Source organism: Streptomyces sp. NPDC026515, from assembly GCF_055567595.1.
The window spans coordinates 169,012-279,435 of the sequence record NZ_JBVHQD010000009.1 but is presented as its reverse complement, the minus strand read 5'-3'; the positions used below and the strand labels follow the sequence as shown (position 1 = coordinate 279,435).

The 110,424-nt window shown below is 71.6% G+C and carries 99 protein-coding genes, 1 tRNA gene and 6 pseudogenes (1 of these 106 only partly in view); 46 read left to right on the top strand and 60 right to left on the bottom strand.

The window, feature by feature from the left end; translation table 11 throughout:
• Positions 1-796: the 5' portion of an MAB_1171c family putative transporter gene (locus tag ACZ4O3_RS21150; RefSeq protein WP_362718152.1), read on the bottom strand. Its footprint begins 440 nt before the window's first position; 796 of the gene's 1,236 nt are visible here — the first part of the coding sequence; the start codon lies at positions 794-796; its stop codon lies off the left edge, out of view.
• Positions 793-1,395: a toxin-antitoxin system, toxin component family protein gene (locus ACZ4O3_RS21145; protein WP_362718155.1), complete on the bottom strand. Its 603-nt coding sequence runs from the start codon at positions 1,393-1,395 to the stop codon at positions 793-795. The genes ACZ4O3_RS21150 and ACZ4O3_RS21145 overlap by 4 nt, the downstream gene beginning before the upstream one ends.
• A 157-nt stretch (positions 1,396-1,552) precedes the next feature.
• Between ACZ4O3_RS21145 and ACZ4O3_RS21140 the strand changes: the two are divergent.
• Positions 1,553-1,849 (top strand): annotated as a pseudogene (locus ACZ4O3_RS21140) (alpha-L-arabinofuranosidase C-terminal domain-containing protein); the annotation flags it as partial.
• Between the two features lie 12 nt (positions 1,850-1,861).
• Here ACZ4O3_RS21140 and ACZ4O3_RS21135 read toward each other — a convergent pair.
• Positions 1,862-4,876: a beta-galactosidase gene (locus ACZ4O3_RS21135; protein WP_467723552.1), complete on the bottom strand. Its 3,015-nt coding sequence runs from the start codon at positions 4,874-4,876 to the stop codon at positions 1,862-1,864.
• A gap of 73 nt (positions 4,877-4,949) precedes the next feature.
• Here ACZ4O3_RS21135 and ACZ4O3_RS21130 point away from each other — a divergent pair, with 73 nt between their 5' ends.
• Together ACZ4O3_RS21130 and ACZ4O3_RS21125 are read left to right on the top strand one after the other, a co-directional pair.
• Complete coding sequence (locus tag ACZ4O3_RS21130) at positions 4,950-5,408, top strand: RrF2 family transcriptional regulator (protein ID WP_362729338.1); 459 nt, start codon at positions 4,950-4,952, stop codon at positions 5,406-5,408.
• Between the two features lie 228 nt (positions 5,409-5,636).
• Positions 5,637-6,296 carry a DUF4360 domain-containing protein gene (locus ACZ4O3_RS21125; protein WP_362729340.1) on the top strand — a complete coding sequence of 220 codons (660 nt, stop codon included), beginning with the start codon at positions 5,637-5,639 and terminating at the stop codon, positions 6,294-6,296.
• 114 nt (positions 6,297-6,410) lie between these two features.
• Here the strand turns inward: ACZ4O3_RS21125 and ACZ4O3_RS21120 are convergent, their stop codons facing one another.
• Complete coding sequence (locus ACZ4O3_RS21120; protein ID WP_467723549.1) at positions 6,411-6,680, bottom strand: hypothetical protein; 270 nt, start codon at positions 6,678-6,680, stop codon at positions 6,411-6,413.
• 146 nt (positions 6,681-6,826) lie between these two features.
• On the opposite strand from ACZ4O3_RS21120, the gene ACZ4O3_RS21115 reads away from it, so the two are divergent.
• Positions 6,827-6,970 carry a hypothetical protein gene (locus ACZ4O3_RS21115; RefSeq protein WP_467723547.1) on the top strand — a complete coding sequence of 48 codons (144 nt, stop codon included), beginning with the start codon at positions 6,827-6,829 and terminating at the stop codon, positions 6,968-6,970.
• 30 nt (positions 6,971-7,000) lie between these two features.
• On the opposite strand, the gene ACZ4O3_RS21110 is transcribed toward ACZ4O3_RS21115, so the two are convergent.
• Positions 7,001-7,984, bottom strand: coding sequence for a GlxA family transcriptional regulator (locus tag ACZ4O3_RS21110; protein WP_467723545.1), 984 nt, complete (start codon positions 7,982-7,984; stop codon positions 7,001-7,003).
• A gap of 97 nt (positions 7,985-8,081) precedes the next feature.
• On the opposite strand from ACZ4O3_RS21110, the gene ACZ4O3_RS21105 reads away from it, so the two are divergent.
• Positions 8,082-8,987, top strand: coding sequence for an aminoglycoside phosphotransferase family protein (locus ACZ4O3_RS21105; RefSeq protein ID WP_467723543.1), 906 nt, complete (start codon positions 8,082-8,084; stop codon positions 8,985-8,987).
• Here the strand turns inward: ACZ4O3_RS21105 and ACZ4O3_RS21100 are convergent.
• Together ACZ4O3_RS21100 and ACZ4O3_RS21095 are read right to left on the bottom strand one after the other, a co-directional pair.
• The gene (locus ACZ4O3_RS21100) at positions 8,968-9,120 is read right to left on the bottom strand and encodes a DUF397 domain-containing protein (protein WP_467723663.1); all 153 of its coding nucleotides are present in this window, start codon (positions 9,118-9,120) and stop codon (positions 8,968-8,970) included. The genes ACZ4O3_RS21105 and ACZ4O3_RS21100 overlap by 20 nt on opposite strands.
• Before the next feature lie 23 nt (positions 9,121-9,143).
• A pseudogene (locus ACZ4O3_RS21095) lies at positions 9,144-9,629 on the bottom strand (DUF5753 domain-containing protein); the annotation flags it as partial.
• A 150-nt stretch (positions 9,630-9,779) separates the two neighbouring features.
• Between ACZ4O3_RS21095 and ACZ4O3_RS21090 the strand changes: the two are divergent.
• From ACZ4O3_RS21090 to ACZ4O3_RS21080, 3 genes are all read left to right on the top strand, one after another.
• On the top strand, positions 9,780-11,006 hold the full coding sequence (locus ACZ4O3_RS21090) for an acyl-CoA dehydrogenase family protein (protein ID WP_362727173.1): 1,227 nt from the start codon (positions 9,780-9,782) through the stop codon (positions 11,004-11,006).
• 5 nt (positions 11,007-11,011) lie between these two features.
• Entirely contained in the window at positions 11,012-12,244 is a 1,233-nt protein-coding gene (locus ACZ4O3_RS21085; protein ID WP_362727171.1) for a CaiB/BaiF CoA transferase family protein, read from the top strand.
• Between the two features lie 166 nt (positions 12,245-12,410).
• Positions 12,411-13,331 (top strand): UTP--glucose-1-phosphate uridylyltransferase, encoded by a 921-nt coding sequence (locus ACZ4O3_RS21080; protein WP_362727169.1) that lies wholly within the window; start codon positions 12,411-12,413, stop codon positions 13,329-13,331.
• Between the two features lie 681 nt (positions 13,332-14,012).
• On the opposite strand, the gene ACZ4O3_RS21075 is transcribed toward ACZ4O3_RS21080, so the two are convergent.
• The 8 genes from ACZ4O3_RS21075 to ACZ4O3_RS21040 all read right to left on the bottom strand — a co-directional run bounded on the left by ACZ4O3_RS21075 (position 14,013) and on the right by ACZ4O3_RS21040 (position 24,470).
• On the bottom strand, positions 14,013-15,674 hold the full coding sequence (locus tag ACZ4O3_RS21075) for a pyridoxal phosphate-dependent aminotransferase (RefSeq protein ID WP_467723542.1): 1,662 nt from the start codon (positions 15,672-15,674) through the stop codon (positions 14,013-14,015).
• A 204-nt stretch (positions 15,675-15,878) separates the two neighbouring features.
• A complete protein-coding gene (locus ACZ4O3_RS21070; RefSeq protein ID WP_362722739.1) occupies positions 15,879-17,033 on the bottom strand; it encodes an aldose epimerase family protein in 1,155 nt (384 codons plus the stop codon).
• 134 nt (positions 17,034-17,167) lie between these two features.
• Positions 17,168-18,412: a multiple monosaccharide ABC transporter permease gene (gene mmsB, locus ACZ4O3_RS21065; protein WP_362722736.1), complete on the bottom strand. Its 1,245-nt coding sequence runs from the start codon at positions 18,410-18,412 to the stop codon at positions 17,168-17,170.
• Positions 18,409-19,959: a multiple monosaccharide ABC transporter ATP-binding protein gene (mmsA, locus tag ACZ4O3_RS21060; RefSeq protein WP_467723539.1), complete on the bottom strand. Its 1,551-nt coding sequence runs from the start codon at positions 19,957-19,959 to the stop codon at positions 18,409-18,411. The genes mmsB and mmsA overlap by 4 nt, the downstream gene beginning before the upstream one ends.
• Before the next feature lie 43 nt (positions 19,960-20,002).
• Complete coding sequence (gene chvE, locus ACZ4O3_RS21055; RefSeq protein WP_467723537.1) at positions 20,003-21,112, bottom strand: multiple monosaccharide ABC transporter substrate-binding protein; 1,110 nt, start codon at positions 21,110-21,112, stop codon at positions 20,003-20,005.
• A 105-nt stretch (positions 21,113-21,217) separates the two neighbouring features.
• On the bottom strand, positions 21,218-22,195 hold the full coding sequence (locus ACZ4O3_RS21050) for a hypothetical protein (RefSeq protein ID WP_467723535.1): 978 nt from the start codon (positions 22,193-22,195) through the stop codon (positions 21,218-21,220).
• A gap of 113 nt (positions 22,196-22,308) precedes the next feature.
• Positions 22,309-23,313: a zinc-dependent alcohol dehydrogenase gene (locus tag ACZ4O3_RS21045; protein ID WP_467723533.1), complete on the bottom strand. Its 1,005-nt coding sequence runs from the start codon at positions 23,311-23,313 to the stop codon at positions 22,309-22,311.
• Positions 23,310-24,470 (bottom strand): mandelate racemase/muconate lactonizing enzyme family protein, encoded by a 1,161-nt coding sequence (locus tag ACZ4O3_RS21040; RefSeq protein ID WP_362731356.1) that lies wholly within the window; start codon positions 24,468-24,470, stop codon positions 23,310-23,312. Before ACZ4O3_RS21040 ends, ACZ4O3_RS21045 begins: the two co-directional genes overlap by 4 nt.
• A gap of 201 nt (positions 24,471-24,671) precedes the next feature.
• Here ACZ4O3_RS21040 and ACZ4O3_RS21035 point away from each other — a divergent pair, with 201 nt between their 5' ends.
• Positions 24,672-25,520 carry an SCO2400 family protein gene (locus ACZ4O3_RS21035; protein WP_467723531.1) on the top strand — a complete coding sequence of 283 codons (849 nt, stop codon included), beginning with the start codon at positions 24,672-24,674 and terminating at the stop codon, positions 25,518-25,520.
• 274 nt (positions 25,521-25,794) lie between these two features.
• Positions 25,795-26,268 carry a carboxymuconolactone decarboxylase family protein gene (locus tag ACZ4O3_RS21030; RefSeq protein WP_467723529.1) on the top strand — a complete coding sequence of 158 codons (474 nt, stop codon included), beginning with the start codon at positions 25,795-25,797 and terminating at the stop codon, positions 26,266-26,268.
• 219 nt (positions 26,269-26,487) lie between these two features.
• Here ACZ4O3_RS21030 and ACZ4O3_RS21025 read toward each other — a convergent pair whose 3' ends face one another.
• Positions 26,488-26,934 carry a MarR family winged helix-turn-helix transcriptional regulator gene (locus ACZ4O3_RS21025; RefSeq protein ID WP_362730414.1) on the bottom strand — a complete coding sequence of 149 codons (447 nt, stop codon included), beginning with the start codon at positions 26,932-26,934 and terminating at the stop codon, positions 26,488-26,490.
• A gap of 90 nt (positions 26,935-27,024) precedes the next feature.
• On the opposite strand from ACZ4O3_RS21025, the gene ACZ4O3_RS21020 reads away from it, so the two are divergent.
• Together ACZ4O3_RS21020 and ACZ4O3_RS21015 are read left to right on the top strand one after the other, a co-directional pair.
• Complete coding sequence (locus tag ACZ4O3_RS21020) at positions 27,025-28,023, top strand: NADP-dependent oxidoreductase (protein WP_467723527.1); 999 nt, start codon at positions 27,025-27,027, stop codon at positions 28,021-28,023.
• 43 nt (positions 28,024-28,066) lie between these two features.
• Positions 28,067-28,195 (top strand): annotated as a pseudogene (locus ACZ4O3_RS21015) (organic hydroperoxide resistance protein); the annotation flags it as partial.
• Positions 28,196-28,523: 328 nt separating this feature from the next.
• Here ACZ4O3_RS21015 and ACZ4O3_RS21010 read toward each other — a convergent pair.
• Positions 28,524-29,684 (bottom strand): serine hydrolase domain-containing protein, encoded by a 1,161-nt coding sequence (locus tag ACZ4O3_RS21010; protein ID WP_467723525.1) that lies wholly within the window; start codon positions 29,682-29,684, stop codon positions 28,524-28,526.
• A gap of 193 nt (positions 29,685-29,877) precedes the next feature.
• On the opposite strand from ACZ4O3_RS21010, the gene ACZ4O3_RS21005 reads away from it, so the two are divergent.
• Positions 29,878-30,684: an EI24 domain-containing protein gene (locus ACZ4O3_RS21005; protein WP_467723523.1), complete on the top strand. Its 807-nt coding sequence runs from the start codon at positions 29,878-29,880 to the stop codon at positions 30,682-30,684.
• On the opposite strand, the gene ACZ4O3_RS21000 is transcribed toward ACZ4O3_RS21005, so the two are convergent.
• The 3 genes from ACZ4O3_RS21000 to ACZ4O3_RS20990 form a co-directional block, all read right to left on the bottom strand.
• On the bottom strand, positions 30,674-31,909 hold the full coding sequence (locus ACZ4O3_RS21000) for a pyroglutamyl-peptidase I (protein ID WP_467723521.1): 1,236 nt from the start codon (positions 31,907-31,909) through the stop codon (positions 30,674-30,676). The two genes, ACZ4O3_RS21005 and ACZ4O3_RS21000, sit on opposite strands and share 11 nt — an antisense overlap.
• Before the next feature lie 293 nt (positions 31,910-32,202).
• Positions 32,203-33,177: an aldose epimerase family protein gene (locus tag ACZ4O3_RS20995; protein WP_362726263.1), complete on the bottom strand. Its 975-nt coding sequence runs from the start codon at positions 33,175-33,177 to the stop codon at positions 32,203-32,205.
• Between the two features lie 23 nt (positions 33,178-33,200).
• A complete protein-coding gene (locus ACZ4O3_RS20990) occupies positions 33,201-34,100 on the bottom strand; it encodes an SGNH/GDSL hydrolase family protein (protein WP_467723519.1) in 900 nt (299 codons plus the stop codon).
• 253 nt (positions 34,101-34,353) lie between these two features.
• Here ACZ4O3_RS20990 and ACZ4O3_RS20985 point away from each other — a divergent pair, with 253 nt between their 5' ends.
• Positions 34,354-34,848, top strand: a complete 495-nt coding sequence (locus ACZ4O3_RS20985; RefSeq protein ID WP_123977426.1) for a DUF3145 domain-containing protein — start codon at positions 34,354-34,356, stop codon at positions 34,846-34,848.
• A gap of 81 nt (positions 34,849-34,929) precedes the next feature.
• Here the strand turns inward: ACZ4O3_RS20985 and fabF are convergent, their stop codons facing one another.
• The 5 genes from fabF to fasR all read right to left on the bottom strand — a co-directional run bounded on the left by fabF (position 34,930) and on the right by fasR (position 39,882).
• Positions 34,930-36,192 carry a beta-ketoacyl-ACP synthase II gene (gene fabF, locus ACZ4O3_RS20980; protein ID WP_384987668.1) on the bottom strand — a complete coding sequence of 421 codons (1,263 nt, stop codon included), beginning with the start codon at positions 36,190-36,192 and terminating at the stop codon, positions 34,930-34,932.
• 84 nt (positions 36,193-36,276) lie between these two features.
• On the bottom strand, positions 36,277-36,525 hold the full coding sequence (locus ACZ4O3_RS20975) for an acyl carrier protein (RefSeq protein WP_351325400.1): 249 nt from the start codon (positions 36,523-36,525) through the stop codon (positions 36,277-36,279).
• 91 nt (positions 36,526-36,616) lie between these two features.
• The gene (locus ACZ4O3_RS20970) at positions 36,617-37,648 is read right to left on the bottom strand and encodes a ketoacyl-ACP synthase III (RefSeq protein WP_362725258.1); all 1,032 of its coding nucleotides are present in this window, start codon (positions 37,646-37,648) and stop codon (positions 36,617-36,619) included.
• An 18-nt stretch (positions 37,649-37,666) separates the two neighbouring features.
• Positions 37,667-38,587, bottom strand: a complete 921-nt coding sequence (locus tag ACZ4O3_RS20965; protein ID WP_467723516.1) for an ACP S-malonyltransferase — start codon at positions 38,585-38,587, stop codon at positions 37,667-37,669.
• 89 nt (positions 38,588-38,676) lie between these two features.
• The gene (gene fasR / locus ACZ4O3_RS20960; RefSeq protein WP_362725252.1) at positions 38,677-39,882 is read right to left on the bottom strand and encodes a fatty acid biosynthesis transcriptional regulator FasR; all 1,206 of its coding nucleotides are present in this window, start codon (positions 39,880-39,882) and stop codon (positions 38,677-38,679) included.
• Positions 39,883-39,955: 73 nt separating this feature from the next.
• On the opposite strand from fasR, the gene ACZ4O3_RS20955 reads away from it, so the two are divergent.
• Positions 39,956-40,609, top strand: coding sequence for a pirin family protein (locus ACZ4O3_RS20955; RefSeq protein ID WP_467723514.1), 654 nt, complete (start codon positions 39,956-39,958; stop codon positions 40,607-40,609).
• Between the two features lie 57 nt (positions 40,610-40,666).
• Here ACZ4O3_RS20955 and ACZ4O3_RS20950 read toward each other — a convergent pair whose 3' ends face one another.
• Together ACZ4O3_RS20950 and ACZ4O3_RS20945 are read right to left on the bottom strand one after the other, a co-directional pair.
• Positions 40,667-41,491, bottom strand: coding sequence for a serine hydrolase domain-containing protein (locus ACZ4O3_RS20950; RefSeq protein WP_362713165.1), 825 nt, complete (start codon positions 41,489-41,491; stop codon positions 40,667-40,669).
• A gap of 19 nt (positions 41,492-41,510) precedes the next feature.
• On the bottom strand, positions 41,511-41,981 hold the full coding sequence (locus ACZ4O3_RS20945; RefSeq protein WP_467723512.1) for a GNAT family N-acetyltransferase: 471 nt from the start codon (positions 41,979-41,981) through the stop codon (positions 41,511-41,513).
• Positions 41,982-42,086: 105 nt separating this feature from the next.
• Between ACZ4O3_RS20945 and ACZ4O3_RS20940 the strand changes: the two genes are divergently transcribed.
• Entirely contained in the window at positions 42,087-42,554 is a 468-nt protein-coding gene (locus tag ACZ4O3_RS20940; protein ID WP_362713168.1) for a MerR family transcriptional regulator, read from the top strand.
• Positions 42,555-42,579: 25 nt separating this feature from the next.
• Here the strand turns inward: ACZ4O3_RS20940 and ACZ4O3_RS20935 are convergent, their stop codons facing one another.
• The 3 genes from ACZ4O3_RS20935 to ACZ4O3_RS20925 form a co-directional block, all read right to left on the bottom strand.
• On the bottom strand, positions 42,580-43,449 hold the full coding sequence (locus ACZ4O3_RS20935; RefSeq protein ID WP_384987654.1) for a DUF4429 domain-containing protein: 870 nt from the start codon (positions 43,447-43,449) through the stop codon (positions 42,580-42,582).
• Positions 43,450-43,507: 58 nt separating this feature from the next.
• The gene (locus tag ACZ4O3_RS20930) at positions 43,508-44,725 is read right to left on the bottom strand and encodes an alpha/beta hydrolase (protein WP_467723510.1); all 1,218 of its coding nucleotides are present in this window, start codon (positions 44,723-44,725) and stop codon (positions 43,508-43,510) included.
• 80 nt (positions 44,726-44,805) lie between these two features.
• Positions 44,806-45,462: a TetR family transcriptional regulator gene (locus tag ACZ4O3_RS20925; RefSeq protein ID WP_362713174.1), complete on the bottom strand. Its 657-nt coding sequence runs from the start codon at positions 45,460-45,462 to the stop codon at positions 44,806-44,808.
• A 66-nt stretch (positions 45,463-45,528) separates the two neighbouring features.
• On the opposite strand from ACZ4O3_RS20925, the gene ACZ4O3_RS20920 reads away from it, so the two are divergent.
• Together ACZ4O3_RS20920 and ACZ4O3_RS20915 are read left to right on the top strand one after the other, a co-directional pair.
• Positions 45,529-47,148: an MFS transporter gene (locus ACZ4O3_RS20920; protein ID WP_362713176.1), complete on the top strand. Its 1,620-nt coding sequence runs from the start codon at positions 45,529-45,531 to the stop codon at positions 47,146-47,148.
• Between the two features lie 261 nt (positions 47,149-47,409).
• Entirely contained in the window at positions 47,410-47,697 is a 288-nt protein-coding gene (locus ACZ4O3_RS20915) for a small hydrophobic protein (protein WP_362713210.1), read from the top strand.
• Here the strand turns inward: ACZ4O3_RS20915 and ACZ4O3_RS20910 are convergent.
• The gene (locus ACZ4O3_RS20910; protein WP_362713178.1) at positions 47,694-48,494 is read right to left on the bottom strand and encodes a potassium channel family protein; all 801 of its coding nucleotides are present in this window, start codon (positions 48,492-48,494) and stop codon (positions 47,694-47,696) included. The genes ACZ4O3_RS20915 and ACZ4O3_RS20910 overlap by 4 nt on opposite strands.
• A gap of 121 nt (positions 48,495-48,615) precedes the next feature.
• Positions 48,616-51,363 (bottom strand): pyruvate dehydrogenase (acetyl-transferring), homodimeric type, encoded by a 2,748-nt coding sequence (aceE, locus tag ACZ4O3_RS20905; RefSeq protein ID WP_467723508.1) that lies wholly within the window; start codon positions 51,361-51,363, stop codon positions 48,616-48,618.
• Positions 51,364-51,798: 435 nt separating this feature from the next.
• On the opposite strand from aceE, the gene ACZ4O3_RS20900 reads away from it, so the two are divergent.
• From ACZ4O3_RS20900 to ACZ4O3_RS20875, 6 genes are all read left to right on the top strand, one after another.
• On the top strand, positions 51,799-52,236 hold the full coding sequence (locus ACZ4O3_RS20900; RefSeq protein ID WP_351692127.1) for a DUF3052 domain-containing protein: 438 nt from the start codon (positions 51,799-51,801) through the stop codon (positions 52,234-52,236).
• Positions 52,237-52,354: 118 nt separating this feature from the next.
• Positions 52,355-52,813 (top strand): peroxiredoxin, encoded by a 459-nt coding sequence (locus ACZ4O3_RS20895; RefSeq protein WP_362713182.1) that lies wholly within the window; start codon positions 52,355-52,357, stop codon positions 52,811-52,813.
• A 163-nt stretch (positions 52,814-52,976) separates the two neighbouring features.
• Positions 52,977-53,552: a TerD family protein gene (locus ACZ4O3_RS20890; RefSeq protein WP_362713184.1), complete on the top strand. Its 576-nt coding sequence runs from the start codon at positions 52,977-52,979 to the stop codon at positions 53,550-53,552.
• A gap of 116 nt (positions 53,553-53,668) precedes the next feature.
• Entirely contained in the window at positions 53,669-54,244 is a 576-nt protein-coding gene (locus tag ACZ4O3_RS20885; protein WP_362713186.1) for a TerD family protein, read from the top strand.
• Positions 54,245-54,404: 160 nt separating this feature from the next.
• The gene (locus ACZ4O3_RS20880; RefSeq protein WP_362713187.1) at positions 54,405-55,550 is read left to right on the top strand and encodes a DUF475 domain-containing protein; all 1,146 of its coding nucleotides are present in this window, start codon (positions 54,405-54,407) and stop codon (positions 55,548-55,550) included.
• 120 nt (positions 55,551-55,670) lie between these two features.
• Entirely contained in the window at positions 55,671-56,408 is a 738-nt protein-coding gene (locus tag ACZ4O3_RS20875) for a TerD family protein (protein ID WP_362713189.1), read from the top strand.
• A 19-nt stretch (positions 56,409-56,427) separates the two neighbouring features.
• Here ACZ4O3_RS20875 and ACZ4O3_RS20870 read toward each other — a convergent pair whose 3' ends face one another.
• The gene (locus tag ACZ4O3_RS20870) at positions 56,428-57,216 is read right to left on the bottom strand and encodes a TerD family protein (protein ID WP_362713191.1); all 789 of its coding nucleotides are present in this window, start codon (positions 57,214-57,216) and stop codon (positions 56,428-56,430) included.
• A gap of 175 nt (positions 57,217-57,391) precedes the next feature.
• Between ACZ4O3_RS20870 and ACZ4O3_RS20865 the strand changes: the two genes are divergently transcribed.
• From ACZ4O3_RS20865 to ACZ4O3_RS20855, 3 genes are read left to right on the top strand one after another with little or no spacing between them, the layout of a single operon-like run.
• The gene (locus ACZ4O3_RS20865) at positions 57,392-58,564 is read left to right on the top strand and encodes an HpcH/HpaI aldolase/citrate lyase family protein (protein WP_362713192.1); all 1,173 of its coding nucleotides are present in this window, start codon (positions 57,392-57,394) and stop codon (positions 58,562-58,564) included.
• A 29-nt stretch (positions 58,565-58,593) separates the two neighbouring features.
• A complete protein-coding gene (locus ACZ4O3_RS20860) occupies positions 58,594-61,194 on the top strand; it encodes a phosphoribosyltransferase (RefSeq protein WP_467723505.1) in 2,601 nt (866 codons plus the stop codon).
• Positions 61,194-62,006, top strand: a complete 813-nt coding sequence (locus tag ACZ4O3_RS20855; RefSeq protein WP_467723504.1) for an HAD family hydrolase — start codon at positions 61,194-61,196, stop codon at positions 62,004-62,006. Before ACZ4O3_RS20860 ends, ACZ4O3_RS20855 begins: the two co-directional genes overlap by 1 nt.
• Here the strand turns inward: ACZ4O3_RS20855 and ACZ4O3_RS20850 are convergent.
• The gene (locus ACZ4O3_RS20850) at positions 62,003-62,212 is read right to left on the bottom strand and encodes an FmdB family zinc ribbon protein (RefSeq protein ID WP_467723502.1); all 210 of its coding nucleotides are present in this window, start codon (positions 62,210-62,212) and stop codon (positions 62,003-62,005) included. The genes ACZ4O3_RS20855 and ACZ4O3_RS20850 overlap by 4 nt on opposite strands.
• 593 nt (positions 62,213-62,805) lie before the next feature.
• On the opposite strand from ACZ4O3_RS20850, the gene ACZ4O3_RS20845 reads away from it, so the two are divergent.
• The 3 genes from ACZ4O3_RS20845 to ACZ4O3_RS20835 all read left to right on the top strand — a co-directional run bounded on the left by ACZ4O3_RS20845 (position 62,806) and on the right by ACZ4O3_RS20835 (position 67,533).
• Positions 62,806-64,914: a transglycosylase domain-containing protein gene (locus tag ACZ4O3_RS20845; protein WP_467723661.1), complete on the top strand. Its 2,109-nt coding sequence runs from the start codon at positions 62,806-62,808 to the stop codon at positions 64,912-64,914.
• Positions 64,915-64,961: 47 nt separating this feature from the next.
• Complete coding sequence (locus tag ACZ4O3_RS20840) at positions 64,962-66,257, top strand: polysaccharide deacetylase family protein (protein ID WP_362713199.1); 1,296 nt, start codon at positions 64,962-64,964, stop codon at positions 66,255-66,257.
• A 109-nt stretch (positions 66,258-66,366) separates the two neighbouring features.
• Positions 66,367-67,533 (top strand): amidase domain-containing protein, encoded by a 1,167-nt coding sequence (locus ACZ4O3_RS20835; RefSeq protein WP_467723501.1) that lies wholly within the window; start codon positions 66,367-66,369, stop codon positions 67,531-67,533.
• On the opposite strand, the gene ACZ4O3_RS20830 is transcribed toward ACZ4O3_RS20835, so the two are convergent.
• A complete protein-coding gene (locus ACZ4O3_RS20830; protein WP_467723499.1) occupies positions 67,521-68,063 on the bottom strand; it encodes a DUF4383 domain-containing protein in 543 nt (180 codons plus the stop codon). The genes ACZ4O3_RS20835 and ACZ4O3_RS20830 overlap by 13 nt on opposite strands.
• 69 nt (positions 68,064-68,132) lie before the next feature.
• A complete protein-coding gene (locus tag ACZ4O3_RS20825) occupies positions 68,133-69,428 on the bottom strand; it encodes a hypothetical protein (protein WP_467723498.1) in 1,296 nt (431 codons plus the stop codon).
• 288 nt (positions 69,429-69,716) lie between these two features.
• Between ACZ4O3_RS20825 and ACZ4O3_RS20820 the strand changes: the two genes are divergently transcribed.
• A tRNA-Val gene (locus tag ACZ4O3_RS20820) sits at positions 69,717-69,788 on the top strand.
• Between the two features lie 47 nt (positions 69,789-69,835).
• Here ACZ4O3_RS20820 and ACZ4O3_RS20815 read toward each other — a convergent pair.
• Together ACZ4O3_RS20815 and ACZ4O3_RS20810 are read right to left on the bottom strand one after the other, a co-directional pair.
• Positions 69,836-70,165, bottom strand: a complete 330-nt coding sequence (locus ACZ4O3_RS20815) for a hypothetical protein (RefSeq protein ID WP_362713204.1) — start codon at positions 70,163-70,165, stop codon at positions 69,836-69,838.
• 90 nt (positions 70,166-70,255) lie between these two features.
• Positions 70,256-72,151, bottom strand: coding sequence for an SMI1/KNR4 family protein (locus tag ACZ4O3_RS20810; protein WP_467723497.1), 1,896 nt, complete (start codon positions 72,149-72,151; stop codon positions 70,256-70,258).
• Positions 72,152-72,255: 104 nt separating this feature from the next.
• On the opposite strand from ACZ4O3_RS20810, the gene trpF reads away from it, so the two are divergent.
• Positions 72,256-72,951 carry a phosphoribosylanthranilate isomerase gene (trpF, locus tag ACZ4O3_RS20805; protein WP_467723495.1) on the top strand — a complete coding sequence of 232 codons (696 nt, stop codon included), beginning with the start codon at positions 72,256-72,258 and terminating at the stop codon, positions 72,949-72,951.
• A 50-nt stretch (positions 72,952-73,001) separates the two neighbouring features.
• On the opposite strand, the gene ACZ4O3_RS20800 is transcribed toward trpF, so the two are convergent.
• Positions 73,002-73,943 (bottom strand): ketopantoate reductase family protein, encoded by a 942-nt coding sequence (locus ACZ4O3_RS20800; protein ID WP_467723494.1) that lies wholly within the window; start codon positions 73,941-73,943, stop codon positions 73,002-73,004.
• Between the two features lie 91 nt (positions 73,944-74,034).
• On the opposite strand from ACZ4O3_RS20800, the gene ACZ4O3_RS20795 reads away from it, so the two are divergent.
• Complete coding sequence (locus ACZ4O3_RS20795) at positions 74,035-74,268, top strand: DUF2277 domain-containing protein (RefSeq protein ID WP_360486953.1); 234 nt, start codon at positions 74,035-74,037, stop codon at positions 74,266-74,268.
• Positions 74,269-74,290: 22 nt separating this feature from the next.
• On the opposite strand, the gene ACZ4O3_RS20790 is transcribed toward ACZ4O3_RS20795, so the two are convergent.
• The 4 genes and pseudogenes from ACZ4O3_RS20790 to ACZ4O3_RS20775 form a co-directional block, all read right to left on the bottom strand.
• Positions 74,291-74,902, bottom strand: a complete 612-nt coding sequence (locus ACZ4O3_RS20790; protein WP_467723493.1) for a DedA family protein — start codon at positions 74,900-74,902, stop codon at positions 74,291-74,293.
• Positions 74,903-75,248: 346 nt separating this feature from the next.
• Positions 75,249-77,107, bottom strand: a pseudogene (locus ACZ4O3_RS20785) (FAD/NAD(P)-binding protein); the annotation flags it as partial.
• Between the two features lie 135 nt (positions 77,108-77,242).
• Entirely contained in the window at positions 77,243-78,868 is a 1,626-nt protein-coding gene (locus tag ACZ4O3_RS20780; RefSeq protein ID WP_467723491.1) for an alkaline phosphatase D family protein, read from the bottom strand.
• Positions 78,869-79,040: 172 nt separating this feature from the next.
• Entirely contained in the window at positions 79,041-79,685 is a 645-nt protein-coding gene (locus ACZ4O3_RS20775) for an HNH endonuclease family protein (protein WP_362725750.1), read from the bottom strand.
• Between the two features lie 424 nt (positions 79,686-80,109).
• On the opposite strand from ACZ4O3_RS20775, the gene ACZ4O3_RS20770 reads away from it, so the two are divergent.
• Positions 80,110-80,691 (top strand): TMEM165/GDT1 family protein, encoded by a 582-nt coding sequence (locus tag ACZ4O3_RS20770; RefSeq protein WP_384987606.1) that lies wholly within the window; start codon positions 80,110-80,112, stop codon positions 80,689-80,691.
• A gap of 198 nt (positions 80,692-80,889) precedes the next feature.
• A complete protein-coding gene (locus tag ACZ4O3_RS20765) occupies positions 80,890-81,546 on the top strand; it encodes an HAD family hydrolase (RefSeq protein WP_362725744.1) in 657 nt (218 codons plus the stop codon).
• A gap of 169 nt (positions 81,547-81,715) precedes the next feature.
• On the opposite strand, the gene ACZ4O3_RS20760 is transcribed toward ACZ4O3_RS20765, so the two are convergent.
• On the bottom strand, positions 81,716-82,657 hold the full coding sequence (locus ACZ4O3_RS20760) for a peptidoglycan-binding domain-containing protein (protein WP_467723489.1): 942 nt from the start codon (positions 82,655-82,657) through the stop codon (positions 81,716-81,718).
• Between the two features lie 192 nt (positions 82,658-82,849).
• Between ACZ4O3_RS20760 and ACZ4O3_RS20755 the strand changes: the two genes are divergently transcribed.
• Complete coding sequence (locus ACZ4O3_RS20755) at positions 82,850-84,886, top strand: MDR family MFS transporter (protein ID WP_362730928.1); 2,037 nt, start codon at positions 82,850-82,852, stop codon at positions 84,884-84,886.
• On the opposite strand, the gene ACZ4O3_RS20750 is transcribed toward ACZ4O3_RS20755, so the two are convergent.
• Positions 84,879-85,376, bottom strand: a complete 498-nt coding sequence (locus ACZ4O3_RS20750; RefSeq protein WP_467723487.1) for a GNAT family N-acetyltransferase — start codon at positions 85,374-85,376, stop codon at positions 84,879-84,881. The genes ACZ4O3_RS20755 and ACZ4O3_RS20750 overlap by 8 nt on opposite strands.
• Positions 85,377-85,528: 152 nt before the next feature.
• On the opposite strand from ACZ4O3_RS20750, the gene ACZ4O3_RS20745 reads away from it, so the two are divergent.
• Entirely contained in the window at positions 85,529-86,185 is a 657-nt protein-coding gene (locus ACZ4O3_RS20745) for a hypothetical protein (protein WP_467723485.1), read from the top strand.
• A gap of 5 nt (positions 86,186-86,190) precedes the next feature.
• Positions 86,191-86,799: a hypothetical protein gene (locus tag ACZ4O3_RS20740; protein ID WP_467723483.1), complete on the top strand. Its 609-nt coding sequence runs from the start codon at positions 86,191-86,193 to the stop codon at positions 86,797-86,799.
• On the opposite strand, the gene ACZ4O3_RS20735 is transcribed toward ACZ4O3_RS20740, so the two are convergent.
• Positions 86,788-87,207, bottom strand: a complete 420-nt coding sequence (locus ACZ4O3_RS20735) for a DnaJ family domain-containing protein (protein WP_362729529.1) — start codon at positions 87,205-87,207, stop codon at positions 86,788-86,790. The two genes, ACZ4O3_RS20740 and ACZ4O3_RS20735, sit on opposite strands and share 12 nt — an antisense overlap.
• Before the next feature lie 91 nt (positions 87,208-87,298).
• On the opposite strand from ACZ4O3_RS20735, the gene ACZ4O3_RS20730 reads away from it, so the two are divergent.
• Entirely contained in the window at positions 87,299-87,688 is a 390-nt protein-coding gene (locus tag ACZ4O3_RS20730; RefSeq protein WP_362729531.1) for a hypothetical protein, read from the top strand.
• Positions 87,689-87,878: 190 nt separating this feature from the next.
• Here the strand turns inward: ACZ4O3_RS20730 and ACZ4O3_RS20725 are convergent, their stop codons facing one another.
• The 3 genes and pseudogenes from ACZ4O3_RS20725 to proP all read right to left on the bottom strand — a co-directional run bounded on the left by ACZ4O3_RS20725 (position 87,879) and on the right by proP (position 91,343).
• The gene (locus ACZ4O3_RS20725; RefSeq protein ID WP_362729533.1) at positions 87,879-88,550 is read right to left on the bottom strand and encodes an O-methyltransferase; all 672 of its coding nucleotides are present in this window, start codon (positions 88,548-88,550) and stop codon (positions 87,879-87,881) included.
• Positions 88,551-88,660: 110 nt separating this feature from the next.
• Positions 88,661-89,700 (bottom strand): annotated as a pseudogene (locus tag ACZ4O3_RS20720) (DUF2330 domain-containing protein).
• Between the two features lie 263 nt (positions 89,701-89,963).
• Positions 89,964-91,343, bottom strand: a complete 1,380-nt coding sequence (gene proP / locus ACZ4O3_RS20715; RefSeq protein ID WP_362730950.1) for a glycine betaine/L-proline transporter ProP — start codon at positions 91,341-91,343, stop codon at positions 89,964-89,966.
• A 254-nt stretch (positions 91,344-91,597) separates the two neighbouring features.
• Here proP and ACZ4O3_RS20710 point away from each other — a divergent pair.
• A pseudogene (locus tag ACZ4O3_RS20710) lies at positions 91,598-92,200 on the top strand (hypothetical protein); the annotation flags it as partial.
• Positions 92,201-92,660: 460 nt separating this feature from the next.
• Here ACZ4O3_RS20710 and ACZ4O3_RS20705 read toward each other — a convergent pair.
• On the bottom strand, positions 92,661-93,830 hold the full coding sequence (locus ACZ4O3_RS20705; RefSeq protein WP_362729198.1) for a steroid 3-ketoacyl-CoA thiolase: 1,170 nt from the start codon (positions 93,828-93,830) through the stop codon (positions 92,661-92,663).
• 274 nt (positions 93,831-94,104) lie between these two features.
• On the opposite strand from ACZ4O3_RS20705, the gene ACZ4O3_RS20700 reads away from it, so the two are divergent.
• Complete coding sequence (locus ACZ4O3_RS20700; protein ID WP_467723481.1) at positions 94,105-95,340, top strand: cytochrome P450; 1,236 nt, start codon at positions 94,105-94,107, stop codon at positions 95,338-95,340.
• A gap of 126 nt (positions 95,341-95,466) precedes the next feature.
• Here ACZ4O3_RS20700 and ACZ4O3_RS20695 read toward each other — a convergent pair whose 3' ends face one another.
• From ACZ4O3_RS20695 to ACZ4O3_RS20665, 7 genes are all read right to left on the bottom strand, one after another.
• Positions 95,467-96,153: a YoaK family protein gene (locus ACZ4O3_RS20695; protein ID WP_467723479.1), complete on the bottom strand. Its 687-nt coding sequence runs from the start codon at positions 96,151-96,153 to the stop codon at positions 95,467-95,469.
• Positions 96,154-96,300: 147 nt separating this feature from the next.
• Positions 96,301-96,714: an aggregation-promoting factor C-terminal-like domain-containing protein gene (locus ACZ4O3_RS20690; RefSeq protein WP_362728510.1), complete on the bottom strand. Its 414-nt coding sequence runs from the start codon at positions 96,712-96,714 to the stop codon at positions 96,301-96,303.
• 336 nt (positions 96,715-97,050) lie between these two features.
• Positions 97,051-97,860 (bottom strand): ECF transporter S component, encoded by an 810-nt coding sequence (locus ACZ4O3_RS20685; RefSeq protein WP_467723477.1) that lies wholly within the window; start codon positions 97,858-97,860, stop codon positions 97,051-97,053.
• Positions 97,857-99,635, bottom strand: coding sequence for an ABC transporter ATP-binding protein (locus ACZ4O3_RS20680; protein WP_467723475.1), 1,779 nt, complete (start codon positions 99,633-99,635; stop codon positions 97,857-97,859). Before ACZ4O3_RS20680 ends, ACZ4O3_RS20685 begins: the two co-directional genes overlap by 4 nt.
• The gene (locus ACZ4O3_RS20675) at positions 99,632-100,714 is read right to left on the bottom strand and encodes a CbiQ family ECF transporter T component (protein WP_467723473.1); all 1,083 of its coding nucleotides are present in this window, start codon (positions 100,712-100,714) and stop codon (positions 99,632-99,634) included. Before ACZ4O3_RS20675 ends, ACZ4O3_RS20680 begins: the two co-directional genes overlap by 4 nt.
• Positions 100,707-101,336, bottom strand: coding sequence for an SCO2322 family protein (locus tag ACZ4O3_RS20670; RefSeq protein WP_467723471.1), 630 nt, complete (start codon positions 101,334-101,336; stop codon positions 100,707-100,709). Before ACZ4O3_RS20670 ends, ACZ4O3_RS20675 begins: the two co-directional genes overlap by 8 nt.
• Positions 101,333-102,556, bottom strand: coding sequence for a prenyltransferase/squalene oxidase repeat-containing protein (locus ACZ4O3_RS20665; RefSeq protein WP_467723469.1), 1,224 nt, complete (start codon positions 102,554-102,556; stop codon positions 101,333-101,335). The genes ACZ4O3_RS20670 and ACZ4O3_RS20665 overlap by 4 nt, the downstream gene beginning before the upstream one ends.
• A 333-nt stretch (positions 102,557-102,889) precedes the next feature.
• Here ACZ4O3_RS20665 and ACZ4O3_RS20660 point away from each other — a divergent pair, with 333 nt between their 5' ends.
• Entirely contained in the window at positions 102,890-103,537 is a 648-nt protein-coding gene (locus ACZ4O3_RS20660) for a phosphotransferase family protein (protein WP_362731808.1), read from the top strand.
• Between the two features lie 13 nt (positions 103,538-103,550).
• On the opposite strand, the gene ACZ4O3_RS20655 is transcribed toward ACZ4O3_RS20660, so the two are convergent.
• Positions 103,551-104,582, bottom strand: a complete 1,032-nt coding sequence (locus ACZ4O3_RS20655; RefSeq protein WP_467723467.1) for a hypothetical protein — start codon at positions 104,580-104,582, stop codon at positions 103,551-103,553.
• Positions 104,583-104,866: 284 nt separating this feature from the next.
• On the opposite strand from ACZ4O3_RS20655, the gene ACZ4O3_RS20650 reads away from it, so the two are divergent.
• Positions 104,867-105,448: an XRE family transcriptional regulator gene (locus tag ACZ4O3_RS20650; protein WP_362722451.1), complete on the top strand. Its 582-nt coding sequence runs from the start codon at positions 104,867-104,869 to the stop codon at positions 105,446-105,448.
• Between the two features lie 9 nt (positions 105,449-105,457).
• Here ACZ4O3_RS20650 and ACZ4O3_RS20645 read toward each other — a convergent pair whose 3' ends face one another.
• Positions 105,458-106,537 (bottom strand): MBL fold metallo-hydrolase, encoded by a 1,080-nt coding sequence (locus ACZ4O3_RS20645; protein ID WP_467723465.1) that lies wholly within the window; start codon positions 106,535-106,537, stop codon positions 105,458-105,460.
• Positions 106,538-106,636: 99 nt separating this feature from the next.
• Here ACZ4O3_RS20645 and ACZ4O3_RS20640 point away from each other — a divergent pair, with 99 nt between their 5' ends.
• Positions 106,637-108,094, top strand: a complete 1,458-nt coding sequence (locus tag ACZ4O3_RS20640) for an aldehyde dehydrogenase (protein ID WP_467723463.1) — start codon at positions 106,637-106,639, stop codon at positions 108,092-108,094.
• 6 nt (positions 108,095-108,100) lie between these two features.
• The gene (locus ACZ4O3_RS20635; protein ID WP_362722461.1) at positions 108,101-108,334 is read left to right on the top strand and encodes a ferredoxin; all 234 of its coding nucleotides are present in this window, start codon (positions 108,101-108,103) and stop codon (positions 108,332-108,334) included.
• A gap of 211 nt (positions 108,335-108,545) precedes the next feature.
• Here the strand turns inward: ACZ4O3_RS20635 and ACZ4O3_RS20630 are convergent, their stop codons facing one another.
• Entirely contained in the window at positions 108,546-109,172 is a 627-nt protein-coding gene (locus ACZ4O3_RS20630; protein ID WP_467723461.1) for a maltokinase N-terminal cap-like domain-containing protein, read from the bottom strand.
• Positions 109,173-109,335: 163 nt separating this feature from the next.
• Between ACZ4O3_RS20630 and ACZ4O3_RS20625 the strand changes: the two genes are divergently transcribed.
• Entirely contained in the window at positions 109,336-110,199 is an 864-nt protein-coding gene (locus ACZ4O3_RS20625) for a tetratricopeptide repeat protein (protein ID WP_467723459.1), read from the top strand.
• Positions 110,200-110,424 lie beyond the last annotated feature (225 nt).

The window sequence follows — 110,424 nt, the reverse complement described above, 5'->3', positions numbered from 1 at the left end:
AGCGGTCGTGGAGGTACTGGCCGGCGTGCGGGAGGATGAAGCCGACGGCGATGTTGATCGCGGACAGGGCGGCGACCGGCGGGGCCAGGCTGGTGCTGAGCCAGTCCAGGTCCGAGCCGCACCAGCGGGCGGTGACCGCGACCAGCTTGCAGGCGTCGAAGATCAGGTTCAGGACGTAGCCGACGCCCAGCAGCTTCAGTCCCCAGCGCAGCCAGGCGTCCAGGCCCTCGGTGCGCACCCAGTTCCAGATCAGCCGTGAGGTGATGAGGCAGGCGACGCAGTGGGCGACGAGGTAGAGCAGGATCTCCTCGCGCATGAACGGGGTGGTGGCGTAGTAGGTGTCCAGGTCCCGGAGCCGTTCCACCGGGACGTCGGCGAGCGCGAACAGCAGCCACAGGGCGGTGATCACCGAGGAGTAGCCGGCGATGACCCAGCGCATCGCGCGCCGGGTGGCGGCCGAGCGGTCGGCCAGCCCGTTGCGCCAGGCGATGATCAGCAGCAGACAGGAGCCGCCGAACGCGGTGACGAGCGAGTAGCACCACGGCGCGGAGATGTTGGGGACGCCGGTCCACCGGTTGACGGTCGCGATCGTCGACGGCGTGCAGAACACGAACACCGCGCAGGCGAGCAGCAGCAGTCCGCCGACCGCGCGCAGCAGCGGGTCGCGCCACAGCCGGATGATGGTCGGAAGTTTGATCACCAGGGCGGTGGTCAGCACCGCGGTGGGGATCCAGAAGGAGATGTAGAGCTCGCCGAGGAGCCCGCCGGGGTTCGCCGCCGCCGAGGAGGTGGTCACCGAGCGGCTCCGCCGCGCCCGCGGTAGCCGAGGCTGCGCTGCACGGGGTCGGACGGCGAGCGGAGCGGATGCTCGACACAGGGCCGGAACGCGGTCGCCAGCCGGTGGCCGAAGTCGTCGGCCTCGGCCTCGTCGGCCGCCCGGGAGCCGTTGCGTGCGGCCACCGTCAGCGCCATGTCACGCCAGCCGGGCTGGCCGGCCAGCGCGCGGGCCGCCTCCGGGCCGACCCCGTGATGATGGCGGTGGCCGGTGTGCAGATGCCACAACTCATGTCCGAGGATGACCAGTTGCTGCACGGCCTCGGCCCGTTCCTCGACGATGACCAGGTCGAAGTCCTGGAACTCCATCCACAGGCCGGTGACCTCGATCTCGTCCGGGAACCGCTCGAACCGCAGCTCCACCGGCCGCCCGCCGCGCAGTGCGGTCATCTCCTCGCACAGGGCCCGGCACAGCTCGCCCGCGCCGGTGGGCTGCCGGCGCCGGGCGCGGACGGCGGCGGTGAGGTCGGCGGCGAGGTCGCGCATCCGCGCGCCCGGTCCGGAGCGCCGCAGCCTCGCGGCGATCCGGGTCCACCGGTGGCCCGCGCCGGCCAAGTCCATCGCTCCCCCTTCGCCCCGCCCACGGCGCTCACCGTGCGGCGTCGGCCGGTCCGAGATTACGCGTCCGGACGTGTTCGCGTCATGCGATCCGACGACGGTGGTTCATCCCGGAACGACCGCCGGCGCAGGAAAGTCCCGCCGGACCCATTGACGCGCAGGCGCTTCGAGCCTGTTGCACGCGACGGCGGTCCGGGCGGCGGACGGCACGGTGACCGTCTTCGCCGTCAACCGCGGCCGGACGGACGCCCTGCCCCTGGAAATCGCCCTGAGCGGCCTGGACCTGACGCAGGTCACCGAGCACAGCGTCCTGTCGGACCAGGACCCCGACGCCCGCAACACCCTGGAGGACCCGGACCGGGTAGCTCCTCACCAGGCCGACGGCACAACCCTGAAGGACGGCGTCCTCACCGCCGCTCTGGAACCGCTGTCCTGGAATGTGATCCGGCTGGGGTGAAGCGCCCCGCGGTCAACGGCCGGGGGAGGGAACCGTCTCCACGGGAACGCCTCCGGCCGCGCTCCCCAGCAGCTCCAGCCGCACGACCCCCGGCCCGAACTCACTGGTCCCGTCCGAAAGCACGGCCAGCGCCAGCGTGTTGGAGCCCCGGGTCCGCAGAATCCCGTTCGGCAGCACGAACGTGTGCTGCGGACCCACGTCGTTGATGTACTGCCCGAGGTTCCACCCGTTCAGGAAGATCTGCACCCGGTAGGCCCGCGCCGGATCGTCCTCCAGCACCAGCCCCACCGAGGCGTCGACCCCGTCCGGCACGGCCAGCTTGAAGCCGGTGCGGTACCAGGTGACGCCCATGCCCTTGTCCGCGCGCGGCAGTGCGGCCGGTTCCCAGCCGCCGTCCGCGAACCCGGGCAGATGCCAGCCCTGCCGCTCCCCGTAGAGCCCGCCGTTGTTCAGCGGCCCCCGTACCGGGTCCGGCGCGCTCTCGCCCTGGATCCGCCAGCTCACCTTCGGGGACGCCCCCTTGAAGGTCACGGCACTCAGGCCGCGGGCCGCCTTGTGGGTGTCCAGGGAGCGGCCGTCCATGTCGTGCTGCATCCGCCGCACCAGCACGGACAGCACGTGCTCGCGCTGTTCCTTCTTCTTCTCCCGCTCCTTGTCCTGCTGCTCCTTCTTCGGCCGGGCGACGGCGAACTCGGCCGTGGCCGCCCAACTGCCCTGCCGGACCGTCTTCGCGTCCGGCACCGGCATCCGGTGCGATCCGAGCGGTTTCCCGTCCAGCCAGGCCATCAGCATGCCCTGGGTGCCCGTGCTGTAGGCGAGGGAGACGGACTCCAGGTCCTGGAGGTCGCCGTCCACCCGGCCCCGGTACCAGACATCCCCGTAGTGGAAGCCGTAGTCGTCGGCGAACAGCACCGGCTGACCGGCCGGGACGGGCGTCGTGCTGAACGACGTCCTCTTGTCGGCCGCCGTCCACGACGAGTCGTCGAAGGCCGGCGCCGACTCGGGGTTCTCGGTCCTGCGGCGCCAGCCGGTGAGGACCGGCAGCGCCGGCTTCGGGGCGCCCGCCAGGTCCGACGTGGCGACCAGGCTCTGCGAGAGGCTCACCCGGGTCGGTACCCGCTGCCCGTTCCAGGTGACCGAGGAGATCCCGCGCGGCCCCCACACCTCCAGGCCGCTCGGGGCGACCGTGTCCCCGGTGAGCTGCACGGCCGACCCGTCGAGCCTGGCGTGCCGCAGCAGTGCCGGGCCGTAGACCAGCAGGGTGCCGGACGGGGTGTCGTAGGGGAAGAGCCGCAGTGAGGTCGCGTCGTCGGCGAAGAGCAGGAGCAGCGGCGTGTCGCTCTCGCCGCGCTGGACCAGGACCCGGGTGAGGCCGCCCTGGCCGAGCGGCGCGGTGACGTGCAGGATGTTCCGGTCGTAGACCCAGGCCGCTTCGGCGTCCAGGCGCTGGACGAAGGGTTCGCTCGGGCACTCCAGGACCAGGTGCGCCATCTCGCCGTACCGGCCGGTGAACAGGGCGATGTCCTGGCGGCCGGCGGTGAACACGGCCATCGGCTGGGCGGTGGCGTACCGCAGCCTGCGCTTGCCGAGGGAGAGCCCGGTGGTGATGAGCCGGGCGTCGTGGGCCGGGACGGTGACCTCGATGTCGTCGCCCCCGTCCGGCTCGCGGGTCTTCAGGGTGGACGTCACCTCGCTCGCCCCGTCGTTGCGGAGCACGTACACGTGCGCCTGGGTGTCCGGGTTGGTGAGGTGGTACGTCTTCAGCCCGTCCGCCTGGACGTCCGCCGCCCGCTCCAGCCTGGCGAAGTCCGGGACGCGCTGGAGGAGGTGGCCGAGCTGGTGCATCGGGGCGATCTTCGGCGTGACGTTGCGAGCCTCGTCGATGGCCGCCCCGTAGTCGTACGACGTGTAGACGACCGGCGCCGGCAGCCAGCCCCAGTTCGTGCCGCCGTAGGTCATGTAGACGTTGTGCAGCGTGATGCCGTTGGCGAGGTTGGTGAGGTAGAAGCGGCGTTCGTAGGCCGCGTCCCGGGTGCGCCGGGACTCGGCGTACCCCTTGCCGCCGAACTCGACCCCGCCCCACGGATCGAACCAGCCGCCCCCGTACTCCGGCACGAACCCGGGGGTACGGGGACTCGCGGTCGCGCCGCCCTTGAGGCCGCCGATCCCGAAGTGGCCCCAGTCCGGCGGGGTCTGGGTGGGGGACGGGTAACCGTCGAAGCCGTACAGCCACTTCCCGGTCTCTCCGCCGGTGTCGAAGGAACCGGGGATCCAGTAGCCGTTGCGGCCCTTGTCGTTGTGGAAGAGGGGGACGTCGATGCCGTCCGCCCGCACCTTCTTGTACAGGTGGGACATGTAGGCCGGGCCGGCCGGGTCGGCGACGTGGCCGTCGTACTCGTTCTCGATCTGGTAGAGCAGGACGCTGCCGCCGCCGTCCGTGTGCTGATGGCGGCGCACGATGCGGTTGACGGCCGTCAGCCACGCGTCGACGTGCCCGAGGTAGGTCGGGTCGGTGGTGCGGGCCGAGCCGTGCGTGGCGGTCAGCCAGCCGGGGAAGCCGCCGGCGTCGACCTCGGCGTTGATGTAGGGGCCGGGGCGCAGGATGACGTACAGCCCGGTCTCGGCAGCCGTGCGCAGGAACCGGTCCAGGTCGCGGACGCCGGTGAAGTCGAAGCGGCCGGGCGCGGGGGAGTGGAAGTTCCACGCCACGTAGATGCTGACGGCGTTGTAGCCGTGCGCCCGCATCTTCTCCAGCACGTCCCGCCACAGGGACGGGCTCGGGAGCCGGAAGGGATGCAGTTCACCGGACCACAGGACCAGTCTCCGGCCGTCGACGACGAGGGAGTACTGGTCGTGGCCGATCGCGTGCCGTCTGCCGTCGGCACGCGGCGGGGCCGGGGCCGGGCCGGTCGGCACCGTGCGTGCCGCGTAGGCGGCGGGCGCCCCGGGGCCGCCGCTGCCGCCCAGGGCGAAGCCGAGCGCGGTCGAGCCGGCGAGGGCACTGAAGGTACGTCTGCTGAGCGCCAAGGGATCCTCCCGGGCGATCTTACGGGGCGCGGGTGCGGCCATTCTCCACGGGAGGACGCCCCACAATGGACACATGAGGATCTCGGCACGAGCGGATTACGCGGTACGGGCGGTACTGGAGCTCGCCGTGCGGCAGGACGACGGCCCGGTGAAGGCGGAGGAGCTCGCCGGGGCGCAGGACATCCCGCACAAGTTCCTCGAGGGCATTCTGGGTGATCTCCGGCGTGGCGGGATCGTCGACAGCCGGCGAGGCGGGGGCGGTGGCTACCGGCTGGCCCGGGACGCGTCCGCGATCACCGTGGCGGACCTCATCCGGGCGGTGGACGGTCCGATCGTGTCGGTACGCGGCGAACGGCCCACGGGTCTGGCCTACACCGGCACAGCCCGGCCCCTGCTGCCGCTGTGGATCGCGCTGCGCGCGAACGTCCGCCGGATCCTCGAGGGGGTCACCGTGGCGGACATCGCGGCGGACGCCCTCCCGGAGCCGGTGCGCGCGCTGGCCGCGGAACCGGCGGCCTGGGAGAACCCGTAGGGGTGAGCCGAGCGGGGGCGGGGCTGTGAAATCCGGCGTTGTGAATGGCCGGAGTTCGCCCTGACCGCTCGGTGTGGGGGTTCCTACGATGCGAGCGCCTCGTTCTTCACAGGAAACTCACAGTTTCTTCAAAGGTGAACCATGTCGAACCTTGAGGAGCGTGCGGGTCCTGCGGGCCGAGGGTGCCACCCCCCACTCGATCACCGAACCGGAGAAACCATGAAACCCATGAGGCATGGACTCCTGCTCGGCGGAGCGCTCGCCGCGCTGCTCACCGCCGGGTTGCCTGCCCAGGCCACGGCCTCGTCGTCGCCCGTCTTCGACGACCCGCCGCCGGACAAGATCGTGATCAACGTCGCCACGGTGAACGGCTCCGGCTGTCCGCAGGGCACCACCGCCGTCGCCGTCTCCGAGGACAACGAGGCCTTCACCGTCACCTACAGCGAGTACCTCGCCCAGGCCGGCGGCAACTCCGACCCGACCGCCTTCCGGCGCAACTGCCAGCTCAACCTGGTCGTCCATGTACCGGGCGGCTTCACCTACGCCGTCGCCAGCGCCGACTACCGCGGCTTCGCCTCCCTCCAGCCGGGCGCCACCGGTACCCAGCGCGCCTCGTACTACTTCCAGGGCTCGTCCAGCACGGCCTCCGCGAACCACCCCTTCCGGGGCCCCTACGACGACAACTGGCAGGCCACCGACACCACCGACTGGGCCCAACTGGTCTGGGCGCCCTGCGGGGTCCAGCGCAACTTCAACATCAACACCGAGCTGCGGGTGACCGCCGGCAGCGCGAACCCCGGCAAGGTCAGCTTCATGACCATGGACTCGACCGACGGCGAGATCAGCACCGTCTACCACCTGGCCTGGAAGCAGTGCCCCGCCAAGTAGCCGGCGCCCGGCTCACTGGCTCCCCGGGCGGGCCGGGCCCGGTCCGCCCGACTCCCGTCAGGATGGGTGTGACCTCGGTCGCCGTGACCTGTTCCAGGGCCCGGACGGGCTCGCTCAGGAAGAGGTAGAGGCGAACCGCACCCGTGGATGGCGGCTGAGCCGCCGGCCGGTCTCCTCCAGGCCGCCGGGGGCCACCGCCGTCCACGGCAGCGCCTCGGTTCGGATGCCCGGCCCCAGTCGGCGGGCGCCTGCTCCGCCCAGGCCGGTGACCGCTCCCACGCGATCTACGACGCGTACGCCGCCCGGCTTCCGCACACCCCCCGCGCAGATCTTCACCGCGACCGGCACGGACACGCTCTTCGGCAACGGTTCGCCGGAGATCACCGGCCACCGTGCGGCCGGCGGCGACGCGACCCACGTCCACCGGTTCGGCCACCGCCCGGCCGGGCACCCGCACTCCCTCGGCGCCGCGCACTGCGCCGAACCGTCCTTCCTCTTCGACACGTTCGGCGCCTACCCGGCACGGTCCGATGCTCGGTGCCGTCGGGGACGCCCAGCGTGCCCTGGGACACGAGTCCGCCACCGCGGTCGCCGAGTTCGGTCGTACCGGACCGGTGCACGACTGGCTGCCCTGCGCACCCGGAACCCCGGACCGCATCCGCCACTTCGGCTGAGCGCCGGCCGTGGGACGCCACGCGCGGTGGTCAGCCCCGGGCCGCGGCCGTCTCCCGGAACGTGTTCCGGTACGCCTGCGGGGACACCCCGATCGCCGCGTGCAGGTGCTGCCGCAGGGACGTGCCGGTGGCGAAGCCGACCTCCGCGGCGATGCGGTCGATCGCCAGGTCGCTGGTCTCCAGCAGGTGGCGGGCCCGGTGCACCCGCTGCTGGATCAGCCAGCGGCCGGGGCTGACGCCGGTCTCGTCCTGGAAGCGGCGGGCGAAGGTGCGCCGGCTCATCCGGGCGTGGTCCGCAAGCTCCCGCAGGGCCAGCGGCCGTTCCAGGTTCTCCAGGGCCCAGGCCCGGGTGGCCGCGGTCCCGGTGGCGCTCTCGTCCGGCACCGGCTGCTCGATGTACTGCGCCTGGCCGCCGTCCCGCCACGGCGGTACGACGCACTGCCGGGCCACGCTGTTGGCGACCGCGCTGCCGTGGTCGGAGCGGACGAGGTGCAGGCAGACGTCGACACCGGAGGCGGCGCCCGCGGAGGTCAGTACGTCACCGTCGTCGATGAACAGCACATCGGGGTCGAGGGCGACCTGCGGGAACATCCGGCGGAACCGGGGCGCCAGCGCCCAGTGCGTGGTCGCGGGCCGGCCGTCCAGCAGCCCGGCCGCCGCGAGCGTGAACGCCCCCGTGCAGATGGAGACGATCCGGGCACCGGGCCTGATCCGTGCCAGCGCGGCGGCGACCGGAGCGGGCACCTCGTCCGTGATCCGCGTCATGTCGTACGGCGGTACGACCACGGTGTCCGCGCTCTCCAGGGCTTCCGGCCCGTGCCCGAGGGTGACCGTGAAGTCGGCGCTGGTCGCCACCGTACGGTCGTCGGTCGCCGCGCAGGTCACCACCTCGTAGGCGCCCGGTACGCACGGGAAGACCCGGTTCGGGATGCCCAGCTCGAAGGGGTAGACACCGTCGAGGGCGAGCACGACGACCCGGTGGGGCCGGGTCTTGAGGAAGTCGATCTCGGACATGGCACGATTCTATCGTCCGCCGCCCATGTGGCCACCGCTCGTCCCGCCCCGGAAAGGCGTTTGACGGCCGTCGGCGCCCGGTGATCCGATGCCGCACATGAGCACAGGTCAGCCGCATCCCGGGACGCCCCTCGTCGACGACGGCCTCGTACGGCGGCTGATCGCCGGGCAGTTCCCGCAGTGGGTGGGGCCGGCGGTGCGGCGGTGGCCGTCCGGCGGCACCGTCAACGCCATGTTCCGGCTCGGCGACGCCATGGTCGTGCGGCTGCCGCTGGCCGAGGGCGGGGACGGGGACGTGACGAGGGAGCGGGAGTGGCTGCCCCGTCTCGCACCCCATCTGCCCGTCCGCATCCCCGAGGTGCTCGGCGCCGGGGAGCCGGCCGAGGGGTGTCCGTGGCCGTGGTCGGTCTACCGGTGGCTGCCCGGCCGGCTTCCCGAACCGGACGCCCTGGCCGAGCCCGTACTGCTCGCCGAGGACCTGGCCGCGTTCGTGACCGCGATGCGGAGCATCCCGCTGCCGGACGCCCCGCCGGCCCACCGGGGCGGGCCGCTCTCCTCGCTCGACGCGGACACCCGGGCGGCGATCGCGGAACTGCGCCGCATCCCGCAGGAGGGCGTCGACTGCGACGCGGCGGCCGCCGTGTGGGAGGAGGCGCTGCGGGCCCCGGACGCCGACGGGCCGCCGGTGTGGCTGCACGCCGACCTGATGCCGGGCAACCTGCTGATCGACGACGACGGCAGGCTCGCCTCCGTCATCGACTTCGGGTGCGCGGGGGTGGGCGACCCGGCCTGCGACCTGTTCCCGGCGTGGAACCTGCTGCCGCCCGAGGGCAGGCAGGCGTTCCGCGAGGCACTGGCCGTGGACGACGCGACGTGGCTCCGCGGCCGGGCCCGGACCCTCTCCCAGGCCCTGATCGCGCTGCCGTACTACCGCACGACGAACCCGGCCATGGCCCGCAACGCCCGGCACGTGATCCGGGCGGTCACTTCCCCGCGTACGTGACGAAGCCGGCCCAGGCGGCGGGGGAGTGGGTGAGGTGGGTGCCGGCCGTGTTCTTCGAGTCGCGGATGTGGATGGTGCTGGGGCGGACGGCGACCTCGACGCAGTCGCCACCGCCGCTGTAACTGCTCTTGATCCAGGCCGGCTCGGTGGTCTTCGTAAGTCCCCTCGCATTCGCTGCAACAGGCTCCAGGAGTCTTCCAGCGCAAGAGCCTGTGAGCGCATCCTGGCATAGCGCCGTTGGAGGATGCTGATCTCTTTCGGGTCGGAGACGAGCAGGCCGCCTCGCTGCCCCTCGCGGTAGGCGGACCACTTGTTCTCGATCGTCTCCAGGAGCTGCATAGGGCCCGCGAGTCCGGCGTGTGACTCCTGCACCGTCGGCATGATCTGGATCTCGGCATTGCGCAGCTCCGCGATCTTCAAGACGTGGGCGACGAGTTCGCGTGTGATGTCGGAGCCGCCGGTTCGCCGGCGGAACAGGTGCTCCTCCAGGACGAAGCCGAACGTCGCGTTCGGCATGTTCCTCAGCAACCGCTGCCGTTCGGCCCGAGCCGCCCATCGTGCCTCGACCTGCTCGTCATCCAACGGTGGCAACTGCCCCCCGAACAGGGTCCGCGCGTACGCCTCGGTCTGCAGCGGACCGGGCTCGCCGGGGCGGGTACGGAGAGGGCCATTGGGGTCGTTCGCCGCGACGAGAGTATCCCCCGGACGGCGGGGGCTCGCGGGAATCGCCGCGGGATCCGGGTGTAATCACGCCAGGCCGATTCCCGAATTCCTGCCGGAGGAAGATTTCCCATGGGTGCCAACCCGTCGCTCCCGAAGCCGTCCGGTCCCTACCTGGGGAAAGGGCGGTTGCCCGCGGATTTCTATTCCTACGAGGAACTGCTGGCGGACGGTGACCGGGAGAAGATCGAGCGCGTCCGCGCATTCCTCGACGCACAGGCGGCCCCGATCGTCGACGACTACTGGGCCCGGGCCGAGTTCCCCTTTCAACTGGTCGAGGGATTCGGCGGACTCGGGCTCGCGAACTGGGCGGACCCGGACTCCACGGAAGCCAGGCCGAGCAATCTCCTCTCGGGATTCGTCGCGCTGGAATTCGGGCATGCCGACGCGTCCCTGGCGACCTTCACCGGTGTCCACACGGGGCTGGCCATCGGCTCGATCCTCGGCTGCGGCTCCGAGGAGCAGAAGCGGCGGTGGCTGCCCGCGATGAGCCGCTTCGAGAAGATCGGGGCCTTCGCGCTGACCGAACCGCACGGCGGCTCGGACGTGGCCGGCGGCCTGAGGACGACCGCGCGCCGCGACGGCGACGCATGGGTCCTCGACGGGGCCAAGCGGTGGATCGGCAACGCGACCTTCGCCGACCTGGTCGTCGTCTGGGCACGGGACACCGAGACCAACCATGTGCTGGGATTCGTCGTGGAGAAGGACACCCCCGGGTTCACCGCGACGAAGATCGAGAACAAGATGGCGCTGCGGATCGTGCAGAACGCCGACATCGTGCTGGAGGGCTGCCGCGTCCCGGAGGCCAACCGGCTGCAGAACGCGAACTCGTTCAAGGACACCGCGGGCATCCTGCGCCAGACGCGCAGCGGGGTGGCCTGGCAGGCCGTGGGGGTGATGTTCGGCGCCTACGAGATCGCGCTGCAGTACGCGAAGGAACGCGAGCAGTTCGGACGCCCGATCGGAGGCTTCCAGCTCGTCCAGGACCTGCTGGTGAAGATGCTCGGCAACGCCACGGCCTCGTGCGGGATGGTGGTGCGGCTGGCCCAGTTGCAGGACGCCGGGATCTTCAAGGACGAGCACTCCGCGCTGGCGAAGGCGTACTGCACCGTGCGGATGCGGGAGAGCGTCGGCTGGGCCCGGGAGCTGCTGGCCGGCAACGGCATCGTCCTCGACTACAAGGTCGGCCGCTTCGTCGCCGACGCCGAGGCCCTGTACTCCTACGAGGGCACCCGGGAGATCCAGACCCTGATCGTGGGACGCGCCGTCACCGACGGCCTGAGCGCCTTTGTGAAGTGATGACGATGACCACCGAATCCGTTTTCAGCGGCCTGAAGGTCCTCGACGCGTCCTCGTTCATCGCGGCGCCCGCCGCGGCGACCATGCTCTCCGACTTCGGGGCCGACGTCATCAAGATCGAGCCCCCGGGGACGGGCGATCCGCAGCGGCGGCTGAGTGCCTTGCCGCCCAGCCCGCAGGCGCAGGCGAACTACGGCTGGCACCTGGCCAACCGCAACAAGCGGGGCATGGCGCTGGACCTGAAGTCGCCGGCGGCCGTCGAGGTCCTCAAGCGGCTCGTCGAGTGGGCGGACGTGGTGATCACCAACTTCCCGCACGGTACGCGCGAGAAGCTGCACCTCGGCTACGAGGAGGTCGCGGGCTGGAACCCGGGGGTCGTCTACGCCGACCTCACCGGCTTCGGGGACGCGGGTGCCGACGCCCGGCAGCCGGGGTTCGACCTGACGGCGTTCTGGTCGCGCAGCGGTCTGCTGGCCTCCACCCGGGACGCCGGCGCCCCGCCGACCGTACCGGTCTGGGGCAGCGGCGACTACACGACGGCTATCGCCGTCTACGGGGCGATCACGACCGCCCTCTACCACCGCGAACGGACCGGACAGGGGGCCGACGTCGGGACGTCACTGCTCGCCACCGGCGTCTGGGCCACGGGGACACTGGTGGCCGGCGCCCTCGCCCACGGCACCCCCTTCGAACCGCACGACCGCAAGGCCCCGGCGAACGCCCTGATCAACCCCTACCGGACCGCGGACGGCGAGTGGTTCATGCTGGTCGCCTCGCCCACCCGCTGGCAGGGACTGACCCGGGCCGTCGGACACCCCGAACTCCTGGAGGACCCCCGGTTCGCCGACCTGGAGGGCATGGTCCGGCACGCCGACGCGCTGGCCGAGCTGCTCGACACCGAGTTCCGCTCGCGGCCCTTCGGCCACTGGAAGGAAGCGCTGGGCCGGGAACGCATCACCTACAGCCTCATCCAGACGCCGGAGGAGGCCGCGCGGGACCCGCAGCTGCGCGACAACGACATCGTCGTCCCGCTGGAAGGAGTCAGCGGGCTGCCGGAGACCGTCAGCAGCCCGGTCACCCTGCGAGGGATGCCGAAGGTGCCGGCGAAACGGGCGCCGGAGCTGGGCGAGCACAACGACGAGATCCTCGCCGGACTCGGGTTCGGACCCGACGAGATCGCCGGACTGCGCGCCCGGGGAGCGGTCCCCGGCGGGACGGAAGCGGAGCCGCCGCGATGAGCGCGGCGCCGCGGGAGGCCGGGGGCCGGGACGGCCGGCCCCCTTCACCTCGACTTCGCCTCGAAATCCTCTGGACGAAGGACTCCGTCCGGTCGGAGTTTCCCAGGTGGGACAGGGCCCGTTGGTAGCGTCGGCCTACCCCGTGCCACCGACCGAGAGAGACCTGATGCCCCCGACGATCCGCAGGGCCGTGATCCCCGCCGCCGGACTCGGTTCCCGTCTGCTGCCGCTGACGAAGGCCACGCCGAAGGAGATGCTTCCGGTCGGCGACAAACCGGTGATCGAACACACCGTGCGGGAGCTGGTGGACTCCGGCATCACCGACATCACCATCGTCGTCTCGGGTGGCAAGAGCCTGATCCAGGACCACTTCCGGCCGAACCCCGGGCTCGTGGAGCAGCTGCGCGCCGACGGCAAGACCGCGTACGCGGACGCCGTCGAGGAGGTCGCCGAGCTGGCCCGCCGCGGCCACATCACCTACCTCGACCAGTACGGCCCGTACGGCAACGGCACGCCCGTGCTGAACGCGGCCCGCTCCTTCGGCGACGAGCCCGTCCTGGTGCTCTGGCCGGACGACGTGTTCGTCGCCGACGTCCCCCGCTCCCAGCAGCTGATCCGCGCCTACGAGCAGACCGGCTGTCCGGTGCTGGCCCTGCTGCCGATGGACCCCGCCGACTCCCAGCGCTACGGCGTGCCCATCGTCAAGGAGGACCTCGGCGACGGCCAACTGCGCATCACCGGGCTGGTGGAGAAGCCCGCGCCGGCCGACGCGCCGTCCCCGTACGCGGCCATCGGCGGTTACGTCATCACCCCCGGCATCATCGACGAACTGCGTGAACAGACCCGCCGCTGGTACGAGCACCGCACCGGCGAGGTCTACCTGACCGACGCCATCAACGCCTACGCCGCCAGCCGGGCCGTGTACGGGCAGGTCATCCAGGGCCGCTGGTACGACACCGGCAACCCGGCCGACTACCTCGTCGCCCAGATGGCCTTCGCGCTCGCCCACCCCGAGTACGGTCCCGTCGTGCGCGGCCTGGTCCGCGGGCTCGACGAGGAGTCGGAGGGCAAGCCGGATACGGTATGATCGTCTCACAGCTGGTCGCCACAGAAACCGGTGGCTGGTGCTGCGTTGGTGGTCCAAGGAAAGACGTCCCGCTTCCTGCGGGGAAATGCAGGTGCAAGGCCTGCCCGGCGCTCCATTCGGTGCCCGTCCGCATGATGCGGACGGGCACCGTGCGTTTGCCCCCGTCCACAACTCTGCTGCTCAATTCCTGTTGTTCAGGCGGTCAGCCGGTGGTTGCGCCGTTCGAGGGTGAGGGTGCGGGTGCGGCTGGTGTTCCCGGCGGGGCGGAGATCGCCGACAGAGCCGCGGCCTTGGGCTTGAGCGGGATCACCCCGGACACGAGAACACCGCCGCATCCCGTGAAGCGACGGTCACACTCGCATCGTTCCCGCTCTGGGCGAGATCCGAGGGAAGGCGGATCCTAGTAGCGGAACTGCTGGATCTGGGCGTCGCCCGGTCCGAACGTCCAGCCGGTTCGGGTCGACGGGTCGAGCTGGGTGGCGTTCTCCGGGCGGCCGGGAACGCGAGGAGCCCCACTACCGACGCCTGCTGGAGGAGGCGGGCTTCACGCAGGTGGCCTGCCACGAACTCCCTCTGGACGCCTCGCTGTCGCACGCCGTGCGGGTCAGAGCTGCGCGGTTCGTCCCCCGCAGGCCGGCGCGAACGGCCACGACGGTGCGGCAGTCGGCCACGCACCGGTGCCTACCCGGCCTGTCCCATTCCCGCCGCGTTGGGCCAGCTCTGCGCGTTGGGCCACCCCGTGGCCGGCGCCGGGGCCAGCTCGGGCGCCGGGGGCGCGGGTGCCGTCATCCCCCGTACCTGCGCCGCGGTCAGCCCGCCCCGCGCCGGCACCCCGGTCGGGGTGGGCCCGACCGGAGCGGGCTGCGGCGGGGCCTGCACGGGCATCTGCATCGGAGTCTGCATCGGGGGCTGCACGGGCGGCGCCTGCAGGGGCGCCTGCATCTGGGCCACCATCGGCTGAGGCTGCTGCATGACGGGCGCTGCCGCCGGCATCGGCATCCCGGCCGGCGGACCGGCGACGGGGAGCGGCATGCCGACACCGGCGGCGGGAGCGGCGGCGAGACTCGGCCCCGTGGCCGACGCCGCGGCGAGACCCGGAACGGGCCCCGCACCGACGGCCTGGGCGAGCTGAATGCCCGCCCCGTTGGTCTCGCTCACCAGCCGGTCAACCGCCGCCGTACCCGAGCTGTAGCTGGTCCCATTGCCCAGCTCGGGCACGGCGGCTCCCCTCCTGGACCCGTAGAGCACCTGCTCCATGGCGGACACCAGGCGACGCACGTCCACCTCGGGGCGCACCACGAGCCTCAGGAAGCGACTGGACGAACCGATCTTGTTGCCGCACTCGCGGACCAGGATGCGGTGCTCGGTGAGCATGCGGTCCCGGACCACCGTGCCCTCGGCACCGACGGGCAGCCGTACGAACAGGAAGTTGCCCTGCGAGGGGTAGACGGTCAGACCCGGCAGGACGGAGAGCTGGCTGGCCATCTCCAGCCGGTCCTTGCGGACCTGGAGCAGGCTCTGCGCGTACTCGGCGCCGTGCTCCTTGAGCATGAAGACGACGTACTCGGCGAACGCGTTGAGGTTCCACTTGGGCAGCATCGAGCGGACCTTGCCGGCCAGCGACGGGTTGGCGACCATGTAGCCGAACCGGATGCCGTGCAGACCGAAGTTCTTGCCGAGGCTGCGCAGCACGATGACGTTCGGCCGCAGCATCGCCTCCTGGACGACGCTGGGCTCGGCCTCGGCGTCGGCGAACTCCAGGAAGGACTCGTCGATGACGATCAGGTCCAGGTCGGCCATGGCGTCCATGAACTGCACCAGGGCCTGCTTGTGCAGGAAGCCGCCGTCGGGGTTGTTGGGATTGCAGATGACGGCGACCCGGGTGCCCCGCTTGCGGATGAACTCGGCGTACTGCGCGAGGTCCAGGGCGAAGCCGCCCGACTCCTGGAGCGGGAACATGTCGACGCGCTTGCCGGTCTCCATCGGCTGGTCGGTCCAGCGGCCGAAGGTGGGGACGGGGACGGCGAGGGACTCACGGACCAGCAGGTGGTCGATCCAGGTGATCAGCTCGGTGGAGCCGTTGCCCATGGCCACGGCCTGCGGCGGGAGCTGGAGGAGCTGGCAGAGCTCGGCGGTGATGGTGTCGGCGCTGCTCGGGTAGAACGTGATGATGTCCTTCAGTCTGGACGCCATCGTTTCCATCATCGCCGGGGTGGGGAAGTACGGATTGCAGGGAATGCAGAAATCGACGGGACCAGCCCCCTCGCCTCCCTCGCGGGTCAGCGCCGCCATCGACGGGCTGTGCGCGCCGCTGCGGAACAACGAGGTGACGTTGCCTGCCATTGAACCTCCGTATGAGGCGGGCCCGGTGGGGACGACCGGGCCCGTCGTCTGGGTGGCCCGCGCGGGGGAGCACGGGCCGTCCTTGAGTACGGAGTCACGCGTGGCGTTGTTCAGCGGATGTGAAAGAAATGTGACTTACCGTTTCTGCTCGGGATTCCGCCGCGCGGGCGCGACCAGCCCCTTACCGGCCGCGCCCGCGCCGCCTCAGGCTCCGAACGAATGAACCGTCCGTGACCTGTAGGTCTGCCCCGGCCGCAGCACCGTCGAGGGGAAGCGCGCCTGGTTCGGCGAGTCGGGGAAGTGCTGGGTCTCCAGGCACAGTCCGTCACCCTGCCGGTAGGTGCGGCCGGAGGTGCCGGTGAGGGTGCCGTCGAGGAAGTTGCCCGAGTAGAACTGCAGGCCCGGCTGGTCCGTGGCGATCTTCAGGGTGCGTCCGGAGCGCGGGTCGCGCAGGGTGGCGATGTGCTCCGGCTCGGCGGTGACGCCCTTGTCGAGGACCCAGTTGTGGTCGAAGCCCTTGGCCTGCACCTGCTGGGGGTGACCCGCGCGGATGTCCCGGCCGACCGGCTTGCCCTTGCGGAAGTCGAAGGGAGTGCCGGAGACCCTGGCCAGTTCGCCCGTCGGGATCAGACCCGAGTCGGTGGGGGTGTAGCGGCCGGCGGCGATCGTCAGCTCGTGGTCCTCGACCGTGCCCGTGCCCTCACCGGCGAGGTTCCAGTAGGTGTGGTTGGTGAGGTTGACCACGGTCGGCTTGTCGGTGGTGGCCGTGTAGTCGATGATCCAGTCACCGTGCCGGTCGAGGGTGAAGGTGACCTTCGTCCTGAGGGTGCCCGGGTAGCCCATCTCGCCGTCGACGCTGGTGTAGTGGAGGTGCAGGCCGACGTCGGAGCCCGAGGTGAAGCCCTCGATGTCCCAGACCTTCGTGTTGAAGCCCTTGGCACCGCCGTGCAGGCTGTTGACGCCGTCGTTGACGGAGAGCTGGTAGCTCTTGCCGTCGAGGGTGAACTGCCCCTTGGCGATCCGGTTCCCGTACCGGCCGATGGTCGCGCCGAAGAAGGTGGTTCCGGCGACGTACGCGGCCAGGTCGTCGTAACCGAGCGACACGTTGGCGTACTTGCCGTGCCGGTCCGGGATCTCCAGGGACTGGATGATGCCGCCGTAGGAGAGGACCTTGAGACGGGTGCCGCCGTTCTCCAGGGACCAGCGGTGGACCCTGGTGCCGTCGGCGAGCTTCCCGAAGAGTTCCTTCACCGGCTTCCGGCCTCCCGAGGAGGCCTCGGCGGTGCCCGTGCCGAGGGTGGTGGCGGCGATCCCCGCCGCCGCGGCTCCCGCGATGACCGTGCGTCTGTTCAGTTCCATCTAGCGGCTCCTTGAGAAGAGAGTTGAAAGGCGCCCGCTGGATCCCGCGCCCCGAAGGGGTGCGGGGAACCGCGCGACCGGCCCCCGCCGGCCCGCGCTTTCTGTACGGCCTTCCAGCGGAGCGCCTGCGCTGACTACGAACCGGACTTGCGCTTGTTCCACACGTCGAATCCGACGGCCGCGAGCAGGGCGAGGCCCTTGATGACCTGTTGCCAGTCGGTGCCGACGCTGAGGAGGTTCATGCCGTTGTTCAGCACACCGAGGACGAGACCGCCGATGATGGCACCGAGGATGGTGCCGACACCGCCGCTCATGGAGGCGCCGCCGATGAACGAGGAGGCGATCGCCTCCAGTTCGAAGCCGTCGCCCGCCTTCGGCGAGGCCGCGTTCAGCCGGGCCGCTACCACCAGACCGGCCAGGGCCGCGAGCACGCCCATGTTCAGGAAGACGTAGAAGGTGACCTTCTTGTCCTTGACGCCGGACAGCTTGGCCGCCGGCAGGTTGCCGCCGATCGCGTAGATGTGCCGCCCGAAGACCGCGTTGCGCATGACGTAGCCGTAGCCGACGACCAGCGCGCCCAGGACGATCAGGACGATCGGGGCGCCCTTGTAGCTGGCGAGCAGCATGGTCAGGACGAGGATCGCGGCGATCAGCGCGGTCAGCTTGAGCAGGAACAGCCGGGTGGGCGGCACGTCCAGGGCGAACTCCTGCTGGCGGCGGCGGTCGCGGAACTCCTGCCAGACCACGGCGGCGATCAGCACGATGCCCAGCAGCAGCGTGATGTTGTGGTAGTTGGTGTGCGGGCCCACCTCGGGGAGGAAGCCGTTGCCCAGGTTCTGCAGGCCGTTCGGGAACGGGCCGATGGTCTGGCCCTGGAGCAGGATCTCGGTGAGACCGCGGAAGAGCAGCATCCCGGCGAGGGTGACGATGAACGACGGTATGCCGAAGTAGGCGATCAGCACGCCCTGGGCGGCGCCCGCGAAGGCGCCCATCACCAGGCACAGGACCAGCGCCACCGGCCAGGGCACGCCGTGATCGACCGTCAGCACGGCGGCGAAGGCGCCCACGAACGCAGTCAGCGATCCGACCGACAGGTCGATGTGCCCGGCGATGATCACCATCATCATGCCGATGGCCAGGATCAGGATGTAGCTGTTCTGCAGCACCAGGTTGGAGACGTTGCGCGGCAGCAGCAGGTCCCCGTCGGTCCACACGGCGAACAGGGCGACGATCAGGCCGAGCGCGATCAGCATGCCGTACTGGCGCATGTTGCGGCGCAGCCCGTCCAGGACCATCCGGAGCAGGTTCCCGTCGGCGGCCGATCCGCTCCTGCCCGGCGGCGCGGGCGCCGGGCTCTTGGCGGTGACATCCGTGCTCATCGCGTTACCTCTTTGTCCTTCGTCATATGGCGCATCAGCACTTCCTGCGTGGCCTCGGCCCTGGGCACCTCACCGGTCAGACGGCCCGCGGCCATGGTGTAGATGCGGTCGCACATGCCGAGCAGCTCGGGCAGCTCGGAGGAGATGAAGACGACCGCCTTGCCCTGGGCGGCGAGCTGGTCGATGACCGTGTAGATCTCGTACTTGGCGCCCACGTCGATGCCGCGGGTCGGCTCGTCCAGGATCAGCACGTCAGGACCCGCGAAGATCCACTTGCTGAGGACGACCTTCTGCTGGTTGCCGCCCGACAGCTTGCCCACCGGCTCGAACACCGTGGGCGCCTTGATGTTCATGGAGGTGCGGTAGCCCTCGGAGACCTGCCGCTCCTCGTGCTCGTCCACGATCCCGCGCCGGGCGACCTTGTTCAGCGCGGTCAGCGAGATGTTGCGGTTGATGGTGTCGATGAGGTTGAGGCCGTAGTGCTTGCGGTCCTCGGTGACGTAGGCGATGCCGTGGCCGACCGCCTCGGCGACCGACTTGGTACGGATCTCCGTGCCGTCCTTGAGGACCGTGCCGCCGTCGTAGCGGCCGTAGGTCCGTCCGAAGACGCTCATCGCGAGTTCGGTGCGGCCGGCGCCCATCAGGCCGGCGATACCGACGATCTCGCCGCGCCGGACGTGGACCGACACGTCGTCGACGACCTTGCGATCCTGGTCGATCGGGTGCCGCACGGTCCAGTCGCGGATCTCCAGGGCCGGTGCCGCGTCCTCTTCGCCCTCGTAGGGGGTGCGCTCGGGGAAGCGGTGGTCGAGGTCGCGGCCGACCATGCCGGAGATGATCCGCTCCTCGGTGGTCTCCGCCGACTTCACGTCGAGGGTCTCGACGGAGTGACCGTCACGGATGATCGTCACCGAGTCGGCGACCCGGCGGATCTCGTTGAGCTTGTGCGAGATGATGATCGAGGTGATGCCCTGGTTCTTCAGCTCCAGGATCAGGTCGAGGAGTTTGCCGCTGTCCTCGTCGTTCAGAGCCGCGGTCGGCTCGTCGAGGATGAGCAGCTTCACCTTCTTCGAGAGCGCCTTCGCGATCTCCACCAGCTGCTGCTTGCCCACGCCGATGTCGGTGACGCGGGTCTCCGGGTGGTCGTCCAGACCCACCCGGCGCAGCAGTCGGGTGGCGTGCCGCAGGGTCTCGCGCCAGTCGATGAACCCGCCCTTGGCGTGTTCGTTGCCGAGGAAGATGTTCTCCGCCAGCGAGAGGTACGGCGACAGCGCCAGCTCCTGGTGGATGATCACGATGCCGCGCTGCTCGCTCGCCCGGATGTCACCGAACGCGCAGGGCTCGCCCTCGAAGAGGATCTCGCCCTCGTAACTGCCGTGCGGATGGACGCCGGAGAGGACCTTCATCAGGGTCGACTTGCCGGCGCCGTTCTCCCCGCAGATGGCGTGGACCTCGCCCTGGCGGACGGTCAGAGTGACGTCCGACAGTGCCTTGACGCCGGGAAAGGTCTTGACGATCGAGCGCATTTCCAGGACGGGTCCCGCCATGGTCTGCCTTCCAATCAGTGCTTGACGGTCGGGGGTCGGCGGATTACTTGAGCTGGGCGTCGGTGTAGTAGCCGCCCTTGACCAGGACGTCCTCGTAGTTGGACTTGTCGACGCTCACCGGCTGGAGCAGGAAGGCGGGGACGACCTTGGACCCGTTGTCGTAGGTCTTGGTGTCGTTCGTCTGCGGGGTCTTCTTGTTCAGCGCGTCGTCGACCATCGTTGCCGCGACCTCGGCGAGCTTCCGGAGGTCCTTGTAGACGGTCTGGGTCTGCTGCCCCGCGATGATCGACTTGACGGACGCCAGCTCGGCGTCCTGGCCGGTGATGACAGGAAGCGGCTGGCTGCCCGACCCGTAGCCGTCGGACTTCAGGGCGGCGAGGACGCCGATCGAGATGCCGTCGTAGGGCGAGAGCACCGCGTCGACCTTGGCGGACTTGTAGGAGGAGGTGAGGATGTCCTCCATGCGCGACTGCGCGGTCGCGCCGTCCCAGCGCAGGGTGGTGACCTTGTTCAGCGCGGTCTGGCCGGACTTGACCACCAGCTGCTTCTTGTCGATGTACGGCTGGAGCACGCTCATCGCGCCGTTGAAGAAGTACTTGGTGTTGTTGTCGTCGTTCGAGCCCGCGAACAGCTCGATGTTGAACGGGCCCTTCTTGCCGCTGTCCAGACCCAGCTTGTGCACGATGTACGTGCCCTGCTCGACGCCGACCTTCTCGTTGTCGAAGGACGCGTAGTAGTCGACGTTCTTGGTGCCGAGGATCAGCCGGTCGTAGGCGATGACCGGGATCTTGGCGTCCGCGGCCTCCTGGAGCACGTTGTTCAGGGACTTGTTGTCGATCGCCGCGATGACCAGGCCCTTGACGCCCTGCGTGATCAGGTTCTCGATCTGCGAGACCTGGTTGTCCGGGTTGTCCTCGCCGAAGACCAGCTTGGTCTTGTAGCCCTTGGCCTCGATGTCCTTGACAAGGTTGTTGCCGTCGTTGATCCAGCGCTCGGACGACTTGGTCGGCATCGCGATGCCGATCGTGCCGCCCTTGGCGCTGCCGTTGTCCTCCTTGCTGCCGCCTTCGCTGTTCTGCCCGCAGGCGGACAGGGTCAGGGCGAGGGAGGCGGCCCCGGCTATGAGGGTGAGGGCGCTTCTACGAGTACGCATGGTGATCGGTCCCTGTTCTTCTCGTCGTTGAGAGGTTGAAGCGCCCCGAAGGGGCGCGGGGAACTGCGCGACCAGCCACAACGGACCCGCAGCTCCCGACGTTCATCAGGCAGAACCCTCGGTGGGGAACCGGTGGAGAGCCCCCGGCAGCCGCGACCCCAGCGGCGCCATCTCCCCGTCCGCCCCGTGCCGCGCCAGCAGGTCCAGCGCGAGCCGCCCCCGCCGCACCCGCTCGCGCGCGGTGTCCAGGGTCACGTCCCGCAGGTGGGTGCCCCACGGGTAGATGCCGGGAGCCTTGGACAGACCGAACTTCAGGTAGATCGGCGCGCCGCGCCGGATCAGCTCGGCGACCTCGTACATCCGGATGTAGCCGCCGAGGTCGTCGGGGGCCTCGATGTACATGTCCATGGGGGCGCCGGACACCCGCCGGATCTCGGTGAGGTGATCGAGGGTCAGGTCGCTGGGCACGTTGACGGAGTCGGCGCCGAGGTGCTCGAAGACCGAGTACGACGCCGGGTTGACCGGACCGACGAGCGCGGACACCTTCAGCGTGGTGTCGGCCGGGACGATCCCCGCCTGCCGGGCCCGGTGCAGCGTCCACAGCACGCCCTCGTCGGCGACGAGCAGGCACTTGACGCCCAGTTCCGTGGCCCGTACGGCGTCTTCGACACATCCGGCGACCGCGTCGTGGCCCCGTGCGCGCAGTCCGGCCCCCCGCGAGTCGGAGCGCACGGAACCGCCGATGTCCCAGGTGCCGCGCGGGCCGGTGAACAGACAGAGCTCGATGTCACGCTCGTTCGTCGCGTCGACCATCTCCGTGATCTCGGCGTCGGTGAGCATCCACACGCCGCTGCCCTGGCTGATCCGGTGGATCGGTACGTCCAGCCGTGAGGACTCCTTGAGCACGACGGCAAGCGCCTCAGGACCCTCGCAGGAGGGGATCTCGGTGCGCCACCTGCCGCCGCCCGGGAAGGTGTGGGCGGAGGCGTCGGCGGGATCGAGGGCGGGCGCGCCCAGACCGAGGGCGGTGAGTGCCTGCTCACCGGGTCGGCGGGCCGCCGTAACGGAAGCGTCGGTCGTCACAAGCTGTCCTTCGTGTTCGATATTTCGGACAAGGTTCGCGGCTCTGGGCAAAGAAAAAGCAGCGGTGTACGCCGGCCGCGGCGAGGTCACGGCACGCCGCGGCCGGCGTACGACTAGGGGCGGAGCAGCACCTTGCCCACCTTCGGATCACCGGCGCCCACCAGCTCGATGGCCTGGGGGAACTCGGTCAGCGGCAGCTCGTGCGTGACCAGCGGCAGCGGATCGAGCAGCCCGGCCCCGAACACCCGCACCGCGTGCGACCAGGCATCCGGCGGCGCCCCGAAGACGGTGTGCACCTCCAGCTGCCGTACGACGAGGTCGGTCGGGTCCAGGCCCTCGGCGCCGGCGGCCGGGATGCCGGTCAGGACCAGGCGTCCGCCGCGCCTGAGCAGGGAGGCGGCGGTGCGCGCGGCGGACGCGGACCCGGCGGTCTCGATGACCACGTCGAAGTCGTCGGGGAGTTCCTGGTCCCTGGTGCGGAAGTCGGAGGCGCCGAACCGGCGGGAGAGCGCCTCCCGGTCGTCGCGCGTGCCGACCACCAGCAGTTCGCCCGGCGAGACCGCGCGCAGGAACTGCACGGCGAACATGCCCAGTGTTCCGGTCCCGACCACCGCGACGCGCTCGCCCGGCCGGGCGTTGCCCTTCAGGGCGGCGGCCGCGATGCAGGCGGCGGGTTCCAGGAGTGCGGCGGCGGTCAGGTCCGAGTCGTCCGGGAGCGCGTGCAGCAGGCGGGCCGGGAGGGTCAGTGTGGCGGCCATGGCACCCGGCTGGGTGAACCCGGTCTCCTCGTACCCGTCCGTGCACAGCGTGGTCTCGCCCGCATGGCACCGGTCGCACACCTGGCAGTTCCGGAACCCCTCACCGACCACCTTGCGGCCGACCAGGCCCGCGGGGACTCCGGCGCCGACCGCCCGTACCGTCCCCGACCACTCGTGTCCCGGCGTCAGCGGGTAACGGACGTACCCCTCCGGCCGGTTTCCCTGGTACACCTCGCGGTCGCTTCCGCAAATCCCGACCGCGTGCACGGCGACCAGCGCCTCGCCGGGACCGGGCTCGCGGGGCGTGTGCTCCTCGACGCGGTGCGCGCCCGGCGCCTCGACGACGACCTGGGAGCTCACTTCGACGTCCCCTTCGGCCTGCGCTGCTCCCAGCCGTCGGCCCAGAGGTCGAAGCGTGCCTGCTGCTGCGGGAACTCGGCGGCGGCGTCCGCGTCGAACTCGACCCCGAGGCCGGGTGCGTCGGACAGGTGGAAGTAGCCGTCGACGACCTCCGGCGCCCCCTTGACCACCTTCTTGATCTCGGCGTCGGCGAAGTCGTTGAAGTGCTCCAGGATCTTGAAGTTCGGGGAGGTGAACCCGACCTGGAGCGAGGCGGCGGTCAGCACCGACCCGCCGACGTTGTGCGGCGCGACGAGCACGTAGTGCGTCTCGGCGGTCGCGGCCAGCTTGCGCGTCTCCCAGATGCCGCCGATGTGGCCGACGTCCGGCTGGATGACGTCCACGGCCTGGCTCTCGAAGAGCTCGCGGAACTCGATGCGGTCGTGGATGCGCTCCCCGGTGGCGACCGGGATGTCGACCTTGGCGGCGACCTTCTCCAGCGCCTTCAGGTTCTCCGGAGGGCAGGGCTCCTCCAGCCAGGCCGGCTTGAAGGGCGCCAGCTCGCGCGCGAGCCGGACGGCCGTCGAGGGGGAGAAGCGCCCGTGCATCTCCAGCATCAGCTCGGCGTCCGGCCCGATGGCGTCCCGGACGGCCTCGATCAGCGACACGGAGTACAGCGTCTGCTCGTGGTCCAGCTCGAAGTGCCCGGTCCCGAACGGGTCGATCTTCAGCGCCCGGTACCCGCGCTCGATCACCCCCTGGGCTGCCTTGTGGTACGCCTCCGGCGTCCGCTCGGTCGTGTACCAGCCGTTGGCGTACGCCTTGACCTTGTCCGTGACCTTCCCGCCGAGCAACTGCCACACCGGCACGCCCAGGGCCTTGCCCTTGATGTCCCAGCAGGCCATCTCGACGACGGCGATGCCGGACATGACGATCTCACCCGCACGGCCGTAGTCGCCGTACTTCATCCGGCGCACGAGGTCTTCCACCGCGAACGGGTCCGAACCGAGAATGTGGTTGGCCTCGGCCTCCCGCAGGTACCCGATCAGCGCGTCGGTGTGACCGAGCATCCGGGTCTCGCCGACTCCCGTGATCCCTTCGTCGGTGTGCACCTGGACGTAGGTCAGGTTGCGCCAGGGCGTCCCGACCACGTGTGTGCTGATTCCGGTGATGCGCACGGCAGTTGCCCCTCAGCTGTTCGAGATTTCGTCACACGTTCGAAATGCTGGCGTGACAGTAAGGACGGGGCGGCGGGGGTGTCAATGGGTCCGACAGGTAACGGTTTCGGCAAGGCTTTCGACATTGTTTTCGGTCCCCCACAGAACCTTCACAGGCCTGGGTGGTTAAGCGACCGCTGGGGAACTTAGTCTTCCCGCGTCATGGACTACTGCCACCCGTGCCGACGGCACCTCAACGGCGCCCTCGCCTGTCCGGGGTGCGGCACTCCCGCCGAGCCGATACGCGCGTCCGCGCCGGAGGCGACCACCCCCGAACCGGCCGACACCGGTGAACCTCCCCACCCGCAGCCGGAGTTCGCGGACGACCGCCCCGGTGGCGCCGCCGGCGGTGGCGACGGCGACGAGGGTGACGAGCCCCTGCCGGGGGGCCGGGCGGACCGGCGGCGGGCGGCACGCGGGCGGGGCGGCCGGAGCCGCGGACGAGCAGCCGAGAGCCCTGCCGGCGGCGCCGAGGCCGAGGAGGAGCCTTCCGGGGCCGACGGGAGCCGTCGCGACCGCAAGGCCGCGGCCCACCGCCGACGGCGCCGCAGGATCCTGCTCGTGAGCGTGGCGTGCGTCCTGGCGGCGGGCTGCCTGAGCCTGGCCGAACTCGGCACGGACGCCATACCGTTCACCAGCCCCGGGCCGGCCTCGGCGGGCGGTGACACCACCGACGGCGGCACCTCCACGTCGTCCCCGGGCACGACGGCCGAGCCGCTGGGGGACACCTCCGGCGCGACCGGACCGGCGAGTTCGGCCTCCGCCGACCCCTCCGCCTCCGCGTCCCCCTCCGCGTCGAAGGACAAGGGGTCCGGCTCCCCGTCGGCGACCCCGAAGGGAACCTCGGCGCAGTCGGCGACGACGGGCCCGGGGACCGGCCCGCAGACGCCGACGGCGGCACCGACCTCCTCGACGGCCTCGACGCCGACGGCGGACCCGACGACCTCGAACCCGAGCCCGACTCCGTCCCAGAGCCACTCGTGCACGCGGTTCCTGTGGTGGTGCTCCTAGAGCGTGTTGCGAAAGTCCCGTCGTGCGCCCGGAGGGCGGGCCGTGCGGCGAGAGTGCGTGCACGGCGTCGCACGGCAGACGGGACTTTCGCAACACGCCCTGGCGGAAGCGCCCGGTGAAGCGCGCCCCGTGGGGGGGCGCGGGGAACCGCGCGACCGGCCCCCGCGGGCCGGCACCGGAAAATCCCCCCGGCAAACCGAGCAAACCTGTCACACCCGCAGAACCCGCTCCGTCATAGGTGTGTATCCCGCTGAACCCAACGGAGGAGCACAGCATGGAAGCCCGTCTGAACCTCTTCGCCAGCCCCACCGGCAACAAGCTGATCAAGGCCTTCAACGGCGCGGGCAGGGCCGCCGAGGGGACGTCGATCCCCGCCGCGACCCTGGAACTGGTCAAGATCCGGGCCAGTCAGATCAACGGCTGCGGCTTCTGCCTCGACATGCACACCAAGGACGCGGCCGCCGCGGGCGAGACCCAGCAGCGCCTCCACATGGTCGGCGCCTGGCGCGAGGCGACCGTCTTCACCGAGGCCGAGCGCGCCGCGCTGGAGCTGGCCGAGCAGGGCACCCGGATCGCCGACGCGGCGGGCGGCGTCCCCGACGAGGTGTGGGAGAACGCGGCCAAGCACTACACCGAAGAGGAACTCGTCGCGCTGGTGGCGACGATCGCGGTCATCAACGCCTACAACCGGCTGAACGTCATCTTCCGGCAGCCGGCGGGCGACTACCGCCCCGGCCAGTTCGCGTAACCGCCCGGGGGCTGCGGCCGGCCGCGCCGGGCGGCGGCCCCCCGGTCAGGATCTGTCGTTCGGATCATGCCGCAGACGCGGGGTTTGGCACGCACTCCCCCGGAGGCGGGACCCCAGCACCAGCCGCGTCGTCGTCACTCGCCGGCGTCCGCCGGTCTTCGGCCGGAAGGCGTCCCCACCGCGCCGGCTCCCTTCTCCGCCTTGCGGCCGCACGCAGGTCTAGGCGTCCAGCATCCGCCGCAGCAGGTCCCGCAGCGACAGCCGCTCGGCGTCCGACAGCCCCGCCAGCGGCTCGCGGGCGAACCGCAGCCCGTCGCGCAGGTCGCGGGCGACCCGGCGGCCCTCGTCCGTCGCCGCGGCCAGCTTCACCCGGCGGTCGGCCGGGTCGGGCCGCCGCTCCGCGAGGCCCCGCGCCTCCAGCCGGTCCACGATCCCCGTCACGTTCGACGGCTCGCACTTCAGCTTCTGCGCGAGCTTCCGCATCGGCAGCGGCTCCAGCGAGAGCAGGCTGAGCAGCCGCGCCTGCGCCCCGGTGAGCGCGTGCTCGCCCGCCGCCTCCTCGTAGTCCGCGTAGAAACGGGCCACGACATCCCCGATCAGCTCGACGACCTCGAAGGTCAGGGCGTCGGGGCGCCGGGTCTCTGGGCTGGGCTGTGAGGACGACATGCGCCCAAGAATACCCCGTTACTTGACATTCTGAAATATTAAGGAGCATGGTTGTTTCAGTTACTGAAGTAATTAGGAAAGGCGCTTGTCATGATCAACCGCGAGTGGCACCTGCTGAGCCGTCCCGTCGGCTGGCCGAAGCCCGAGGACTTCGCCCTGGTCGAGGCGGAGGTCCCGACGCCGGGTGAGGGGCAGGTGCTCGTGCGGAACAAGTACCTCTCCGTCGACCCGTACATGCGCGGCCGGATGAGTGCCGCCAAGTCGTATGCCGCCCCCTTCGAGCTGGGCAAGGTCATGCAGGGCGGCGCGGTCGGCGAGGTCGTCGAGTCGAACGCCGGGGGCATCGCGGCCGGCGACCACGTCCTGCACTTCTTCGGCTGGCGCGAGTACGCGGTCATGGACGCGAAGAACGCGGTCAAGGTCGACGCGGCGGCGGCGCCCCTGTCGACGTACCTCGGTGTCCTCGGCATGACCGGCCTCACCGCCTACGCGGGCCTGTTGCGCACCGCCTCCTTCAAGGAGGGCGACTCGGTCTTCGTCTCCGGCGCGGCCGGCGCGGTCGGCAGCCAGGTCGGCCAGATCGCCAAGCTCAAGGGCGCCTCGCGGGTGATCGGCTCGGCCGGCTCCGACGAGAAGGTCAAGCTGCTGGTCGAGGAGTACGGCTTCGACGCGGCCTTCAACTACAAGAACGGCTCCGTCAGCGAGCAGCTGCGGGCGGCCGCGCCCGACGGCGTCGACGTCTACTTCGACAACGTGGGCGGCGACCACCTGGAGGCGGCCATCGGGCAGCTGAACCGGAACGGCCGGATCGCGGTCTGCGGCATGATCTCCGTCTACAACAACACCGAGCCCGCGCCCGGCCCGAGGAACCTCGCCCGTCTCATCCAGACCCGCGGCCGGATCGAGGGCTTCCTGGTGGGCGACCACTACGACCTGCAGCCGCAGTTCATCGCCGAGGTCGGCCCGTGGGTTGCCTCGGGGCGGCTGAAGTACCGCGAGACGATCGTCGAGGGCATCGAGAACAACCTGGAGGCGTTCCTCGGGGTCCTGCGCGGCGACAACACCGGGAAGATGATCGTCAAGCTGTAGGGCTGCTGCCACCCTTTCCGGTATGCGGTAACTTCCTTCCGAAACCGGCGACGGCCGGCTCGACGGCGCAGTGAACCCGCCGAAGGAGATGGGCGGCAGCGGATCCGGGACCAACCCGGAACAGCTGTTCGCCGCGGGGTACAGCGCGTGCTTCCAGGGGGCGCTCGGGGTCGCGGGAACATCAGCGTGACGCTGGTCTGACGATTGTCGTTGGTGTGGTGCGGGGGCCGCACCCCTGGACGTGGGGTGCGGCCTCTCGTCTGCCGGGTGCGGGCGCGTTGCGGCTGGTCGCGCGGTTGCCCGCGCCCCTGGGGCGTGTTGCGGAAGTCCCGTCTGCCGTGCGACGCCGTGCACGCACGCTCGCCGCGGCGGGCGAAAGCCCGAGTACATCCCGTACGAGGACTTCCGCCCGGCACGCCGGGAGCACGCACCCGACGCCGCACGGCCCGCCCTCCGGGCGAACGACGGGACTTTCGCAACACGCCCCAGGCGGGTCGCGCTCAGCGGGTTTCGAGCGCCGCCCGGTGCACTGCCTTTGCCAGCCGGTCGTTCTCGGGGGCCGCTCCGCCCGGGAACGCGAACCGTCGTCTCGTGTAGCCGTAGGCGACCCCGCTGCGCGGGTCGGCGAACGCCTGGGAGCCCGCCGCGCCGCTGTGGCCGATCGTGCCCGCGCCGAGGAACGGGTGCCAGGTGTCCGCCGTCGCCTGGAAGCCCAGGCCGTACGACTTGTGGGTGCGCGCCACCAGGTCGTACCCCACCGAGTGGAACTGGCCGAACTCCGCGACCGTGTCCTCCTTCAGCAGCGCCGCCTTGCCGTCGATCTCGCTGAGCAGCGCCGCGTACATCCCGGCCAGGCCGCGCGCCGACGCCACCCCGCCGAAGGAGGCCGGGCCCCGGGCACGGACCCGCGGGTCGTTGGGCAGGGCCGCCAGGTCCACGGGCTCGGCGGCGTGCTCGTTGAAGGCGATCCCCGGGAGGGTCCGCGGGCCGGGCGCAAGGGCGTCGAGCAGCGCCTGCTGCTCGGACGTCGGCCGCATCGGCAGGGCCGTGCGGAAGCGCGGCTCGTGCGCGGCCGGCAGGCCCAGGAAGAAGCCGAGGCCGTACGGTGCCCGGACCCGCTCCTCGTACACGTCCTGGAGGGTACGGCCGGTCGCCCGCCGTACGACCTCGCCGGTGAGGGCCCCGATGACGAGGGCGTGGTAGCCGAAGGCGGTGCCTGGGCGCCAGAACGGCCGCTGGTCGGCCAGGCGTTCGGCCATCGCCCGGTCGTCGGCCAGTTCCTGGGGGCTGAACCCGGTGTCGGTGCCGACCAGACCCGCCCGGTGCGCCGCCAGGTCCCGCAGGGTCAGCGTGCCCTTGCCCTCGGCGGCGAACTCCGGCCAGTAGTAGGTGACTTTACGGTCCAGCTCCAGCGTGCCGTCCTGCACCAGCATGGCCACGACCAGGTGGGCGGCGCCCTTGGTGGACGAGAACACGCCGTAGAGGGAGTCCCCGTCGGCCCCCTCGCCGGCCCACAGGTCGACGACCCGCCGGCCGTGCACGTACGCACACAACTGTCCCTCGTAGTCGGCCGGTTCACCGGCGACGAAGGCGGCGAACTCCTCGCGCACCGCCTCGAAGCCCTCCGCGACCGTGCCCCGGACGGTGATCTCCTGCGTCATCCGCTCTCCTCAACCCAGCCGCCGCAAGCAGCTGCCATGGTGAACAACGCCCTGTCCTGTGGTTCCTGAGAAGCGGTACGGCGGGATGCACCCGTTCGACTCAACAGTGGCCAAAGAGGTGTTCGGGTCATCACTGTCCCGGTGGATCCATGCCCCCACGGTGCCCCGGGACGGCACCGGTAAAGTTTTCGCCATGCGTGATCTCGGGGTGGGCTTCGGATATCTGCTCAAGGGCCAGCGGTGGGTCGGCCGGCACGGCAAGCAGTACGGTTTCGGTCTGCTGCCCGGCCTGATCGCCCTCGTCCTCTACGCGGCGGCGCTGGTCGCCCTCGCGCTGTGGGGGGAGGACTTCGTCGCCTGGGCCACCCCGTTCGCCGACGACTGGTCCAGCCCCTGGCCCGGCCTCTTCCGCGGCTTCCTCACCGCCGTGCTCTTCGCCCTCGGCCTGCTGCTCGCCGTCCTCACCTTCACCGCCGTCACGCTGCTGATAGGCCAGCCCTTCTACGAGAGCCTCTCCGAGAAGGTCGACGCGGACGTCTCGCCGGACGGCACCGCGCCCGAGTCCGGACTGCCGTTCTGGCGCGAGCTGTGGATCTCGGCCCGCGACAGCCTGCGCGTCCTGCTCCGGGCCGGCCTGTGGGGCCTGCTGCTGTTCGCCCTCGGCTTCCTGCCCCTCGCCGGGCAGACCGTCGTACCGGTCGTCGGCTTCTTCGTGACCGGCTTCTTCCTCACCGAGGAACTCGCCGCCGTCGCCCTCCAGCGCCGGGGCGTCGACCTGCGGGCCCGGCTCACCCTGCTGCGCTCCCGCAAGACCCTGGTGTGGGGCTTCGGCACCCCGCTGGGCCTCGCCTTCCTGGTCCCCTTCGTCGCGGTCTTCCTGATGCCGGGCGCGGTCGCGGGCGCCACCCTCCTCGCCCGCGACCTGCTGGGCGAGGAGACGGCGCAGGAGGACCCGGATCAGGACCCGGACCGGGACCGGGACCGGCGGATCACTTCCTGAAGCCCGCGTCCGCCGCCACGGTCACGATCGCCCGCACCTGGTCGATGATGTCCACCCGGTTGCGCACGAACTCCGGATCGGTCACCTCGGTGGTGTTCCCGGCGCCGAACTGCAGCACCGGCGTGTGCACGTGCCCGCCGGGCAGGCCGTCGTGCAGCCCCAGCCGGTCGCGCAGCAGGGTGGCCCGGTAGGCGATCTCGTTGGACAGGTAGTCCCCGCCGCCCCCGGCCCGTGCCGTGGACCCGGGAGTGGGCCCGTCCGCCCGTACGACGGCCTCCGTGCCGCCCGCGGGGATCTCGGTGACCTCGGTGTGGTCGTACACCGGGAACCGCCCGGTCCGCGCCGCCGTGATCGCCGCGTACGGCAGGGTCGTGGTCGTCCACTGCGGCTGCGAGGCCGGGTCGGCGACCGGGACGGTCTCCGTCCGGCTCACGTTGTCGTTGTCGGGGAACCCGCCCCGCCAGGCCCCGTTGGTCCGCTCCACGTCGAACCTCCCGACCCGCCCCTGGCTCACGGTCGTGAACAGGTCCACCGTCGGCAGGTACGGCCGCAGCGTCCGCTCCACGGTCCCCCGCGCGAAGTCGTCCCAGCGCACCGGGAAGACGGCCGTCTCCACCCGTGCGGGTCCCCGCGCGGTCCGTACGACCGTACCGTCCAGGGCCAGCGCGCTCGCCCCGGACGGGTTGGAGATCCGGATGTCCCGGTCGAGCGTGAAGGGGTCGAAGCCGGTGACCAGGATCCGCCGCTCGCCCTTGCCGGGATACCGGATGCCGGTCTGCCCGCGCGAGGTCCGCTCCAGGACGTCGAGCAGCGCCGCGCGCTGCCGCCCGCTCAGCCCGAACCCCGGCTCCCAGGTGCGCACGTCCCGGGTCATCCCGAGCCGCGCCCAGTACAGCGGCCGGTCGTCGTCCCGGCTGAGGTCGCCCGAGACCGGCCCCCGCCCCTGAGCCCGGTCCACGGCCCGCCGCCACAACGCGGACCCGTCCCGTACGGCGATCCGCCGGGCCTGGGCGTACGAGCGCGCCCCGCCGAGCGCCCGGGCGAACTCCGGCGCCACGGAGTCGAACCCGGACCGCCGCAGTATCTCCTGCGGCACGGCCAGGTCCAGCCGCTGCTCCTCGACGGTCGGGGAGGGCGCGGTGGCCGCGTGAGCGGCGCCCGGGGCGAGCGCCCCGGCCAGCAGGGCGATTCCAAGAACACCGATCCGAACACGCAGCGAATTCACGGGAGATGGCCTTCCGTCGCAGTGGGGTGCGTGGTGCCGTTCGGGCCGCAGTATCGCCTGTGGGGCGCGGGACGGTCCACGCCCCGGGGCGCGACCGGGCCGCATTCCGGCGGGTCCGGACGGAGCGACGGCCGGCGGGCGTGTTTGTGAAGGGTTCGTACGGGATAGCTGTGGGGTGGGCGATCACCGGCCGCCGGCTCCCGGCCGCGGCTAGGGTCTGAGCCGGGACCCGTCCCCCCTGAGCAGCCCCGGTCCGGGACCTGACCCCTGGACCGGGGCTTGCGGTTGTCCGGTCAGTCCCGTACCCCGAAGCCGTACACCGTCTCCGAGCGGTACACCGCGCCCGGGTCCAGGCGGGTGCTCGGGAACTCCGGGCGGTTGGGGGAGTCCGGGAAGTGCTGGGTCTCCAGGGCGATGCCGTCGCCCGGGGCGAACGGGCCGCTCAGGTGCTCGGCGGTGTAGAGCTGGACGCCGGGTTCGGTGGTGGCCACGGTCAGGGTGCGGCCGGAGCCCGGGTCGTGCAGCTCGGCGATCTCGGCGGGGGAGCCGGTGACGCCCTTGTCGAGGACCAGGTTGTGGTCGTAGCCGGAGCCCACCTTGCGGGCCGTACGGAAGTCGAAACGCGAGCCGGAGACGTCGGCCAGGACCCCGGTCGGGATCAGGTCACCGTCGACGGGCGTGTACCGGGAGGCGGCGATCCGCAGTTCATGGCCGCCCGCGTTCCCGGAGCCCGCGAGGTTGAAGTAGCCGTGGTTGGTGAGGTTCACGACGGTCGGCGCGTCGGTGACCGCCTCGTAGGAGATGCGCAGTGCGCCGGACGCGTCCAGCGTGTACGTCACCGCGAGCTCCAGCCGCCCCGGGAAGCCCTCCTCCCCGTGCGGGCTCACCCGGGTCAGCCGTACCCCGTGCTCGACGGCCGCCACGTCCCACACCCGCTTGTCGAAGCCGCTGACCCCGCCGTGCAGGGAGTTGGGCCCGTTGTTCGGCTCCAGGGCGTAGGTCACGCCGTCCAGCGGGAAGCGGGCCTGCGCGATCCGGTTGGCGTAGCGGCCGACCAGGGCGCCGAAGTACGGGCCCGGGTGGTCCAGGTAGCCGTCCAGGCCGCTGAACCCCAGCACCACGTCCGCCGTCCGACCGTCCCGGTCCGGGACCTCGACCGACTGCACGATTCCGCCGTACGACAGGATCCGCACCCGGGTCCCCGCGCGCTCCAGCGTCCAGCGGTGCACCTCGGTGCCGTCGGAAAGTGTGCCGAAAAGTTCGCTCATGAGGGAAACCCTAAGCCAAGGGTCTAGTCCACCGGGTTCGCCGCCGTGATGGTCCGGTAGGCGATCGCCGCGAGCTTCGACTGACCGTTGGTGCTCGGGTGGAACCAGTCCCAGTGACTCAGCTGATCCGTGCCGAAGCGGTACTCGTACACGGCCCCGCCGTCGAACCGGCACCGCCGGTCCTTGGCGCAGACCTCCGCCAGCACCTTGTTGTAGTCCTCGACCCGCTGCTGCACCCGGTCCCGGCGCAGGGTCGCCGCACCGGTCAGGTTGTCCGCGTCGCCCAGCATCGACGGGCAGATGCCCAGCTTCCAGATCTGCTTGCCCAGCGGACTGCTCCGCCCCTGCGACCACAGCCGCTTCAGGTTCGGCACGCTCGACACGTACACCTGAGTCTTCGGCAGCGACTTGCGCAGCGTGCCCAGGGCGTCCTCGAACTGGGCACGGAAGGCCGTCACGGACGTCATCGCGGACACCGACGTACGGCAGGCGTCGTTCGCCCCCGCCATCACCGTCACCAACTGCGGCCTGCGCACCACCGCGTCCGCCATCTGCCCGGACAGGTCCGCCATCCGGGCCCCGGTCACCGCGTAGTTCCAGCTGTGGTCCGCCGCCCTCGCCCGCCCCAGCAGCCGCACCGCCAGGCTGTCCACCTGCTCGCTGGTGCCGGTCGCCCAGGACACCTCCGGGCAGTCCGAGAGCACCGTGCACGCGTCGAAACCACGGGTGATGGAGTCGCCGACGGCCGCGATCGAGGCCGGGCTGCGGTCCCACACCGGCACGGCCCGGGGGGCCTGCTTCCGTCCGCCCTCGCCCCCCGGCGACGAGCCGCCGATCACGTCGCACCCGGCCAGCGCCAGCGCGGCGGCCGCGGCGACCACACCGATCAGGGCACGCGAACGCCGGCGCCGCTGCTTGCGCATACCCCGCTGGTCCTCTCCGTCGACTGGTTCGTCCCCCTCCATAACAACGCACGGGAGTTCCCGCCCCCCGCCCTGCAACGGTCCGCCCCCGTACAAGCGTCCCCCTGGGTGAATGGCAGGGGTTTCCTGGCAGTGGGACCGACGGTACGTCACACTCCTTGCGTCGCCGCACGGTAGCCTCGCCATCAACGCGGCCGTCGTGTCACGGCCGCCAGCCAGCCAGCAAGATGTCCCGCTCTGCCCGGAGGTTCCGGTGACGACACGTGGAGTTCTGTACGTGCACTCCGCGCCGCGCGCGCTGTGCCCGCACGTCGAGTGGGCCGTCGCCGGGGTGCTAGGCACGCGCGTCAACCTCGACTGGATCCGCCAGCCGGCCGCCCCCGGCACCTGGCGCTCCGAGTTCTCCTGGCAGGGCGAGGTCGGCACGGCCTCCAAACTGGCCTCCGCGCTGCGCGGCTGGCACCTGCTGCGCTTCGAGGTCACGGCCGAGCCCTGCGCCAAGGCCGAGGGCGAGCGGTACAGCTGCACGCCCGATCTCGGCATCTTCCACGCGGTCACCGGGATCCACGGCGACATCCTGATCCCGGAGGACCGTCTGAGGGCCGCGATGACCCGCTCACAGCGCGGGGAGACCGACCTGGAGGCCGAGATCGCCAAACTCCTCGGCAAGCCATGGGACGACGAACTGGAGCCGTTCCGCTACGCGGGCGAGGGCGCGCCGGTCCGCTGGCTCCACCAGGTGGTCTGACGGCGGTCGGCCGACGGCATGACGCACGGTGGCCCGGACTCCGTCACGGAGTCCGGGCCACAGCTTTCAGAACGGCCTCAGTCAGATCGTCCGGAACGCCAGCGCCACGTTGTGGCCACCGAACCCGAACGAGTCGTTCAGCACGGCGATCCGCCCCTCGGGCAGCTGACGCGCCTTGCCCGCCACCACGTCCGCGTTGACCTCGGGGTCGAGGTTGTCCAGGTTGATGGTCGGCGGAGCCGTACGGGTGACCAGCGCCAGGATCGACGCGACCGTCTCGATACCACCGGCGCCACCCAGCAGGTGACCCGTCATCGACTTGGTCGCCGAGATGGCCATGTGGTCGACGTCGTCGCCGAACACCTTGCGCAGCGCCTTGATCTCGGCCACGTCACCCTGCGGCGTCGACGTCGCGTGCGCGTTGACGTGCACGATCTCGGCCGGCTTCAGATCCGTGTTGTCGAGCAGGTTCTGCAGCGCGTGCGCGATGCCGTTGCCCGACGGCTCCGGCTGCGTGATGTGGTGCGCGTCGGCGGAGATGCCCTGCCCGACCGCCTCGACGTAGATGCGCGCTCCGCGCGCCTTCGCGTGTTCCTCGGACTCCAGGACGATCACGCCCGCGCCCTCACCGAGGACGAAGCCGTCACGGCCTGAGTCGTAGGGACGCGACGCGCCCTCGGGGTCGTCGTTGTTCTTGGACATCGCCATCATGTTGCCGAACGCGACGATCGGCAGCGGGTGGATCGCCGCCTCCGTGCCGCCGGCCACGACGATGTCCGCACGCCCGGTGCGGATCATCTCGATGGCGTACCCGATGGCCTCGGCGCCGGAGGCGCAGGCCGACACGGGCGTGTGCACACCGGCCCGCGCACCCAGCTCGATACCGACGTTGGCGGCCGGCGAGTTGGGCATCAGCATCGGCACGGTGTGCGGGGAGACGCGGCGAACGCCCTTCTCCTTGAGCACGTCGTACTGGTCGAGCAGGGTCGTGACGCCGCCGATGCCCGAGGCGATCACGGCGCCGACCCGGTCGGGGTTGGCGGACGCGTCCTCACCGGCCTTGGCGGTGAAGCCGGCGTCCTTCCAGGCCTCCTGGGCGGCGATCAGCGCGAACTGCGCGGACCGGTCCAGCTTGCGGGCCTGCGGGCGCGGGATGATCTCGCCCGGTTCGACGGCGATCTGCGCCGCGATACGGACGGGCAGCTCGGCCGCCCAGTCCTGCTCCAGGAGGCGGACACCGGACTTGCCGGCGGTCAGGGCCTCCCAGAACGAAGCTGCGTCGCCACCCAGCGGTGTGGTTGCGCCGATACCGGTGACGACCACGGTGCGATTGGTCGGGCTCACGGGAATTCTTTCTCCAACGGATACGGGATTCGACGGCGCCACCGCCGGGTGGCGGGGCATTACAGCCGGAGACTAGTGAACGTCTCAGGCCTGGTGCGTGAGGATGTAGTTCGTGGCGTCCCCGACGGTCTTCAGGTTCTTGACGTCCTCGTCCGGGATCTTGACGTCGAAGCGCTCTTCGGCGGCGACGACGACCTCGACCATGGACAGCGAGTCGACGTCCAGGTCGTCGGTGAAGGACTTGTCCAGCTGGACGTCCTCCACGGGGATCCCGGCGATCTCGTTCACGATCTCGGCGAGACCGTCGACGATCTCCTTCTCAGTGGCGGCCATGTCAGGCGCTCCTTCTTAGATGTTCCAGACGGTTGCTGCGGTGTTGCTGGCGGCGGTTCCGGTACCGGACGCATGATCCGGCACGGAGTGCCTAGGGGAGGGTAACGACAGTGGCGGCGTAGACGAGACCCGCCCCGAACCCGATGACGAGCGCGGTGTCGCCGCTCTTCGCCTCGCCGGTCGCCAGGAGCCGCTCCATCGCGAGCGGGATCGAGGCGGCCGAGGTGTTGCCGGTGGTGCGGATGTCACGGGCGACCGTGACGTGCTCCGGCAGCTTGAGAGTCTTCACCATCGAGTCGATGATCCGCACATTGGCCTGGTGCGGGATGAAGACGTCCAGGTCGTCCGCGCTGATTCCGGCCGCGTCCAGCGCCTGCTGGGCGACCTTCGCCATCTCGAACACGGCCCAGCGGAACACCGCCTGGCCCTCCTGCGTGATCGCCGGGAACTTGACGTTGCCCTGGCTGTCCAGCGGGAGCTCCGACACGTCACCGATCCGGAAACGGTCCCACGGGACGGTCTGCTTGATGGTCTCCGACTTGTCGCCCTCGGAGCCCCACACGGTCGGGCCGATCGCCGGCTCCTGCGAGGGGCCGACCACGACCGCGCCCGCGCCGTCGCCGAACAGGAAGGCCGTGGCCCGGTCCTCCAGGTCCGTCAGGTCGCTGAGCCGCTCCACGCCGATGACGAGCACGTACTCGGCGGAACCCTCCACCACCATGCCCTTGGCGAGGGTGAGGCCGTAGCCGAAGCCCGCGCAGCCGGCGGAGATGTCGAAGGCGGCGGCCTTGTTCGTGCCGAGCCGGTCGGCGATCTCGGTCGCCACGGCCGGAGTCTGGCTGAAGTGCGAGACCGTCGAGACGACCACGGCGCCGATCTGCTCGGCGGAGATGCCCGCGTCCGCGATCGCCTTGCCGGACGCCTCGATGGACATCGCGGCGACCGTCTCCTCGGGGCTCGCCCAGTGCCGGGTCTCGATGCCGGAACGCGACCGGATCCACTCGTCGGACGAGTCGATCGTCTCCAGGATCACCTCGTTGGGCACCACGCGGGTCGGGCGGTAGCCGCCGACGCCGAGGATGCGCGCGTACGGGGCACCCTTGCTGGGCTTGATCTTCGACATCGCTGTGGGCTCCTAATTTCAGCTGTGCTCGGCGATGAGCTCGCGGGCCGCGTCGAGGTCGTCGGGGGTCTTCAGGGCGAGCGTCTTCACGCCGGGCAGCGCGCGCTTGGCCAGGCCGGTCAGGGTGCCGCCGGGGCACACCTCCAGGAGGGCGGTCACGCCGAGCTCCTTGAAGGTCTCCATGCACAGGTCCCAGCGGACCGGGTTGGCGACCTGCCCGACCAGCCGCTCCACGATCTCGCCGCCGGAGGCGACGGCGCGCCCGTCCCGGTTGGAGACGTAGGTGAGCTTCGGGTCGGCGGGCGCGAGCTTGGCGGCGGCCTCGGCCAGCGTGTCGACGGCGGGGGCCATGTGGTGCGTGTGGAAGGCGCCGGCGACCTTGAGGGCGACGACCTTGCGGACGCCCTCGGGCTTGTCCTCGTTCAGCGCGGCGAGCTGCTCCAGCGTGCCCGCGGCGACGATCTGCCCCGCGCCGTTGATGTTCGCCGGGGTCAGGCCCAGCTTCTCCAGGTGCGCGACCGAGACGTCCGGGTCGCCGCCGAGCAGCGCCGACATGCCGGTCCGGGTGATCGCGGCGGCCTCGGCCATCGCCAGACCGCGCTTGCGGACCAGGCTCAGCGCCTCGACGTCGGTCAGGACGCCCGCGAAGGCGGCGGCGGTGATCTCACCGACGCTGTGCCCCGCGACCGCGCCCGGCGCGATGTCCGCAATGGCACCGAGTGCCGTGCCGGACAGGAGGCCGGCGGCGACGAGCAGCGGCTGCGCGATCGCGGTGTCCCGGATCTCGTCCGCGTCGGCGTTCGTGCCGTAGTGCACCAGATCGAGCCCGATGACGTCGGACCATTCACGCAAACGGTCCTGGGCACCGGGGAGTTCGAGCCAGGGGGTCAGGAAGCCAGGCGTCTGGGCGCCCTGGCCGGGAGCGACGAGTACGAGCACTCTCACACTCTCTCTTGGGGAGCCCCACGGCCGCCCGTGGGGACAGGGACGAAGAACACGAGGGGGTTTTGTGGACCCCCGACAAAATCCTATGGCTGGGGATCTCCATCGACCAGACGCCCCAGGATCAGTGCGATCCGCAGCGTGAAGGCGGATCGTACATCCGAGGGCGACCATCCGGTGACGTCAGTCACACGTCGGAGCCGGTAGCGCACGGTGTTCGGGTGAACGAAGAGCATTCGGGCCGCGCCCTCCAGGCTGCTGGCCTGTTCCAGATAGACGCTCAGTGTTTCCAGCAGCGCCGAGCCCGCTTCTTCCAGCGGTCTGTAGATCTCCTCCACCAGCTGCTCGCGCGCGCCCGGATCGCCCGCCATGGCGCGCTCCGGAAGCAGATCGTCCGCCAGCACCGGCCGCGGTGCGTCCTGCCAGGCGGAACAGGCCTTCAGCCCCGCGGCGGCGGCCTGCGCGGACCGGGTGGCGGCCAGCAGATCGGGTACGACGGGCCCCGCGACCACCGGCCCGGCGGCATAGGGCCCGATCAGCGACTTGGCCACGGCCAGCGGGTTGTCGTTGCCGCCCGCGATGACCACGAGCCGGTCCCCGAGCACCCCGGTGAGCACCTGCAGCTTGGCGTGCCGGGCGGCCCGCCGGATCGCCTCCACGGTCAGCTCGCTGTCCCCGTCGGGCGCGGTACCGAGCACGACGCACACGTGCTCGGGAGAGTTCCAGCCCAGCGCGGCCGCCCTGCTCACCGCGCCCTCGTCCGCCTCCCCGCTCAGCACCGCGTTGACCACCAGCGACTCCAGCCGGGCGTCCCAGGCACCCCGTGCCTCGGCGGCCTGCGCGTACACCTGGGCGGTGGCGAAGGCGATCTCCCGGGCGTAGACCAGCAGCGCCTCGCGCAGCACGCTCTCGTCGCCGGGGGCCGCCACCTCGTCGATGGCGCTCTCCATGACCTCGATCGTCGTGCGCACCATCTCCACGGTCTGCCGCAGCGTGATCGCCCGGGTCAGCTCGCGCGGGGCGGTCCCGAAGACGTCGGTGGAGATGGCCTGGGGTGCGTCGGGGTGCCGGAACCACTCGGTGAAGGCCGCGATACCCGCCTGGGCGACCAGCCCGATCCAGGAGCGGTTCTCCGGGGGCATGGCCCGGTACCACGGCAGGGTCTCGTCCATCCGCGCGATGGCCTGGGCGGCGAGGCTGCCGGACGACTGCTCCAGCCGCTTCAGGGTCGCGGAGTGCTGGTGGACTGCATGAGCCGAGGGGTCGGACTTGCGCGTTACGGGTTCGGGCACGGGGACAAGAGTGCCTTATCCGGACGGGAGCATGCGCCGCCGGGTGCCGACTGCGGTCTACGGTGGTGCTGTGATGGACGTACGGCGCGCGGCCGAACGCTACCCCGGAGGAGACCCGGCGGCCGGAATCGACTCCCGCCACGCCTTCTCCTTCGGACCGCACTACGACCCCGACAACCTCCGCTTCGGCGCGATCATCGCGTGCAACGAGGAGCGGCTGGCCCCGGGGGCCGGCTTCGACGAGCATCCGCACAGCCACACCGAGATCGTGACCTGGGTGGTGGAGGGCGAACTGACCCACCGGGACTCGGCAGGCAACGAGACGGTGGTGCGCCGGGGGGACGTGCAGCGGCTCAGCTCGGCGGGGGGCGTCCGCCATGTGGAGCGCAACGACGGGGCCGGGCCGCTGGTGTTCGTGCAGATGTGGCTGGCGCCGGTGCGGCCCGGCGGTGAGCCGTCGTACGAGACCGTCCGCGGCATCGCCGACTCGACGCCGTACGCGGTCCCGGAGGCGGCGGCGATGCTGCACGTCCGCCGGCTGGCGGCGGGGGAGCGGACGGCGGTCCCGGACGGGGCGTACGTGTACGCGCACGTGGTGCGGGGGGAGGTACGGGTGGGTGCGGAGCGGCTGGGTCCGGGGGACTCGGTGCGGATCGCCGAGGCGAAGGACCTGGACGCGTCGGGGATCACGGACGCGGAGTTGTTGCTGTGGGAGATGGCCGGGTAGCGACGGTCGTTGTCCACCGCGGGCGGTCGTGCGGCTGGGCGCCGGGTCCGGCAGGGCTCAGCCGGGCAGCTCCGTCAGTACAGAATCCGTGAACGCCGGCCACGCCCCGACTGCCCAGGGGCCGAACGGGCGGTCCGTCAGAGCGGCGCACGCCACCCCCACTTCGGGGTCCACCCACAGGAACGTGCCCGACTGGCCGAAGTGGCCGAAGGTGCGGGGGGAGGACGAAGACCCCGTCCAGTGCGGGGACTTGGCGCCCCGGATCTCGAAGCCGAGCCCCCAGTCGTTCGGGTTCTGGTGGCCGTACCCCGGCAACACGCCCTTGGTCCCCGGGTACTGGACGGTCAGCGTCGCCTCCGCCACCGTCCGCGGATCCAGCAGCCGCGGCGCCTGCAACTCCGCCGCGAAGCGGAGCAGGTCCAGGACCGAGGACACGCCGTCCTTCGCCGGCGATCCGTCCAGGGCCGTCGACGTCATGCCCAGCGGCTCCAGCACCGCCTGCCGCAGGTACTCGCCGAACGGGATCTCCGTAGCCTTGGCGACATGGTCCCCGAGCACCTCGAACCCGGCGTTGGAGTACAGCCGCCGCTCCCCGGGCGGCGCCGTCACCCGGTGTTCGTCGAAGGCCAGCCCCGAGGTGTGCGCGAGCAGATGCCGTACCGTCGACCCCTCGGGACCGGCCGGTTCGTCGAGCTCGACCGCCCCCTCCTCGTACGCGACGAGCACCGCGTACGCGGCGAGCGGCTTGGTCACGGAGGCCAGCGCGAAGCGCTGCCCGGCCGGACCGTGGGTGCCGAGGACCGTCCCGTCGGCCCGGACGGCACCCGCCGCGGCGGTGGGGACCGGCCAGTTCTCGATCAACGCAAGGCTCCGCAAGGACATGCGGACGAGCCTAAGGGGATCAGAGTGTCAGGGTCATCGTGGGGTCCGGCTTGTGGACGAAGCCGAGCGAGGCGTAGAGGGACTCGGCCTCGGCGGACGCGGTCAGCATGACCTGCCCGGCGCCCCGCTCGCGGAACCAGGCCAGCAGTTCCGCCATGCACGCGCGCGCGTACCCGCGGCGGCGCGCGTCCGGGTCGGTGGCCACACTGAAGACGTACCCGGAGCGGCCGTGCGGACTGGACGCCTTGCCGATCCGGTAGTCGACGGTCCCGGCGACCAGCGCGGCCAGTGCGTCGGGCCGGTCCGGGTGGTCGACGACGAACGCGGCGAAGTCCCCGTCCGGCTCGCCCAGCTTCTCCCGGAGCCCCGGCAGCGCCGGCGTGTGCCAGTCGGTGACGGTGTCCCCGCCGGGCAGGGCGTCGATCATGATCTGGCGCAGCCGCAGCACTTCGGGTGCGTCCTCGGGCCTGGCACGACGTACGAGACTCATACCCCCGCACGCTAGTCACCGGCCGGCGCCCGCGTCGCGCGCATTCTTACCGTCTTGCCGGGTTCCGCTTGCTTGGAGCGCACTCGAAGGTCATAGCGTTGGGTCATGACGGTGATGCAGACCTCGACCGCGGCCCCCACTCAGCAGTCCGACCGCGCACCCGCCGACATCTGTTCCGCCCCGCCCCGCCGGCATCCGCGCCCCGAGGGCCAGGACCGCTACACGATCAGCGAGGTCGTCGCCTTCACCGGACTGACCGCCCACACCCTGCGCTGGTACGAGCGGATCGGGCTGATGTCCCACATCGACCGCTCCCACACCGGCCAGCGCCGCTACAGCAACAGCGACCTGGACTGGCTGGACTTCGTGACCAAGCTCCGGCTGACCGGGATGCCGGTGGCGGACATGGTCCGCTACGCCGAGCTGGTGCGGGAGGGCGACGGCACCTACGCGGAGCGCAGGGAGCTGCTGGAACAGACGCGCAGGGACGTCGTGTCCCGCATCGCCGAACTGCACGACACCCTGTCGGTGCTGGACCGGAAGATCAGCTTCTACGAGACGGGCGGCAGCTGAACCGTCCCTGTCGAACCACCGCGGCTCACAGCTCCGCCAGCAGCTCCGCCTTCTTCGCGGCGAACTCCTCGTCCGTGACCAGCCCCGCCTCGTGCAGTTCGCCCAGATGGCGAATCCGCTCCGCGATGTCGGCGGGGTCCCGCCGGCCGGCCGACGCCGGCAGCGCGGCCCCGCCCTTGGCCCGTACCGCCTCCAGGACCGCCGCGGCGAACGGCAGCGACTCGTGCACCGGCCCGTACCCGAGCCCGAAGACCACGGTCGCCGGGTCCTGGTCGGCCGGTACCGGCGGCGCGGCCCCCGTGAGGTCCGTGCGGCGCAGCAGCCGCAGATGCCCCTCGAAGACCTCCGGGGACCGCCATTCCACGCCCCCGAGGTCGGCCACCGCGAACCGCTGGTCGCCGGCCTTCCACTTCGCGGTCGAGGCGCCCGTCCACGACCAGCGGAAGTGCACGGCCTTGCCGTCGAAGCTCGCCTTGCCGTCGTACGCCTTGAACTGCCGGGGCGGCTCCGGCGCGGCCACCAGGAACCTCTCGGCCGGTTCGGACGCGGACCCGGTGAGCAGCGGCCGCAGTTCGTCGGCGTAGTACTCCGCGAGCGTCTCCCGCTCCGCGGGGAGGACGAGCCGGTAGGGGTCGCTGCCGTCCTTGAGCTGGCCGGCGGCCGCCTCCATCAGGGGATCAGCGCCCGGGCGCGGCTCGGCGCGCAGGACCACGGTGCCCCGTTTGCCCGGAGCGAGCGTCACCCCCGTGAGCGCGGCGAACGGCACCCGGCGTTCCCCCAGCGTCTGGAAGAGCCTGGGTGTTCGAATCCCCCGTTCATAGCGGATGAGCACGGAGTCGGACTCGAACTCCCAGGCGGCATGAAATCCGGCCAGTACGTCACCCATGCGGCTCATCGTATGCGGCACGTGCTTCTCAGTCCCATCCCCGCGCATACCGCACTTCCTGCTGTCTCTACGCGCGTCCGGCCATCGACGTGCCGGACAAACCCGCCCGGCACCCGTCATCGTCGTGGGCACACGTCACCGCGTCATACGCGCCAACCCCGATGTCGGCGAGATTGCGCAGGCTGTCCGTGCCCGGCTCGAAGTAGCCGGCGTGCCCCTGTGCGTCGTGCGCCGACAGCACCCGTGCCCCGAAGGAGGAGGAGACGGGGTCGGCGCCGTGGCCGAGTCCGCCGAACTCCAGGTAGGGGACGTCCTGGATCCAGTCGGTGGCGTCCCGCATCGACCACACCCGGGCGGAGGTGCCCAGGTGCGAGGCGTTCTCGACCCGCATCCCGGGGCTGGCGGCCACGGCTATGTCGGACACCCGGTCCGGCATGTCGTGCGCGGCCACCCCGCAGACCACCGAGCCGTAGCTGTGACAGAACATCGACACCGGCGCCTCACCGGGCAGCGCCCGCAGCAGCGCGTCGAGGCGCACGGCGCCCTGCTCGGCCGCCGAGCCGGTCGCCGCGCCCACGCCGAGTCCGTCGGGCGCGGTGTAGTCGGCCCAGGCGATCACCGCCGTGCGGGTCGAGGGGCTCGCCGTGTGCTCCGCCGAGTACAGCGCCTTGGCCATGCCCACCGGGGCGGTGTACTGGCGGTTCGTCCGCTGGAAGGTGAGCAGGTCGGTGTCGACCCCGGGGACGACGACGGAGATCCGCTCGGCCCTGGTGAGATCGCCGAACACCTCGGCGACCCGCCCGCTGCCGTCCGGGTCGAAGGCGAGGATCTGCCGGCCCTTGGCCATCAGGGCCTCGTAACGGTGCATGCGGCGCCCGGCGTCCTGCTGTCCGGCCGCACTGAGCCGTGGGTCGTGCATGCGGTGCCTGTCGACGGCCCGCTGCTGGTCGAGTGCGATGCGGTTGGCCCGGTAACGCAGGGCGGCCGGCGCGCCGTTCATGTTGCCGACCGCGAGCGGGTAGCGGTGCGCGAGCCGGCTCCGCTCCTGCGCGGTGAGCGTGGCGAAGAAGCGGCCGAGCAGCGCGGGGGACGCCTTCGGGTCCGGCAGGCGCAGGCCGTGCATCCTGCCGTGCTCCCACTTGCTGAGGGAGGTCTGCAGGGCGGTGGTCTCGCGGTGCGCGCGCATGGCCGTCCAGCCGGTGGTCGCGAGCATCACGAACACCACGGCCAGGGCGAGCAGTGCGCGCCAGACGTTCAGTGGCGGGGAGGTGTCGAAGGAAGTCACTGGGAGGACACACTAGGAGAACGAAGGGGTCTCACGGTAACCGAGTGACAGGTATCACGTTTCGGCCCGCGTGTGGCTCATCACGCCTCCTGCGGCCTGTCCCGGCCCGCGGGGCTCTCACGCCAGTTCCCGGTGAGCGCCGGCCCCATCTGATCGAGGTACGACGCGGTGAGTTCGCGGATCGCCGTGACGCTGAAGTCGTCGCCGACCGACCACTGCCGCTCGGTCACCCGGATCACCGCGCCGAACACGGCGACCACGAGCCGGGGCCGGGGGTCGGTGTCCGGGTCGACGCCCTCCCGCTCGGCGACGATCCGCGCTATCTCCTCCTCCGTCTCCGACTGGCGCCGCAGATGAGCGGCGAACAGGGCCGGCGTCGCCTCGATCATCTTGTACGTGCGCATCAGCAGCTCCACCGGGACGTACCGCTCGACGGCCTCCTCGATGGTGTCCCAGCTGTCCACGACGGACCGGCGCAGCGCCTCCAGCGGGGTCTCCCCGGCCGGGCGCCGGCGCACCGACTCGACGTAGTGCGCCTCGGTGAGCCGTGGCACGAAGAAGGCCACGTCCTCCTTGCTGGCGAAGTAGCGGAAGAAGGTGCGCTGCGAGACGTCGACGGACTCGGCGATCTCGTCGACGGTCGTGTGCTCGTACCCCCGGGTCACGAACAGCTCCAGCGCATTGCGCAGCAGCGCGTCCCGGGTGCGCTGTTTCTTGCGTTCGCGCAGCGTTTCCATGTCTGACAGTTACTGACTAGTGATTTCGTTTGTCAACTGTCAGTGACTGTCACTAGCCTCGACGGTATGACTAGTCAGACCACGATCGACACGGCGGGTTCGGGGGACGCACCACCTGCAGCCCTGCCGGAACGGCCGCCGGCCTCCGGCCTGCGCGGCCACCCCTGGTTCACGCTGATCACCGTCGCCGTCGGGGTCATGATGGTCGCCCTCGACGGCACCATCGTGGCCATCGCCAACCCGGCGATCCAGAAGGACCTCGGCGCCACCTTCGCCCAGGTGCAGTGGATCACCAACGGCTACTTCCTCGCCCTCGCGGTCTCCCTGATCACCGCGGGCAAGCTCGGTGACCGCTTCGGCCACCGGCAGACCTTCCTGATCGGCGTCGTCGGCTTCGCCGCCGCCTCGGGCGCCATCGGCCTGTCCGACAGCATCGGCCTGGTCGTCACCTTCCGCGTCTTCCAGGGTCTGTTCGGCGCGCTGCTGATGCCGGCCGCGCTCGGCCTGCTGCGGGCCACCTTCCCGGCCGAGAAGCTGAACATGGCGATCGGCATCTGGGGCATGGTCATCGGGGCCTCCACCGCGGGCGGCCCGATCCTCGGCGGCGTGCTGGTGCAGCACGTCAGCTGGCAGTCGGTGTTCTTCATCAACGTGCCGGTCGGCCTGCTCGCCCTCGTCCTCGGCGTGGTCATGCTGCTCGACCACCGCGCCGAGAACGCCCCGCGCTCCTTCGACCTGCTCGGCATCGCCCTGCTCTCCGGCGCCATGTTCTGCCTGGTCTGGGCGCTCATCAAGGCGCCGAGCTGGGGCTGGGGCGACGGCAGGACGTGGACCTTCATGGCCGCGTCGGTGCTGGGCTTCGCCCTCTTCTCCTTCTGGGAGACGAAGGTCAAGGAACCGCTGATCCCGCTCGGCCTGTTCCGCTCGGTCCCGCTCTCGGCGGGCGTCGTGCTCATGGTCCTGATGGCCATCGCCTTCATGGGCGGCCTGTTCTTCGTGACCTTCTATTTGCAGAACGTGCACGGCATGGACCCGGTCGACGCCGGTCTCCACCTGCTCCCGCTCACCGGCATGATGATCGTCGGCTCCCCGCTGGCCGGTGCCGCGATCACCAAGCTCGGCCCGCGGATCCCGCTGGCCGGCGGCATGGCGGCCACCGCGATCGCCATGTACGGCATGTCCACCCTGAAGGCGGACACCGGCAGCGGCCTGATGTCCATCTGGTTCGCCCTGCTCGGTCTCGGTCTCGCGCCGGTCATGGTCGGCGCCACCGAGGTCATCGTCGGCAACGCGGCGATGGAGCTGTCCGGTGTGGCCGGCGGCCTCCAGCAGGCCGCGATGCAGATCGGCGGCAGCCTCGGTACGGCCGTGCTGGGCGCCGTGATGGCCTCCAAGGTCGACAGCGACCTGCCGGGCAACTGGGCCGGCGCGGGGCTGCCGAAGCTGACCGGCGCACAGCTGGCGCAGGCCTCCGAAGCGGTCCAGGTCGGTGTCGCGCCGGTCGCCGACGGCACGCCCGCGGAGATCGCCGCGAAGATCTCCGACGTCGCCCACGACACGTTCATCTCCGGCATGAGCCTCGCCTCGCTGGTCGCGGCGGGCGTCGCGGCGGTCGCGATCCTGGTCGCGCTGCTCACCAAGCGCGGCGAGAACGCGGAGGCCGGCGCGGGCGTCGGACACGTCTGACGCGGGTTCAGCGCACCGAAGTGTCCGATATGCCCGTCTTCCTCCGGTGGGATTCCCCTATCAGGGTGACGCCGCCACGGATTCCTCGCACTCGGCACGCGCCGCAGGTCACAGTGGGTCAAGTCCTCCGCAGAGCATGGGAGGGCGACCGGGCCGCGGCGCGCTGCTGGAGGGGGGCAGCGCACGGGCAGGTCTGCCGGCGCGGAACAGGGGTACCCGGTCATCACACCCGAACAGTCCATGGACACCAGGGAGTTGATGATGGCGAGCTTCGGCCAACGAACACGTGGGTACCCCCGTTCACGCGGCCGCACAGGTATGCGGGACGGGCTGGACCGTGGCACGCTCGGAATCATCGGCACGATCTTCGCCGTGGTCGGTTTCTTCGCCCTCGGGATCGTGCTCGGGCCGGCGGCACTCGTGTGCGGCTGGCTCTCCATGGGCCGGGTATGGAACCCGAAGAGTTCCATACCGGCGCTGGTGGCGGTGGTGCTCGGGGCGATCGACACACTGCTGGCGCTGTTCTGGCTGGCGGGCGTGTCGGTCTAGCCCGTCGACCGGCGGGGGCCTGCCGCGCAGTTGTCCGCCCCTTGTACGGGGCACGCCGGGCACCCCGCCGGCGCCGACGGGCGCAACGCCGCCACCTCGGCCCTGAGCGCCCGGACCTCCTCGGTCAGTGAGGCGATCGCCTCCGTCTGCCGGCGCTCCTCCACGTCGTCCTTCTCGAACCGGGCGATGAACCAGGTGGCGATGTTCGCGGTCACCACACCCAGCAGGGCGATCCCGGACAGCATCAGGCCGACCGCGATCATCCGGCCCAGCCCGGTCGTCGGGGCGTGGTCGCCGTACCCCACGGTCGTCATCGTCGTGAACGACCACCACAGGGCGTCACCCAGCGTGCGGATGTTCCCGTTGGGGGAGTCCCGCTCCACCGAGAGCACGGCGAGCGACCCGAACATCAGCAGCCCGACGACCGCGCCCACCACGTACGTCGTCAGCCGGATCTGCGAGGCCATCCGGGCCCGCCGGCCCACCAGTGTCAGCGTCGCGACGAGCCGCAGCAGCCGCAGCGGCTGGAGCAGCGGCAGCACCACCGCGCACAGGTCCATCCAGTGCGTGCGCACGAACTCCCTGCGCCGGGGCGCCAGGGCGAGCCGCACCAGGTAGTCCACGGCGAACGAACCCCACACCACCCACTCCGCGCCCGTGCACGCGGCGGTGAGGGTGTGCCCGGCCGAACCGTCCACGATCGGCAGCGCGTAGGCGACGGCGAAGGCCACCGCGAGCGCCAGCAACGGCCGTTGGGTCAGCTCCTCCCAACGCACCTGCGCGGACTGTCGCTCCATGCGGGCATCGTAAGCGTCGTCGCGCCCCCGAAGGGGCGCGGGGAACTGCGCGACCAGCCACGACGTGGCCGCAGTTCCCCGCTGTCCCCCCACCCGTCCCGGCCGAAGCCGAGCGCAGCGGCTACGCGTCGCCGCCCGCCGCGCCCGGGTGCGCCGCCGTCACGTCCAGCAACTGGTACCGGTCGATGGCCTGCTTGAGCACCGAACGGTCCAGCCTGCCCTCGCGGGCCAGCTCGGTCAGCACCGCGACCACGATCGACTGCGCGTCGATGTGGAAGAACCTGCGTGCCGCGCCGCGCGTGTCGGCGAAGCCGAAGCCGTCGGCACCCAGCGACTGGTACGTGCCCGGCACCCAGCGCGCGATCTGGTCCGGAACCGATCGCATCCAGTCGGACACGGCCACGAACGGACCCTCGGCGCCGCTCAGCTTGCGCGTCACGTACGGGGTGCGCTGTTCCTCCTCCGGGTGCAGGAGATTGTGCTCCTCGCACGCCACGGCCTCGCGCCGCAGCTCGTTCCAGGAGGTGGCGGACCAGACGTCGGCCTTCACGTTCCAGTCGGCGGCGAGGATCCGCTGCGCCTCGATCGCCCACGGGACCGCGACACCGGACGCCATGACCTGCGCCGGGACGGTGCCCTCGGTGCCCGCGCTGATCCGGTGGATGCCCTTGAGGATGCCGTCGACGTCCACGTCGGCCGGCTCGGCCGGGTGCTGGATCGGCTCGTTGTAGACGGTCAGGTAGTAGAAGACGTCCTCGCCGTGCGGGTGCTCGGCGTCGCCGCCGTACATGCGGCGCAGGCCGTCCTGGACGATGTGCGCGATCTCGTACGAGTACGCCGGGTCGTAGGCCACGCAGCCCGGGTTCGTCGAGGCGAGCAGCTGGGAGTGGCCGTCGGCGTGCTGGAGGCCCTCACCGGTCAGGGTCGTACGGCCGGCGGTCGCGCCCAGGACGAAACCGCGCGCCAGCTGGTCGGCCATCTGCCAGAACTGGTCGCCGGTGCGCTGGAAACCGAACATCGAGTAGAAGACGTAGACCGGGATGAGCGGCTCGCCGTGGGTGGCGTAGGCGGAGCCCGCCGCGATCAGGGAGGCGGTGCAGCCGGCCTCGGAGATGCCGTCGTGCAGCATCTGGCCGGTCGGCGACTCCTTGTAGGCGAGCAGCAGGTCGCGGTCCACCGACTCGTACTGCTGGCCGAGCGGGTTGTAGATCTTCGCACTCGGGAAGAAGGAGTCCATGCCGAAGGTGCGGTACTCGTCCGGCGCGATCAGTACGAAACGGCGGCCGAGTTCCTTGTCCCGCATGAGGTCCTTGAGGAGACGGACAAAGGCCATGGTGGTCGCGATGGACTGCTGGCCGGTGCCCTTCTTCACGGTCGCGTACACCTTCTCGTCCGGCAGGGCGAGTGGCCGGGAGCGCACGACGCGGGTCGGGACGTAGCCGCCGAGCCCCTTGCGCCGGTCGTGCATGTACTGGATCTCCTCCGAGTTCCGGCCCGGGTGGTAGTACGGCGGCAGGCCGGACTCCAGCTCCTGGTCGGAGATCGGCAGGTGCAGCCGGTCCCGGAAGCCCTTGAGGTCGGCGACCGTCAGCTTCTTCATCTGGTGCGTGGCGTTGCGGCCCTCGAAGTTGGGGCCCAGGGTCCAGCCCTTGATCGTCTTGGCCAGGATGACCGTGGGCTGACCCCGGTGCTGGGTGGCCTGCTTGAACGCCGCGTAGATCTTGCGGTGGTCGTGGCCGCCGCGGCCCAGGTGCAGGATCTGGTCGTCGGTCATGTGCTCGACCATGGCGCGCAGCCGCTGGTCGTCGCCGAAGAAGTGGTCGCGGATGTACGCGCCGGACTCGGTGGCGTAGGTCTGGAACTGCCCGTCCGGGGTCGTGTTCATCCGGTTGACCAGGACGCCGTCGCGGTCCTGGGCGAGCAGCGGGTCCCAGGTGCGGTCCCAGACCAGTTTGATCACGTTCCAGCCGGCGCCCCGGAAGACCGACTCCAGCTCCTGGATGATCTTGCCGTTGCCGCGCACCGGGCCGTCGAGCCGCTGGAGGTTGCAGTTGACCACGAAGGTCAGGTTGTCCAGGCCCTCACGCGCGGCGATGGACAGCTGGCCGAGCGACTCCGGCTCGTCCATCTCGCCGTCGCCGAGGAACGCCCAGACGTGCGAATCCGAGGTGTCGGCGATCCCGCGCGCGTGCATGTAGCGGTTCATCCGCGCCTGGTAGATCGCGCCGATCGGGCCGAGGCCCATCGACACCGTCGGGAACTCCCAGAAGTCCGGCATCGAGCGCGGGTGCGGGTAGCTGGAGAGGCCGTTCGGGTATTTCGACTTCTCCTGGCGGAAGCCGTCCAGCTGCTCCTCGCCGAGCCGGTCGAGCAGGAAGGCGCGCGCGTAGATGCCGGGGGAGGCATGGCCCTGGAAGAAGACCTGGTCGCCGCCGCGGCCGTCGTCCTTGCCGCGGAAGAAGTGGTTGAAGCCGACGTCGTAGAGGGACGCGGAGGAGGCGAAGGTCGCGATGTGACCGCCGACGCCGATGCCCGGACGCTGGGCGCGGGAGACCATGACGGCCGCGTTCCAGCGGGTCGCGTTGAGGATTTTGCGCTCGATCTCCTCGTTGCCCGGGAAGAACGGCTCCGCGCGCGTGGGGATCGTGTTGACGTAGTCCGAGCTGCGCATCTCGGGCACGGCCACCCGCCGCTCGCGGGCGCGCTCGATCAGGCGGAGCATCAGATAACGGGCCCGTTCCCGGCCGCGCTCGTCCACGGCGGCGTCGAGCGAGTCGAGCCACTCCTGGGTTTCCTCGGGATCGAAGTCAGGAACCTGACTCGGAAGGCCGCCAATGATGATCGGGTTGCGATCGGATCCGGAAGCCACGCTGTTCCTTACCTGTCAGAGGGGCAATGATTACCTGCGTTTTCCTGCGATTTCCCGCACGTCCCTGCGTTTCCACCGCACCGCTGTCCATCGTCCACCCCGTGGCAGCGCACGTCATCTCTACCGCGAGGTAACTCGGTCCCGGCCAAAACGCAACGATACGCCCGAGGTGTGACGCGCTTGGCAAACTCGTTCGACCGTCGTATGTGAGGATGATTCCGAAAGGAACATTGCGGGCAAAAGGGAGTGGTGTGTGCCACACCTGACTGCGATACGGTGCCGGGAGTTGCGGCGACACGGCCGGGATCGTCACCGTTTCGGCGGTCTGAACGGCCGGGTACTTGCGCGATCCGTCCCGCCCGTGTGGACTACGGCCAATGCTTCGCGCACGCGCGTGGCTGAGTTAATCAACAAGACATGATCAGGAGGCAACCCGTGAGCGCGACCGCGGACCACGCGGAGGAGCGGACCACCCCTGCCGTCAGGCTGGGGTTCCAGCCAGACCAGGTGGTCCAGGAGATCGGCTACGACGACGACGTCGACCAGGAACTCCGTGAGTCCATCGAAGACACCATCGGCACCGAGTTGGTGGACGAGGACTACGACGACGTGGCCGACGCCGTGGTGCTGTGGTTCCGTGAGGATGACGGCGACCTGACGGACGCGCTGGTGGATGCCGTCACGTACATGGAGGAAGGCGGCTGGATCCTGCTGCTGACTCCGAAGACGGGCCGTGACGGCTACGTCGAGCCGAGCGACATCGGCGAGGCGGCCACGACCGCCGGCCTCTCGCAGACCAAGAGCGTCAGCGTGGGCAAGGACTGGAACGGCAGCCGGCTGCTGACCCCGAAGGGCGCCGCCAAGAAGCGCTGAGCCCCGACCGGCGGACGGACCGTGTCCCGGTCCGTCCGCCGGCCTGCCGTGATCGCCGCCCGAAGGCCGCCGCATAGGGTGTTCTCACCCGAACAGACCCTGACGAAGGGATGCAGCGATGGCGATCCAGGTCGGCGACAAGGCGCCCGACTTCGAGCTCAAGGACAACCACGGCCGGTCCGTGAGGCTGTCCGACTTCCGCGGCGAGAAGAACGTCGTGCTGCTCTTCTACCCGTTCGCCTTCACGGGCGTGTGCACCGGTGAGCTCTGCGAGCTGCGCGACAACCTGCCGCAGTTCGAGGACCGGGACACCCAGCTGCTCGCCGTCTCCAACGACTCCATCCACACCCTGCGGGTCTTCGCCGAGCAGGAAGGCCTGGAGTACCCGCTGCTCAGCGATTTCTGGCCGCACGGCGAGACCTCGCGCGCCTACGAGGTCTTCGACGAGGCCAAGGGCTGTGCGGTCCGCGGCACCTTCGTCATCGACAAGGAGGGCGTCGTGCGGTGGACCGTGGTCAACGCACTGCCGGACGCGCGCGACCTGAACGACTACGTGCGGGCCCTCGACGCCCTGTAGACCGCCCGCCGGTCCCCCAGGGGTGCACGTGGCCGACACCCGGTAATTCTTCGGGGTCCAGGGCCTGCAGGGGGCGGGAACCCGTCACTAGGATCGAATCGTTGATCCGGTATCCGAAGCACGACGGGGGCTCCCCGCCCCTGGACACCACAAGGGAGAACTCGTGGGAGTCAGCCTCAGCAAGGGCGGCAACGTATCGCTGACGAAGGAGGCCCCGGGCCTGACCGCGGTCCTCGTCGGTCTGGGCTGGGACGTCCGGACCACCACCGGCACCGACTTCGACCTGGACGCCAGCGCTCTGCTGCTGAACACCGAGGGCAAGGTCGGCAGCGACCAGAACTTCGTCTTCTTCAACAACCTGAAGAGCCCCGAGGGCTCGGTCGAGCACACGGGCGACAACCTCACCGGCGAGGGTGAGGGCGACGACGAGGTGATCAAGGTCAACCTGGCCACGGTCCCCGCCGACGTCGACAAGATCGTCTTCCCGGTGTCGATCTACGACGCGGACAACCGCCAGCAGTCCTTCGGCCAGGTCCGCAACGCCTTCATCCGCGTGGTGAACCAGGCGGGCGGCGCCGAGATCGCCCGCTACGACCTGTCCGAGGACGCCTCGACCGAGACCGCGATGGTCTTCGGTGAGCTGTACCGCAACGGCGCGGAGTGGAAGTTCCGCGCCATCGGCCAGGGCTACGCCTCCGGCCTGCGCGGCATCGCCCAGGACTTCGGCGTCAACGTCTGAGCCAGGCCGGGGGCCCGGGCTCTCGCACGTCCGCTCTGTCCGGCGCCGCACCGTTTACGGTCGGCGCCGGACGCGCAGGACAACCGGAGAAGCACCACTAGGGGAGGACCATCACCATGGGCGTCACGCTCGCCAAGGGAGGCAATGTCTCCCTCTCCAAGGCCGCACCGAACCTCACCAACGTCATGATCGGACTCGGCTGGGACGCCCGCTCCACCACCGGCGCCCCCTTCGACCTGGACGCCAGCGCGCTGCTGTGCAAGGACGGCCGGGTGCTCGGTGACGAGTGGTTCGTCTTCTACAACCAGCTCAAGAGCCCCGACGGCTCGGTCGAGCACACCGGTGACAACCTGACCGGCGAGGGCGAGGGCGACGACGAATCGATTCTGGTCGACCTGCCCAAGGTGCCGGCCGACGTCGACAAGATCACCTTCCCGGTCTCCATCCACATGGCCGACGAGCGCGGCCAGACCTTCGGGCAGGTCTCCAACGCGTTCATCCGGGTCGTCAACCAGGCCGACGGCCAGGAGCTCGCCCGCTACGACCTCAGCGAGGACGCCTCCGGTGAAACCGCCATGATCTTCGGCGAGCTCTACCGGTACCAGGGCGAATGGAAGTTCAGGGCCGTCGGCCAGGGGTACGCGTCGGGGCTGCGGGGCATCGCGCTCGACTTCGGTGTGAACGTTTCGTAGCACTCGTCACAGCCGGATGCAGGGCCCGCGCGAGCCGTAGGACACCGATGCCCTCTAGACTCCGTGGTCAACAATGAGTAAAGCCGAGTACGGCGCGAGGGGAGATCCTCCTCCAGACTCCGTCTGGGAGGTACCCCCACACACCATGATTGGGTAACCAGTGCTTCTGAAAACCTTCGGCTGGTCGTTCGCGATCACCGCGCTCGGCCTGGTCGCCGCGGTCTTCTACGGGGGGTGGGAGGCTTTCGGGATCGTGGCCATCCTGGCCGTCCTCGAGATCTCCCTGTCGTTCGACAACGCGGTCGTCAACGCCGGAATCCTGAAGAAGATGAATGCCTTCTGGCAGAAGATCTTCCTCACGGTCGGTGTGCTCATCGCGGTCTTCGGCATGCGGCTGGTCTTCCCCGTGGTGATCGTCGCGGTCACCGCCAAGATGGGCCCCATCGAGGCCGTCGACCTCGCACTCAACAACAAGGACCGCTACCAGGAACTGGTCACCGACGCCCACCCGGCGATCGCCGCCTTCGGCGGCATGTTCCTGCTGATGATCTTCCTCGACTTCATCTTCGAGGACCGGGACATCCAGTGGCTGCGCTGGATCGAGCGCCCGCTCGCCAAGCTCGGCAAGGTCGACATGCTGTCGGTCTGCATCGCCCTGATCGTCCTGCTGATCACTTCCTTCACCTTCGCCACCCACGCCCACCAGCACGGCGGCGGCCATGTCGACAAGGCGCAGACGGTCCTGATCGCCGGCATCGCCGGCCTGATCACCTACATGATCGTCGGTGGTCTCTCCGGCTTCTTCGAGGACCGGCTCGAAGCCGAGGAGGAGCGTGAGCACGAGGCGGAGGAGGAGGCCGAGCGCACCGGCAAGAAGAAATCGGCGGTCGTGCTCGCCGGTCAGGCCGCGTTCTTCATGTTCCTCTACCTGGAGGTCCTGGACGCGTCCTTCTCCTTCGACGGCGTGATCGGCGCGTTCGCCATCACCAACGACATCGTGCTCATGGCCCTCGGCCTCGGTATCGGCGCGATGTACGTCCGTTCGCTCACGGTCTACCTGGTCCGGCAGGGCACCCTCGACGACTACGTCTACCTGGAGCACGGCGCCCACTACGCGATCGGCGCGCTGGCCGTGATCCTGATGGTCACCATCCAGTACGAGATCAACGAGGTCATCACCGGTCTCGTCGGCGTCGTCCTGATCGCCTGGTCGTTCTGGTCCTCCGTGCGACGCAACCAGCGGCTGGCGGCGGCCGAGGGAAATGCGGGGACGGACGAGAAGGCTGAGGTCCCGTCCGGGGTCTGAACCGGCTCACCGGGCCGAAAACGAAGGGTGTGACACCCTTCTGCACGAGGAACGCTCTGTTCGGGGCGGCCGACGCGGTCGGCCGCCCCGAGGCGTCGGCGGAAGTCTCTGGGGGCGGGAATGGGTTTCTTCGACGGGCTGCTGGGCGGAAGGGCGGCCGAGTTCGACTCGGGCAGCGCCGCGTCCAACTCCATCGAGCTCACCAAGCGGCACCAGCAGGTGTCCCTCACCAAGCAGGGCGCGGCCACCGGCAACCTGCGCGTCAACCTGAGCTGGCGGATGCGGACCTCCGACTTCGACGGCGAGCAGCGGACCAGCCTGTTCCGGCACCCCTTCAAGGCGCTCAGGCCGCCGGAGGTGATCGGGCACGGGCAGAGCATGGTCAACGTCGACCTCGACCTCGGGGCGCTGTACGAGCTGTCCGACGGGAGCAAGGGGGTCGTACAGCCGCTCGGCGGCCTGCTCGGCGACGTCAACGCCCCGCCGTACATCAAGCTCAGCGGCGACGACCGGTTCGGGTCGGCGTCCGGCGAGACGATGTACGTCAACCTCGACCACCGCGACGACATCAAGCGGTTGCTGGTCTTCGTGTACATCTACGACCAGACGCCGGCGTTCGACCGCACCCACGCGATCGTGACCCTGTACCCGAGCAACGGGCCGCGGATCGAGATCGGCCTGGACGAACGGCATCCGCAGGCCCGGTCCTGTGCGGTGGTGATGATCGAGAACGTGAAGGGCGAACTGGTCGTCCGGCGGGAGGTGAAGTTCGTGTACGGGTTCCAGGGCGAGCTGGACCGGTTGTACGGGTGGGGGCTGCAGTGGGGGCGGGGTTACAAGACGAAGGTGGAGAAGTAGGCCGGTGGTCCGGCCCCCGTCATCGTCCGATGAACTGCGGCCCCTGGGGAGGCAGCCGGAAGTCCGTGTTCGGGACCGTGGCCACCGGGACCGGGGCCGGCGGGGGATAGCCGTAGCCCGACGGGGGCTGCTGCTGGGGGTAGCCGTAGGCCGGCTGCGGGGCCGGTGAGGCCGGCTGGGGGTACCCGTACGCGGGCTGGGCCGGGACGGAGGTCGGCTGCTCGGGCGGCAGGGGCTGGGCGGCCTGGGGCTCGTCCAGCGTCTCCGATTCGTCCACCGAGATGCCGAAGTCGGTCGCCAGGCCCTTGAGGCCGTTGCTGTACCCCTCGCCCAGCGCGCGGAACTTCCAGCCCTCGCCCCTGCGGTACAGCTCGCCGCAGATCAGGGCCGTCTCGGCGCCGGTCTCCGGCTTGATGTCGAAGTGGGCCAGCGGCTCGGCGTCGGGGGCCGAGGCGTCGTACAGCAAGATGCGCAGGGCGGGTACGTGTTCGAAGGGGATGCCGTCCGCCGACGCGACCAGGAGGATTCGGCCGACATTGGGCTCGACACCGGAGAGATCTGTCTGGATCGTGTCGGTGAGGCCTTCGGCCACCCGTTTCTTGCCGAGCCGCCAGACCTTCCCGGACGGGTGCCGGGGCTGGTTGTAGAAGACGAAGTCCTCGTCGGAGCGCACACGTCCGTCGGGGCCGAGGAGCAGCGCCGAGGCGTCCACGTCCGGAACTCCCTGCCCGGGCGTCCAGCGCAGCACGGCCCGGACCGTGGTGGCCTTCAGCGGGACGTTCGACCCCTTCAGCATCGCGTGCGTCATGCGGTCATCCTGCCCTCTCGGTCCTGGTCACGACAACGCGGGGGGCCTCGCGCCCGACACAGGCGGGTTACCTGGAATTCATGCCCGGCGGGAACCCTCGACATGGCTTTGTACGTACTATTACCGGCCACCCTTTACCCAATCCACAGGCTGGGCCCACGCCACGGGGAGTTTTATGCGTCATTTCGGGCACATCGCACCTGAGGTGCGCCAGCGTCTCTTCCACCAGGAGCCGTGCGAGTTCACCGCCGACTCCCCCGCCCGGCTGCTCTCGGCCGCCCTGGGCGCCACGTTGTACAGCCCGGCCACCCGGGAGCGGCTCGCCGACGACGTCGTCAAGCAGGCACGGGTCGGCGTGGTCTCGATGGTGCTGTGCCTGGAGGACTCCATCGGCGACGAGGACGTGGTGGCGGGCGAGGAGAACCTCGTCCGCCAGTTCGCCGACCTGGCCGCCCGGGTCCGGGCGGGCGCGGAGGTCCCGCTGCTCTTCATCCGGGTCCGCGAGCCCGAGCAGATCCCCGATCTGGTGAGACGGCTCGGGGACAGCGTGTCGCTGCTGTCCGGCTTCGTGTTCCCTAAGTTCACCGAGGAGCGCGGCATCCCCTTCCTGCAGGCCCTGGACGGCGCCGAGACGCGCAGCGGCCGCCGGCTGTTCGGGATGCCCGTCCTGGAGACGCCCGAGCTGATGTACCGCGAGACGCGCGTGGACGCCCTGGAGGGCATCGCCCGCGCCGTCGACAAGTACCGCGACAAGGTGCTGGCGCTGCGTCTCGGTGTGACCGACTTCTGCTCGTCGTACGGGCTGCGGCGGGCACCCGACATGACCGCCTACGACGTGCAGATCATCGCCTCCGTCATCGCCGACGTGGTGAACATGCTGGGACGGGCCGACGGCACCGGGTTCACCGTGACCGGACCGGTCTGGGAGTACTTCCGGGTGCCCGAGCGCATGTTCAAGCCGATGCTGCGGACCAGCCCCTTCCTGGAGGGGCAGGCCGTGGAACTGCGCGACCGGCTGATCGAGCACGCCATGGACGGCCTGCTCAGGGAGATCTCCCTGGACCAGGCCAACGGGCTGCTCGGCAAGACCTGCATCCACCCCTCGCACGTCCTGCCCGTGCACGCGCTGTCGGTCGTCAGTCACGAGGAGTTCTGCGACGCCCAGGACATCCTGCGGCCGGAACGGGGCGGTGGGGGTGTACTTCGGTCGGCGTACACGAACAAGATGAACGAGGTGAAGCCGCACCGCGCCTGGGCCGAGCGGACCATGCTGCGGGCCGAGGTGTTCGGCGTGGCCAACGAGGACGTGGGCTTCGTGGAGCTGCTCGCCGCCGGAATCCCCGGTTGACGGGCCCTAGCGGACGGCACAGGAAGCACATGAACATCGCAGTGAACAACGGGGACTGGTCCGGCAGCTGGGTCGCGGAGCGGCTCGGCGTGGACATCGTGGGCGACGACGGCCTGCGGGCCCTCCTCGGGCTCGCCCTGCGCCGCAACCCGAAACGGGCCCACCTGCTGGTCTCCAACGTGCTGGGCAAGCACGTCCCCCAGTCGCCGACGGTGGTGTACGGCCACGGGTTCACCCTCGGCCGCCGGGTGCGCGAGCTCCTCGGTGACGAGGAGGCGGCCCGGGCGGTGGTGGTGGGCTACGCCGAGACGGCCACCGGCCTCGGGCATGCGGTGGCCGACGGTATCGGCCTCGCCCCCTACCTGCACTCCACGCGCCGCCCGGTGCCCGGGGTGACCCCGGCCGGCGGCTTCGAGGAGTCCCACTCGCACGCCACGTCCCACCTTCTGCTCCCCGAGGATCCCGCCCTGCTCTCCGGCGAGGGCCCGCTGGTCCTGGTGGACGACGAGTTCTCCACGGGCAACACGATCCTGAACACGATCAGGGATCTGCACGCCCGTTATCCGCGGAAACGTTACGTCGTGGTGGCCCTGGTGGACATGCGGTCACCGGCGGACGCGGGGCGCCTCGCGGATCTCGCCGGTGAGATCGGCGCCAGGGCGGACCTGGTGGCCGGCGCCTCCGGCACCGTTCGCCTGCCGGCGGGGGTGCTGGAGAAAGGGCAGGAGCTGGTGGCGCGGTACGAGGAGGGTGCCGGGCAGGAGGACCGGGCGGGTGCGGCGCCGTCGGGGCTGAGCGCGCGGTTCCCCGCACCCCTCGCCGCGGTTGCTCCTGAGGCCGACGGCCAGTCCCCCCGCCCAGGGGCGCGGGGCTGTGCTGAGACTGCGGCCACCGCCGCGGGGGCGCGAACGGCCCCCACCGGCCCGCGGACGACCGGCAACGTCACCCGCGTCGACCTGCACTGGCCGCACGGTCTCCCCGACGGGGGACGGCACGGATTCACCCCCGCTCACCGAATACGCCTCGAGACGGCCCTCCCGGCCATGGCCGCACGCCTCGCCGAGGCACTGCCCCTGGGCGCCCGCCGCGTGCTCACGCTCGGCTTCGAGGAGCTGATGTACGCCCCCCTCCGGGTCGCCCGTGAGCTGGAGCCCCTCGTCGCCGCCGAGGTGCGGTACTCCACGACCACCCGTTCACCCGTGCTGGCCGTCGACGACCCCGGTTACGCCATCCGCAGCCGGCTCGTCTTCCCGGCCCACGACGACCCCGCCGACGGCCCCGGCGAGCGCTACGCGTACAACGTGGCCGGCGCCGGCTTCGACGCCGTGGTCGTCTTCGTCGACTCGGCCGGTGACACCCCCGAACTGCACGCCCCGGACGGTCTGTTGGCCCGGCTCGGCGCGTATGTCCCGCATGTCCTGCTCGCGGTTGTACCGTCGTACGTCCCCGCGCTGACCGAAGAGAGCCCCGCCATGCTGCCCGAGCCCCTCCGCGGCCCCGCCTTCTCCTCGTACCCGCCGGAGGACGTCGGCTGGCTGCTCCAGGACCTCTCGGACGTCACGCTGGAGGCGCCGACCGAGGAGCGCGAGGAGGCGATCCAGAGCGGCGGCGCGCACTACGCGGAGTCGCTGCCGGTCGAGTACCAGCCGAGCGAGCGGTACCAGGCGCTCTTCCACGCGGCACTGGAGACCTCGGCCGCCCGGATCGCACAGGCGGTCGGGGTCGTCACGGAGACCGTCCTGGCCGAACGGCCGGCCCGGCCGGTACTCGTCTCGCTGGCCCGCGCCGGGACCCCGGTGGGCGTCCTGATGCGCCGCTGGGCGCGGTTCAGGTACGACCTCGACCTGCCGCACTACGCGGTGTCGATCGTGCGCGGCCGCGGTATCGACGCGAACGCGCTGCGCTGGCTGGCGAACCGTCACGACCCGCGGGACGTCGTGTTCGTGGACGGCTGGACCGGCAAGGGCGCGATCACCCGGGAACTCGCCGACGCGGTCGCGGAGTTCGAGGAGCGCGAGGGCGTCTGCGGGTTCGACCCGGAGATCGCGGTGCTCGCGGACCCCGGGTCGTGCGTGCGGACGTACGGTACCCGGGAGGACTTCCTGATCCCCTCCGCCTGCCTCAACTCGACCGTCTCCGGGCTGATCTCACGGACCGTGCTGCGGGCCGACCTGGTGGGCCCCGACGACTTCCACGGCGCGAAGTTCTACCGCGAGCTGGCCGGGGCCGATGTGTCGGTGGCGTTCCTGGACGCGGTCGCCGACCGGTTCGCGGAGGCCGTCGACGCGGTGGACGCGGCCGTCAAGGAGCTGGCGGTCGCGGACCGCACGCCGACCTGGGAGGGCTGGGCGGCCGTCGAGCGGATCAGCGAGGAGTACGGCATCCACGACGTGAACCTCGTCAAGCCGGGGGTGGGGGAGACCACCCGGGTGCTGCTGCGCCGGGTGCCCTGGAAGATCCTGGCGCGGGCCGGGGCGGGAGCCGACCTCGACCATGTGCGGCTGCTGGCCGAGCAGCGCGGAGTGCCCGTCGAGGAGGTCGGTGAACTGCCGTACACCTGTGTCGGGTTGATCCATCCCAAGTACACGCGCGGGGCGACCGGCGCCGACGGCAGGGCGGTGAACGGCTGATGGCCGTGCTGGTGGCGAGCGACCTCGACCGTACGCTCATCTACTCGGCGGGCGCGCTCTCCCTGACCATGCCGGACGCGCGGGCGCCCCGGCTGCTCTGCGTCGAGGTGCACGAGAGCAGGCCGCTGTCCTACCTGACCGAGACCTCCGCGCAGTTGCTGACCGAGCTCGGCGACGCGGCCGTCTTCGTGCCGACGACCACCCGGACCCGCAAGCAGTACGAGCGGATCAACCTGCCGGGGCCCGCGCCGCGGTACGCCATCTGCGCCAACGGCGGCCATCTGCTGGTGGACGGGGTGTCCGACGGGGACTGGCACGAGTGGGTGCAGGCGCGGCTGGCCGAGGAGTGCGCGCCGCTGGAGGAGGTGTGCGCGTATCTGTCGGAGCACGCCGACCCGGTGTGGCTGCGCAAACTCCGGGTCGCGGAGGACCTGTTCGCCTATCTGGTCGTGGAGCGGGAACTGCTGCCCGGGGAATGGGTGAAGAACCTCGCGGTGTGGGCGGAGAACCGCGGCTGGACGGTGTCGTTGCAGGGGCGGAAGATCTACGCCGTGCCGAAGCCGCTGACGAAGAGCGCGGCGATGCGGGAGGTCGCGCGGCGGACCGGGGCCGTGCTGACGCTGGCCGCCGGGGACTCGCTGCTCGACGCCGACCTGCTGCTGGCCGCGGACCGTGGCTGGCGCCCGGGGCACGGCGAGTTGGCCGACGCCGGATGGGCCGGGCCGGCCGTCGTCGCACTGCCGGAACGCGGAGTGCTCGCCGGGGAACGAATCCTGCGGGAATTCCTGCGGACGGTCCGCAGCGAGGGTTAGCCGCAGCAACCGCCGCCGCAGCAACCGCCGCCGCCCGCACCGGGGGCGGGCGTGGAGGCGGTGCCGCCCACCGCCACCGTGGACAAGAGCTTTACGGTGTCTTCATGCCCCTGAGGGCATGCTGCGGGGGCGGACGACTCGGCCATGGGGCGGGACAGTTCGAAGGTGTCGCCGCAGGTGCGGCAGCGGTACTCGTAGCGGGGCATGGGGACAGGCTAACGGGAGTACTGAGGGAGTGATGGGCATCACTGCACCTCAGAATTTCATGAGCGTTCCTTTCTGTCCGATACTTGTGCGGAGATATTGAAAAGATCGCTGATAATTTAAGCTGGCCGCGAGGAGCCGAAAGACCGGGGGTTGAGGGGGGCTCGCAGCGCCGCGCCCACCGCGGTCCTGCCACCCGTCGTGTCTAACCGCGCGCGCAAGACCGAGTGCGAGGGGAGACGCAGTCGTGACGGACGCAACGGAGCGGACGGGCGACCCGGAAGACGGCAATGACCAGGCCGGATCCCGGGATCGAAAGCCGTTCGAGCCGGACGCGACCCTGCATCTGAAGGTCGACGGCCTGCGTGCGGAGCATGCTCTGCGGCAGAAGGGCGAAGACGCTCAGCGTGCGCAGGAGCTCGCACGAAGCAAGGCGGAGTCCCTGTGGAAGGAGCTGCACGCACAGCGGGCCGCCGACTCCGAGGCGGGGAGAGCGGCGAAGACGGCCAAGGGCGAGCGGGGCGGCGAGCCGGATCCGCCACGGCACGACGAGACCCTGCATCTGAAGGTGGACGCCCTGCGGGCGGAGGCCACGATGCAGATCCGGGTGCCCGAACAGCGGCAGCCGGAGCCGGAGTCGGCGGCCCCGGGCGGCCGTGCCGAGCGGCGCCGTAGCGCCCGCCTGTCGCCGCGTGAGCGGGCGCTGGCGGCGGTGGCGGGATTCCGGGCCCTCGTGGGGCCCCGACTCGCGCCGCTGGCCCCGTACGCGCGGAAGCTGCGGCCGATGTACCCGCGGCCGGGCCGGACCGGCTGGCGGCGCTGGATGCCGTCCTGGCGGCAGTGGCTGGGCGGCGTCCTCGGCGGCATCGGCCTGACCGGGCTGTTCCTCGTCGTCGCCTACGCGGCCACGGACATACCGTCCAACCTCAACACGTACGCCACCCAGCAGGACAACGTCTACTTCTGGTCCGACGGCACCCCGATGGCCCGGACCGGCTGGGTGCAGCGGCAGGACATGCCGCTCAAGGACATACCCGTGGACGTGCGCTGGGCGGTTCTCGCGGCGGAGAACGAGAGTTTCTACTCGGACCCCGGCATTTCGGTCAAGGGCATCACCCGCGCCCTGTACCGCACGATCGGTGAAGGAGACACCGAAGGCGGATCGACCATTACTCAGCAATATGTGAAAAACGTCTATCTGACACAGAACCAGACGGTGAGCCGTAAATTCACCGAGGCGATGATCTCCCTCAAGCTCGACAACAGGATGAGCAAGGACCAGATCCTGGAGGGCTACCTCAACACCAGCTGGTTCGGCCGGGGGACCTACGGCATCCAGCGAGCCGCCCAGGCCTACTACGGCAAGGACGTCAGCCAGCTGAACGCCAGCCAGGCCGCCATGCTCGCCTCGCTGCTCAAGGGCGCCGGGCTCTACGACCCGACGCTGAGCAAGGCCAACCACAAGCGGGCGGTGGAACGCTGGTCCTGGATCCTGGACCGGATGGTCAAGATCGGCAAGCTGTCGCCCGCCGAGCGGGCCAAGTACAGGACCTTCCCGGAGCCGATCAAGAACAACAAGGTCTACGACACCGGCAGTCAGAGCGACTACCTGGTGGAACTGGCCCAGCAGTACGCCAAGAAGTCCGCCCACATCTCGGACAAACAGTTCGACCTCGGCGGATACCAGATCTACACGACGTTCGACCGCAAGAAGGAGGACATCCTCACCAAGGCGGTCACCCAGGCCCGCAAGGAGGCCAAGGAGAGCGATCCGAAGCTCGCCGAGGCCGCGCACTACGGCGCCGCCTCGGTCGCCACCGACGGGCGGATCGTCGCCGTGTACGGCGGACCCGACCACCGCAGACAGGGCTTCAACGAGTCCAACTCGACCACCGTCCCGGCCGGCAGCTCCTTCCTGCCCTTCGTCTATGCCGCCGCCCTCCAGAACGGCGTCCACAAGGAACGCGGCGGGACCGCCACCCCGGTCACCCCGGAGACGCTCTACGACGGCGACGACAAGATCCCGGTGACGACACCGGACGGGCCGTACTGGGACCGCAGCGGCAAGAAGGTCTTCGCGAACAACGACGACGGCACGTCCTACGGGCAGATCAGCCTGGCCCAGGCCCTCACCCGGTCCGTGAACACGCCGTTCATGCAACTCGGCATGGACACCGGGCTCGACCGGGTGCGGTCCACCGCGGTCGCCTCCGGGCTGCTCTCCGACAGCATCGGGGCGCAGGTGCCGGCACTGTCCATGGGCAGTTCCACCCCCAGCGCGATCCGCATGGCTAGCGGCTACGCGACCTTCGCGGCCGGCGGCACCCACACCGAGCCGTACTCGGTCGCCAAGATCACCCGCAACGGCCGCCGGGTCGCCCTCGACACCCCGAAGCCGACCCGCGCCGTCCGCGACGACGTCGCCCAGGACGTCGAGCAGGCGCTCACCGATTCGTTCCGCCTCGCCCATCCGGGCGCCACGGCCGGCAGCTCGGTGGCGGGCAAGGCGGGCAGCACCAACGCCTCCGGAAAGGACACCGCCTCCTGGTACACCGGCACGGCGGACTCCGTGACCACGTCCGTCGTCGTCTACCGCATCGACCTGAACACATCCCTGGAGCCGCTCCCGCTGAAGGGACTCGCCGGCAGTGGCGAGGACAGCGTCCCCTACGCGGTCTGGGCCAAGGCCATGGGCCTTGACTGACCACCGAAGCCGACAGCTCCCCACTCCACCCGCAGAATGAGCCCCGCATGAAGCCCCGCACGAAGTCGACAACCGGCGGCCACCGTCGCAAGGCACCCACCCGCGACCGCCGTCCAGCCCGCCCGGAGTTCCTGACCCTGGCCGCCTTCCTCGTCGTGACCTCCCTCGTCGCGGGCTATCTGGTGCTCTCCAGACAGGACGACACCGCGCCGACCGCGGCCGGCAGCAAGAATGCCGCCCCGTCGGCGTCGGCGAGCCCGAAGTGGGACGGCAGGACCAAGGTCCTCGGGGACGGCTCCACGTCGTACACCGGTCCGCAGAAGGGCCAGTTGAAGCCGGAGAAGCTCAAGCCCGGTGAGAAACCGCCCCAGTTCGTGGTCTTCTCCTGGGACGGCGCCCTGGAGGGCGACGACCATCTCTTCTCGCACTACCGGGAGATGGCCAAGGAGTACAACGCCCACATGACCTTCTTCCTCACCGGCATCTACCTGCTGCCCAAGAGCAAGAAGACGCTCTACACCGGGCCCATGCACTCCCCGGGCGACGCCGCGATCGACTACGCCACCGACGCCCACATCCGCACCACGCTGGAGCAGCTGCGCGAGGCCTACGACCAGGGCAACGAGATCGGCACCCACTTCAACGGCCACTTCTGCGAGAAGAAGGGCGGCGGCGAGTGGAGCGTCGCCCAGTGGAAGAGCGAGATCGACCAGTTCTACGACTTCGTGGAGAACTGGAAGACCAACACCGGCTTCAAGGACATCCCCGCCCTGCCCTTCGACTTCAAGCAGGAGGTCGTCGGCGGCCGCGCCCCCTGCCTGGAGGGCCAGCCCAACCTGCTCAAGGCCCTGCAGAAGTACGGCTACAACTGGAGGTACGACGCCAGCTCCCCCGGTGACTACCAGATATGGCCGTCCAAGAAGGACGGCCTCTGGAACTTCCCGCTGGAACTGCTGCCCTACGGCAACAACATCCAGGCCCTGTCGATGGACTTCAACTTCCTCTACAACCAGTCCAACGGAGAGGTCGACGGCGCCCCGTCCCAGTACGCCACCTGGGAACAGCAGACCGTCGACTCCTACATGAACGGCTTCAACCGCGTCTACTACGGCAGTCGGGCCCCGCTGTTCATCGGCAACCACTTCGAGGACTGGAACGGCAGCATCTACATGAAGGCCATCGACCAGATCATCCCGAAGATCTGCACCAAGAAGGGCGTCAAATGCGTCTCCTTCAAGGAACTCTCCGACTGGATGGACGCCCAGGACCCGCAGACCCTGGCCCGGCTGCGCTCCCTGGACCCGGCGCAGGCCCCGGCCGACTGGTCGGCCATCGTCAAGTGAGGCTCGCTGACGGCTGATTCCAGTTCTGCAACCCCCTTCACAGCAGCCACACACGCCGTGCGAAGATGCCGTCGCCCGGTAGGTGTACCGGCGTAGAGGGGAAACACCATTGAAATCCAGAAAACTGAGCCGTAAGCGCAGCCGTACGGCCATAGTCACGGCGGCGGCGGCCTCGGTCGTCGCCGGCGTCGCCCTCGTGCCCAACTGGAGCGCGGGCGCGGCCGTCGTCGACGATCCGACCGTGGACGCCGCGACCAAGGCGACCTTCCAGAAGCTGGCCGACGCGGTCTTCACCGACCGCACCCAGGCCCTCGTGCACGGGGCCACCACGAAGCAGAGCACGTCCCGCTTCTCCGGCGACGTCCGCATGTCCAGCACCCAGTCGCGTGACGAGAACTCCGCGCTGACCCAGCTGCGCGGCCGCCAGAACAGCCTCGCCAAGCTGGGCGAGACGTACAGCGCCGGCAACACCCGGGTCACGCTCGACGCGACCCGGGTCACCGGCCGTACCGCGAAGGCCGACGTCACCGAGACCACGACGCTGACCTACGCGAAGGCCGCCGGCAACGCGCCGAAGACCACCGGCTTCCAGTCCCACCACGAGCTGACCTTCAAGGCGGACCGGCAGGGCACCTGGCAGCTCACCACCATCAAGGACACGGACGACGGCGGCCTCGCCGTCAACACCCTGTCCAAGCCCTCGGTCAAGGCGCCCGCGCCCGCCGACGACGGCGACACCATGCCGAACGCCCCGCGCGCGGCCACCACCCGCAACCCGGTGGCCGTCCCGAAGACCAGCACCACGTACGACTACAAGGCCATGGCGGCCTACGCCGAGAAGTACTGGAACGTCTACAACAAGGACTACCCGGACTTCAACGGCCACGCGGACGGCGGCGACTGCACGAACTTCGTCAGTCAGTCCCTGAAGGCCGGCGGCTGGAAGCACGTCCCGGGCTACGTCTACGACTACACGAAGTGGTTCGGCACCGCCGACATCCAGTCCGACTCGTTCGTCGGCGTCAACGAGTGGTCCTGGTTCGCCCAGAACTCCAAGCGGACCCAGCCGCTCGCCAACGTCTACCAGGCGGAAGTCGGCGACGTCATCCAGATGGACTTCGACCGCGACGGTTCGAAGGACCACACGATGATCGTGACGTACAAGAGCAACGGCGTCCCGTACGTCACGTACCACTCGAACAACACCCTGCGCAGGTCGGTGGCGAGCCTCGTCGCCTCGTACCCGAACGCGTACTACTACGCCTACCGCACCTGATCACGCGCGGTGAGGGCCCGCTGCTCCGCCTCGGGGTGGCGGGCCCGCCAGTAGGGGTTGTCGTGCGGCAGGTTCGTACTGACCCTGCCGTACATCCCGAACACCATCAGCACGATGCCCACCACGAAACTGAACAGCACGTTCTGGATCCTGAAGGCCAGGAAGTTCGAGTCCGTCTCGAGCAGGGCCAGGAACAGGAAGCCGTTCAGGATGAACAGCACCCCGAGCACCATGTTCAGGGTGGACGCGAAGTTCCCGCCGATCACCATCCCGGCGAACAGCAGCAGCCCGACACAGACCGACAGCACGCTCAGCGTGCCGTTGGTGTTCAGACCGATCGCCGTGTTGCCGCCGGTGTCGAAGAACCCGATGTTGTCGGTGAGCCCGAGGATGCCGAAGGCCAGCAGGAACAGGCCCATCAGGCCCGCCCCGATCCGGTAGACCATGTTCAGGCGGTGGTCGACGGGCATCGCCTCGTCGAACAGGATCTGCCGCCGACGCGTCTCCGGATGCGCTGGGTGTGAGGCCATGTCCGCCTCCTGATCTCGAATACGGGTCGCCTACCCAATATCCGCCCGCACCGACCGGTCGGCAACGGCTCACGGATGCCCGGTGCCCCGGTCCTCCCGGATCTGCCCGACGACCCGCGCCACGCTCTGCCGTACCGCTTCCGTCTCCGTCAGGAAGTGCCAGTAGTCGGGATGGCGTCCCGCCAGCGCCCCGATCGCCCGCTCCAGCCGGGCCACCGCGTCGTCCAGGGGCCGCGCGTGCCGCGGGTCGGGACTGTTGCGCCCGGACATCGCCAGTCGCTGCGCGTCCCGGATCGCGAACCGGGTCCGGTCGATCTCCGCCTGCGGGTCCTTCTGCACGGCGTTCAGCCGGGCCAGCCGGTCACCGGCCGCCGACACCGCCTCGTCGGTGCCGTTCAGCAGGGCCCGCACGGTCGACAGCAGCGAGGTGGCGTCCGCCCACCTCTGCGCGTCCCGCGCGGCCTGCGCCTCCTTCAGCTTCTGCTCGGCCTGCCGGACGTTCTCCCCGGCCTGCCGGGGCACCTGCTGCAGATCCTGCCAGCAGGCCGCCGAGAACCGCCGCCGCAGCTCGCTCAGTACCGGATCCACCTGGCCGGCCCGGGTCGTCAGCGCCTGGGCGCGGGTACGCAGACTCACCAGCCGGTGATCGATCTCGGCGGCCTTCTCCGGCAGCCGCTCCGCCTCGACCCGGATGGCCTCGGCCTCCCGCTGCACCCGCCCGGCCCGCTCCAGGGTGGCCTGCACACCATGCTGCCCCGCGCCCTGGTTGAGCTTCGTCAGCTCCGGCGAGAGCGCGGCCAGCCGGGCCGCCAGCTCATCGGCCCTGATCCGGGTCCCGCGCACGGCGTCCAGCGCGTTGCTGGCCGCCAGCAACGCCTGCCGGGCCCGTTCCACGGCCGGCGCCAGCCGCGCCAGCTGCGTCTCGGCCTTGCCGAGCAGCGGCCCGAGCGAGTCCCCGAACCGGTCCAGCTCCCCCTTGACCCGGACCAGCTCGTCCCTGGCCCCGGAGATCTCCCCCCGCGCCCGCGACGCCGTGGCGGCCTCGAGGTCGTCCCGCTCCAGGTCGTAGGCGTCGATGGCCTGGATGTAGCGGTTGCTGACCTCGTCGATCCGCCGCCCGAGCGCCTCGAAGTCGGAGACGGCACGACGGGCGGCCGGAGTGTCGTCGACGGCGGAGATGGTCTCTATGGAGATCCGCAGATCCCGCTGGGCGGTGTCCAGCTCGTAGAAGGCGCCCGCCGCGGCGTCCTTGGCCGCCTGCGCCTCGGCCCGCTGGGCGTCCGCCCGCCCCCCGAACCACCGCCGCGTCCCACCCCCGGCGAACGCCTCCGGCACCACGAGCACGGCGAGCAACGGCAGGCTCATCAGCCCCAGAACATCCCGGAGCGGCGTGCGCCGGGCCCGTGCGGGAGTCGGGTACGACTGCTCGGATACCGCCGAAGTCGCCGATGTCCCCGTCACTTCTCCCTCTCCCGTGCCACGGTGCGCCCTGTGTCCTGGCGGCTGCTGCAATTCTCCCACTCGTGAAAGACGAACACACGAGCCGGTCAGTTCGCGGTTCCCGGGATCGGTCCGCGGCATTCACCGGGCGGTCGCACCGGATACGGGTTTGCGGGACACTGCCTCGGGCAATGTAGGCTGTCGACTCGTTCAGGGTGCGTAGCTCAGGGGTAGAGCGCCTGCCTTACAAGCAGGATGTCGGCGGTTCGAAACCGTCCGCGCCCACGTGTGGGAGGACCCCGGCCGGATCGGCCGGGGTCCTCTTTCCGTTCTCAGTCCTCCTCGCGCGCGTGCTTGAGGCGGCTTCGGGCGGCCACCCGGTCCGGCGCCGTGACCTCCGCCCAGAAGCGATGGCCGCTGACGAAGACCGCGAGTTCGTGTTCGCGGCGGCGCAGCTTCTCCACCTCGGCCTGTTCGTCCTCGGTCCAGCCCGGGGAGGCGGGGCGCTCCACCTTGCGCCAGCCGCCGCCGTCGCTGAACCCCTCCAGCGGCACGACCGACCAGGGGAGCCGCTTCAGGAGGGCCGACAGCTCGGCCCGGACCTGATGCAGCTCCTCTTGACCGGCGAGGAGGTCACTCGGGAAGTCATAGGTGGCAGCCACGTCCGCAATGGTACGCCTGTTCGATTTTAGGTGGCGAGTCGGTTCGTGGGGTTCATGTGTTCGAGCGGGGGTGGGGTGCGGACCGCCCCGCTACGGCCGTACCGGTCCCATCCGGATGGTCACGTAACCCTCGCCCGGCGCCGGAGGGCGGTTCCACGGGCGGGTGCGGAAGGTGTGCAGGCGGCCCTTGGTGAGGGCCAACCGCGGCAGGCCGACGCCGAGTTCGGACGCGAGGGCCGCAAGGGCACGGCGCGAGCGGTCCTCGGCCGACGCGTCCGCGGAGGAGAGGAACGCCTCCGGTACGGGACCCCGGATGTCGGTCGCGGTGTCGCGGAAGGTACAGCCGTAGCGTTCCTCGCCGTGCTCCGCGACGGAAAGGTGGAAGACGCCCGGACGGCCGTTGCGGGACTCGCTCCACACCGTGACCACGCGGGTGCCCGCGGAGGCGGCCAGGCCAGGGGAGACGAAGCGCCGTTCGTCGAACCGTCCGCCCGGGCTCGGTGCGAAGGCGAAACTCCAGCCGGGGCCCGCCCGGCCCACGGACATCACCGCACGGTCCGCCCAGGGGTGATCGTCCGCGCCGCGTTCAAGGTGCCTCCGCGCCTCCCGAGGCGTCGACGGGGCGTTGAGGACGGTGGCCTCGTCGGCGCCGAGCAGCGCCGGCAGACCGGCCGGTGCCACCCCCTCCACGAGAAGGAAGCGGTACGACGTCAGCACGTTCTGCGGGTCTCCGTCCGCCAGCCAGGCCAGGCCCGGCGGATCCAGGTCGGCGCCGGGCGGCGGCGTGCCGCCCGGCCGGCCCGCCCGGGGGGTCGCCAGCAGTTCCCGACCGCGCTCCGGGGTGATCAGCGGGCCGAGGAGCGGGTCGGCGCACAGGCCGACGGGGGCGAGATGGTCGGTACTGAGCGGACGCCACTCGGGCAGCGCGGCCCGCAGGGTGTGCCAGGCCGCGTCCGTGTCGCCCCACCGCGCCTGTTCACGCGCCTCTTCCACGGCACGGCCGAAAGGACCCTCGGCGGTGTAGCGGAAGGTTCCTTCCCGGATCTGCCGCAGCACGTCGTCCGCCGCCTCCCGCACCGCGTCGGAGGCGCCTGGCAGATCGTGCGCCCCCGGCGCCCGGTCCCGGCGCGTCCGCACATGCTCGCCCAGCAGCACGGGCACGATCTCCCGGGTGTACACCGGGTCGTCCGCCAGGCCGTGGAAATAGACCATGTACGTCCGGCCGAGCAGTCGGCGGATCTGGTCGCGCAGCCCCGCCGCCCGCGGCCTGCCGTACGACAGCGCCTCCGCCAGCGCGGTCTCGGCCTGTTCGTACCGCCCGTCCAGCGCATCCAGCCGCGCGGCCTCGACGGCCGCGTCCTGGGCCCGGGTGGTGGCGTTGACGAACTCCGTCCCCGTCCGCTCGGAGCGGCCCGCCGCGAGACTGTGGAACTGCCGGTACATCGCCGCCATGAACGCGCCGAACGAGCCGTACCGCGTGGGCTGGTCCCCGTACCAGGGCGCCCAGGTGTACACCGCCCACTCGCCGGAGGCGTCCGTGTCGCCCGGGTCCAGCAGGACGTAGGTGGCGTCCGACTCCACGTCCACCTGCAGCGCCCGTCCCCACATCCCGGCCAGCAGCACGTCCTCGGGTCTGGAGTCCGCGTCGAGCTCCCCGGGGAAGAACTCGGACAACCCCGACGAGTCCTCGTGCCACCGGGCCTGGTCGGTGCCGGCCAGCAGCCAGACGAAATCGCCCGCGTACCGCCAGCCGTCGCTCACCGCGAGGAACGTCCGGTACGACGGCGGCAGCCGCCGCCCGAGCCGCTCCTCCAGCACCCGTATCCGCTCCTCGGCCGCGGGCGGGAAGCCCAGCCACCGAGTCCGTAACGCCTCCTCGTCCCGCGCCGGCCGCGCACCCTCCGGTGCCACCGCGTCCTGCGCGTCCGCCCACTCCTGGCTCCACCGCGTCAGCAGCGCCCGCCAGTCCTCGCTCGTGTCCGTCATGCGGGCGATGGTGCCAGCGGCCACTGACAGTGGACCCCGGCCCGGGATGAGAGGGTGGGCGGTGTGAGGGCGTTCCCGCCGGGCGGGAGGATGGAGCGGGCGGGATGAGCGGGCTGCGGCCGGTGTTCGTGAAGGTGTGCGGGCTCACCCAGGAGCGGCAGATCGACTGGGCCGTGGAGCTGGGGTACGACGCGGTCGGGATCGTCGTGACGCCGAGGAGCAAGCGGTACTGCCCGCCCGAGCGGGCCGTGGCACTCGCCGGATACGCGCGCGGGCGGATCCCGGTCTTCGCCGTGGCGCTGACGTACGCCGAGACGGCCGAGGTCGCCGAGTACGTCGACACCGTCCAGATCTACGAGACCGCCGCCGTCCCGAACCTCGCCCTCGCCTCCGGCACCCCGCCCGAGCGGCCGGAGGCCCTGCAGTACTTCTTCTACGACGCCAGCGCGGGCAGCGGCGTGTTCGCCGACATCCCCGCCTGGGTCGCGGACGTGCCCGGCAGGGTCGTCATCGCCGGCGGCCTCGACGAACACAACGTGGCCGGTGTCGTCGAGGCCTTCGGCCCCTACGGCGTCGACGTCTCCAGCAGCGTCGAGACCGCGCCCGGGGTCAAGAGCCGCGAGAAGATGGCCTCCTTCATCGCCGCCGCCCGGACTCCGGTACGGGACAGGCCCTGGGGCGTGTTGCGAAAGTCCCGTCTGCCGTGCGACGCCGTGCACGCACGCTCGCCGCACCGGTCGAAAGCCCAAGTACATCCCGTACGAGGACTTCCGCCCGGCATGCCGGGAGCACGCACCTGACACCGCACGGCCCGCCCTCCGGGCGAACGACGGGACTTTCGCAGCACCCCCTAGCGTCCGGCTTCGCGCAGCTCCCGCACGATCCGTGCCGTCACCGGCACCGGCACCCCGTGGCGGTCCGCCGCGCGCAGCAACGCGCCCCCGATCGCGTCGAGTTCGAGTGGGCGGCCGGCCTCCGCGTCGCGTTGCATCGAGGACTTGGCCGCGGGCGGGAAGGCGTCGTAGCGGGCCAGGGCCTGGGCCGGGTCGGCAGGGGCTCCGCAGGCGCGGCTGACCGCGGCCGTCTCCGCGACGAGCGAGGCCAGTTCGTCGCGGTGCCGGGTGCGGGCCTCGCCGAGGGGGAGGCCGTAGCGGGTGGTGAGCAGGGCGAAGGGCGCCAGGAAGGACATCTTCGCCCACAGGGCCGTGGTCTCGTCGTCCAGGACGCGGGTGGCCGGACCGGCGGTGGTGAGGGCCGCGGCCAGGGCCTCCAGACGGGTGCGGGGGACCTTGGCGCCGGTCAGGTCGATCTCCGCGAAGGGACTGGTGTGTTCGATCAGACCGGGGGCCGTGCGGGTGGACTCGACACGGATCACGGAGGGGGCCACGCGGTCGGGGGCGTAGCGGGCGCGCAGCAGCGCGGGGTGCTCCACGCCGTTCAGGAACGGTACGAGGAGGGCGTCGCCGAGGGCCGCGGGCGGGATCCGGGTGAGGGCCGCGTCCAGGGCGGTGGCCTTGACGGTGATCAGGCAGGCGTCGACCGGTTCGCGGAGGGCCGTGTCCGCGTCCACGGAGGCCGTGAAGTCGCCGAACAGGGCGCTGCGGACCTGGATTCCGGAGGCGCGCAGGGTGTCGGCGGTCTGCTCGGCGGCCAGACACAGCACGCGGTGGCCGGCGCGGGAGAGCAGGGCCGCGAGCAGGCCGCCCACGCCGCCGGGACCGAGCACGGCGACGGTGAGCCGGGAACCGGGTGCGCTGTCCGGGGTCTCGGGGATGTCCGGGGTGTTCGTCATCGGGCTGTCCTCTCGTCGGTCGGCCCCGGGAGCGGTGGCCGCCTCGGGACGATCCTCGCAGGAGACAGGGGGACTGCGGGAGACTGGGGCCATGTGCCGGAGTATCAAGACCCTGCGTCCGCCTCAGCTGGCCGAGGAGGCCACCGAGGACGAGATCCGTGCTGCCGCGCTGCAGTACGTGCGGAAGGTGTCCGGGTTCCGGGCGCCGGCCGCGCACAACCGGGAGGTGTTCGAGCGGGCGGTCGACGCGGTGGCGGAGGCTACCGCCGCACTGCTCGGGGGGCTGGAGGTGCGGGGGCAGGCGGTGCGCGAAGCCGCCGGCTGAGGCGGCGGGGCCGCCGCCGGGGTCAGGCCGGGCGTCTTCGCATCAGGAACCCGGCTCCCGCGCCCGCCCCGAACAGCGCCACCACCGACACCGCCGTCGCCAGCCAGGTCTCGCCCAGCCACTGGGCGCCCAGGTAGCCGAGGGCGACGCTGTAGACCGCCCAGCTGAGGCCCGCCAGCGCGGACCAGGGGAGGAATTCGCGGACACGGCGGTGGGTCGCGCCGGCGCCCAGGGAGACGATCGAGCGGCCGGCGGGCGCGAAACGGGCCAGTACGACCAGTGCGCCGCCGCCCCGGGACAGGGCCTCGCCGAGACGTTCCTGCGCGCTGCTCATCCGTCGGGAGCGGGCGATGGCACGGTCCAGGCGGGCCCCGCCGCGCCAGGCCAGCCGGTAGGCGACCAGGTCGCCGAGGACCGACGCGGTGGCGGCGCAGAGGGTCAGCGCGAGGATGTCGGGCACGGCGTGCGGGACCTGTCCGGGAGCCGCGCCGGTGCCCGCCGCCGCTGCCGTGGCCGCGGTGATGACCAGTACGCCGCTGGGCAGGACCGGCAGGAACACATCAAGCAGCACGGAGAGGGCCACCATGGCGTATATCCATGGCCCGGCCTCCAGTGACCCCATGCTTTCCCACACGACGGTTCCCCCGTGATTGTCCTGTTGCGCCCCCGACGCCAGCCATACAGCGTACGCGGAGGGTGTGACAGGAGTTTCACGGGGGGCTTGCGGACTCCGCAAAGGATTAAGCGGCCACCGGCGTGTCCCGCCCGGCACCCGGCGCGGCCGGCCCACCCTCCGACTGCGCCCCGACCGGTTGCGCCCCACCCGGCGCCTGCCCGGCTTTTGACCGCCCCCCGTCCGGCCGCCCCGCGCCCGCGGGTTCCGCCACCGGCTGCCCCGCGTCCGGCTGTTCGTCCGGTGACCGTCCCGCCACCGGCCGCCCTGAATCCGGTTGCCCTGGATCCGGTTGCTCCGGATCCGGTTGCTCCACTGCCGGCTGCTCCGTGTGCCCCGGCGTCGCCGTGCGCAGGGCCGCGCGGGCGATGGTGTCGGCGTCCGACAGCGTCACCGAGTCCACGCCCGGCCGGGCGCCCGCCGCGGTCACCCAGTGCACGCCCTCCGTGGGCACGCCGAAGGCGAACCGCCTCGGGTGCGGCAGACCGTGACGGTCGAGCAGCCGGTACGGGCGTGGTGCCACGTCCAGGCCCCCGGTCTCGTGGCCGTCCACCCGGTGCGGGCGGCACGCGCCCTCGCGCAGCAGTCCGGCCAGCAGTTCGTCGGTGGTGCGGCGCAGGTCCGGCTCCGGGAGGCGGGCCTCTATCAGCGTGGTCACCCGGACCTCGGAGCCGGGCACCCGCGGCGAGCGCGCCACCCACGCGCCGTCCCTCCGGCCCACCGCGAGGCCGGGGCCCAGCACCGTCACCACGCCCGCCGCCAGCAGCGCGGTCAGCTCCTCGACGCGGCGCCGGGGCGGGCCGATGGACAGGAACGCGTTGAGCGGGGTGTACCAGCCGTCCAGGTGGGCCCGCCGGGAGGTGCCGGTCAGACCGCCGTGGTCGACGACCAGCCGTATCTCGTTGCGCAGGTCGCGCAGTACGTCCAGGGCCGCCTTGAGCGGGCCGCGCACGTTGCCGAGGGCGGCCTGTGCCGCGTCCTCGCGCAGGTGCCCGAGGAGCCAGGCGTGCCAGTCCGCCGGACCGGTGAACTCCCGCTCCCCGTAGGGGTGCTGGAGACGTTCCCAGGACCAGCGGTCCGTCTCGGGGACGCCTGCCGCGTCGAGTACGGCGCTCTCCGCGGGCCGGCCGTCGGCCATGAGGAGCCGCTCGGCGATTTCCGGGTCGCCGGTCAGAGCGGTGTAGTAGACCGTCTCCACCTCCTTCGCCACCAGCGGCCAGACCTCCGCGAGGAAGTCGGGCGGCTCGCCGGAGTCCGCGCGTTTGCGCAGGCTCGCGATCGTCTCGCCGGTGAGCAGCAGCGGGGTGTGCCGGCCGTACGGGCCCTTGGCGTTGTCGCCGCGCGCCTGGTAGGGGACGCCCCGCCGGGAGCCCGCGTACAGGCGCGGTTCCCGGCCCGAGGGCGTGTAGCGCAGCGCGCCGTCGGGGGTGCGGGCGAAGCGGCCGCCGCGGCCGGTGGTGAGCAGGGCCAGGTGGTCGAAGAAGGTGAGGCCGAGGCCGCGCAGCAGCACCGGCTCGCCCGGGGCGACGGGGGTGAGATCGACGTCCGCCGGGTTGGCGGGCGGCAGGTGGCGCAGGCCGTGCCGGGCGGCGTGTGCCGAGTCGGCGCGCTCCCGCGGGGTCGCCGTCGCCGGCAGGTGCCCCTGGGCCAGCACCACCGCGGCCAGACCGGGCAGGGCGCGGCCGTCGTCGAGGGTGAGCGTCTGACGGCCGTCGGGGTCGTCGGCCAGGCGCACGGCACGGGCGCGATGCGTCTCGACGCGGACCGCCGCCGGGGCGAGGGCGACCGTCCTCGCGAACACCCACTCCAGGTAGCGGCCGTAGTGGGCGCGGGTCGGGTAGGCGTCGGGGTCCAGTTCGCCGGCCGCCCATTCGTGCAGGCTGGGGCCGGGCCGGACCGGGCCGGAGCACTCCACGCTGTCGTCGGTGAACAGGGTGACCTGGCTCGCCACGGTGTTCATCAGCAGCTCCGCCGACTGCGCCGTACGCCAGACCCGGCCCGCGCCCGGCGGTGCCGGGTCGATCACGTGGACCGTGAGGCGCGATCCCCCGGGGGCAGCAGTTCGGGTGCGGAGGCGCACAGGCGTTCCAGGACGCTGGTGCCGCGCGGTCCGGCGCCGACCAGGGCGACGGCGACCGGGGCGGATTCCTGGGGCGAGACAGACAACGACGTGACTCCCGGGCGGGTGGGGGCGCTGGGCAGGAACACCGCCCGCACGGGATGAGGAAGCGGACGGTCCGCCTCATCATGCCGTCGTGATGCACGGAAGCCAACGCGCGCCCCACGCGCCTCGGATGTCCCTCATGGGGCGGTGAGGGAGGACTCCTGCACGGTCTCCAGGGTGCCGCCGGGCCGGGCCCGCTCCAGCCGCAGCCGGGCCGAACGGCCGTGCAGGGTCAGCGTCATGAGCTGGTTGCCGAACCACGGGCCGCCCTTCTTCCGCCATGTCACCGGCGGTGGCGCGCACCGGCCGTGCCGGGTGAACCGCCGCCCCAGGAACCGGGCCAGGGCGCTCCAGCCGAACCGGAAGCCGACCCGGATCGTCGGTGGCACCGAGTTGTGGACGGGCGAGCAGGTGAGTTGCAGCACACGGGCGGCGGGGCCGGTGCCGGCCGGCCACGCGGGCTCGGCGACGTAGGCGTGATGGACGTCCCCGGACAGGACGCAGATCGACGCGGGCGCCCCGGGACCCGAGCCGGTGCGGGCGAGCACGCCGGCCAGGTCGGCGAAGGAGGCGGGGAAGGCCGCCCAGTGCTCCAGGTCGGCCGCGCGCCGCAGCCGCTCCCCGAACTGCGCCCAGCGGCCGCCCCGTTCGCCCCGGCACAGGGCCGCGTCCCAGGTCTCCAGGTCGTGTATGAGGTGCGGCAGCAGCCAGGGCAGTGAGGTGCCGACCAGGAGATGGTCGTACGACTCCCGGTCGGTGAGCGCCTGTTGGCCCAGCCACTCGGCCTCGCCGGGGTCGAGCATGGCGCGGTGGTCCTCGTCCAGCACCCGGGCCGCCCGGGTGTCCACCATCAGCAGCCGCACCCGGCCGAAGTCGCGCCGGTAGCTCCAGCGCACCGACGCGGGGTCGGCGTCGGCCTTGGCGGCGAAGGCGCGCAACTCGTCGGTGCCGTCGGGGGATGCGCGGACGGCCGCGTAGAGCGGGTCGGCGGCCAGCTCGGCGGGGGAGAGGTTGCCCAGGTGCTGGTGGACCCAGTAGGACATCAGTCCGCTCAGCAGCCGCTCCTGCCACCAGGGCGTGTCCCGGATGTCGGCCAGCCAGGCGGCGGAGGTGTTCCAGTCGTCGATGACGTCGTGGTCGTCGAAGATCATGCAGCTGGGCACGGTGGACAGCAGCCAGCGCACCTCGGGGTCGAGCCAGGACTCGTAGTAGAGGCGGGTGTACTCCTCGTAGTCCGCGACCTCGGCGCCGGGCGGCTCCGACAGGTCGCGGCGCGCGGCCAGCCAGTGACGGGTCGCGGCCGAGGTCTCGTCGGCGTACACCTGGTCGCCCAACAGCAGCAGCACGTCGGGCCGTTCACCGCCGGCGGCGACACGCGAGGCCAGGCTGTCCAGAGCGTCGGGGCCGACCGGGTCGTGGCCGTCGGCCGGGGGCGCGGCCCAGCGGCAGGAGCCGAAGGTCACCCGCAGCTCGTCGCCCTCGCCGGGGGCGCGTATCACCGGGGCCGGGAAGGAGGAGTCCGGCGGCGGCCACGCCCGGGTGCCGTCCAGGATCACCTCGTACGGCGTCGAAGTCCCCGGCGTCAGCCCGGAGACGGGGACCAGGGCGTAGTGGTGGCCGGCCACCTGGAAGGTGCGCGTGCTGCCGCCGGCCCCGTCCGGGCAGCGCACCTCGGCGGTGCACGGACGGCTCGTCTCGACCCAGACGGTCGCCGACGAGCCGTCGGTGTACCTCAGCAGTGGTCCCAGGCGCAGTCCGGCCACGTTCGCCCGCCCTCTTTCCCGGTCGGTTCGCCCCCGTCGCCCCGTACGGTACGGAACGACGGAGGCCGGCGGGGAGGCTTCGACGCGGGAAAGAAGGCGGGAAGGGGGGTGGAGCGTGGCCGGAAGGCGGGGGAGCGGGACCCTCTGGCTGCCGGGCCGTCCGCGGGGTGTGTCAGCAGCCGGAGAGGTAGCTGGTGAGCGCGCTCTTCTCGGCGGAGTCGACCGAGAGGCCGTAGTAGTACTTCACCTGGACCCAGGCGCGGACGTAGGTGCAGCGGTACGAGGTCAGCGACGGCATCCAGGTCGCCGGGTCCTGGTCGCCCTTGGACTGGTTGACGTTGTCCGTGACGGCGAGCAGCTGCGGGCGGGTGACGTCGTTGGCGAAGGCCTCGCGCTGGGCGGTGGTCCAGTTCCGGGCGCCGGAGTCCCAGGCCTCGGCCAGCGGGACCAGGTGGTCGATGTCGACGTCGGAGGCGGCGGTCCAGGTGGCGCCGTCGTAGGGGGAGTACCAGCTGCCGCTGGTGGCGGTGCAGGCGGAGTTGGTCACGACGTTCGAACCGTCGCGCTTGAGGATCCACTCACGGGTGTTGCAGGTGCCGCTGATGGTGTCCCAGGTCGGGAACAGGTCACGCGCGTAGCCGGTGCGGACCTCGGTCGCCACGGTGAGGGAGGCGAGGTAGGTGCGGGCGGTGGACGCGCTGACCGGGGTGGGCAGGGCGGCGGAGGCGCTCGGGGAGTTGAAAAGGGCGGCGGAGGCTATGAGGCCGGTGAACGCGGCGAGTATGCTGAGCCGTCGACGCGCGTAGAACTTCGGCATGCGAACTCCCTGGTGGGGGTGGGGTGTTGGAGCGCGAGCGTGGGAATGCTCGCGCTCCCGTGTTGCCGGGGGGTGAGCGCTCGGTAAGAAGCTAGTGACGTGTGCATGACACGACAAGGTGTGCGACGTGACTCACATACGGGGCCCGCGGCCTTGGGGATCGGTGCGGTGGTCACGTACCGTGGAGGGCGTTGAAGGGGAGTAGCTCTTCGCCGGACCGTCGACATACTGCTCAGCCCGTCTGAGCCGGCGCCCGGAGGCGGACCTCGGTCACGAGGCCGCCGGCGAGACCTTCGGCAAGCAGTGCACGCCCGTGCCGTACAGCGGCGCGGGTGGATCCATGTGTGCTGCCGTGCCGAGGTGTCGTGTGTTCCGCGCGAAATGCAGCACTCTCGGTGGGGCCGCCCCGACCGATTGAGGACCCTTGATCAGCATCACCGTGACGGCGCTCGTCTTCGGCGTCATCTTCCTCGCCGAACTGCCCGACAAGACCGCCCTCGCCGGCCTGGTCCTGGGCACCCGCTACCGGGCGTCCTACGTCTTCGCGGGCGTCGCGGCCGCCTTCCTCCTGCACGTCGTGCTGGCCGTCGCGGCCGGCAGCGTGCTGACCCTGCTGCCGCAGCAGATCGTGCACGCCCTGACCGGCGTGCTCTTCCTCGGCGGCGCGGCCGTGCTGCTGCTGAAGAAGGGCGAGGAGGAAGAGGAGATCCGCAAGCCCGCCGACCAGTCCTTCTGGAAGGTCGCCGGCACCGGGTTCATGCTCATCCTGGTCGCCGAGTTCGGTGACCTCACGCAGATCATGACGGCGAACCTCGCGGCCCGCTACGACGACCCGGTCTCCGTCGGCCTCGGCGCGGTGCTCGGCCTGTGGGCGGTGGCCGGACTCGGCATCGTCGGCGGCAAGGCGCTGATGAGGAAGGTCCCGCTACGGCTGATCACGCAGATCGCGGCCGTGCTGATGCTGGCGCTCGGCGTGTGGAGCCTGTGGGAGGCGATCGCCGGCTGAGCCGGACGCGTCCCGCCGGGGCCCGGTGAGCTGAAGAGTCGGTGAACGGCAGGCGGCACCGCTGGCGGAATGACCACCCTGTTTTGTACCGTAGAGAAACAAAGTGGCTCCCGCTCGTTTTCCCTGACCGGCGGGCGGGGCCGCTCTGTTTTGTTTTGCCCGGCTCTGCTCTGCCCCGGTCTGCTTAGGAGCTGCCCGATGACGGCCACCGTCCTCACCGCCCGCGCCCTCCTCCTCGACATGGACGGCACCCTCGTCAACTCGGACGCCGTCGTCGAACGCATCTGGCGGCGCTGGTCCGAGCGGCACGGACTGGACGGCGACGAGGTCATGAAGGTCGTCCACGGACGCCAGGGACACGCGTCCATGGCGGTGCTGCTGCCGGACCGGCCGGTCCAGCAGAACCTCGCGGACAACGCGCGGATGCTGGCCGAGGAGACCGCCGACATGGAGGGCGTGGTCGAGGTCCCGGGCGCCGCGGCCTTCCTGGCCTCGCTGAACGGGCTGCCGCACGCGCTGGTGACCTCGGCGGACGTGGCGCTGTCCACGGCGCGGATGGCGGCGGCCGGGCTGCCGCTGCCGGCGGTGCGGATCACGGCGGAGTCGGTGGGCGCGAGCAAGCCGGACCCCGAGGGTTTCCTGAAGGGCGCGGCCGAACTCGGCGTCGCCCCGGCGGACTGCGTGGTCTTCGAGGACTCGGGCGCGGGGATCACGGCGGGGCGCGCGGCGGGGATGCGGGTGGTGGGCGTCGGTGCGCGGGCGGGTGTGCACGGGCCGGACGTGGTGGTGCGGGACCTGACGCGGGTGCGGGTGGAGGCGGTGGCGGACGGTTCGCTGCGGCTGCACGTGGGGTGAGGCGCCGGTCGGGCGGCCGCGGGCCAGGTGGGGGCCGCTCGCGCGGTTCCCCGCCCCCTTCCCGGCATCGACCCTGAAGCCGGCTTCAAGGGCAACCCCCCCCGGGGCGCGGGGAGGGGGCGCGAGCGGCGACGGCGGCGCCGCGGCCGCCCACGACCGTGGCCGGCCCCTAGGGCTCCGTCGTCTCCGACTCCAGGGCCGTCCGGGTGGCCGTCCCGTACACCCCCGACTCGTCCGTCAGGATCCCCCGCGCCAGCTGGTACGTCCGCACCGCGCCCTGAGTCGAGCGGTCGTAGTGGCCGTCGGCGTTCCCCGAGTAGAGCCTCAGCTGCGCCAGCCGCAGCTGGAGCTCCGTCACCTCGGCGCCGCTGTCACCGAGGCGCAGGGCCGGTGCCGAGGTGGGTTCCGCGGAGGCGGCCGTACCGGTCGCCGACGCCGACCGGGTCGGCGCGGCCGACCGGGACGCGGTCGCGGACGGACTCGCGCCGACCGTCCGTGACGGCGAGGCCGTCGGCGGCGCGCTCGTACCGGCGGACGTGGACGGCACGGCCGGGGCCTGTGCCCCCGCCGACGTCACCGGCTCCGTGGGGGACGGCGACCCCGAGCCCGGTGTCACGTCGGGCACGCTCTCCCGGACGTCGTCCGGCGCCGCCGCGGCCCGCTCCGGCGTCACATGGGAGAACAGGCCGCTCGCGAGACCGGCCACCGCGAGGATCCCGGCCACCGCCCCGGCGATCGAGAGCACCAGCACCCACCGGGGCCGGCGCCGGCGGGGTTCCACCGGGCCGGAGGGGGGTACCGCGGTGTCGCCGGGCCCCGCCGGCTCCGGTACCGCGCGCAGCGGCACGGTCGCCCCCTCGGCCACCGGCAGCGGCAGCGGCCCGGTCCTCCCGCCCTCGGCGCCGGCCCCGGCCTCGGTGCCGCCCGCGGAGAGGTCGACGTACGGCCGTATCCGCAGCGGGTCGAAGTCCTCCGCGGCCGCCTGCTCGGCCGTGCGGGCGGCGCGCAGGGCGTCCGACGCCCGCCGGGTGCAGTCGCAGGAAGGCGTGTTGTCCGGCCCTCTCGGTGCCCCGCACTCCGGGCACCGGTGGCCGCCGGTGGTCTCCGTCACGGTGGTCGTCCCCCTCCCCACGGGTCCCCTCGCGTCCCCCGCGAACCCTCACGAACTCCACAGATTATGCGTCGCTCCCACACGTACGTCCGCGGGATCCCCTTGTCTCAGCCGGCACGAAGAGGGCTCGACGGGCCATACCGGGAGACACCGTCCACGATGGAAGATGGCTGAGAGCATCCGGGAGGTCTCATGGCCCTGGACATGACGCACACCCAGGCGAAGGACGCGGAGCACGTACCCGGCAATGTGCTCGTCCCGATCGGGGCGCTGCTGCTGGGCCTGCTGCTCGCCGCGCTGGACCAGACCATCGTGTCGACCGCGCTGCCGACGATCGTCAGTGACCTGGGCGGGCTCGAACATCTGTCGTGGGTGGTCACCGCCTATCTGCTGGCCTCCACCGCCGCCACCCCGCTGTGGGGCAAGCTCGGTGACCAGTACGGGCGCAAGCGGCTCTTCCAGGCCGCGATCGTGATCTTCCTCGTCGGGTCGGCCCTGTGCGGGATGGCCCGGAACATGGGTGAGCTGATCGCCTTCCGCGCGCTGCAGGGGCTGGGCGGCGGCGGGCTCATCGTGCTGTCGATGGCGATCGTGGGGGACCTCGTGCCGCCTCGTGACCGGGGGCGCTACCAGGGCCTGTTCGGCGCCGTCTTCGGCACCACCAGTGTGCTCGGGCCGCTGCTCGGCGGGGTGCTCACCGAGCATCTGAGCTGGCGCTGGGTGTTCTACGTCAATCTGCCCCTCGGCCTGGTCGCGCTAGCCGTGATCGCGGTCGCGCTGCGCATCCCGCGCCGGGCCGCCCGCCACCGGATCGACTACCTCGGCACCGCGCTGATCGCCGCCGTCGCCACCTGCCTGGTGCTGGTGGCGTCCCTGGGCGGGACCACCTGGCGCTGGGGGTCGCCGCAGATCATCGGTCTCGCGGTGCTCGGGGTGCTGCTCGCCGTCGCCTTCGTGGCCGTCGAGCGGCGGGCCGCGGAACCCGTGCTCCCGCTGAAGCTCTTCGGCATCCGCACCTTCACGCTCGCCGCCGTGATCAGCTTCATCGTCGGCTTCGCCATGTTCGGCGCGATGACCTACCTGCCGACCTTCCTCCAGGTCGTGCAGGGCATCTCGCCGACCCTGTCGGGTGTGCACATGCTGCCGATGGTGATCGGCCTGCTGCTGTCCTCCACCCTGTCCGGGCAGATCGTCAGCCACTCCGGCCGCTGGAAGGTGTTCCCGATCGCCGGCACCGCCGTCACCGCCTTCGGCCTGCTGCTGCTCCACCGGCTCGACGAACACAGCTCGACCGTCGAGATGAGCAGCTACTTCTTCGTCTTCGGCCTCGGCCTCGGGCTGGTCATGCAGGTGCTGGTGCTGATCGTGCAGAACTCCGTCTCGTACGAGGACCTCGGCGTCGCCACCTCCGGCGCGACCTTCTTCCGCTCCATCGGTGCCTCCTTCGGCGTGGCCATCTTCGGCTCGGTCTTCGCGAGCCGCCTCGGCGACAAGCTGGCCGACGCCTTCCAGGGCGTTAACCTCCCGGCCGGAGTCACTCCCGACGCCCTCGAGGCGGACCCGCGCGGCATCTCCGAACTGCCGCCCGCGCTGCGCCCGGCGGCCCTGCACGCGTACGCGTCCTCGATCACCGACGTCTTCCTGTACGCGGCCCCGGTGGCGGCCCTCGGCTTCGTCCTGGCCTGGTTCCTCAAGGAGGACCGGCTGCGCGGCTCGGTCACCGCGCCGGACGCCTCCGAGACCATCCCGCCCAACCCGGTGCAGCGGTCGTCGTACGACGAGTGCTGCCGGGCCCTGTCACTGCTCGGCACCCGGGAGGGCCGCCGGGAGGTCTACCGGAAGATCAACGAACGGGCCGGGGCGGATCTGCTGCCCGCGGCCGGCTGGCTGCTGCTGCGGATCCGCAGGTACGGGTCGGTGGAGCCGGGGCGGCTCGCCGAACGCGGGGCCGTCCCGATGACCGTCGTGCTGGAGGGCGCCCGCCAGTTGGAGGAGCGGCACCTCGTCGACCGGCTGGGCCTCGACCTGACTTTGACCGAGCAGGGCCGCGCGATGGCCGAGCGGCTCGCCAGGGCGCGTGAGGAGTCGCTGGCCGAGCTGCTCGGCGACTGGTGGACCGCGGCGGACCGGCCCACCGACCTGGACCGCCTGGTACGCGAACTGACCGACGAACTGTGCGGGACCGAACGCGAGCAGCCCCAGAACCCGGCCTCCCGACCGGTCAGTTGACGAGTTCCTTGCGGAACCAGTGCTCGGCGTACCTGTCGTCGTTGTGCGGTGCCGTCTCCGCGTAGCCGAGCCGTGCGTACAGGGCGCGGGCCTCGACGAGGTCGGTGCGGGTGTCCAGCACGATCCGCCCGGCCCCGAGCGCCCGGGCCGCGTCCTCGGCCGCCGCCACGAGGAGCGCCGCACCGCCCCGGCCGCGCAGCCCCTCGTGGACGAAGACCCGGGTGAGTTCGGCGGTGGCCGGGTCCAGGAGCCGTACGCCCGCGCTGCCGGCCGGCGCACCGCCGTACCGTGCGACCAGCAACCGCCCGGTGGGCGGGGCGAGTTCGGATGCGGACCGGGCGGCGATCTCCCGTTCCAGCTCGGCCGGGTCGGTGCGCCGGTCCTCGTGGCGCAGGTACCAGCGGTCGCTGACCTCCGTGTAGTACGCCCGCCACAGGTCGGCGGCGACGGGTGAGCCGGGGCGTTCCGTGGTGATCGTCCAGGTGGTCATGGACGACAGTCTCGGGCGGGTCAGGGGGGACCGTGCAACCGAATTCGCGGCGGGTCCGGTCCGGCCGCCCGGTCCGGACCTGTTTGCGGGGCGCCGTGCGGGTCACCCGGAGGGCGAGCCGGCCCGTCGGGCCGAGACACCGGAAGGCAACCATGTCCACAGGCTTGATCATCGCGATCGTGATCGTGGCCGCCGTGGTCGTCGTCGCGGCCGTGCTGGCGGCGCGCTCCAGGAGCCGCGGCCCGCACGGTCTGAAACAGCGCTTCGGGCCCGAGTACGAACGGGTCGTGGCCGAGCACAGCGGCGACACGAAGGCGGCCGAGCAGGAACTCGCCGAACGGGTTCAGCGCCACGGCGACCTGCACGAGCGTCCGCTGGAAGAGGCGGAGCGCGAACGCTACGCGGCACGCTGGACGACCGCGCAGGAGCACTTCGTCGAGTCGCCCCGGGAGTCCGTGACCGAGGCCGACCGGCTGCTCGCCGAAGTGGCGGCCGCCCGTGGGTTCCCGGCCGGTGCCGAGTACGACGACCAGGTCGCCGCGCTGTCCGTGCACCACGCCGACCACGTCGAAGGCTACCGACGCGTCCACCGCGCCGCCCAGGCGCCCGTGAGCGGGACGCAGCAGAGCCAGGCGGCCACCGAGGAGATGCGTACGGCCATGATCGAGGCCCGCTCCCTCTTCGACGACCTGGTCACCTCGCCGGCCGGCGGTACCGGCCGGCGCCATCGCGCCGGTGTCGGTGCCGACACCGGCGGCCACCCGCATCTGCCCTGGTCCGCCGACCGGAGCCGCCCGAAGGAGAGCTGACCCACATGACCGACGCGACGACAGGGAACGACCGCCAGTCCATGAGCGGCGACATATATCCCGGCGACGAAGCGATGCCGGGCCGCGAGGAGCGCACGGCCACACGCACGACCGGGGCCACGGCGGACCGTGGCGACACCTCCGCCAGGGGGGCCACCCCCGGGCGGGAGTCCGCCGCGGCGGAGCGTACGGGCGACCGGGAAGAGGCGCCCGGGCAGGCGGTGCTGGTGGCCGGCAACGGTCCTGGCCACTCGCCGGACGCGGCTCGCGACGACTCGGCCCGCACCGCCGGCCGGCCGGTGACCAGGGACGACCGGGCGGGCGCGAGCGACGGCCGGCTGATGCCGAACGAGGAGTGCGGACAGCTGGAGGAGCGCCTGCAGCACGCGCTCACCGGTTTCGTCGACGAGCCGCGCGCGGCCGTGGAGGAGGCCGACCGGGCCGTCGAGGAACTCAGCGCCCGTTTCACCGACGCCGTCGACCGGCGTCGCCGCACCCTGCGCGGCAGCTGGCAGGACACCGACCGGGACCACCCCGGCACGACCGACACCGAGCAGCTCCGGCTGGCCCTGCGCGAGTACCGCGAACTGGCGGACCGGCTGCTACACGTCTGAGTCCGACGCCGCCCGGCGCTCCCGCCACTCGCGTACGACCTCTTCGACGTCGTACGGCTTCTTGCCCAGCGGGGGCCCGGGCGGCGGCTTGAACATCATGTCCCGGATCTTCAGGTTGACCTCCGTGAGGATCCTGCGGACGATCCGCTCCGAGGGGGCCGCGTAGGCGGCCGCCAGAGCGTCCTCCGCCTCCTTGCGCAGCGCGAGGGCCGGAGGCAGCATCGTCAGGCCCTCCCGGGCCATCTTCCGCCTGACCCACCACAGTTCGTCGTACGACGCCTCCAGGTCGGTCGGCAACGGCTGCCCCGCGCCGGTGAGTCGATCGAACTCGCCGCGTTGCTGCGCATCACTGATCTGCTTGTCGACCCAGGACTCGAACGGTACCCCGGGTGGCTTTCGCTCGGTCATGACTTCATTGTGCCGGACGCCACCGCGCCGGGCGTTTTATCATGCGCCGGAGATCCACGAACGATTCAGGAACCGCGCAGGGGGAAAGCACGTGCTCGAACTCACCATGGCCTCCGTGTCCGGGGACGCGGGCGAAACGGCCGGCATGCTCATGGCCGACGCGCCCAGCGAACCGGGCGCCGTGCTGCGAGTGGGCCGCGATGCCTCCGTCTGCCGGCTCGCCACGCCCGACGACTGGCTGTTCGTCTCGCGGGTGCACCTGGAGTTCCTGTGCGGGCCCGAGGGTGGCTGGCAGGTCACCTGGCTGCGCGGCTCCCAGACCGAACCGTCCTCCGAGGTGCTGCTGAAGGTCGGCGAGTACGCCCAGACCATCGGGTACGGCGTCACGGTCGCGCTGCCCCGGGGCGGCTCCGGCGAGATCGTCGTCCGGGACCGCACCGCCCCGCGCAGCGTCAACGTGGGCTTCTACCACGAGGCTTGAGCCCGCCGGCCGACCAGGGCGTGTTGCGAAAGTCCCGTCGTTCGCCCGGAGGGCGGGCCGTGCGGCGTCAGGTGCGTGCTCCCGGCATGCCGGACGGAAGTCCTCGTACGGGATGTACTTGGGCTTTCGCCCGCTGCGGCGAGCGTGCGTGCATGGCGTCGCACGGCAGACGGGACTTTCACAACACGCCCTAAGCCAGTACGCGGGCCAGGGCGAAGCCGTCGTAGCCCTTGCTGCCGACCGTCTGGATCGCCGTACCGCTCAGCCTCGGGTGGGTGGCGATCAGCTCGATCGCGGCACGGGTGCCGACCACGTCCGGTTCGCTGCTCGCCTCGTCGACGACCCGGCCCTCGCGCACCACGTTGTCGAGGACGATCAGGCTGCCGGCGCGGGTGAGCCGCAGCGCCCACTCCACGTAGTGCGGGTTGTTGGCCTTGTCGGCGTCGATGAAGACCAGGTCGAAGGGGGCCGGGTTCTCGTCGGCGAGCTTGGGCAGCGACTCCAGGGCGGGGCCGACCCGTACCTCGACGATGCGCTCCAGTCCGGCGCGGGCGATGTTGCGGACCGCCACCTCGGCGTGCCGGGCGTTGTACTCCAGCGAGATCAGCCTGCCGTCGGCGGGCAGGGCGCGGGCCATCCAGATGGTGCTGTAGCCGCCCAGGGTGCCGATCTCCAGGATGTTCCGGGCGTCCTGGATCTGCGCGAGGAGCTGGAGCAGCTTGCCCTGGCCGGCGGTCACGCTGATGTGCGGGAGATCGCCGGCCTCGCTCTCGCGCAGGGCCGCCTGGAGCACCTCGTCGTCGGGTGAGAGCTGGCTGGTGAAGTAGAAGTCGACGTCGTCCCAGAGCTGAGAGCCGCTCATGCGTCCGCTGCCTTTCGGATATCCGGTAACTGCCCACTGAAAGCTATCTGCTCAGCACTACTCAGAGGGCGGATGCGTCGGTGATCCACCGCCCCGGTACCGGACGGTACTCAGCCGATCGGCTCACCGGGCCGGGCCGGGGGCGGCATCGGTGGCGGCGGCAGGACCGGGCGGCGGGAGTGCCGTATCGCCGGCAGGGAGCCGGCCGTGACGGCCGGCAGTGCGGCGCCGGCCGTCAGGAGCCAGAGTGGGACACCGGCCGCCTCGCGCAGCCGGTCCTCGTGGACGGCCTGCTGGAAGGGGGTGTCCGAGGACGCCCGGCGCAGCACGTGGTCGTCGGAGATCCGGGACGGGTACGGGAACTCCTGGCCGACGGCCGTCAGATACGGGGCGCCGGCGGCGAGTCCGCGCAGACCGCCGGCCGGACGGCTCAGCCGGCCGGCGAAGAGGACCCTCGGCGGTCGCCGCCGATCGCCGCGCGCGGCTCCACGCGGTGCGCCGCGAGCACGTGCAGGCCCGGCGACTACGGGGTGGCCGCGAGCGCGGACAGCCGCACCGGGCGAGGGCCGGTCGCTGGCGAAGGCGAGGTGCAGCGGGTCGAGGGCGCCGGTCAGCGCGAAGCCCGCGGTCTTGCGGGCGAGCCTGACCGCGACGTACTCCCAGCGCCGCTCGGCGTACGGCCGCAGCGCGGTGTCCAGGCGGGGCGGGAGCGGGAAGCCGTTGCTGTGCAGCCGGCCGTCCAGGGCGCCGGGGCCGGTGGCGGTCAGCCGGGCCGGGGCGAAGGGGCCGAGCCGGCGGCGGCCGACCACGCCGACGCCGGGCGGCGGGCCGCGGCGGCTCCGGCGGTGAGGGGCCAGTCGCCGTTCCGGGGCCAGAAGTGCCGCCGGGTGCGGTGCACCGGGGCGGTGAGGGTGTGCAGTTCGTCGAAGAGCGCCGGATCGGCCAGGGTGACGGTGGCGCGGTGCGGGACGGGCATGATCCAGGCGGCGCGGTCGGCGTCGCCGTCGGCCGTCGGACGCATCACGAGCTGTTCGCGGGTGCCGTCCCAGCGCAGGACCGACTCCTCCCGGCCGACGGAGACCGTCTGCCGGCCGCCGGGGACGAGGGCGCCGCAGCCGCAGGCGAAGGCGGGGACGGCGAGCCCGTTCAGCTGGATGCCGAGGGGGATGAGCAGGACCGCAGAACACGTGCGCGCCCGACCGTGAGCCGGTGCCCTCCGCCCGGGTGTGGATCACCGACCACGGACGGTAGAGCGGAGGGCATGGCTCCGGAGCCTGTCCCGGACAGCCACCGTCTGTCCACCGACGGTACGCACGGGGGGTGCGGATCGCTCGGACCGGGCGGGGTCCGGGCGCCGGGCGCGCGGCCCCCTCGCGTTCCTGGCGGGCCGCCCCGGCCGGAGGTGAGGCGTTCCTAGAGGGGCGCCTCGACCGAAGGCGCCGAACCGGGCAGGGGCTTGCCCGCCGTCTCTGTCATGCGCCAGGCCGCGAAGCCGCCGACGACCGCCGCCGCCATCATGTAGTACGCGGGCATCATCATGTTGCCGGTCGCTCCGATCAGGGCCGTCACCACCAGCGGGGTCGTGCCGCCGAAGAGGGACACCGAGATGTTGAAGCCGATCGACAGGGAGCCGTAGCGGACCCGGGTCGGGAACAGGGCCGGGAGGGCCGCCGGCATCGCCGCCGTGAAGCAGACCAGGAGCAGGCCCAGGGCGCCCATGCCGAGGCCGACCGCCGGCAGGCCGCCCTGCCGGATCAGGAGCACGGCCGGGACGGAGAGGAACAGGAAGCCCGCGCAGCCCGCGGCGATCACCGGGCGGCGGCCGACGCGGTCGGTCAGGGCACCGGCGAACGGCTGGACGATCATCATCAGGGTCATGACGGCGAGGACCACCAGCAGGCCGTGCGTCTCGTCGTACTTCAGCTCGCTCGTCAGGTAGCTCGGCATGTACGACAGCAGCATGTAGTCCGTGACGTTGAAGACCAGGACCAGGGCCATGCACAGCAGCAGGGCCTGCCACTGACCGGTGATCATCTCGCGGAGGGGGACCTTCGGGCGGGACGATTCCGCCTTCTCGGCCTCCGCCGCGAACGCGGGGGTCTCCTCCAGGCGCATCCGCAGGTAGAGGCCGATGATGCCCATCGGGCCCGCGATCAGGAACGGGATGCGCCAGCCCCAGGAAGTGAGGTCGCCGTCGGAGAGCAGGGCCGTCATCAGGGTGACGAGACCGGCGCCGCCGATGTAGCCCGCCAGCGTGCCGAACTCCAGCCAACTGCCGAAGAAGCCGCGCTTCTTGTCCGGCGCGTACTCGGCGATGAACGTGGACGCGCCCGCGTACTCGCCGCCGGTGGAGAAGCCCTGCACCAGGCGGGCGGCGAGGAGCAGGACGGGGGCGCCCACGCCGATCGTCGCGTAGGAGGGGATCAGGCCGATCGCGAAGGTGCCGGCCGCCATCATGATCATGGTGACGGCGAGCACCTTCTGGCGGCCCACGCGGTCGCCGAGCGGGCCGAAGACCATGCCGCCGAGCGGACGGACCAGGAAGGCCGCGGCGAAGGCGCCGAACGTGGACAGCAGCTGGGCGGTCGGGCTGCCGGACGGGAAGAAGACCTTGCCCAGGGTCACCGCGATGTAGCTGTAGACGCCGAAGTCGAACCACTCCATGGCGTTGCCGAGCGCGGCCGCCTTCACGGCGCGCTTCACCAGCGCGGGGTCGGTGACGGTCGGCGCGGGGGCGGGCCTGTGGGGGCCGGGGACCGTGAGGGACGGGGTGACGGCTGTGGCGGTCGCCAAAACGGGGCTCGCCTACCTTTCGACGGGGACAGGGGCGTGGCCCGTACGGCGCCGGACGGGTCGAAGAACGACGATAGGAGGACTTGGCTCCATCACGTCGCGTACGCGCATCCGTGCAGTGTGCAGCTAAATGCGGTGTACGCAGGGACGTCTGCCCGCTCCCGCGGCCGTGAGCGGACCGTCCGGTGTGACCCTTGTCGCGCCCCGGAGGCCGGCGCGGCGTGGATGTGAAGCACGGCGGGAGACCGGCGGACGTGTTCGACGGCGGGGGAGCGGAACCCGGGACGCGGTTCAGAAGGGTCCGGCTCGGGCTGCGGGCGGTGGCCGCCGTCCTCGCGGTACGGCAGCCGGCCGCCGTCCTCGCCACCCCGGGCGGGGAGCGGCTGACCGATCTGGAGACCTGGGTCGGCCCGGAGGGCGTGCTGCACGTCAAGGGCTCCCTGTACGACTCGACGCAGTTCACCGGCACCCCCTTCGGCACGCTGCTGCTGGTGGTCGCCCTCGGCATGGCCGCCGCGCGGGCGCCGCCCAGCCGGTGAGCCGCCGTACCGCGCAGCCGGCCGCGCCGGTCGCCATCAGCCCGCTCATGCTCTCGGTGCCGTTCCGCAGCGCCCTCTGGCTCGGCCGGACCAGCATCGTCCCGGTCCCGCCGGTGATGCTCGGCTGCCTCGCCGCCCGCGGGCAGCGCGACGGCGGAGTGCGCATCGGCCTGGCCGCCGCCCTCCAGCTCCGGCACCTTCGACGCGGGCGCGGTGCCGGCCCGGGCGGCGATGACGCACCACTCGTACACCTACTGGATCCACCACATCGCCGGCGTCGGCCACGGCGGCGAGGCCGACGCGCTCGCCAACCGGTCGCGGACCCGGCAGGGTCATCGCGCACGCCCGGCTGGAGCTGCCGGCGGACCGGGGACGCCCGCGGGCCACGACGGAACTCGCCGGGCGCCTGCACATGAGCGCGTCCACCGTGTCGTACCACCTGGTCAGGCCGCACCGGTGGGGCTGCTGAACCGGACGCGGGAGGGCAGCCGGGTGTACTACCGCCGGACGTCGGAGGCCGGCCGCCTCGTGACCAGTCGCGGCCGGCACCCGCCTGCCAAGGCGGCTCCCGTCCCTTCCCCGGCAGGTCGAAGAAGGGTGTTCCCCGCCTGTACGACGGGCTTCTGTCGTACTCACGGGCTTCTTTCGTACCAAGGATCCGGGGTGCCGCCGCGTGCTCGTGCCGGTGCCGCCCCCCCCCGTGGCGTGGCGACGCGGTGGGGGCCGGCGGGTCAGCCGGGCGGCATGCGGGTGGGCCGCGTCCGGCGGGCCCGGTCCGCTACAGCCGCTGGATGATCGTCCCGGTTGCCAGGCCGCCGCCCGCGCACATGGTGACCAGGGCGAACTCCTTGTCCGTGCGCTCCAGTTCGTGCAGCGCGGTGGTGATCAGGCGGGCGCCGGTGGACCCCACCGGATGGCCCAGGGCGATGGCGCCGCCGTTGACGTTGACCTTGTCCAGGCTCTGCTCGAAGACCTGGGCCCAGCTCAGCACCACCGACGCGAACGCCTCGTTGATCTCGACCAGGTCGATGTCCCTGAGGGTCATGCCGGCCTTGCCGAGCACGGCCCGGGTCGCGTCGATCGGGCCGTCGAGGTGGAAGTGGGGATCGGCACCGACCAGGGCCTGGGCGACGATCCGGGCCCGCGGGCGCAGCTTCAGGGCGCGGGCCATCCGCTTCGAGGCCCACATGATGGCGGCCGCGCCGTCCGAGATCTGCGACGAGTTGCCCGCGGTGTGGACCGCCGTCGGCATCACCGGCTTCAGACCGGACAGCGCCTCCAGGGACGTGTCGCGCAGACCCTCGTCCCTGTCGACCAGGCGCCACATGCCCTGCCCGGCGTGCTGCTCCTCCTCCGTCGTCGGCACCTGTACGGCGAAGGTCTCCCGCTTGAAGCGCTCCTCGGCCCAGGCGTGGGCCGCCCGCTCCTGCGAGAGCACCCCGAGCGCGTCGACGTCCGCCCTGGTCAGTCCCCGGTGGCGGGCGATGCGCTCGGCGGCCTCGAACTGGTTGGGCAGGTCGACGTTCCACTCGTCGGGGAAGGGCTTGCCCGGCCCGTGCTTGGAGCCGGAGCCCAACGGCACCCGCGACATCGCCTCGACCCCGCAGCTGATCCCGACGTCGATGACCCCGGCGGCGATCATGTTCGCGGTCATGTGCGCGGCCTGCTGCGAGGAGCCGCACTGGCAGTCGACGGTCGTGGCCGCGGTCTCGTACGGCAGCCCGACGGTCAGCCAGGCCGTACGCGCGGGGTTCATGGACTGCTCGCCGGCGTGGGTCACCGTGCCGCCGACGATCTGCTCGACGCAGTCGGCGGGGATGCCGGTGCGGCCGAGGATCTCACGGTAGGTCTCGCCCAGGAGATAGGCGGGGTGCAGGTTGGCGAGCGCGCCGCCGCGCTTGCCGATGGGGGTGCGTACGGCTTCGACGATCACGGGTTCCGCGGCCATGGGGGCTCGGTTCCTCTCCTCGGTCACCCGCGCGGCGCAGGGGCGTCCCGGCCCGGCCCGCCACGCAGAACTAGAACGCGTACTAGTTCTGTGTGCAGTCTGCTGACAGCCCGTCCACAACCGCAAGAGGGGTGCACGCAATTGAGGTGACCGTGCCCCTTGCTACTTGTAGAACCCGTTACTACCTTCACCGCAACCGACTCTTTCTGATGGTCCGTCAGAACAGGGTCGGAGCCTACGTATCCAGGTTCGTACACGGTGGGAGTGAGTCGCCATGCCCTGTCCCGCGCTGCCCGACGGGTTCGACCTCACCGACCCCGATCTGCTCCATCGCCGGGTACCGCTCCCGGAGTTCGCAGAGCTGCGCCGGACGGAACCGGTCCGCTGGATCGAACAGCCGCACGGCATCGCCGGCTTCGCGGACGACGGCTACTGGGCCGTCACCCGGCACGCGGACGTCAAGTACGTCTCCACGCACCCCGAGCTCTTCTCGTCCTGGCTGAACACGGCGATCATCCGCTTCACCGAGCACATCCCGCGGGACGCGATCGACGCCCAGCGGCTGATCCTGCTGAACATGGACCCGCCCGAGCACACCCGGGTCCGCCAGATCATCCAGCGTGGCTTCACGCCCCGCTCCATCCGCGCCCTGGAGGACCGGCTGCGGGCCCGCGCCCGGGCGATCACCGACGCGGCCCGCACCCACTCGGGCCCCTTCGACTTCGTCACCGAGGTCGCCTGCGAGCTCCCCCTCCAGGCGATCGCCGAACTGATCGGCGTCCCCCAGGACGACCGGGCGAAGATCTTCGACTGGTCCAACAAGATGATCTCGTACGACGACCCGGAGTACGCGATCACCGAGGAGGTGGGCGCCGAGTCGGCCACCGAGCTGATCGCCTACGCGATGAACATGGCCGCCGACCGCAAGCAGTGCCCGGCCAAGGACATCGTCTCCACGCTGGTGGCGGCCGAGGACGAGGGCAACCTGAACTCCGACGAGTTCGGCTTCTTCGTGCTGATGCTCGCGGTGGCCGGGAACGAGACCACCCGAAACGCCATCACCCACGGCATGCACGCCTTCCTGACCCACCCCGAGGCCTGGGACCTCTACAAGCGCGAGCGCCCCTCGACCGCCGCCGAGGAGATCGTCCGCTGGGCCACCCCGGTCAACTCCTTCCAGCGCACCGCCACCCAGGACACCGAGCTGGGCGGCAGGCTGATCCGCAAGGGTGACCGGGTCGGCGTCTTCTACGCCTCGGCCAACCACGATCCCGAGGTCTTCGCCGACCCCGACACCTTCGACATCACCCGGGACCCCAACCCCCACCTCGGGTTCGGCGGCGGCGGCCCCCACTACTGCCTGGGCAAGTCCCTCGCGGTCCTGGAGATCGACCTGATCTTCAACGCGATCGCCGACGCGATGCCGACCCTGCGGCTGGTCGGCGACCCGGACCGGCTGCGCTCGGCGTGGATCAACGGGGTGAAGCACCTCCAGGTCAGCACGGTGTGACCCCTCGCCACCCCCCGACCCGGGCCGACGGCTCCCGGCGCCGCCGGCCCGCCCCGAGGGAGGCAGGAGCACCCCCTTCCCACGCCCCGTTCCTGCCTCCCCCGAGACGCCGGTCCCCGTCGTCCGTCACTCCCGCCCGGCCGTCACCACCGCCAGCACCCCGGAGACCACCGCCGCGACGAGCAGCGGAACACCGAGGCTGTGGTGCAGGACCAGCCAGGCGCCCAGGACCGCGCCCGCGATCAGCGCGAGGACCGCGGCCACGCGGCGCGGGGAGCGCGGCCTGCTGGCGTCGCCCAGGTGGGACTCGGAGACGAGGCCGGTCAGGGTGGTCGTCAGGACCGTGGTCGCCGTCAGGTCGGGGATCCCCAGCTTGCGGACGTTCGCGTTGCGCAGCCCCATCGCGAAGGCGGTCAGCCCGATCAGGGTGTACGTGGTCGCCGTCCCGCCGGGCCGGGCGAAGGCCACCGCCGCCGCCCCGGCCACCAGGACCGCCTCCGCGGCCAGGGCCACCCGCATCCACCGTCTGCGGGAGCCGCCGCCGAACCGGGCCGCGACCCGGCCGCCCGTGGCGGCGCCCAGCAGGAAGGCGCCCAGCGAGGCCGCCGAGTGGGGGACGGAGAAGCCCGGCGCCCCGGCCGCCGCGAAACCCAGGATGACCACGTTGCCGGTCATGTTCGCGGTGAAGACATGCCTCAGGCCCAGATAGCTGACGGCGTCGATCATGCCGCTGAGCACGGTCAGGGCCAGCAGCGCGTACACCAGTCGCACACCGCGGGTCTCGGGATCGCGGGGCGGGGTCGCCGTGGGCATCGCTCCTCCGGTGGGGTCGCGCCGGACCGGGCGGCCGCGGCCGCTTGCTCCTGGGTCTCAAGTCCACCACGTCCGGACATGCGTCGGCACCCTCGCCCGGGAGGAGGGGAGCGAGGGTGCCGAGGTCCGGGGAGCGGGCCGGCCGGCTCAGTACCAGCCGTTGGCCTGCCAGAAGCTCCAGGCGGCCGTCGGGCTGCCGTAGCGGGAGTTCATGTAGTCCAGACCCCACTTGATCTGGGTGGCCGGGTTGGTCTTCCAGTCGGACCCGGCGGACGCCATCTTCGAGCCCGGCAGGGCCTGGACCAGGCCGTAGGCGCCGGAGGAGCTGTTGGTGGCACTGGGGTTCCAGCCGCTCTCGTGCGAGACGATCTTGCTGAACGCGTTGAACTGTGCGGCGTCCGGGATCATCTTGTGCGCGATCGCCTGGGCGGAGGAGGCCGAGCCGGTGGCGGCCTGGGCGGGCGCCGCGCTCAGTGCCATACCGGCGGTGGCGGCGGCCACGGCGGCGGCGGTGAGGACCTTCTTCGGGGAGGCGATGCGGCGGATGACGGACACGGACACGGAGAACCTCGTTCATCGGGGACAGGGGGGCCGCCGTGCTCCGGAACCGCCCGTGAGCGGTGGCCGTGTGCGTCGGCTCCGCGGCCGGCCGGGAGCCGGTGGTGCCTGGCGACGTCGTCCAGAGAAGCAGGCCGCACTCCCGTCCGCAATCACCCCTTTTACTAGTTGTGGTCGCACAGGAGACTTTCACCCGCGATGTGGCGTGGCTCTCAAAGTGCAGGTCAGGGCGGTTACCTAGCGGGCATTTCGGGAAAACCGCGCTACTGCCCGGGATCGTAGGTGATCTGGGTCATGTGGGGCGCCTCACCGGTCGCGTCACGGGACGCGTACGCCGCCTCACGCCCCGGGGCCGTCGAACGTGACCGCGGTCTCGAAGGCGGCCCGCCGGGTCGCCCGGCGCAGCGCCCGCAGCAGGGCCGGCCCGAGGACGAGGGTGAGGACGACCGTGCACAGCGCCCGGCCCAGGTTCCAGCCCATGGCGGTGGCCAGGCTGTAGGCGAGGAACCGGGCCAGATTGGCGGCGGGCCCGGCGTGCGGGTCGAAGGCGATGTCCGAGGCGGTGCCGGCCAGCAGCGGCCAGCCGGCCAGGTCCACGACCATGCCGTAGCCGAACGCGGCCAGGAAGCCGTAGCCCGCCAGCAGCGCCAGCTCACCGCGCCCGCGCAGCCGCGCGGCCCCCGGCAGCAGCCCGGCTCCCATCGTGAACCAGCCCATCGCCAGCATCTGGAACGGCAGCCAGGGCCCCACCCCGCCGGTGAGCAGCGCCGACGCGAACATGGTGAGCGAACCGAGGGTGAACCCGAAGCCCGGTCCCAGCACCCGCCCGCTCAGCACCATCAGGAAGAACATCGGCTCGATCCCGGCGGTGCCCGCGCCGATCGGCCGCAGCGCCGCCCCTGTCGCGGCCAGTACGCCGAGCATGGCGACCGCCTTCGGACCGAGCCCCGACTCGGAGATCGTCGCCCCGAGCACGGCGACCAGCAGGAGCAGCAGGCCCGCGAAGAGCCAGGGCGCGTCCTGGGCGTGCGAGGTGATCCGGGAGGCGGGCGGGGCGAGGAAGGGCCAGCCGACGGCGACCACGCCGACGGCGCTGACCAGGAGCAGGGCGGCCACCGAGCGGGGGCCCAGCCGTACCGGGCCGGTCATGCCAGCGCCTTTCGCACCTGGGTCACGGTCAGCCATCGCTGGGGCGCGAGGACCTTCGTCACCTGCGGCGCGAAGGACGGCGAGGACACGACGATGTCGTCCGTCGGCCCGTCCGCGATCACCTCACCCTCCGCGAGCAGCACGACCCGGTGCGCGATCTCGGCGGCCAGCTCCACGTCGTGGGTGGCCAGCACGATCGCGTGCCCGTCGGCGGCGAGGCCGCGCAACACGCCGACCAGCCGGGCCTTCGCCGCGTAGTCGAGGCCACGGGTCGGCTCGTCCAGCAGGAGCAGCGGCGGCCGGGCGGTCAGCACCACGGCCAGCGCCAGCGCCAGCCGCTGCCCCTCGGAGAGATCACGGGGGTGCGTGTCGTCGGCGACCCCGGGCAGCAGTCCGGACACCAGCTCACGGCAGGTCCCCGGCATCGCCCCGGCATCCCGGTCGGCGGCCGCGCACTCGACGCCGACCGTGTCGGCGTACAGCAGGTCACGGGGTTCCTGCGGAACCAGACCGACCAGGCGTACGAGATCGTGCGGGCGGGTGCGACGCGGCACCGCGCCGCCGGCCCGGACCGTCCCGGAACCCGGCTCCACGAGCCCGACCAGGGCGCCGAGCAGCGTGGACTTCCCGGCGCCGTTCCGGCCCATGAGGGCGACCGTCTCCCCGGGCGCGACGCTGAGATCGACACCGCGCAGCGCGTCCACCCGGCCCCGGCGCACGACGAGCGAGCGGACCTCGGCGAGGGGCGGAGCGGGCGCGTCGGCGGCGACCGAGGGGACCGCCGGAGCGGTGGGCCGCCCGGTGCCGAGCCCGAGGCGGGCGGCGGCGGCCCATCGGCGGCCGGGCCCCTGTGCGGGGAGAGGGGCGGCGGGGCGGGCGTCGGTCGTCGGGGTAGCCGGAGGAGTGGTGGTACCCGCGGGAGCCGTGCTGTCGGCGGGGGTCCGCTGCTCCGGGACCCGCCCGGCGAGCCGCTCCCGCAGCCCGCCCGCCCGTCGCCGGGCGTCCCGGACAGTCATCGGCAACGGCGACCACCCGGCCAGCCGCCCCAGCTCCACCACCGGCGGACACACCGGCGACACGGCCATCACCTCGGCGGGCGTGCCGCACACGGGCGCGGCCCCCGGTTCCGGAAGCAGCACCACCCGGTCGGCGTACTGCACCACCCGTTCCAGCCGGTGCTCGGCCAGGAACACCGTGGTCCCCAGGTCGTGCACCAGCCGCTGCAGCACGGCCAGCACCTCCTCTGCGGCGGCCGGGTCGAGCGCGGAGGTCGGCTCGTCGAGGACCAGGACCTGTGGATGCGGGGTGAGCACCGACCCGATCGCGACCCGCTGCCGCTGCCCGCCGGAGAGGGTGGCGATCGCCCGGTCCCGCAGCCCGTCGAGCCCGAGCAGGTCGAGGGTCTCCTCGACCCGCCGCCGCATCACGGCCGGAGCGATCCCCAACGACTCCATCCCGTAGGCGAGTTCGTCCTCCACCGTGCCGGTCACGAAGTGGGCGAGCGGATCCTGCCCCACCGTGCCGACGACATCGGCGAGTTCACGCGGCTTGTGCGTCCGGGTGTCCCGCCCCGCGACGGTGACCCGGCCGCGCAGGGTGCCTCCGGTGAAGTGCGGCACCAGCCCGCTGACCGCGTTCAGGATCGTCGACTTGCCCGTACCGGACGGGCCCACCAGCAGGACGAGTTCACCTTCCGGGACCTCGAAGTCGACACCGCGCACGGCCGGTTCGGCCGCGCCCTCGTACGTCACGGAGACGTTCTCGAAGCGGATCACGACGGCTCCTTCGGTACGACCAGGGCGGGCAGCAGGCCGAGCAGTACGGCGGCCGCGGGCCACAGCGGAAGCGTGGGGGCGACCAGCGGTACCACCCCGGGCTGCAGGGCGCCTGGATCCCGCACCGCGGCCAGCGCCACCAGCCCGGCGACGGCGGCGCCCGACCCGGACACCAGCCAGGCCCGCCCGTCCCAGGCGTCCGGCCGGTACCGGGTGCGCAGCGAACGGCGGCCGCCGAGCCGCAGCCCCGCCAGCGCGGCGACCACCCCGGCCAGCAGCAGGGGCAGCCCGTATCCGCCGCCCTCGGCGGTGAGCAGCCCGTACGTTCCCGCGCACACGCCGAGCAGCCCGCCGAGGGTCAGCGCGGCCGTCGTACGGCGGACCCGGTCCGGTACGTCGGCGCTACGGCCGTAACCGCGCGCGTCCATCGCGGCGGCGAGGGCGACCGAGCGCTCCAACGCGCCCTCCAGGACCGGCAGTCCGACCTGGAGCAGCCCCCGTACCCCGGAGTCGGGACGGCCCCGCAGCCGGCGGGCGGCGCGCAGCCGCTGGACGTCGGCGATCAGGTTCGGCGCGAAGGTGAGAGCGACGACCACGGCCACGCCCAGCTCGTACAGGGCGCCGGGCAGCGACTTGAGGAGGCGGCCCGGATCGGCGAGCGCGTTCGCGGCACCGACACAGATCAGCAGCGTGGCGATCCTGAGGCCGTCGTAGAGGGCGAACACCAGCGCCTCGGCGCTCACCCGGCCACCGAGCCGGATGCCCTGCGCCCAGTGCGGGAGCGGGATCTCGGGGAGGGTGACGAGGATGTGCGAGCCGGGCACGGGGGAGCCGAGGAAGACGGTGAAGGCGAGCCGGACGAGCAGCACGGCGAGCGCGAGCTTGGCGAACGCGGAGTACGAACGGGCCCCCTGCGTCCGGCTCCGGCAGGCGGCCACGACATGACCGGTGACCGCGACGAGCAGGGCGAGCAGGAGCGGGTTGGCCGTCCGCGAGGCGGCGACCCCGAGGGACAGCGCCCACAGCCACCAGGCGCCGGGGTGCAGACCGCGGGTACGAGGAGTGCTCCGCTCAGCCATCCCTTCGCCGCCGCGCCTGCCAGAACGCCCCCGCGGCGACCACCACGACCACCCCCACCCCGGCCAGCAGCCCCACCGACGGCCCGCCCCTCGGCGTACCGGCCGCCGGCGCACCGCCCGCCGCCACCTTCTCCCCGCACCCCTGCGCGGGATACCCCCCGATCGCGCACAGCAACGCGTTCGTGTCGTACCGCAGCGGCTTGGCCACGGCGGCCAGCGCCTCCGCCGCCGTCGCGTCCCGCGGCACCACCGCGCACGCGGTCCGCCGCACCGGCGGACGCTGCGCGGACGGGGCGTCCGCCGTCGTGCCGAAGTCGATGACCAGCCCCACCCGCTTGCGGCCACCGACCGCGGCCGTACCGGCGCAGATCGTGCCGAAGTCCGCCGTCCCGCGGGGCCGCGACGCGTCTCCCGAGTCCTCGCTGACCGCGAACCGGTACCCCTCGACCGCGCCGTCGTCCGGCCGGGCGGTGGCGGGGCCCTGCGTGGCGTACGTCCACCGTGCGCCGTCCCGCTCCCAGAAGGACCAGTAGCGGTAACCGGCGGCTTCCGCCGGCGCGGCCGTCGCCAGCAGGGTCGACGCGGTGATGACCAGCAGCGCCGCACGGCGGACGCCGGTCACGGCTGACGCTGCTTCCGGCGCCCGCTGAACAGGAATCCGATGCCGATGCCGGCGACGAGCCCGGTACCGACGATCCACCAGACGCCGGTGCCCGACGACTCCTTCTCGTCCGCCTTCTCCTCGGTGTTCCGGGCCGCCTTCGCGGGGGCCGGGCCGGTCGCGCCGAGGCCCGCCACCAGGTCCGTACCGCCGAAGTCGCGCGGGTCCGCGCCCATCGCGTGCGCAGCGAAGATCAGCTCCGCGTAGGCCGCGGGACCGCTCTGCTCCACCCACGGCACGGCATGGGCCTCCAGCCAGGCGTACGGCTGCTTCGCGGCCTCGGCCGAGCCCTGCGCGGCCATGGCCACGACCGCGTCGGCGGTGTTGCCGTAGTCCGGCTGGGCCTTGGCGCCGGCGAGGGCCGAGACCAGGTACCCCTTGCCGTGCGTGGCCTCCGCCAGGTAGGCCGCGCCGTTGCGGGCCACGTCCGCCGGTGCGAGCGCCTTGCCCGAGTCGGAGTCGGCGCAGGCGTGGCCGTCCGCGGGGGCCGTCCCGGCCTTCGTCACGAACCCCTTGCCGAGGGCGCCGAGCACTCCGGCGGCCGTGGCGTCCGCGTTGGCGGCCAGCTTCCCCTCCTTGTCCGGCTGGTAGGCGAGGGCGCCGCCGCCGTCCCGGCCGCAGGGCAGGGACCACTTGGCGAGGAGGCCGTCCGTCGCCCTGTCCGGGCTCTCACCGGCCGCGGCGAGCGCGCCGACGACCACGGCGGTGGAGTTGGTGTCGCTGGGCGAGCCGGGGGTGTAACCCCAGCCGCCGTCCTTGTTCCGCTGCGCCTTCAGCCAGGTCAGTGCCTTGCCGACGGCGTCGTCGTGCCCGCCGAGCGCCGTCAGCGCCTGCACGGCGGCGGCCGTGCTGTTCGTGTCGACCGTCACCTTGGCGCCGCAGGCCGCGCCCGGCTCGGCACGGAAACTGGCGTACGCGCCGTTCGCGCACTGCTGCCCGGTCAGCCAGTCCACCGCCTTCGTCGCCGGTGTCACCCCCGCCGTGTGCTGGGCGAGCAGGGCGAGCGACTGGCGCCAGACGCCGTCGTACCGGGGGTCCGTACGGCCGAACAGCCCCGAGGGGAGCACGGTGGAGGCGGACGGGGACGGGTCGTCGGCGGCCGTCGCGGTCAGGGCGGGCGTGGCGGCACCGATGACGGCGGTGGCGGCCAGCACCGCGGCGCTGCGGCGGAGGACGGTCATGATCGGCGGGTGCCTCTCCCTGCGGGGGAGCCGGGCGGCGCGGGACACCCCGGCGGCTCGGCTCCGTGAACCTCGACGGTGCCGTGCGCCGACGGGTGCCGGCGCACTTGGCCGATCAACGTCCCGTGCGGGGCGGTCCGGCTCACCGTCGGTGCGACGGTTCACGGACATCGGTGTCCCCGGCTCGGGCGAAGCCGAGGACCGGTTGGGGGCCGGCGCCGGGTTTGCACCGGCTTTCCCCCGTACGGGTGATGACGACCCGGCTACTTTACCGGCCGCCGTTCCGAGGCCGAGGGGCGGCCGTGGGTCGTAGCCGCTGGTTATGGTCATGCCATGACGGGGAGACTGCTCGGGTCGGGACGTTCGGCCGACGTGTACGAGATCGACGAGGCGTGGGTGCTGCGCCGGGACCGGGACGGCTGGGGGGACGCGGCCGCCGAGGGCGCGGTGATGACGTACGTACGGCGGCACGGCTACCCGGTGCCCCGGGTGCGGCCCGCGGCGTCCCGCACCGACCTGGTCATGGAGCGGCTGTCCGGGCCGACCATGCTGACGGCGCTGCTCGCGGCGGAGACGGATCCGGCGGAGGGCGGTGCGCTGCTCGCCTCGCTGCTGCGGCGGCTGCACGCCGTGCCCGGGCGGGACCCGGCCGACCCCGGCTCGCGCGTCCTCCACCTCGACCTGCATCCCGACAACGTGATGCTGACTCCGGACGGGCCCCGGGTCATCGACTGGACCAACGCCGAGGACGGGCCGCCGGGGCTGGACTGGGCCATGTCCGCGGTGATCCTCGCCCAGGTCGCGGTCGGCGACCTGCCGATGGCCCGCGAACTGCTCGTGGCCCTGCTCGCCGATCCGTCCGAACTGACCGAGCGGGGGCTGGCGGAGGCCCTGCGACGACGGGCGGCCAACCCGACGATGAGCCGCCGGGAGGTCGACCTGCTCGGCGCGGCGGAGAAGCTGATACGGACCCTGCTGTGACCGCCGGCCGGCCCTAGGCCGCGGTCACGACCGGGGCGATGCCCGCGGACAGGTGGCGGCCCATCCGGCGCAGGGCGTCGTCGCAACCGGCGGGATCCTCGCCGACCGCCACCCAGAGTGCCAGGCGGTCGTCGACGGTCGCGTGCGGTCCGGCGGTCACGTGGTGGCCGGCGTCCCGGGTGAGGATCATCCGCTCGGCGCCGGGCTCCCGGGCCGCGTCGGGGGAGAGGGTCAGGTGGTCGAGGCGGCCGGTGGCGGCCGGGTAGGCGAACCGGATCGAGGCCGCCCGCTGCCGGGTGGGCGTGGTGTCCGGCACCTCGCCGGTGGCCAGGGCGGCGGCGGCCTGGGCGAGGTCGACGCCGGTGGCGCGTTTGACGAGGAGCGGGATCAGGTCGCCCGGCAGGCACGGGGTGACGTCGGTGACGCGGGGGCCGCGGTCGGTGAGCCGCAGCCCGATGTGCAGCACCCCCCGGGTGAGGCCGAGGGCGTGCACGGTCCGGTCGACGGCCAGCCGCAGGAAACGGTTGTGCAGCAGGCCGTCGTGGGCGTGCACGGTGTGCCGGAGCGGCTGCCGGGCGGGCGCCGGGCCCAGGGTCGTCCGGGTGATGGCGACGATGCGGATCTCGCCGTCCAGGACGACGGTCTCGGCGCAGACCCTGGGCGTGCCCGCGTCGTCGGCGGGGACCGTGCCGGCGGCGAGCGAGGCCCGCAGAACGGCCGGGTCGGCGCAGGCGGCGGCCGCGGCTCGGGAGGGTCCGGGCAGCCCCAGCTGCCCGGCGATCCGGGCGGCTGCGAGCGTGTACCGGGCCGAGTGGGCCAGTACCCCGCGGACCCGGTACCGGGCCGCGAACCGCACCACGGCGGACGCCGTCGCCCCGTCCTTGCCGGGGTCCGCCGCGAGGTGACCGGCCAGCCACGGCCGTGCCCAGTCGGGCGGCGCGGCGTCCACCAGCACCACGGGGCGGGTCGCGGCGATGCGCGTCAGTACGAACTCGTCGTACGCGCACCGGCGGCCGGCGCCGAGGAGCAGGACGGGCTGCGGCATCGGTTCGCCTCACCTTCCGGAGGAGGCGGGGCGGCTGATCGCCACGGATGCCGCTCCCCCATATGCGGCACCCGGGGCGGGTCGGTTCGACCGTGGCCTGGCGACGTGATCGTTCCAGATCCTTTCTGGCGAACCGTCATATGTCAACGATTGCTGCCCAAATCCGCAGTGACGCTTGTCATGTCTGGTGAGTGGGCTGGGGAGTTCGATAACCTCGCGTCCGTTCGGCCCGCCGACCGCTCGGCAGGCCGGCCCGCCGACGACGTGCCTCCTGGGGGACCTTGGTGAGTGACGACCACACCCCGCTGACCGGCGTACTGGGCAGACTCGGGGAACTGACCGGACGGCCCGGGCGGCTGTCCGAGGTGCTCGACGTGGCCGACCTGTCCTACCGCACCGGGATCCCCGTCGGTACCGTCGCCGAACTGCTCGGCGGCGCCACGGCGCCCGAGGTGGAGCTGGCCGAACGGGTGCGGCAGCGGCTGGACTTCATTCGCGAGCACCGGCGACGTCCCGACGGCAAGCGGTACTCGCTGGGCGAGCTCGCTGCGATCGCCGGCACCAGCAGGCAGTGGCTGGGCGAGTGGCGCAAGAGCGGCATGCCGGGCCTCGAACACACCGACCGCCTGCGGCGGTTCTTCGGGCTGCCGCCAGGATTCTTCACCGCCAGCGAGTCCGAGGCGCTGTACGAGGCGCTCCAGCCGGTACTGCAGGGACTGGAGGCGCGGGCCGACCCGCTGTCCCGGCTGCGCGAGAGCGGCCTGGTCCGGCTGGCGGCGCGCGCGCCGCACATGAACCCGCGCCAGCTCACCACCCTCGCCGACCTGGCGGACATGCTCATCACGTCCGAGACCTCCGTCAGCTGACCGCGGCTCCTACACCGCCACGTACCTGACCGGCTCGCTGCCCGTCACCGGCTCCGCGAGCCCCAGCTTCACCAGACGCCGCAGATGTGCCTCCGCCTCCGAGACGGCGATGTTCCGCGATCCGTAGGGGATCTGCTCCCAGGGCCGGTTCCATTCCATGCGCACGGCCAACTCCCAGAGGGTCAGGGGTTGCCGAAGGAGCACGCGCAGAGCGGTGAGACGTTCCTCGTGGTGGGCCAGGAGCTCCCGTACCCGGGCCGGCGCGTCGGCGAAGGTGTACTGGTGGGCCGGGAGGACCTCGGCGGGCGCGAGGCGGCCGATGCGCTCCAGGGAGTCGAGGTAGTCGCCCAGGGGGTCGGTGACGGTCGCGTCGTCGGGATCCTCGTACAGGCCGACGTGCGGCGTGATCTCCGGGAGCAGATGGTCACCGGAGAACAGGCGGCCGCGCCCCGTCGGCCGGGCCGGGTGCTCCTCCTCCAGGTGCAGACAGACATGGCCCGGCGTGTGCCCCGGCGTCCACACGCCCCGCAGCCGGCGGCCGGGCAGGTCGAGCAGCTCACCGGGAAGGATCTCGCGGTCGGGAAGGGCGGGGGACAGGCCCGGCAGCGAGGTGCTCCGGCGGGGTCCGGAGCGCAGTGGCGCAACGTGCTCCTGCGGCGCACCGGCGGCCGTCAGCTTCGCCGCCATGTAGGTGAACCACCGCTCCGGCCGGGTCTCCCGGGTCCGCCGCACGATGGCCGCGTCGGCCGCGTGCATGGCGACCCAGGCCCCGGAGGCGTCCCGCACCCGCGCCGACAGCCCGTGATGATCGGGGTGATGGTGGGTGATGACGACCCCGTACACCTCGCCGGCCCCCGTACCGCACGCCTCCAGCCCCGCCTCCAGCACGTCCCACGACCCTGGATCGTCCCAGCCGGTGTCGACCAGCACGGGCCCGCGGTCGGTGTCGACGACGTACACCAGCGTGTACCCCAGGGGATTGTCCGGAATGGGAACCTCGACGGACCGGACGCCCCCGCCGAGATCGTGCACGGTCACCCCGGCCCGCGCGGCCGCCGACTCACCCGGCTCGCCCTGACTGTTCGCCATTCGCCACCCTCCGCCCCCGCACCGCCGCACGGCCATTGCTCACTATAACTAGAACTGGTATCAGTTCTGAAACATCGTCAGGAAAGGTGGTGGGGCGCCATGACCGAGTTCCTGGAGCATGGGCAGCTGTTCATCGGCGGGGAGTTGACCGACCCGCTGGGCAGGGACGTCATCGAGGTGGTGTCGCCGCACACCGAGGAGGTCTTCGGGCGGGTGCCGCACGCCTCGCGGGAGGACGTGGACCGGGCGGTCGGGGTCGCGCGGCGGGCCTTCGACGAGGGGCCCTGGCCGCGGATGAGCCTCGACGAGCGGATCGAGGTCGTCACCCGGATCAAGGACGCGATCGCCGTGCGGCACGAGGAGATCGCGCGGGTGATCTCCTCCGAGAACGGTTCGCCGTACTCGTGGAGCGTGCTCGCCCAGGCCCTCGGCGCGATGATGGTGTGGGACGCGGCGATCCGGGTGGCCCGCGACTTCACGTACGAGGAGACGCGCGACGGGGTGTTGGGGAAGATCCTGGTGCGGCGGGAGCCGGTCGGGGTCGTGGCGGCCGTCGTGCCCTGGAACGTGCCGCAGTTCGTGGCCGCCGCCAAACTCGCCCCCGCGCTGCTCACCGGCTGCACGGTGGTGCTCAAGCCGTCCCCCGAGTCGCCGCTGGACGCCTACATCCTCGGTGAGATCACCAGGGAGGCCGGGCTGCCGGACGGGGTCCTGTCCATCCTTCCGGCCGACCGCGAGGTGAGCGAGTACCTCGTCGCGCACCCGGGCGTCGACAAGGTCTCCTTCACCGGTTCGGTCGCGGCCGGCAAGCGGGTGATGGAGGTGGCCGCGAGGAACCTCACCCGGGTGACCCTGGAACTGGGCGGCAAGTCGGCCGCGGTCGTGCTGCCGGACGCGGACGCGGCCGCCGCCGTCGCCGGGATCGTCCCCGCGGCCTGGATGAACAACGGCCAGGCGTGCGTCGCCCAGACCCGCATCCTCGTCCCGCGCTCCCGGTACGACGAGTTCGCCGACGCCTTCGCGGCCGCGGCGAGCGCCCTGAAGGTCGGCGACCCGCTCGACCCGGCCACCCAGGTGGGCCCGCTCGTCGCCCGCCGCCAGCAGCAGCGGAACCTGGACTACATCCGGATCGGCCAGGAGGAGGGCGCGAAGATCCTCACGGGCGGGGGCCGGCCGCCGGGTCTGGAGAAGGGCTGGTACGTCGAGCCGACCCTCTTCGGCGACGTCGACAACTCCATGCGGATCGCCAGGGAGGAGATCTTCGGCCCGGTGATCTGCCTCCTCCCCTACGGTGACGAGTCCGAGGCCCTGAAGATCGCGAACGACTCGGACTACGGGCTGAGCGGCAGCGTGTGGACGGCGGACGTGGCGCACGGCATCGAGGTCGCCCGTCAGGTCCGTACCGGCACCTACTCCGTCAACACCTTCAGCCTGGACATGCTGGGACCGTTCGGCGGCTACAAGAACTCCGGTCTGGGACGGGAGTTCGGGCCCGAGGGCTACGGCGAGTTCCTCGAACACAAGATGATCCACCTCCCGGCCGGCTGGGAGGCGTGAGGGGCCATGGGTGACCGCTGGCACGTCGAGGTCGACCGTTCCGTCTGCATCGGCTCGGCCCAGTGCGTCAACCGCGCCACCGGGGCCTTCCGCCTCGACTCCGCCATGCAGTCCCACCCCGTGGAACCGGAGTCGGACGCCAACGGCAGGATCCTGGACGCGGCGGAGAACTGCCCGGTGGAAGCGATCACGATCACCCTGCTGGACAGTGGCGAACCGGTCTTCCCGCCGGAGGACTAGGGCGTGTTGAGGATCAGGGGGCGGGAAGTCGTGGCGCCTCGTCGGCACTGGTGGGCGGGGTCCGGTGCGTCCACCGGCAAGGCGGAGGAGGGCGGCAACGCGGTGGACACCTCCCGGCCGAGGGCTGGGGATGTCGACAAGCGAGGACAACGCCGCTGGGGAGGAGGGCGTGGCAGACCCCGCGTCCGCCGCGTGATCCGCCGGATGGGCCCTAGCGCGGTTCGAGCGCCGCGAACAACGCGCCGGCGCGGGTGCCGTCCGGTCGCTGCCAGGCTCCGGTGACGTATCCGGCCGCGTCGGCGGGCGGCAGCGAGCCGGGGGTCAGTACGCGTCGCAGCCGCAGCACCGGGCCGCCCTCCGCCACGGCGAACTCGGTGTTCTCGTCGGTGTCGGCGGGGGCGCCGAGGCCGGGGATCGGTCCGGCGCCGGTGTACCCACGGGCGACCTCGCGGTCGGGAGTGTCGGTGACGCTCTGCGCCTGCGCCGCGGCACGCCCCTCGATCAGGGCCGCCAACCCGGCGGTCAGCACGGGGTCGTGGCAGCCGTCGTAGGCCCAGCGGGTGCCGAGCACACCGTGTTCCATGGTGCCGATGAGCGCGTGCTCGGCGCCGTCGAGCGGGGCGGCACGGTAGGTGAGGGGCACCAGGTAGGCGGCCGAGCCCTCGGTGACGACCATGAACTCGATCCCCACCTCCCCCTCCGGGTCGTCGAGCCGGAAGCCGCCGCCCTTCACCAACTCCGGTGCGGCGGGCCCGTGGTACCAGCGACGGGTGGGGAGCCAGCCGGCGAGGAGTTCGACCTTGGTGGGCTTGAGGGTGGTGTGGTGGATGAGTGCCATGGGGGAGATTCTCCGACCGGGGGCAGGGGATCCGCCAGGGACTTTGGGAGCGGACACCTGAGCCACCCCGGTACGGCCCGGTACCCCCGTCCCGGCCACGCCGGCGCTGTCAGTGGGCTGGGATACGCTCCTGCGGTCCGTCGGGCCGACCAGGGTGGGGAACGTGCGCAAGTCCGAGGCCGAAGGCCTGATCGGTGAGGCCTACGAGGCGTGGCGGGCCGAGGAGTGGCTGACCGCCGCCGGGCTGTTCGAGCGGGTTCTCGCACGGTTCCCGGACGAGGAACGGAGCGCGGTGTGGTGGTACGACGCCGCGCTCGCCCACAAGTTCCTGCGCAACTGGGCCAAGGCCCACGCACTGGGGCGTGAGGCCGCCGCCCGTGCTCCGCGCGGCGAGGGCGACCCGGCGTTCTGGAACCTCGGCATCGCGGCCACCATCCAGGGCGACTGGGCCACCGCCCGTGACGCCTGGGCCGGCTTCGGCATCGAACTCCCGGCGGGGGAGGGGGAGATCGAGGGGCGGTTCGGGGCGGCCTGTGTGCGCCTCGACACCGGCGGCGAGCGGGAGGTCGTGTGGATCGACCGGCTGTGCCCGACGCGGGGGAGGGTGATGAACGTGCCGGTGACGGCGGGGCGGCGGTTCGGGGAGATCGTCGTGCACGACGGCGAGCCCACGGGGCGCCGGGTGGTCGACGGCCGCGAGTTCCCCGTCTTCGACGAACTGCTCCTGCTCCGGTCGTCCGGGCTGCCGACCCTGGAGGTGACGGTGAACGCCGGCGAGGCCGCCGACCTGGACGCGCTGGTCGCCCTCTTCGTGGAGCACGGCTTCGGCGCGGAACCCGCGAGCAGCCTGGAGGTGCTCTGCTCCTGCTGCAGCGAGGGCACCCGCGAACAGTCCCGCACGGTCCACGCGGGCGCCCAGCGGGTCTGCCTGGCGGCCCCGGAGACGGAGGCCCGGCTGCTGCTGGAGCGCTGGGCGGGCCAGACCGCGGCCGGGCGGAGCTGGGACGGGCTGGAGACGGTGGGGTAGCCGGTCCCTCGACAGGAGGAGCGGGTGGCCGAAAAAGTAGAAAAAATCCCCCATTGGGGTGTTCCATTCTCGTCTGTACGTTCTATGCTGAAAACAGCCTACGAGGCGAGTGAGGGAGTCCGAGCGGAGTAGCCGACTCTGGCGCGACGCAGATGCACCAGCATCCGCCGGTGCCGACGTCGACGGTCGGGCTGAGAGGTCGAAAGGCAGCAGTAGGGCCGGACG

Excerpts from the sequence above, each read along its gene's own strand:
- ACZ4O3_RS20860 (WP_467723505.1), top strand. The coding sequence starts at position 58,594 with ATGAACATCGCAGTGAACAACGGGGACTGGTCCGGCAGCTGGGTCGCG.
- ACZ4O3_RS20845 (WP_467723661.1), top strand. The coding sequence starts at position 62,806 with ATGCAGATCCGGGTGCCCGAACAGCGGCAGCCGGAGCCGGAGTCGGCG.
- ACZ4O3_RS20830 (WP_467723499.1), bottom strand. The coding sequence starts at position 68,063 with ATGGCCTCACACCCAGCGCATCCGGAGACGCGTCGGCGGCAGATCCTG.
- ACZ4O3_RS20940 (WP_362713168.1), top strand. The coding sequence starts at position 42,087 with ATGACGGTGATGCAGACCTCGACCGCGGCCCCCACTCAGCAGTCCGAC.
- ACZ4O3_RS20705 (WP_362729198.1), bottom strand. The coding sequence starts at position 93,830 with ATGGCCGCGGAACCCGTGATCGTCGAAGCCGTACGCACCCCCATCGGC.
- ACZ4O3_RS20990 (WP_467723519.1), bottom strand. The coding sequence starts at position 34,100 with ATGCGCAAGCAGCGGCGCCGGCGTTCGCGTGCCCTGATCGGTGTGGTC.
- ACZ4O3_RS20920 (WP_362713176.1), top strand. The coding sequence starts at position 45,529 with ATGACTAGTCAGACCACGATCGACACGGCGGGTTCGGGGGACGCACCA.
- ACZ4O3_RS20735 (WP_362729529.1), bottom strand. The coding sequence starts at position 87,207 with ATGACCGAGCGAAAGCCACCCGGGGTACCGTTCGAGTCCTGGGTCGAC.
- ACZ4O3_RS21030 (WP_467723529.1), top strand. The coding sequence starts at position 25,795 with ATGGAAGCCCGTCTGAACCTCTTCGCCAGCCCCACCGGCAACAAGCTG.
- ACZ4O3_RS20685 (WP_467723477.1), bottom strand. The coding sequence starts at position 97,860 with ATGACCGGCCCGGTACGGCTGGGCCCCCGCTCGGTGGCCGCCCTGCTC.
- ACZ4O3_RS20975 (WP_351325400.1), bottom strand. The coding sequence starts at position 36,525 with ATGGCCGCCACTGAGAAGGAGATCGTCGACGGTCTCGCCGAGATCGTG.
- ACZ4O3_RS21105 (WP_467723543.1), top strand. The coding sequence starts at position 8,082 with ATGAGCACAGGTCAGCCGCATCCCGGGACGCCCCTCGTCGACGACGGC.
- ACZ4O3_RS20635 (WP_362722461.1), top strand. The coding sequence starts at position 108,101 with ATGGGTGACCGCTGGCACGTCGAGGTCGACCGTTCCGTCTGCATCGGC.
- ACZ4O3_RS21115 (WP_467723547.1), top strand. The coding sequence starts at position 6,827 with ATGCTCGGTGCCGTCGGGGACGCCCAGCGTGCCCTGGGACACGAGTCC.
- ACZ4O3_RS20840 (WP_362713199.1), top strand. The coding sequence starts at position 64,962 with ATGAAGCCCCGCACGAAGTCGACAACCGGCGGCCACCGTCGCAAGGCA.
- ACZ4O3_RS20895 (WP_362713182.1), top strand. The coding sequence starts at position 52,355 with ATGGCGATCCAGGTCGGCGACAAGGCGCCCGACTTCGAGCTCAAGGAC.
- ACZ4O3_RS21080 (WP_362727169.1), top strand. The coding sequence starts at position 12,411 with ATGCCCCCGACGATCCGCAGGGCCGTGATCCCCGCCGCCGGACTCGGT.
- ACZ4O3_RS20700 (WP_467723481.1), top strand. The coding sequence starts at position 94,105 with ATGCCCTGTCCCGCGCTGCCCGACGGGTTCGACCTCACCGACCCCGAT.
- ACZ4O3_RS20915 (WP_362713210.1), top strand. The coding sequence starts at position 47,410 with ATGGCGAGCTTCGGCCAACGAACACGTGGGTACCCCCGTTCACGCGGC.
- ACZ4O3_RS21075 (WP_467723542.1), bottom strand. The coding sequence starts at position 15,674 with ATGGCAGGCAACGTCACCTCGTTGTTCCGCAGCGGCGCGCACAGCCCG.
- mmsA (WP_467723539.1), bottom strand. The coding sequence starts at position 19,959 with ATGGCGGGACCCGTCCTGGAAATGCGCTCGATCGTCAAGACCTTTCCC.
- ACZ4O3_RS21130 (WP_362729338.1), top strand. The coding sequence starts at position 4,950 with ATGAGGATCTCGGCACGAGCGGATTACGCGGTACGGGCGGTACTGGAG.
- mmsB (WP_362722736.1), bottom strand. The coding sequence starts at position 18,412 with ATGAGCACGGATGTCACCGCCAAGAGCCCGGCGCCCGCGCCGCCGGGC.
- ACZ4O3_RS20695 (WP_467723479.1), bottom strand. The coding sequence starts at position 96,153 with ATGCCCACGGCGACCCCGCCCCGCGATCCCGAGACCCGCGGTGTGCGA.
- ACZ4O3_RS20825 (WP_467723498.1), bottom strand. The coding sequence starts at position 69,428 with ATGAGCCTGCCGTTGCTCGCCGTGCTCGTGGTGCCGGAGGCGTTCGCC.
- ACZ4O3_RS20855 (WP_467723504.1), top strand. The coding sequence starts at position 61,194 with ATGGCCGTGCTGGTGGCGAGCGACCTCGACCGTACGCTCATCTACTCG.
- ACZ4O3_RS20745 (WP_467723485.1), top strand. The coding sequence starts at position 85,529 with ATGTCCACAGGCTTGATCATCGCGATCGTGATCGTGGCCGCCGTGGTC.
- ACZ4O3_RS20955 (WP_467723514.1), top strand. The coding sequence starts at position 39,956 with ATGGACGTACGGCGCGCGGCCGAACGCTACCCCGGAGGAGACCCGGCG.
- ACZ4O3_RS20850 (WP_467723502.1), bottom strand. The coding sequence starts at position 62,212 with ATGCCCCGCTACGAGTACCGCTGCCGCACCTGCGGCGACACCTTCGAA.
- ACZ4O3_RS21145 (WP_362718155.1), bottom strand. The coding sequence starts at position 1,395 with ATGGACTTGGCCGGCGCGGGCCACCGGTGGACCCGGATCGCCGCGAGG.
- chvE (WP_467723537.1), bottom strand. The coding sequence starts at position 21,112 with ATGCGTACTCGTAGAAGCGCCCTCACCCTCATAGCCGGGGCCGCCTCC.
- ACZ4O3_RS20865 (WP_362713192.1), top strand. The coding sequence starts at position 57,392 with ATGCGTCATTTCGGGCACATCGCACCTGAGGTGCGCCAGCGTCTCTTC.
- ACZ4O3_RS20995 (WP_362726263.1), bottom strand. The coding sequence starts at position 33,177 with ATGAGCGAACTTTTCGGCACACTTTCCGACGGCACCGAGGTGCACCGC.
- ACZ4O3_RS21085 (WP_362727171.1), top strand. The coding sequence starts at position 11,012 with ATGACCACCGAATCCGTTTTCAGCGGCCTGAAGGTCCTCGACGCGTCC.
- ACZ4O3_RS20755 (WP_362730928.1), top strand. The coding sequence starts at position 82,850 with ATGGCCCTGGACATGACGCACACCCAGGCGAAGGACGCGGAGCACGTA.
- ACZ4O3_RS20925 (WP_362713174.1), bottom strand. The coding sequence starts at position 45,462 with ATGGAAACGCTGCGCGAACGCAAGAAACAGCGCACCCGGGACGCGCTG.
- ACZ4O3_RS21125 (WP_362729340.1), top strand. The coding sequence starts at position 5,637 with ATGAGGCATGGACTCCTGCTCGGCGGAGCGCTCGCCGCGCTGCTCACC.
- ACZ4O3_RS21110 (WP_467723545.1), bottom strand. The coding sequence starts at position 7,984 with ATGTCCGAGATCGACTTCCTCAAGACCCGGCCCCACCGGGTCGTCGTG.
- ACZ4O3_RS21010 (WP_467723525.1), bottom strand. The coding sequence starts at position 29,684 with ATGACGCAGGAGATCACCGTCCGGGGCACGGTCGCGGAGGGCTTCGAG.
- ACZ4O3_RS20645 (WP_467723465.1), bottom strand. The coding sequence starts at position 106,537 with ATGGCGAACAGTCAGGGCGAGCCGGGTGAGTCGGCGGCCGCGCGGGCC.
- ACZ4O3_RS21020 (WP_467723527.1), top strand. The coding sequence starts at position 27,025 with ATGATCAACCGCGAGTGGCACCTGCTGAGCCGTCCCGTCGGCTGGCCG.
- ACZ4O3_RS20875 (WP_362713189.1), top strand. The coding sequence starts at position 55,671 with ATGGGTTTCTTCGACGGGCTGCTGGGCGGAAGGGCGGCCGAGTTCGAC.
- ACZ4O3_RS20950 (WP_362713165.1), bottom strand. The coding sequence starts at position 41,491 with ATGTCCTTGCGGAGCCTTGCGTTGATCGAGAACTGGCCGGTCCCCACC.
- ACZ4O3_RS21005 (WP_467723523.1), top strand. The coding sequence starts at position 29,878 with ATGCGTGATCTCGGGGTGGGCTTCGGATATCTGCTCAAGGGCCAGCGG.
- ACZ4O3_RS20660 (WP_362731808.1), top strand. The coding sequence starts at position 102,890 with ATGACGGGGAGACTGCTCGGGTCGGGACGTTCGGCCGACGTGTACGAG.
- ACZ4O3_RS20870 (WP_362713191.1), bottom strand. The coding sequence starts at position 57,216 with ATGACGCACGCGATGCTGAAGGGGTCGAACGTCCCGCTGAAGGCCACC.
- ACZ4O3_RS20640 (WP_467723463.1), top strand. The coding sequence starts at position 106,637 with ATGACCGAGTTCCTGGAGCATGGGCAGCTGTTCATCGGCGGGGAGTTG.
- trpF (WP_467723495.1), top strand. The coding sequence starts at position 72,256 with ATGAGCGGGCTGCGGCCGGTGTTCGTGAAGGTGTGCGGGCTCACCCAG.
- ACZ4O3_RS20810 (WP_467723497.1), bottom strand. The coding sequence starts at position 72,151 with ATGACGGACACGAGCGAGGACTGGCGGGCGCTGCTGACGCGGTGGAGC.
- ACZ4O3_RS20775 (WP_362725750.1), bottom strand. The coding sequence starts at position 79,685 with ATGCCGAAGTTCTACGCGCGTCGACGGCTCAGCATACTCGCCGCGTTC.
- ACZ4O3_RS20885 (WP_362713186.1), top strand. The coding sequence starts at position 53,669 with ATGGGCGTCACGCTCGCCAAGGGAGGCAATGTCTCCCTCTCCAAGGCC.
- ACZ4O3_RS21025 (WP_362730414.1), bottom strand. The coding sequence starts at position 26,934 with ATGTCGTCCTCACAGCCCAGCCCAGAGACCCGGCGCCCCGACGCCCTG.
- ACZ4O3_RS20800 (WP_467723494.1), bottom strand. The coding sequence starts at position 73,943 with ATGACGAACACCCCGGACATCCCCGAGACCCCGGACAGCGCACCCGGT.
- ACZ4O3_RS20740 (WP_467723483.1), top strand. The coding sequence starts at position 86,191 with ATGACCGACGCGACGACAGGGAACGACCGCCAGTCCATGAGCGGCGAC.
- ACZ4O3_RS20765 (WP_362725744.1), top strand. The coding sequence starts at position 80,890 with ATGACGGCCACCGTCCTCACCGCCCGCGCCCTCCTCCTCGACATGGAC.
- ACZ4O3_RS20970 (WP_362725258.1), bottom strand. The coding sequence starts at position 37,648 with ATGTCGAAGATCAAGCCCAGCAAGGGTGCCCCGTACGCGCGCATCCTC.
- ACZ4O3_RS20935 (WP_384987654.1), bottom strand. The coding sequence starts at position 43,449 with ATGAGCCGCATGGGTGACGTACTGGCCGGATTTCATGCCGCCTGGGAG.
- ACZ4O3_RS21070 (WP_362722739.1), bottom strand. The coding sequence starts at position 17,033 with ATGGAACTGAACAGACGCACGGTCATCGCGGGAGCCGCGGCGGCGGGG.
- ACZ4O3_RS21035 (WP_467723531.1), top strand. The coding sequence starts at position 24,672 with ATGGACTACTGCCACCCGTGCCGACGGCACCTCAACGGCGCCCTCGCC.
- ACZ4O3_RS20675 (WP_467723473.1), bottom strand. The coding sequence starts at position 100,714 with ATGGCTGAGCGGAGCACTCCTCGTACCCGCGGTCTGCACCCCGGCGCC.
- ACZ4O3_RS20795 (WP_360486953.1), top strand. The coding sequence starts at position 74,035 with ATGTGCCGGAGTATCAAGACCCTGCGTCCGCCTCAGCTGGCCGAGGAG.
- ACZ4O3_RS20655 (WP_467723467.1), bottom strand. The coding sequence starts at position 104,582 with ATGCCGCAGCCCGTCCTGCTCCTCGGCGCCGGCCGCCGGTGCGCGTAC.
- ACZ4O3_RS20725 (WP_362729533.1), bottom strand. The coding sequence starts at position 88,550 with ATGAGCGGCTCTCAGCTCTGGGACGACGTCGACTTCTACTTCACCAGC.
- ACZ4O3_RS20750 (WP_467723487.1), bottom strand. The coding sequence starts at position 85,376 with ATGACCACCTGGACGATCACCACGGAACGCCCCGGCTCACCCGTCGCC.
- ACZ4O3_RS20910 (WP_362713178.1), bottom strand. The coding sequence starts at position 48,494 with ATGGAGCGACAGTCCGCGCAGGTGCGTTGGGAGGAGCTGACCCAACGG.
- ACZ4O3_RS20630 (WP_467723461.1), bottom strand. The coding sequence starts at position 109,172 with ATGGCACTCATCCACCACACCACCCTCAAGCCCACCAAGGTCGAACTC.
- ACZ4O3_RS20945 (WP_467723512.1), bottom strand. The coding sequence starts at position 41,981 with ATGAGTCTCGTACGTCGTGCCAGGCCCGAGGACGCACCCGAAGTGCTG.
- ACZ4O3_RS21090 (WP_362727173.1), top strand. The coding sequence starts at position 9,780 with ATGGGTGCCAACCCGTCGCTCCCGAAGCCGTCCGGTCCCTACCTGGGG.
- ACZ4O3_RS20665 (WP_467723469.1), bottom strand. The coding sequence starts at position 102,556 with ATGACCGTCCTCCGCCGCAGCGCCGCGGTGCTGGCCGCCACCGCCGTC.